This window comes from Comamonas halotolerans (assembly GCF_030162935.1).
Lineage (GTDB): Bacteria > Pseudomonadota > Gammaproteobacteria > Burkholderiales > Burkholderiaceae_C > Comamonas > Comamonas halotolerans.
This window is the reverse complement of sequence record NZ_JASAUZ010000073.1, coordinates 1-113,508: the sequence shown is the minus strand read 5'-3', so window position 1 is coordinate 113,508 and position 113,508 is coordinate 1. Positions and strand designations below refer to the sequence as shown.

Genomic DNA, 113,508 nt, shown 5'->3' with positions numbered 1-113,508 from the left:
TAGGTCTTGCTGGCCTTTTCTGGTGGCTGAATATGCACCACGCCATCAATCTCTGGCGCATCAGCATAGGTCCGGCCAACACCGCCCTTTTTGCCCAATCCGACAGACTTGTCGACCAGCACTTTCATGACCTGGCCCACGCGACGCTGCAAGCGCTTGGTGGAGACTTCTTCAGCCACTTCCATAAAGCGCGCACGGCGTGCCTCACGCACGTCTTCGGGCAGCATGCCCGGCAGCTCATTCGCCGTTGCACCTTCCACAGGGCTATAGGCAAAGCAGCCTGCACGGTCGATTTCGGCTTCGCGGATGAAGTCCAGCAGGTGCTCAAACTCTTCTTCGGTTTCGCCAGGGAAGCCTGCGATGAATGTGGAGCGGATCACCAGCTCAGGGCAGATCTTGCGCCATTCGCGGATGCGGTCCAGATTCTTCTCTCCAGATGCGGGGCGCTTCATGCGCTTGAGTACTTCGGGATGGCTATGCTGCAGCGGCACATCCAGATACGGCAATATCTTGCCTTCTGCCATCAATGGCAACACATTGTCCACCGTGGGATAGGGATAGACGTAGTGCAAACGCACCCAGGCACCGTGTTGCTGAGCCAGCTTGCCCAGCTCATCAGCCAACTCCAGCATGCGCGTCTTGACGGGCTTTCCATCCCAGAAACCTGTGCGGTATTTGACGTCTACTCCGTAGGCAGAGGTGTCCTGGCTAATCACCAGCAACTCTTTCACACCACCTTCAAACAGCGCCTTGGCTTCCTTGAGCACATCACCAATCGGGCGCGAAACCAGGTCGCCACGCATGGAGGGGATGATGCAGAACGTGCAACGGTGGTTGCAGCCTTCAGAAATTTTCAGGTACGCATAGTGCTTGGGCGTCAGCTTGATACCTGCATCGCCAAAACTGCCTGGCACTAAATCCAAGAAAGGATCATGTGGCTTGGGCAAGTGAGTGTGCACTGCATCCATTACTTCTTGCGTGGCATGCGGACCAGTGACTGCCAACACACTGGGATGTACTTCCGCCACCATGGAGGCCCCGCCCTCTTTGCCAGCCTTGGCACCCAGGCAACCCGTCACAATCACCTTGCCGTTGGTGGCCAGTGCCTCACCAATGGTGTCCAGGCTTTCCTTGACTGCATCGTCAATAAATCCGCAGGTGTTGACGATCACCAGATCTGCACCTTCGAAGGTCTTGGAAGTCTGGTAACCCTCGGCACTCAGCTGCGTGAGGATCAGTTCAGAGTCAGTCAGTGCCTTGGGGCAGCCCAGAGACACAAAGCCCACCTTGGGGGCGCTGTTTTCGGTTGTCATTGTGTGAATACGTGTGGGGATTGCGCCAGCTGCGCATGACCGCGCGCAGAGGTGAAGCACTCTGGTCGGCGAAATCAATCAGCGATTTTAGCGAGTCGCCTTTTTTCATGCCCAATGCACGCTGCAAAACCAAGCTTAAGCCATTTGCAAACGTAAAAACGGGCGCTAAGGCCCGTCATTTTTCGGAATTGCCAAGTTCAGCGTTTGATACCGAACATACCCATCATCTGCTCGGTTTGCTTTTGCATCTGCTCCTGCATCTTTTGCAATTGTTCGGTATAGCCCGCAGGCATCAGTGGGTTGGGCATCTGCATCATCTTGGCCCAGGCATCCACACCGCCCTGCTCCGCCATTTTGGATTGAAAGTCGGTGAACATCTGCACATTCTTTTCAATGAAGCTGCCCATATGTCCTTGCATGGTGTGACCGTAAAAGCGAATGATGTTGGCCAGCATGGCCTCTGTAAACATAGGGGCACCACCAGCTTCTTCTTCCAGAATGATCTGCAGGAAGATAGAACGAGTGAGGTCATCGCCAGTCTTGGCATCCTTGACCACAATGTTCTCGCGATCCATAACCAGCTGCTTCACCTCTGACAATGTGATGTAGGTGGAGGTGGCCGTGTCATACAAGCGGCGGTTGGGGTATTTTTTGATGACACGCTGGTTGCTGGTCGTAGCGGACGATGTGTTTTCTTGTGCGCTCATCGGCAAATTCTCGTGGCAGAGCCTGAAAGGGATGTGATCAGTATAGAGACCATTGTAGAAAAGTGTTTTCTTGCCGCAGCGCAGCATTAACCCTAGCCGGCGGCATCCTCGGCCCCTATAAAAAATAAGCGCTTACTCAGGCCTCATGACAAGCAGCTTTGAGCTATTAGTTCTTTCCTTTTCTGTTGGATTACAAGGAAGGGACAAGGTCGCCAGATAGCTGACAGCCAAGCGAGACCTCTTCACACAGACCTAGGTTCAACATTAGCTCACTGTTGAGTCACTAATTTTGCTCAAACGCACAAATGCATACGCTCACTGGACTTTCACAATGGCATTGTTCGACAAGAACACTTGGTACATTCTCAAACACCTGCACCACAATATTGCAGCACAAGCTGCTGTGCGCATTGAAAATGGAGAGCGCCTGCTGCCGATGGCGTACTTGGTCAGTCCATCACCCAGCGAGGATGCTCAGGCACGCATGCATGTAGCCGAAGTGGCCGCAGACTTCATTTCAGAATTGATGCACCAAGCAGCAGGCAACAAACTGCTGCTCAAGTACCTGACTGATGCTTTGCATGAAGGCTCTGCAATTCAACGCCAAATTGACCGAGAGCACCGTATCCAGCCCCGCTACACCATCTGTGTGCAGGAGGCATTGCTACCCAATGCTGACAGCCAGGCTGCGCCGCGCTCAGCATTGATGGTGTTGCTCAATGGAAAGAATTTCACGCTGCCCATCTTTCATCTCATCGGCGTGCGCCTGGGCGGTCAGCGTATCTGCCAGTTACGCAGCTTTCCAGAAATGGAAGAAATTGAAGCCGCGCAACATATCCTGCAAACACGCATGCCCCACGACAGCACGCTCCACTAAGGCTGCGCACAAGCACGCACCAAGGTGTCACCAACTGCTTCTGACAAAAATCAAACGACGCAGCAAGAAAACATATCGCACGTCTGTGACAGCCCAGCGCTTACAGACGATTCCACGAAGTGGATGCACACTAGCTACTCACACGCTCATCGACTTGATCTTTCACTTGAAAAACTAGGCGCCCCTCATTTTTACAAATACCAGTGGTATCAACGTATCACGCACTAGATGGAAAGGTGATGTTCCAAAGGAGGCTTGAATGGCATCGTTTATCCCCCCAAAGAAGACGCCACAGGTTCCGCAGCAGAACTGGCCGCTTCAACTCGGCCAGCCACTGACGGAACCCAAGTACAGCCAACAGCAAAGCAAATGCAACAAGCGGCAAATTGGCTCCGAGCCCAAGCCATCACCCAATGAGCAAATGCATTAGTGCGCTGCAGATGTGTAACGTGGCTATCGGTGCTTGGGGCGCAACACATTGTGCTTGCGCCAGCTAAACCTCCCGTAACTCATCACCGTCGTTGGCTGCATCTTGAAAGCGCAGGCCCGCTTCCAAGCCAGTAGGCATTCCTGGGGGCGGTGAGGTGAACACCAATTGAGCGCCATGCTTGTCAGCAATGGTTTTCACAATCGACATCCCCAAACCGTAGCCAATGTGCTGAGTGTCCAAGCGTGCATGTCTTTGCTGAATCAGCTGAATTTGCTTGGCACTCAACCCAGCACCACTGTCTCTCACCACCAAGGCGGCCTGGGGTGCTGCAAGCACTTCCAGCGTCACCCACCCATCGCTGTGGCGCAATGCGTTGTCAATCAGGTTGCGCAGCACGATGGCAAGGCTGTCGATATCCCCCCACACCCAGACGGCATCATGTGCATCGGGCGTAATGAGATCCAGGCGTTTTTGTGCTTGGTTTTGCTGCCAAAAAGTCTGTGCTACTTGCGCTGCCAGCTCTACCAGATTCACACGCGCAAAGTGTGCGCGGTCACCGCCTTCTGCGCGCGATAGCTGCAGCAAACGCTCGGTGCGGTGGCTCAAAATTTCCAGTGACTGCAAAGCCGCTTTTACTTCTGCCAAAGGGACTGCAGCTTCCTGAGTCTGCGTGGTACTGCCGTCATGCTGCTGTGCTTGCTCCACTGCGGTATGCAGGCGCAAGCGTACCTCGGCCAGCGGGGTGCGCAGCTCGTGGGCCGCATTGGATGCCAGCGAACGCTCGACGTTGAGCGCTTCGCTTAGACGTTCCAGCAGTTGGTTGACGCCCTCGCCTACAGTACGCAACTCCTGCGGCATGGCATGCACCTCCAAAGCTTGCAAGTTACGCCCATTGCGCGCACTGATCTGTTTTTGCAGATCTCCCACAAAGCGCAATTCACGACGCGCAACGGCCGTAATCAGCCAGGCCATCACAGGCAGCATGACAAGCAGCACTATCACCAGCCCCGTGACCGTACGCTGGCTGGTTTCGCTACGCTCCTCCAGTGGATCTGCCAGCTGCAGCCACACCTGATACTGCTCGTCATACAGGCTGAACACCCTGAAGTCCGGGGTGTCATAAAAACCAGCTTTCAGTGGCACAGCAAAGGGCGAAGCTGGCGTAGCTTGCGTTCTGAGCAACACCTGCCCATCACGATGACGCAGCTGCAAAAGCAGAGGTTCGGAATGATTAGACCCGGGCAGCTCACCCATGACTTGCGGATCACCACCTGTCAGTGGCTGCAGCGCAGCCGCTGCGCTGTGCGGAGGCTGAATGATCTGCAGCTCCAGCAAGGCTGGATAAAGCTGGCGGTGCGCACTTTCAATCAACTCCACATCAAAGTTGTCCTGAATTTGCCGGTCCACATACCAGGCCACAAGCGCTGTGCTCAACAACCAGACAGCCAGGACTGCCGTGATCAGGGAGCGCGCCAGGCGCTGCACAAGGCTTTGGGAAGCTTTATTCACTCGTGTCATTGCGCCACCAGGCGATAGCCTGTTCCACGTACTGTCTCAATCAATGCACTGCCCAGCTTGCGACGCAAGCGACTGATAAAGACCTCCAGCGTGTTGCTGTCACTGCTTTCATCCCATTGGTACAGGGCTTCCTGCAATCTTTCACGCGTAAATATTTGCCCCGGTCGGCTGGCCAGCACCCGCAGCAAGGCCCACTCCTTGGGTGTCAGCACCACAGGCAGCATCCCTTTGCGCACCGACTCCCGAGCCAGATCAATGGCGATGTCTGCACTGTGCAGCACCGAAGAGCGCTGCGCGCCCTTTCGACGTTCCACCGCACGTAAACGTGCCAGCAACTCTTCCGGGTCATAGGGCTTGACCAGATAGTCGTCAGCTCCAGCATCCAGCCCGCGTATGCGATCGCTGACCTGATCGCGCGCAGTCACCACAATCACCGTCGGGCGATCCTCGGCACTACGGGAGCTTGCGCTGAGCGCAGGCAGCAAATTCAATCCTTCACCATCAGGCAGGTTCAAATCCAAAAGCACCGCTGCGTAATGCATGGTGGATACAAAAGCGCGAGCTTGCTCCAGGCTCTGCGCCCAATCCACACTGAACTGCTTGCTCTTGAGATAGCCCAAAACGGCTTGCCCCAAAGGCAGATCATCTTCCACCAACAAAATGCGCACTTTCAGCCTCCACACCTGTGAAGATTGCAGTGTAGAGGTGACCGACTTTTCGCTCCAAGCTGAACAGTAGCTGAACCGATGCTTCAGGGGATATTCAGACCCGATTTCTACAGTGCGGCCATGTCTGAATTGTCTTCTTCCCAAGCGCTGCGCAATGCACCAGCTTCAGCTGCTGAACGTGCACCATTACTACCCTTTGCCCAACGCCCCATGGCTGCCCGCTGGGTGGCACTGCTTTTGGCGCTGTGGTGTACCTTGGGCCTGAACCAGGCCTGGTGGCACAAGTTGTCAACGCTGGCCAACGAACAGGCACTCACGCCTTTTCAAACGTTGCTGACTGCGCTGGCGCTTACGTCTGCCAGCTACCTGTGGTTCATGCTGCTATCGTGGCCCAGGCTGCGTCGCCCGGGTTGGAGCTTGACGCTGGTGACAGCTGCCGCCGTGCAATATTTCATGCTGCACTACGGCATCGTCATGGACAGCAGCATGGTGCGCAACACATTGCAAACCAATACCAGCGAGGGTTTGGCATTGATCAGCGGCGGCTTGCTACTGCACATCGCTCTATATGCCGGGCTTCCGATTGCTGCGCTCTACGCTGGCCTGCGCATTGCACCGACTGTTTGGAAACGTGATCTATGGCGTTCTGGATGCATGGTGCTGTCCAGCATTGGCGTGCTGGTGGGCGCAGGCCTGCTGCTGTACAAACCAATGGCTCCCCTGATTCGCAACCACACCGAGATTCGCTACCTCATCAACCCGCTGGCCACCATCGTGTCGTTCAGCGATGTCACACTCAAGCCATTGTTCAAGCACAAGCGGCCCTTCCAGCGCATCAGTGATGACGCCACTCTGGGCAGCAGCTACCGCGCAGCCAGCATCCTGCACGCATCCACGGCAGCAAGCGGGCACAAACCGCCGCTGCTGGTACTGATTGTGGGCGAAACCACCCGCGCCGACCACTTCGGTCTGAATGGCTACCCCCGCAACACCACGCCTGAGCTGGAAGCACGCCACGTCATCAACTGGCGCAATGTGCACTCCTGCGGCACCAATACGCTGGCATCTGTGCCTTGCATGTTTTCACACCTTGGAAAAAAAGGTTTCGAATCGCGCAAATTTGAATACGAAAATTTGCTGGATGTGCTGCACAAGGCAGGTCTGAGCGTGGACTGGCTGGACAACCAGGCTGGCTGTAAAGAGGTGTGCAACCGCATCTCTCATGCGCAAGCCGACAAAGTGGCCAGCCAGACTGCCTTGCAGCGCTGGTGCAAAGACGGAGAATGCCTGGATCAACTCATGGTCGAGTTGCTTGGTGACCGATTGAAAACAGCCAACATCAATGGCAAGCAACAAGGCACTGTGCTGGTGCTCCACCAGATGGGTAGCCACGGCCCGGCCTATTACCGCCGCTCTTCGCCACAAAGCAAGCACTTCCAGCCCGAATGCACTACCCACGTCACCTCAGACTGCAGCCGCAGTCAGCTGGTGAATGTGTATGACAACAGCATGGTGGAAACAGACCTGTTCGTGGCACGCACCATTGACTGGCTGAAGGCCCGGCAGGATCAGTATGATGTGGGGCTGATTTACCTGGCGGACCACGGAGAATCATTGGGTGAAAACGGACTGTATCTGCACGGTCTGCCCTATGTGATTGCCCCTGAGGCGCAAAAGCATGTGCCCTGGCTCATGTGGCCCGGATCCTTGCTGGCACGCACAGCGGTTCAGGAAGCGTGTGTGCGCAATCACCTTGATCAGGCGCTAAGCCACGACAATTTCTATCACACCGTGTTGGGTTTGCTGGATGTGCGCAGCAGCAGCTACAACGCAGCACTGGACGTATTGCAAGGCTGCAGAATAGCCACAATGGCCCAAGCCAGTTAAGACCTCCGATTCCATGAGTTCCACCGATCCCCGCACACCTTCGAACACGTCCCCGACGCAGCAAGCTGCAGACAGGGACGTCAATCCGCAAAAGCATCGCACCGGTCTTTCCCGCCTGTGGCACGCCACCACCTATTCGCTGCAAGGCCTGCAAGCAGCCTGGTACGAGAAAGCCTTCCGACAAGAGGTTTGCCTGGCCGCAGTCTTGCTACCTACAGCCTACTGGCTCGGAAACACATGGCTTGAAGTATTTGCACTCATGGCCACCGTGGTGCTGATCTTGATTGTGGAGTTGCTCAACTCGGGCATAGAAGCGGCCATTGATCGCGTAGGCCTGGAGCGCCACCCCTTATCCAAAAAGGCCAAGGATTTCGGCAGCGCGGCGGTCTTTCTGGCATTGCTGCTGTGCGCCGGGACCTGGAGTGCAGCCTTGTTGGCTCGCTGGAACTAAGCCCCGTTGCCGCTCCTTGCCGATTCAAGTCTGATCGTGAAAGGCAAGGCGTAGCAAGAGCGTACCCAGAATGCGTGATGGCAAGTCTTGAGAGCCGCTAAACAATGCGGCCAATCACCTGACCGGCTTGCAGCATGGCCCCTGTTTCAAGCACACACTCCATGCGCCCGCCATGCTGCGCCGTAATGGGCATTTCCATCTTCATGGATTCCATCACTGCCACCACATCGCCTTCATGCACAGTGTCTCCCGTGGCAACTTTCCATGCAATCAGGCTGCCTGCCATGGGGGCCAGTACATCACCGCTTTGTGCTGCTTCTCGAACCTCTGACGCTGGAGAAGCATTCATTGCAGACATGCCTTGCCACAAGGCAGTGGGTAACCCCAGACGCACGCGCTTGCCATCAATTTCAATGTAGCTGCGCTGCAGCTGCACTGCGGCTGGCTCATCAGGCCGCTGTGTGGGCAACCAGCTTTGCTGCATTTCTGTTTCGATCCAGCGGGTGTGCACTTGAAAGCCCTGCTCGGCTGTGAACGCTGCATCACGCACCACCGCACGATGGAAGGGCAGAACAGAGGCCACACCTTCAACCTCAAACTCTGCCAAGGCACGCTGAGCACGCGCCAGCGCCTGCTCACGGCTGGCACCAGTGACGATAAGCTTGGCCATCATGGAGTCATAGCTGCCTGGGATGGTGCTACCTGCCACGACGCCGGTATCTACACGTACACCAGGACCGCTGGGCATATCAAAGCGCTGGATGTGGCCTGGCGTCGGCAAATAGCCGCGTCCCGGGTCCTCTGCATTGATGCGAAACTCAATGCTGTGACCACGGGGGACAGGCGTTTCAGTGAAAGACAGCGGCAAACCGTCTGCAATGCGCAATTGCTCCAGCACCAGATCCACGCCTGCGGTCTCTTCGGTCACCGGGTGCTCCACCTGCAGCCGCGTATTGACCTCCAGGAAAGAAATCTGACCACTGCGGCTGAGCAGAAATTCCACCGTCCCCGCACTCACATAACCCGCGGCGGCACAGATGGCATGCGCAGCATCATGAATGCTCTGGCGCTGTGCATCACTCAAAAACGGGGCTGGCGCCTCTTCCACCAGCTTCTGGTTGCGCCGCTGCAAGGAGCAGTCACGGGTTCCCACAACGACAACTTGGCCGTGCTGGTCTGCCAGCACCTGTGCCTCGATATGCCGCGGACGATCCAGGAACTGCTCCAGAAAACACTCACCACGGCCAAATGCTGCCGTGGCTTCGCGCACCGCCGAGTCATACAGCTCGGCCACCTCTTCCATTTTCCAGGCCACCTTCAGGCCTCGCCCACCACCGCCAAACGCAGCCTTGATCGCTACTGGCAAGCCATGCTGTTTGGCAAATGCAACGACCTCATCTGCGCTTTGCACGGGCTCTGCTGTGCCAGCCACCAAAGGCGCTCCTGCTTGCAGCGCAATCTTGCGCGCTGCCACCTTGTCACCCAGGGCCTGGATGGTTTCTGGACGGGGGCCAACCCAAACCAGCCCAGCATCGATCACTGCCTGCGCAAATTCGGCACGCTCAGACAAAAAACCATACCCCGGATGCACGGCATCAGCCCCTGCCTTGCGTGCAATGTCCAGCAGTTTGTCCATATCCAGATAGGTCTCGGCCGGGCGCACACCGTGCAAGGCCCAGGCCTCGTCGGCCACGCGTACATGCAAGGCATCGGCATCAGGGTCGGCATACACGGCGACGGAGGCCACGCCATAGTCCTTACAGGCACGCGCAATGCGTACAGCAATTTCTCCCCGGTTGGCAATCAGTACCTTGCGAATCATCTTTCTTCCTTCTTTTTGGCTCTCAGCATTGAGGGCCTTGCACGGTGTTGAGCTTGTGACTCAACGCTGCTCAACAAACGGTGCCATCACGTTAAAGCGAATGCGGCAACCCACCGGTATCTGTGCCGCCAGCCCCAAGTGGTAGCCAGCTACGGCAGCCACCACGGGGTAGCCTCCAGTCAAAGGGTGGTCTGCCAAAAACAGAACGGGTTGGCCATTGATAGGCACTTGAATGGCCCCGGCCACGGTCCCTTCACTGGGCAGCTCATCGCGACGCGCACGCTCTAAAGGCTTGGTGCCTTCCAGTCGCACTCCCACGCGATTGCTTTGCGGCGTTACCAGCCATTCCTGCGTGACAAAGCTCTCCAGCGCTGCCGGCGTAAACCAATCTGTGCGCGGCCCCAGAACCACATCCAGCTCCACCAACTCACCGGCACGCGGTAAATTGGCACGGGGCTGACTGTCCAGCACCACTGCCCCTAACTGTGTGGCTGCCACCGCTGCACCCACCGCAATCCGCTGACCAGATTGCAGCGGCTGCGGACCCACCTGCGCCAGCGTGTCGGTGGACGTGCTGCCCAGTACGGGCTGTACTTCCCAGCCACCTCGCACGGCGATGTAGCTGCGCGCACCTGCAGTGGGTGCATGCAGTTGCAACACATCGCCATCATTCAATGCAATGGGCACATGCGTCGCCACATCCCACACGGCACCGTTTGCACTGTGGAGCGATAGCGTGGCTTGAGCACCTGTCACCGCAACCGTGGTAGCGCCATGGCTGCGCATACGTAGCAGACCAAGCACGTTCTCCAGCACGGATGTGTCTGGCGGATTACCCACCACCCGATTGGCCTCATGCATGGCCGCCACATCGAGCGCGCCCGACGATGAAATGCCCAGCCCTGCCATACCCTTGCGGCCTTCGTCTTGCACCAGCGTCTGCAGGCCTACCGACAAAAAAGAGATGCTGGTGGATGCAGGTGACTGCGACGCTGCTGTTGTTGTTTGCGATTGTTCTTGGGTTGAAGCTTTCGCTGGCAAAAGCACCTGCACGGCATGGCGCGCAGCGTCCACAAACTGCACCCTAAAGCCTGGCTGCACCAAGGCGGGCTCCGCACGCTGCAAATCCCACATGGGCACTTCAGTCGTTCCCAGCAACTGCCACCCACCCGGGCTGGCACTGGGGTATACGGCACTGAAATTGCCGCCCAGAGCCACGGAACCAGCAGGCACTTTGGTGCGCGGTGACTGGCGGCGCGGCACGTGAAAATTGGCCCCACCTGACAGGTACACAAAGCCCGGAGCAAATCCTGCAAACGCCGCATCGTAAGGCTGCGCGGTATGCCGTTCAATCACTTGTGCAACCGTGATGCCGAGCAGTTCGGCCACATCAGGCAAGTCCTCGCCGTTGTAGTGCACCGGGATTTCCACCAAGCGCCCCAGGGACTGCTGCGCACCTTGCTGCAGCTCAGACTCTGCAGCCTGCGTTCGCAGCAGCGCCACCAGACTGGCTGTGCTGATCACATGGGGCTCGTAGTGCACGAGCAGGGTTCGCGCTGCGGGCACCAGCTCGCTCACACCCGGTAACTGCTGTGCAGACATGTGGCGGTACAAGGCCATGGTCTGCGCCAAATCATCCAGCTCCAGCAGCAATGCCTTGTCGCTTGCGGGCAAAAAACGCATGCCTAGCCCTTCAATTCATTGCCACAAAGGGCTGCAAACTCACGCCCGCTTGTTCCAGGCGTGCACGAATACAACGTGCCATCTCCACCGCGCCGGGGCTGTCGCCATGCACGCAGATCGAGTCAGCCTGCAAGGCGATACGTTTACCCGTGATGGTTTCGATTTCACCCGTTTCCACCAGTCGCAACATGCGCTCGGCAATGACATCCGCATCGTGCAATACCGAGCCCGGTAAGCGGCGGGACACCAAAGAGCCATCATCGTTATATGCACGGTCTGCAAATGCCTCTGCCACTACGCGCAAGCCACGCTCGCGTGCCCATGCGATCAAAGGCGCTCCCGCCAAGGCCATCAAGGTCAGTTCTGGATCAATCGCCTGCATGGCGGTGATCACATCTGCAGCCTGCCGCGCATCGTGCGCAATCGTGTTGTACAGCGCGCCATGCGGTTTCACATAACGCACTTGTGTGCCTGCGGCTTTGGCCAAGCCCTGTAATGCACCGATCTGGTAGATCACATCACCAACCAGCTCTGCGCTGCTGGGGTCCATATTGCGACGGCCAAACCCGACCAGGTCTGGATATGCCACATGGGCACCGACCACCACATTGCGCGCCTTGGCAGCTTTGAGCGTGGCCAGAATGCCGGCAGCATCGCCCGCGTGATAACCACAGGCCACATTGGCGCTGCTGACGATATCGAGCATGGCTGCATCGTCACCCATGCTCCATGCGCCAAAGCTCTCGCCCAGATCGCTGTTCAAATCCATCTTCATCGTGTCTCTCCTTGCACAGGGTGCCAATCAGTGGTCTATTTTTGGGCCTTGGTGCTCTTGCATACACCTGGAAAATTCCAGGCCACGGGTGCCGCATACCGGGTCAGGAAGTACACCTTTCAGTGCAACTGACTCAATGCAGCTGGCCTGCGTTTTCTTGCAAGTCTTGCTGAACTGTCATGGCCGTGTAAATGGCCTCACGAATACCGTCGATCTGAGTCTTCAGCGCCATGCTGGCCATGCCTGGGTTCTGCGCAGCCTGCTCGGGCAATGCGGGAACATGGATAAATCCCCCACGCACGCCGGGCGCTGCGCGCCGAGCCAGCCGGTGCATCAATGCATAAAAGACATGGTTGCAGACAAAAGTGCCAGCGGTGTTGGACACCGCAGCAGGAAAACCTGCGTTACGCAAATTGCGCACCATGGCCTTGATTGGCAAGGTAGAAAAATAAGCAGCAGGAGCCTTGTCCACCACGGGCGTATCCACGGGTTGCCGGCCTGCGTTATCCGGGATACGAGCATCATCCATATTGATAGCCACGCGCTCTGGAGTTATCTCGCTGCGACCTCCCGCCAGACCCAGGCTGATGACCAGACAGGGCTGCTGACTGGCCAGAGCCTCATTCAATACCCGCATCGCCTCGCCAAACACACAAGGTAACTGAACAGCATGAACGCGGGCACCGGCGATCTCCCCTCCATGCAGGGAACGGGCAATCTCCCAGGAAGGGTTCACCGTGTCCTTGTCAAAAGGCTCAAAACCGGTCAACAGAATGCAAGGGATATCAGCAGTCTTCATAACTAAGGCTCAACGGAACATCAGGAAATTGAGCAGGAACACATTCGCAATCAGCAGTGCGATCGCTGTGGGAACCTGTGCACGTATCACGGCATTTTTGTCAATTTCCAGCAGTGCTGCTGGTACCAGGTTGAAGTTGGCCGCCATGGGCGTGAGCAGCGTTCCACAATAACCCGACAGCATGCCTACTGCAGCCATCACTGCAGGATCTCCGTGATAGACACCAATCAGCACTGGCACACCAACACCGCCGGTCATCACTGGAAAGGCTGCAAAGCCATTACCCATGATGATGGTGAACAATGCCATGCCAATCACATACACAGCGACGGCAACAAAGCGCACATCCATGTTGATATAGGTGGTGCTGATATAGGCCACGGCCTTACCCACACCGGCATCGGAGAACACCAGGCCCAGCATGCCGAGCATCTGCGGTAACACCAGCGCCCATCCCAAGGCATCGATAAGACGGTGTGACTCTCGCAGTCCCTGCATGGGTGTTTCACGCGTGAGCGTGCAAGCAAGACCCAGTGCAATCACGCAGCCAATGCCCAGGCTGACCAGGGTGGAGTTTTTAGGGTCGATGAGCGCCACATCACCCACCACCAGATACTTCGCAGACAGCGTGCCCACCATGGTAATCAGAGGAATCGCCAACGCGGGAATGAAAAGCTTGTTGCCCAGGCGCTTTGCGCTATCCATGTACTGCGCATCGGTGCGAGGCGCATGCTTGCCGCCCAACACACCTCCAAAGCCGGCAATCAGCGCCATCAGCACAGCAATCACGCCCATCCACACAGGCGGCAGCATATCGCCGATCAGAAACACCACGGCGTACAGTGCCCAGAAGATACCGGCAGAGTAGCGGCGAGGATTGCTGGCATCACGCAGCGTCATGACGGCTGTGATCGCAAGGATGATGCCAACGAGGTAGTACAGATACTGGATGGAGATGATCATGCCTGCTCTCCCTTGTTATTGTTGTTTTCTTCAGCAATCTCACGTGCCAGCGTCTTGTCCAGACGATGCAAGCGCAAAGCATGGATCACAAAGGCACAGATAGCTGTTGGAATGCCCCACAACGCCACATGAATAGGCTCAACATCAATGCCTGCCTCCCTGAGGAAGGTGGTCATCAGCACGATGGCACCAAAGGCCACAAAGATGTCTTCACCAAAGAACAGCCCCACGTTATCGGTGGCGGCAGAAAAGGCGCGCAGCTTGTCTCGGACCTTCGCTGGCAATTTGCCGTAACGCGATTCTGTGGCGCCCTCGGCCATGGGGGCCAGCAGCGGGCGAACCATTTGCGGGTGACCGCCCAGACTCGTCAGGCCAATGGCTGCTGTCAGTTGACGCGCTGCCAGATAGACGATGAGCAGGCGGCCTGCAGTAGCCGATTTGATGGAGCTGATCCAGTTCTGCGCATGCTGACGCAGCCCATGGCGCTCAAGCAGACCGATCACTGCCAGCGGCAGCAGAATGATCAGCGGCAGATTGCGCGTCTTGACAAAACCTGCACCAATCGTGGCCAGCACCTTATCCAGGGGAAAGCCTGCGGCCAGTGCCGTACCTATGGCCGTGACGATCACGACCAGCATGGGGTTAAAGCGCAGCGCAAAGCCGGCAATGATGATGAGCACGCCAATCAGCGGCCACAGATTGATATCGACAGGCATTTTTCCCTCCGGAAACAGACTCCACACTTTCAGCAGGAACGAAGCTGACAGAGGCCACCGACAGGCAGCACTCTGTCTGCTCTTTTGACTGGAAGCGCACTTATCGAGCTTTTGGCAGCGCTTTCGTCTTTTATTGTTGAACAATCAATGTTTAATGACTGCACGATTTGCATTTTCAGAAGATCAATCCATACAGTTACATAGAACAAACCCTAGGTTTTGAATATTTCTTCAGGGAATCAGACTCAACAGTGCAATCGCTACACTGGAAGGCAATAACTGATGGAGGCTTATGAAAACCGCGACAGACAACCAGAACCTGACCGAGCGGATTGCTGACGTGATGCGCAACAAGCTGGTTAACGGTGAATTTGCGCCCGGCCAGCGTCTGTCCGAAGCAGCGCTCAGCGAAACATTGGATATCTCACGTAACACCTTGCGCGAGGTGTTCCGTGTTCTGACCAAAGAAGGGCTGCTGGTGCACGAGCCTAACAAGGGCGTGTCTGTGGCCGTGCCCAGCATGGCATCCATCATCGACATCTATCGCGTGCGCCGCATGATCGAGTGTCAGGCGCTGGCCCAGGCCTACCCCATGCACCCGGCCCGTGCTCTCATGCACGACGCAGTGGCCGACGCCCAGCGTCATAGCGCCACGGAAAACTGGCCTGAGGTTGGAACGGCCAACATGGCATTTCACAAGGCCATCGTGGCCCTGGCCGACAGCGAGCGTCTCAATGAAATGTTTTCGCATCTGCTGGCCGAACTGCGTCTGGCCTTTGGCCTGCTGCGCGACCCGCATTTTCTGCATGCTCCCTATGTGGAGATGAACCAGCACATCCTGCAAAGCTTTGAGAGCGGCAAACCAGCCGATGCTGCCAGGGAACTGCACGATTATCTGGTGCACTCCGAACGCATCATCCTGGCTGCTTACGCGCGCAAGCTGGCCGAAACAGGCAACAAAAGCATCTAGCGGGAATTGTGGAGAAACTTTAAGCCCCACAATTGGCAATCAAACGTTGAACGATTAACCCCCAACAACTCACACCAACAAGCTTTAAGAGCCTACAAAAAAGACCTATTGTTGAAATCCCTAGTTACGAGTCCGAGACTCGGGTGGTAGTTTTGACCTCCTTAGCCATCACACGCTAGGGCTTGCCCTGCAAGTTGCTTGCCTCTCTCACTCAGGAGTCAACATGAAACGTCGAATCTTTTGCGCCACTGCCACTCTTGTGGCCTGTATCGGCTTTGCGGGCACTGCTGCCGCCCAAACAAAATGGGACTTTGCGACCGCCTATGGTGCGCACAATTTTCACTCCAAAAACAACGAACAATTCGTTAAGGACGTGGATGCAGCCACGCAGGGCAAACTCAAGATCACGCCACACTTTGGCGCGTCCCTGTTCAAAATGCCCGAGATCAAGCGTGCGGTGCAAACTGGCAATGCGCAGATGGGGGAGTTCTTTTTGGTGAGCTTCCAGAATGAGTCGCAGCTCTTTGGCGTGGATGGTCTCCCTTTCCTGGCCAGCAACTACGACGAAGCCTACAAGCTCTACCAAGCCCAAAAACCGGAGCTGCAAAAGCTGCTGGACAAGCAAGGCCAGGTGCTCCTGTATTCGGTGGCATGGCCACCACAGGGTATCTACACCAAAAAACCGGTGAATTCGTCAGCTGACCTCAAGGGCATGAAGTGGCGCGTGTACTCGCCCACCACTGCGCGCATTGGTGAGCTGATTGGCGCCCAACCTGCCACTATTCAGGAGGCAGAATTGTCCCAGGCCCTGGCCACAGGTGTCATTGAAGGCCTGATTACCTCCAGCGCGACAGGTGCAGACAACAAGCTGTTTGAGAACCTGAAGTACTACTACAACGTGCAGGCCTGGATTCCCAAGAACGCCGTGACCGTGAACAAGAAAGCCTTCAATGCGCTGAGCGCAGCTGAACAGGAGGCTGTGCTCAAGGCCGCGACGGCTGCCGAGGAACGAGGCTGGAAAGAGTCGCGCGAAGTGGATGCCCGCTCCATCGCAGCTCTCAAGGCTGGCGGCATGAGCGTGGAAGAACCATCCCCGCAACTGAAGGCCGACCTAGCCAAAGTGGGAGAAACCGTCATCAAGGAATGGCTGGACAAGGCTGGTGCCGATGGCAAGAAGGTGCTGGAAACATTCAAGGCTTCCAAGTAATCACAACGCCGCCTTGATATGCCCTTGGGAGCTGCACACCGCAAAACCCAGGGGCATTTTGTTTTCTTGGCATCAGCATGCCCCCCCTAGACAGCGCATGAAGGACGATAGCGATGCGTAAATTACTCAATGGTCTGTATGGGGCCAGCGCCTGGCTGGCCGGTCTGTCCATGATTGGTGTGTTGCTCATGGTGCTGCTCACCATTTTCAGCCGCTTGCTTGGTTTTTCTGCACCTGGCACCGATGCATATGCTGGCTATGCCATGGCAGGTGCAGGCTTCATGGCTCTGGCCACCACGCTGAAACACGGCGAGCACATCCGCGTCACCCTATTGCTGGGAGCGCTCAAAGGAAAAGCGCAGAAAACCCTGGAGCTCGCTGCACTCAGCATTGCAACGGTACTGGCTGGATTTTTGGCGTTCTATTCCTGTCGCCTGGTCTGGCAATCCTGGGAGATTGAAGACATATCCATGGGCATGGATGCAACACCGCTATGGATTCCACAGCTACTGATGGCCACAGGCACCGTGATTTTCCTCATCGCATTCGTTGATGAACTGGTTTTGGAAATGCTTGGCCAGCGCAAACCTCGCATTCAGGAGGATGCCCACCATGAATGAGATTCTTGCCAGCGTTGCACTGATTGTGGTGCTCTTGCTGCTGCTGGGTGGCAGCGTGTGGGTAGGCCTGACACTGGCGGGCGTTGCCTGGTTTGGCATGGAGTTCCTGACGCCACGCGCTGCCGGTGACGCCATGGCAATGACCATCTGGGGTTCGGCCAGCAGCTGGACACTGACAGCCCTGCCCCTGTTCGTGTGGATGGGTGAAATTCTCTACCGCACCAACCTCTCGGAGAGCATGTTCCGGGGCCTTGCACCCTGGGTGAACGCCCTGCCCGGACGCCTGCTGCACACCAACGTGATTGGCTGCACCATCTTTGCCTCTGTATCAGGCTCCTCAGCTGCCACCTGCGCCACCGTCGGCAAGATCAATATTCCCGAGCTGAAAAAGCGCGGCTATACCGAGGCACAGATCATCGGCTCTCTCGGTGGCCCCGCCACACTTGGCCTGCTGATTCCACCTTCCATCATCTTGATTGTGTACGGCGTCTCGGCTGAGCTTTCCATCTCCAAGCTCTTTATGGCGGGAGTGCTCCCGGGATTGCTGCTGGCGACCCTGTTCAGCGGCTGGATCATGGTGTGGGCATTGCTCAATCCAGAAAAAGTCCCCAAAGCCGACAACAACCTGACGTTCATGCAGAAGCTGCGCGAGGCTCGCCACCTGATTCCTGTGGTCATACTCATTGCCAGCGTGGTAGCCAGCATCTACAGCGGTATTGCCACGGCAACAGAAGCTGCCGCTATCGGGGTTGTCGGGGCCCTGGTACTTTCAGCCAGCCAGAAAGCACTGACTTGGGACAGTTTCAAAGCTTCGCTGTTTGGCGCCACACGCCTGTACTGCATGATTGCACTGATCCTGGCTGGCGCGGCATTCATGACACTGTCGATGGGCTACATCGGACTGCCGCGTCAATTGGCCGAGTATGTAGGCAGCCTCAGCCTCTCGCCTGCGATGCTGATCGTGGTACTGGGAATCTTCTACGTTCTGATTGGTTGCTTCCTGGATGGCATCTCCACCATTGTGCTGACCATGAGTGTGGTGCTGCCCATCATTCAGGCGGCAGGCATCGATCCCCTATGGTTTGGCATCTTTCTGGTGATCACCGTGGAAACGGCGCAAATCACTCCACCCGTAGGCTTCAACCTGTTTGTGCTGCAAAGCATGACGGGCAAGCAGATCACCTATATCGCCAAGGTCTGCGCCCCATACTTTTTACTCATGGTGCTGGCACTGGTCATTCTGTGGTTCTTTCCAGAAATAGTGACTGCGCTACCTGCCAATATGTAAAAGCGTAAAAGCAGCGCCAAAACAAAAAAGCCCAGTTCTATGAACTGGGCTTTTGTTATTTGGTAGGCGCGATTGGATTCGAACCAACGACCCCCACCATGTCAAGGTGGTGCTCTAACCAACTGAGCTACGCGCCTGAATTTATCAGAAGCATCGATTGTAGCATCAATTTTCAGGCAGATTTCAATCTGCCAAAAAATCAGCGTCGGCGTGCAGAGCGTACCCCCGCGATGCCAGCCACAATGCCCAGCACCTTGTTCAAACGCCCTGAGTCAGAGACTTCCACAGTAAATGTCATCCAGGCCGTACCTTTCACCGATTGAGTTTGCACACCAATCACATTGGTCTTCTCTTTGGCAAAAACGTCTGAAATGTCGCGCAGCAAGCCTTGGCGGTCGGTCGCTTCCACCGAAACATCCACCGGATATACCGCTGTATGCTTGGCCGCCTTGGGAAGGCCCCAGGTCACATCGATCACACGCTCTTCATTGCGTGCAGCCATTTCCCGGAAATTGCTGCAGTCCGTACGGTGTACGCTCACACCTTTGCCACGGGTCACAAAGCCACCGATGTCATCGGGTGGTGCAGGCTTGCAGCACTTGGCCAACTGGGTCATGAGCGAATCAACCCCAACAACCAGCACCCCGCCTTTCTGGGCTGCGTTGTTGGCGCGCGGCTTGCGCACCATGGACTGAATGTCCTCTTCGGGCTCCGCTGGTTCTGCAGGACGCAGCACCACTTCAATGTTGCGCAAGGAATACTCGTCCTTGCCCACCACTTCAAACAGTGCGTCCGCTGACTTGAAACCCAGTTGAACCGCCAGATCATCAAGCTTGATGGCCGTCTTGCCCTCGCGCTGGAGCAACTTTTCCACCGCTTCACGCCCACGCGTGACAGTTTCGTTCATGGCCTGCGCATTGAACCATGCGCGAACCTTGGCCTTGGCGCGGTTGCTAACCAGATAGCCCAGCTCCGGGTTCAGCCAGTCGCGCGATGGACGGCCTTCTTTGACTGTGGTGATCTCTACCGTCTGCCCGCTTTGCAGCGGCGTGTTCAGGGGCACCATATTCCCATCCACGCGCGCGCCACGGCAGCGGTGCCCCAGATTGGTATGCACCGAATAAGCAAAATCCACTGGCGTGGCCCCCTGCGGCAGCTCAATCACTGCAGCGTCGGGCGTCAGCACATAAATACGGTCGTCAAACAAGCCTCGGTGGTTGGGGTTCTCCGACAAGTCCTGGCCCCAGGCCAGCAGTTGCCGCAGCACCGCGATCTTGGCGTCGTATTCACCAGTGGCACTGACTCCGGCATAGCCCTTGGTGCCTGCCTCCTTGTATGCCCAGTGCGCCGCCACACCATTTTCAGCATGGTCATGCATGGCCTGGGTCCGGATCTGGATTTCAATCGCCTTACCCTGCTCGTCCCGCACGACTGTGTGCAACGACTGATAGCCATTGGGCTTGGGCTTGGCGATGTAGTCATCAAACTCGGACTCAATGGCCGTGAAGTTCTCATGCACCCATGACAGTGCGGTATAGCAATCCTTGACATTGGGTACCACCACGCGCAGCGCACGGATGTCGAACAACTGGTCAAAGTTCAGCGACTTGCCACGCATCTTCTTGACGATGCTGTAGATATGCTTGGGGCGGCCAGAAACCGTCGCACTGATGCTGTAAGCACGCAGCCCGGACTCCAGCCGTGAGCGCAGCTGCTCCATGTAGACTTCGCGCTCGGCGCGTTTTTCATCCAGCAGCTTGGCAATGGTGCGATAGGTATCGGGCTCCAGAAAGCGGAAAGACAGGTCTTCCAGCTCCCACTTGATTTGCCAGATACCCAGCCGATTCGCCAAAGGGGCAAACACATGCAAAGCTTCGTAAGCCATGCTGGGAGAAACAGGCCGCTTGCTGGCGGCATACCAGCGCAGCGTTTGCAAACGCGAAGCCAGACGCAGCAGCACCACGCGCACATCGCGCGAGAAGCCCAGCAACATCTTGCGCACAGTCTCAGTTTGGGTGGCAGGATCATCCACCCGCACACTGGCATCACCTCCACGTGCCTGCTGCTGGAAATGCATGAGCTTGGTCGTTTCCACGGCCAATTCTGCGAAATTGGGACCAAACGCCTTGGTAAGCACTTCAAGTGGCTTGTTCAGGTGCATGCTGGCATACACCAGATAGCAAGCGGCCTGCATGGCTTCGGAGCCGCCGATACCTTGCAAGATGGCTGCTGTCGCATCCGCGTGGGCCAAGGTGTTCTCGCCAGATGACAGCTCTTCGCCAACGAGCAAAGGCTCGGCAAAAGCCCGTGCCCTGCGCAGGGCATCCAGCTGGTCTGGAATGTTTCCAGCAGTGGCAGCCAATAGATGCGGTACTTCGACGTTTGCTCCCGAGGGCTTCAATCCCGTAGGCAATGCTCCGTCTTCACCGGTTGTTGGAGGCAGAGATGTCACGCTGCGCATATGAATTCCCCGTAAAGATGCCAGCCAAGCACTTGCTGCTCATGCGACGGGGTATTGCGTTCTTTTTTCATTCTTCACCCAACAAAAAATTCCGTGCGATGGCCACCTGGTCATGCGCTACAAAGGTGGGGGCATGTCCGACACCTTCAAGGTCTATCCATTGTGCAAGAGGTCCACGCGTTTGCATGAGCCGCGCTGTGTTCTCTGTAATCAAATCTGATTGCGCCCCACGAACAAGCAAGGTTTGCGCCCGAATTGCGTCATACAACTGCCACAGTAGCTCTGCACTGCGTTCAGACTGTTCCCGCGTCATGTTGCGCATGGGCTGCGCGATGGCCGGGTCATAGTGCAACTTAAACCCACCTCCTTCAACCGAGCGCAGCATGGGGCGGCTCAACTCCAGCCATGCTTGCGCGCTGTGCGGACCAAAGCCAGCAGATAGCGCACGCAGCGCGTCAGCCGCCTCCTGCTGCGTCTCAAAGTGCGCAGGCTGCCCCACATAAGCCGCAATACGCTGCAAAGCAGACCACTCCAGCTGCGGCCCCACATCGTTGAGCAGCAGTTTTCGCACAGGAACAGGCAGCGGCAATGCAGGGTTGCCAGCCACAGCCATACCGATCAAACCACCCATGCTGGTTCCCAACCAGTCCAGCACCTGCAAAGGTGCTGCAGCATGGAGCTGCTGCAGCAATGCCAGCATATCCATGGTGTATTGCAGTACCGCGTAATGTCCAGGGTTGCTCAACCAGTCACTATGACCACGCCCAACCACATCTGGACAAATCACGCGTGCGTGCTCGCTCAGCGAACGTGCAAGGACATCAAAATCCCGCCCCTGCCGGGTAAGACCATGCACGCAAACGATGACATGTGGATGCCAAGGGTTGCCTGTCTGGTTCCATTCCCAATAGGCCATGCGGTGTTCCGCCTCATCTTGTGCAGCAATGCCCGGGCAGCTTACGTAGTTCAGCGTAGGTTCAATCATGGTTGTGCCGCCTCATCTTCCCGTTTGATAATGGGTTTCATCCCATCGTAATTCATTATTCGGAGGCTTCCAGATGCTCAAGGGCAAAACAGCGCTCGTCACAGGTTCCACCAGCGGAATTGGCCTGGGAATTGCCCAGGCATTGGCCGCTCAAGGCGCCAACGTATTGCTCAACGGCTTCGGAGATGCAGAAGCCGCCAAAGCGCAGGTGGCGCAATCCGGCCAATCCCAAGGCATCGTGGTGGACTACCACGGCGCCGATATGAGCAACCCCTCCGAAATTGAAGCCATGATGGCCTTCGGCACCGAAAGATTCGGTCGCCTGGATATCGTAGTGAACAATGCTGGTATTCAGCACGTCGCAGCCATTGAAAGCTTTCCCACAGAGAAATGGGATGCCATTCTTGCCATCAACCTCTCCAGCGCTTTTCATACGACACGGCTTGCACTGCCAGCCATGCAAAAAGCCAACTGGGGGCGCATCATCAATGTGGCTTCCGTACACGGCTTGGTAGGCTCTGCGCAAAAGTCCGCTTATGTTGCCGCCAAGCACGGCATTGTGGGCTTGACCAAGGTCACAGCACTTGAAAATGCCACCAGTGGCGTGACCTGCAATGCCATCTGTCCTGGCTGGGTACTCACCCCTTTGGTGCAAAAGCAGGTGGATGCCAAAGCAGCCGAGCAGAACCTCACCATCGAGGCTGCCACCCAGCAACTGCTGGGGGAAAAAGAGCCCTCCATGCAGTTCACCACCCCTGAAGAACTGGGTGCGCTGGCTGTATTCTTCTGCTCGCCTGCGGCCAACAATGTGCGAGGCGTGGCCTGGAATATGGACGGCGGTTGGGCAGCCCAATAATCAGTATATGCATCCCGCATTAAAAATGCCTCCGAGTATTTCAGAGGCATTTAACTTGCGTTTCCCACGCGCACCTGCACATATCCTGGTGCGTGCGAATGCAGTGACGGCTATTGCATTTGCACCGAACCAGAAACGTTGACTGTGACGTTCTCTTTGCCTGCCTCAACGGGCACAGGATCGGACATCTGCATCTTGGATGACATCGCCGCAACACCCATATTGGCCCGCTGCATACGTGGCTCATATGCACCATCCTGACTGCTGACACTCACTTCACGCAAGGTGTAATTGCTGAAACCAAACTGTTTGACCAAGGAAGCGGCACGCTGCTTAAAGTTATCTATTGCCTGGTTTTGCGCTTGTGCATGTACTTTTTCACGCCCCTCCTTGGACAAGCCAAAGCCCACGCTCGAGACAGTCATATCGTTGACCTGCGACGCCGCCTGACTGATGCGCGTAAAGTCTTTTCCTTCAAGCACGATCTCCGCCCGGCCTTGCCAGCCTTTGATCTTGCCGTCGTTGCCATGGCGCGGATACACACCAAAGCTGCCGCTGCGAACCTGCAACTCATTGCCGTGGGCTTGTGGTTTCAAGCTGCGCATGGCGGCATCCACCACCTGCTGCAATTGCTTTTGCACGGCAGTTGCATCATTGCCGTCACGCGACGTGGACAAATTCATTTGCAGCCAGTCCTGATTGACTTGCACATTTCCGCTCGCTGAAAGCTGGACCACATTGCGCAAAATCTCGGAGCTTTGCGCATGGGCTGCCCCGATACCAGCAGTTAGAAGCAATACACCCAGGGCATGGCGCAAAAAGACTGCTTCCTTTTTATGAAACTGCATACAGGGATTCCTTTCTGGGGTGAAAATGCATAAGAGATAAGTGCGCGCAAACACTGGCGCTGCAACGTCAGATAAGACCGCCTAGAAACGACAGGTGTTCCCCTCTTTTTGGAAAGACATGTAACACTGTGTCAAACCTGAGCTAAAACGGGAATTTTTTGCGCCAAGCTGGTCAGAATTAGCTCTGTTACATATTGGACAAGGGGTGAATCCATGGTCACAACCAACAACAATCGCACTGACAAGATCCTTGTGGTGGACGACGACGCACGTATCCGTGATTTGCTGCGCCGCTATCTGACACAAGAAGGTTTTGAGGTGATGATTGCCGAAGACGGCAAAGCACTCAACCGCATTTTGCTGCGTGAGACCGTCGACTTGATCGTGCTGGACTTGATGATGCCCGGTGAAGACGGTCTGTCTATCTGCCGTCGTCTGCGCTCGGCCAATGACCGTACCCCCATCATCATGCTCACCGCCAAGGGAGAAGATGTGGATCGCATCGTGGGCCTGGAAGTTGGCGCCGATGACTACCTGGGCAAGCCCTTTAATCCGCGCGAATTGCTGGCACGCATCCACGCTGTATTGCGCCGCCGCCCTCCCGCAGAAGCGCCTGGCGCACCATCTGGCGACAATGAAGTTGTAAGCTTTGGGCCCTTCACGTTTGACCTGGGCACCCGTGTGCTGCAAAAGAGTGGTGAAGAGCTACCGCTGACCACTGGCGAGTTCGCCATGCTCAAGGCTTTGGTTCGTCACCCGCGCCAGCCACTTTCGCGTGAAAAGCTGGCTTTGTTGGCCCGTGGTCGTGAATTTGAGCCTTTCGACCGCAGTTTAGACGTGCAGGTTTCTCGCCTGCGCAAACTGATTGAGGAGGATGCTGCGGCCCCACGATACATTCAAACGGTGTGGGGTGTCGGCTATGTATTCGTGCCCGATGGCAACAGCTAAATCCGGACAACACATTCAACTCGCCTAAGACAAAGGCGCCTTGCGCGCCCTTTTCCATGTTCCGCCCTTCCATGTTTGCAAGGGGCTCAAAAGCCCCCGGCGTTTCTGACGATTCAGGCGCACGCTCAGGCGTGAGCCTGAATCTTTTTTGGCGCACCTTTTTCTTGCTTGCCTTGTTACTGCTGGGCAGCATCCTGGCATGGCTGCAGACATTACGTGCGCTGGAGTTTGAGCCACGCACACTTCAAACTGCCCAGCAAATTGCCTCTCTGGTGAATTTGAGCCGCGCTGCGCTGCAGCACTCCGATTCCATCGCCCGTGTTTCGCTGATTAAAACCATGGCCGACCAAGAGGGCGTGCGTATTCAGCCTCGCGAACCTAGCGACACTTTCGAAGTACTACCTCCTACCCAGCTCAATCAGCGATTGGAGGAGTTGCTGACCTCTCGCCTGGGTGAAGACACTATCCTGGCAAGCAGCGTCAACGATGAAGAAGGTTTGTGGGTGAGCTTTACCATCGATGAGGATCCCAACTGGATATTGCTGGACAAATCCCGCTATGTGACTGCCAGCAGCCAGACTTGGATCATTTGGCTGTGCACCGCAGGCCTGCTGTCCCTGGCCGGCGCGGCGGTTATTGCACGCCTCATCAATCGCCCTCTCAAACAGTTGAGCTATGCGGCCAACCGCGTGCGTGATGGCGACTTCGCTGCCAGCCATCTCGACGAGGAAGCGGTCACCAGTGAAATTCGTGAAGTGAATATCGGTTTTAACCGCATGGCTCAGAAACTCGGCAAGCTGGAGCAAGAGCGCGCTGTGATGCTGGCGGGCATCTCGCACGACCTGCGCACGCCGTTGGCACGCTTGCGGCTGGAAACTGAAATGAGTGTGAACGATGACATTGCACGTGAACACATGGTTGCGGACATCGTTCAACTCGACGCCACGATTGACAAATTCCTGGACTACGCACGCCCGGACCATGTTTCACTCACTGTGGTGAACCTACAAGCTGTGGTGGCATCTTGCGTCTATGCCGTGCAAAATCACCGTGAGCTGCAAATCACGATGTCCATTCCTGATGACATCTACGTAATGGCCGATGAGGTGGAGTTAGCGCGCGTCATTTCCAATCTGCTGGAGAACGCCCGTCGCTACGGAAAAACCGTGGACACAGACACCGCCCACGTCGACATCAATATCAAAACTCGTGAGAACTCGGTCTTGATGCGCATCCGCGATCACGGCACTGGCGTGCCTGCCGAGCAATTGGCCAACCTCACTCAACCCTTCTTCCGAGGCGACTCTGCCCGTACAGCAGCAGCAGGCGCGGGATTGGGACTGTCTATCGTGGACAAAACCGTTCAGCGCATGGGCGGCATTTTCTCCATCACCAACGCCAGCGGTGGTGGTCTGGCCTCCAACATCCAGCTGCAGCGCGTCACCAATGTGCCGGATGGACAGGATCCACAGCACCGCTTGCAACGCCCTCAAGTCAAAAGGCAACAGCCCCCAAGTACAGCTTAAGTCCACAGATAAGCCTTGCATGCATCCGCTGCAAGGCTTTTTTATGGGCTTGATGAGTCACACTGCCTGCCTTGCCCGTTATGCTTAACCGCTGACTGCAGGATTGATTAATCCGCTTTCTTGTAGATCAGGGCTGCAGCATTGGCCTCCATGGCCAGCAACTCTCCCACAGGGCCCATTTTCTCGGCCGTCTTGGCTTTCACATTGACTTGGTCTTCAGCAATTGCCAAAGCCTCGGCAATGCGCTTTTGCATGGCCGGAATGTACGGTGCCAGCTTGGGCTTTTGTGCAATCACAGTGCTGTCGATATTGCCAAACTCCCAGCCCTTTTCCCGTACTCGCCGTGCAGCCTCCTGCAGCAGCACAAAAGAATCAGCGCCTTTAAACTCCACCGCCGTATCCGGAAAGTGACGTCCAATGTCGCCCAGACCCGCTGCACCCAAAATGGCATCGGTGATGGCGTGCAGCAGCACATCGGCATCCGAATGCCCCAACAAGCCTTTGTCATGCGGGATCTCAACGCCACCGATGATGAGCTTGCGCCCTTCTACCAATGCATGGGTATCCCAGCCTTCACCAATACGAAAATTCATGGTTCTTCCCGCTCGGCCCTTTCAGGCACGCAGTCACAAGTGATTCATTAAAAAAAGGGATTGCCTGTGGGTTGCGCGTTATCGCGCTTACCCTGAAAACGTGCCAAGGTGCCATTTGCTGCGCGCTGCGTCAGCACCGCCTCTGCCAAGGCGAAGTCATCTGGATAGGTCACCTTGAAATTTTGTGCCCCACCAGGCACCAGCTTTGGTCGGTGCCCCATGGCCTCCATGGCACTGGCTTCGTCGGTCGCCGCTGCGCCCATCCGAGACAAAGCATCCAACAACACTCCGAGACGAAACATCTGCGGCGTTTGCGCCAGCCATTTGTCGCTGCGATCCACCGTGGCTGCCACACGCACTCCAGAAGAGCCTGTCACCGCAGTTTTCAATGTGTCTGGCAATTTGTGCGCCAGCAGGCCACCCACACTGTCGTTTTCGCATTCAGCCAGCAGCAGCTCGATTTGCTCGCTGGTGACCAGACACCGGGCTGCATCGTGCACCAGCACCCAATCGTGCTGCGAAGCGCCACGCGCCAACAAGACTTTGAGCCCGCCCATCACGGTATCAGCCCGGGTAGCGCCACCGCACGGCACATGCCACCACATGGGGCTGCTGTATCCATCAAGAAAGCGATCATTGGGTGCCACTGCCACCAATGTCCCGGCCAGACGTTGCACCCCGGCAAAGGCTGCCAGCGTATGCAACACCAATGGCTGGCCCGCTACGGGGTGATACTGTTTGGGTAAATCCGGTGTGAGTGCCCCGGGTGGAATGGCTCGCGTGCCGACACCGGCGCACGGAATCAATCCCCAGAAACGACCCTGCGGTAAACCAGGCGCTTTTGCAGCAGCAAGCAAGTCTGTCATGTGCGGCATTCTAAAATCCCCTGCTTGGCGCCCGCCACATCGGTGCACATTTCCGCGTTCTTTTGCGGGCTGCACATTGCATTCCGACACCCTGGTGCGGCATCGCTGCCCACCCTATCAGGATTTTCTGGTTCCATGGATCTGCCCAAACTCACGCCCGGTAAACGTTTTTCCTTGCCTACGCCCGTTGGCAGCGCTGATGCGCTGCTGCTAGCACGTCTGGCTGCGCGTGAGAAAGCGGCAGGTCGCATCACTGCCATCGTTACCGCTGACGCCAGCGATGCCCAGCGCCTGATTGATGAAATGGCGTTCTTTGCACCGCAACTTCGCTGCGCCCTCTTCCCGGATTGGGAAACTCTGCCTTACGACACGTTCTCCCCGCACCAGGATCTGATCAGCGAACGGTTGGCCACCTTGTGGCGCATCCGCGAGCGCGACCGCGCGCAAGGCGCAGATGTGGTGCTCGTGCCTGCCAGCACCGCACTCTACCGCCTGGCCCCCCCAGCTTTTTTGGCGGGTTATACCTTTGGGTTCAAACAGGGACAGAAGCTCGACGAAGCCAAGCTCAAAGCCCAGCTCACGCTGGCGGGCTACCAGCATGTATCGCAAGTGGTCAGCCACGGTGAATATGCCGTGCGCGGCGGCTTGATCGATTTGTTCCCCATGGGCTCGGATGTGCCTTTCCGGGTGGACCTGTTTGACGACGAGATTGACTCCATCCGCATCTTCGACCCAGACAACCAGCGCAGCCTGGACACAGTGCAGGAAGTGCGCCTGTTGCCGGGGCGAGAGTTCCCCATGGACGAAGCCGCGCGCACCAAGTTCCGTCACCGCTGGCGCGAGTTGCTGGAGGGAGATCCCACACGCAGCCGCATCTACAAAGACATGGGTGCGGGTGTGGCCACCGCTGGTATCGAGTACTACCTGCCACTGTTCTTTGATGAAACCGCAACGGTGTTCGACTATCTGGGCGATGCAGCCACTCTGGTTTTGCATGGAGACCTGGAAGCGGCCTTCCTACGATTTTGGCAAGACACCAAAGAACGCTACCGGCTGGTGCAAGGCGACCCAGAGCGACCCGCACTGCCCCCAGAAACCCTATTCCTGAGTGCCGAGCAGTTCTACGGCATTGCCAAGCCGCATCCCCAGCTGGCGCTACGTCCCGGCGTGGACGATGTGCAAGACAGCGCCATCTTCCAGAAACTGCCTGACTTGTCTGTGATGCGCGGCGCCGAAGAACCCCTGCAGCGCCTGCAGCAGCATGTACACAACGCCAAGCGGCGCGTGCTGGTGCTGGCCGAAAGTGATGGCCGCCGTGAAAGCCTTCTGGACTTTTTGCGCTCTTCGCAGCTGAATCCGCCTGCATTTGACTCGCTGTTCGAGTTTCAAAGCACCGCACACGAGCCCATAGGCATTGCCACTTCGAGTCTGATGCGCGGCTTTGCGTGGATCGAAGCCGGCATCGACTTTGTCACCGAAACCGAACTGTTCTCCAGTTCAGGCACCACCCGCCGCCGTAAAAAGCAGGAGCAGGTCAGCGATGTCGATGCGCTAATCAAAGACCTGTCGGAACTGAAGGTGGGCGACCCGGTGGTGCACAGCCAGCACGGCATTGGGCGCTACCACGGCCTTATCAACATGGACGTTGGCCAGAAAAACGAAGATGGCACGCCCGCGCTGCAAGAGTTCCTGCATCTGGAATACGCCAAGGATGCGGTGCTGTATGTGCCCGTCAGCCAGTTGCACCATATCAGCCGGTACACCGGTGTGACTCCAGAATCTGCCCCGCTGCACAACCTGGGCGGCAGCCAGTGGGAAAAGGCCAAACGCAAGGCCGCCGAGCAGGTGCGCGATGCGGCTGCCGAGCTGCTCAACATTTATGCACGCCGTGCCGCACGCCAGGGCCATGCCTTCCGATTAAGCCCCCAGGACTACGAGCAGTTCGCGCAGGACTTCGGCTTTGAGGAAACAGCCGACCAGAAGGCTGCCATCCACGCAGTCATCCATGACATGGTCAGCCCCCAACCCATGGACCGACTGGTCTGCGGTGATGTGGGTTTTGGCAAGACTGAAGTTGCCCTGCGCGCCGCTTTTGTGGCTGCCATGGGTGGCAAGCAAGTGGCTTTTCTGGCCCCCACCACACTGCTGGCCGAGCAGCACTATCAAACACTGATTGACCGTTTTTCCAAGTGGCCGGTGCGCGTGGCCGAGGTTTCACGCTTTCGCACCACCAAAGAAGTCAATGCGGCCCTGCAAGGCTTGGGTGAAGGATCGGTCGATATCGTGGTCGGCACCCACAAACTGCTGTCCAGTTCGGTCAAGTTCAAAGACCTGGGGCTGCTCATCATTGACGAAGAGCACCGCTTTGGCGTGCGCCACAAAGAGGCTATGAAGGCCATGCGCGCGGAGGTGGATGTGCTGACGCTCACGGCCACCCCCATTCCGCGCACCATGGGCATGGCACTGGAGGGTCTGCGTGACCTGTCCGTGATTGCCACAGCACCACAGCGACGACTGGCCATCAAAACCTTTGTGCGCTCGGAAAGCCAGGGCGTGATCCGTGAAGCCGTGCTGCGCGAACTCAAACGCGGCGGTCAGGTTTACTTCCTCCACAACGAGGTGGAGACAATTGAAAACCGCCGCCAGGCTTTGGAGGAAATCCTGCCTGAAGCCCGAATCGCCGTCGCCCACGGACAGATGCCTGAGCGCGAGCTGGAACGTGTGATGCGTGACTTTGTGGCCCAGCGCTTCAATATCTTGCTGTGCTCCACCATCATTGAAACCGGCATTGACGTGCCATCCGCCAACACCATCGTCATCAGCCGCGCGGACAAGTTCGGGCTGGCACAACTGCACCAGCTGCGTGGTCGTGTGGGCCGCAGCCATCACCAAGCGTATGCCTACCTGATGGTGCCGGATGTGGAAAGTCTGACCAAGCAAGCCCAACAACGCCTGGAGGCCATCCAGCAAATGGAAGAGCTGGGCAGCGGTTTTTATCTGGCCATGCACGATCTGGAAATTCGCGGAGCTGGCGAGGTGCTGGGTGAAAACCAGAGCGGCAATATGATGGAAATCGGCTTCCAACTCTACAACGAGATGCTGGCAGAAGCCGTGCGCAGTTTGAAGAATGGCAAAGAGCCCGACCTGCTCTCGCCCATGTCGGCCACCACTGAAATCAATCTGCACGCTCCCGCTCTGCTGCCTAATGACTACTGCGGTGATGTGCATCTGCGCCTTTCGTTCTACAAAAAGCTGGCTACTGCCAAAACCTCGGACCAGATCGACAACCTGCTGGAAGAAATTGTTGATCGCTTTGGCAAGCTGCCTGCACAGGCGCAGACACTGATCGACACGCACCGCCTGCGCGTGCTGTCCGAGCCCTATGGCGTAATCAAGGTGGATGCAGCGCCAGGTGTCATCAACATCACCTTCAAGCCCAATCCACCGATTGAGCCGATGCAGATCATCAGTCTGATACAGAAGAACAAGCACATCAAGCTGGCAGGCAATGACAAGCTGCGCATCGAACGCGAGCTTCCAGATCCCAAGGCGCGAGCACAGTTGGTGCGTGATGTGCTGCGCAGTCTGGGCCAGCCCAATAAGGCTTGAGGTAAATCAGTCGCCGTCTGCACAAGCAGGTAGCCAAGATCAGGGAGCGCACGCACAATCTCTGCATGCTGGAATTCACCCTGCTCCTGCTTGCTCTTGCAACAGCATTGCTGATGCGGCCATGGCGCCTGCTCGGCAACCGCAAAGCTCTTGTCACCCCAAACCATGGTGATAGTTCTCCACTGTGGACGCCACTGCTCGCCACCCTGGTGGTACTTCCCTGGCTGTGGGCCCTGCCCACACTGCATCAGATGCCACTGCAACTGCAATGGTCCGGTGCATGCCTGATCATGCTTTGCTTAGGCTGGCCTCTGGCTGTGCCAGCTTTGTGTGCGGTGGGTGCCATAGCCTGGGCACTCTCGCCTAACTTGTCAGCTACAGAAGCCATGCGCATGGTGGTGTGGCACGGCCTGGTACCTGCAAGCCTGGCGATGCTGTGGGGAGCGCTGCTGCGCCGCTGGTTGGGCACCCGTGTGTTTGTCTACATCTTTGGACGCGGCTTTGTCGGAACCGTAGTCAGTTTGTTTGCTGCAGGCCTGATGTCTGCGTCTTTGGGCCACACTTTGCCGGGCGTGAATGAGGACCTTTCCACTATTGCCCACTGGCTGATGGCCTGGGGAGATGCCGTCGTCACCGGCATGATGTGTGCTGTGTTTGTCGCTTACAAACCGCAATGGCTGGCAACCTGGTCGGACGATCTGTATCTCTACGGAAAAAAATGAGCGCAGCTTGCTCCCGCACATGCAGTCCGGTTCACCGCCTTGGGCACAGCCTTAGAATAAGCACTCTTTAGAAAGAACCGTCATGGCCATGGCCGTGGCCATGAAAGGCTTTCATTCTTGCAACCAACGGTGGTGAAGATGAGCAAGCCTTTCATTTCTCTATGCCCGGAGATCACGCGGGCCAATGCGCTGGATTTGATGGACTGGATGGAAGACGAAAATGTCACCCGCCATCTGAGTGATTCACGCCACGTTTCCCGTTTCATTGAACAAGCTGTGGGTCGGGTGCAATTGCCGGTCCTGACTCATCTCTTCAATCAGGGTGGCCGCTTTTTCATGGCCTACGACCGCCACGACAAGCCTGTGGGATTCGTTCGCCTCATCAAAACAGGGACAGACTGTGAAATCGTCCTCGTCGTTGGTGACCGTGAAAAATGGGGGCGCAAGCTTGGCAGCAGTGCCTTGCATGAAGGCATGAAGCTCGCCTTCTTTGACATGCGTGCCGAAAAGCTCATTGCCAAAATCCACCCAGACAACACACGATCGCTGAAAGCTTTTCTGCGCTGTGGCTTCCAGCTTGAAGGGGAAACGGCCACGATCAAGTCCTATGCGATGACCTCAGACCGCTATCTCCAGCGATTGCGCGAAGGTATTGCCGGAGACAGCTATGAAAAAATCCACATTACCGAAATCGATCAGGCACGGCTCAGAAATCTGATCATGCACGAGCAAGGCCCGGACGTTGTCGAGCTGGAGCACGAGATTGAGCGGGCCGTCATCGTTGACGCACAACAGGTGGCAAGCGATGTAGTCACAATGAACACAAGAGCCTTGCTGCGCCTTGACGACGAGAAAGTGGAAGTGAATCTGGTCTACCCCCAAGATGCCGATGGCAGCCCTGGAAAGCTGTCGATTTGCTCCGACATTGGCACCGCCATTCTGGGCTACAAGGAAGGCGACGCCATCGACTGGCGCGTGCCAGATCGCACCTGCCACATTCGGATTGAGAAAGTGCTTTATCAGCCAGAGGCGGCGGGTGACTTTCATTTATAAGTGTGCTGCACCAATCGCCACTCGTTGAAACGGGACACTACACGCGCAAAGCTGAGCGTACGATGAAACAGCAAGCGTGTAGTTTGTGTAGTTTGTTCTCTCAATGGCTGAACCTCTCGCAAAGCTTGGGCTGCATTGGCTCATGTTGGCCTGCACAGCCGCGCTACATGCGGATGTCCGCCTACTCCAGCGGGAATCATTCGTTGCCAGGCTTTTCAAGCACAAGCTCCCAGAGTGCTTTGGCCTGCACATACTTGTTGGTAATGATGTGTTCCCGCGACAGCACGCGCCAATCCTTTGCAAACAGACGCTCTAGCGCGTCCTCATCAAAAAAGCGCTTCATCTGTTTTTGTGCTGCGTAAAAGTTTGCTTCGACTTGCAATCCCGTGCCAGCACCGAAATTGTGATCATCTGTGGCATTCACTCTGCAAAGCAAGAGTCCTCCCGGCAAAAGACTGAACCTGATTTTTTGAATGATGGCTTGGGTTTGTTCCCAGCTGAAGTAATGCAGCGAAAGACTTGCCACAATCACGGCAAACTTCGGCAAGTTCTGGGGAAATGCGGTGCGAATATCTCTGCATTCAACATCTGCCTTGGGTGCACGCATTTTGGTCATGGCTACACACGTCGGTTGCATATCGAAAGCCAATACATTCAAGCCTGCATTCACCAAGGTGACTGTGTCGTCACCATAGCCACACCCCATCTCAAGGACTGGGGCATGTTGGCTGCGCTCTACAACCAGCGGCAGCCAACGCTCAAGCCAGGGGTCTGCAAACATAAGGTGTGAAGAGTTGCAAGACAAGGTGGCAGGAGTCATCCACCATGAGGGGGAATGCGATAACTGGTGGTGATTTTCTGCTCTGCACTTTGCAACCTCTTCTTGAGCCATTGCCACCAGCACACAACGCCATGTTCTGCCCTGGCAGTGTGGTGAGCCTTTTGGCCGTCAACTGACTGTGGCGTGTGCGTGTGCACGCATTCAGACTTTTTGCTTCTTTCTTTTTTAAACATGCAAGCATGCTCGCATCTGCCATAACATCCGTAAAGTTGAATTCAATGAATATTTAATTCAGAAAATCTGATGCGAAATCTCAATCTTGATCAGCTGCAAACGCTGGTTGCCATTGCCGATTTAGGCACCTTGGCCGCCGCCGCACAAGCACTGCACCTCGCACCACCCACTATCAGCCTGCACCTCAAAGAGCTGGAATCTCGCTTCGAGACACAGCTACTTGTTCGAAGCAGAAAGAAAGTGGAACTGACCGCCACTGGTGCCATGCTCGTTCAGGAAGGACGCAAACTCCTGTCAGCAAGTGATGCACTCGCTGATCAGGTTCGACGCTACAGTCTCGGCCTGACAGGCCTTGTCAGCATCGGCCTTTCTGCTGGTGTTGACACACAGTTGTTGCCGCGCGTACTTGACCGTCTCGCGTCACAGTGCCCAGAAATTGAAATTCGGCTGGAAGTCCTGAGCTCTGCAACTGCCCTGCAACGGATCAGCGCTGGCACTCTGGAACTCGGCATCATCGCCCTTGAACGCTATGGTGCAGACACTGACGTGCGTATTGATGTGTGGCGAGAAGACACTGTGGTGGCGGTGCTCCCTGGTGATTGGGAGATTCCCGATGTAATCACACCTCAGTGGCTTTCTCAACAACGATGGGCCAGTTTTGCACCAGAAAGCCAGCTGCACCGATTGATTTCCAAATGGTTTGGACTTGCTGGATATCATTCCCGGCCATATCTGAGCATCAGTTATCCAGGCGCATTGAAGAGTTTGGCCCTGGCAAAACAAAGCGCTGTACTTCTGCCTAGCCAGGAAGTGGAAGATCTTCGAGCTTCCACGGAAGTCACTATTCGTCAGCTCGCTCCATTACTCATGCGTCCGATGGCTCTTGCTTACAGACACACGGCAGCCCCGCAGTCACCGGTAGCCTCCGTCTTAAAGGTTTTGAAACAGTTTTCGCAACACTGACACTACCCTGCCGATTGATGCCAGCCAGCGGTGGAACCCCACAGAACTTGCTCTTTTGAGGTGAATGCCGCGACTACGCAGTGAGCGCCACCGAACTCTTCAGCCATTCTTCCTAAACCGCCGATAATTAGCCCCCAGCCGATGCCACCAATGTGTGGCACGAACTGATCGCCCTCTCAACGTTTGCACCGTCCATGCCTGCTTCTACCGAATTTGCCCCTGGCCTAACCATTCAGAACATCCCAGCGCCTCAAAAGCTCAGAGATTACAAACTGATTGCTTTTGATATGGACTCCACGCTGATCACCATTGAGTGCATTGATGAAATTGCCGATGCCACAGGCAAGAAGGCCGAAGTGGCAGCTATCACGGAAGCCACGATGCGCGGTGAAATCACCGACTTCAAAGACAGCCTGCGCCAACGCGTGGGCAAGCTGGTGGGTGTGACTGAAACCGACATGCAGCGCGTGCTGGCTGAGCGCCTGCAACTGTCTCCAGGCGCAGAAACATTGGTGCAAACAGCCAAGGCTGCTGGCTTGAAAGTGCTGCTGGTTTCTGGTGGATTCACCTTCTTCGCCGAACATGTGCGCGAACTGCTGGGTATCGACTATGTACGAGCCAACGTGCTTGAGATGGACGGTGGAGTGCTGACCGGAGGGTTGGTCGAACAAGCCTGGGGAGACATCTGCGATGGTGCAGAAAAGCGACGCACCTTGTTGGAAGTCGCTAGCCTGTTGGGTATTTCCGCTGAGCAATGCATTGCCGTCGGCGATGGCAGCAACGATATTCCCATGATGCAGGCTGCCGGCCTGTCGGTAGCCTACCATGCCAAGCCTCGCGTCCGTGCGGAAGCCAAGGTTTGCATCAATGAAGGCGGCTTGGACCGATTGCTGGAAATCCTGAAATAAGTACCTCCGCAGCTTCAGCCCAAGGCGGCAGACGCAAGAAATATAAGGACTTTCCATGAATTCACACGGAAGTCCTTTGTTTTCAAGCGTTTGCCGCTCTTTTTTTGATTGAGCGGCTCCATCAATCCTTAAAATGTCTGCCTCACACCTATAAAGCCAACATATCAACGTGTGCGCCCTGCGCGGCAAGCTTTACCCGTGCTTTACGGGAACCCAGGCTTGCAAAGCGCACTCCTATCCCCCATGTAATCTTCAACAGCACGCATTTGTGCGTTCTGCGGTCATTACATGACTTCTGTTGATTGATCTCCTTTTTTCAGGAACCTCAGTGAAAACATCTTTTCGCACCACCGCTTCTGTGATCGCCGTAACTATTGCCGCCATGGCTGCGCCTTCGTTGGCCCACGCCAAGCGCATGGGTGGTGGCAAGTCGGTGCGCCCCGCTGCCATCAACAAGGCACCGGCCAAGCCCGCGACTCCCGCAGCACCAACTGCTGTTGCCAAGCCCGCCACGCCTGCTACTCCAGCCACCCCTGCAGCTACGCCTGCTGCTGCAGCTCCCGCGGCTGCACCCGCTGCCGTTGCAGCACGTCCTGCAGGCTCCGGCCTGATGGGCACCATGGCCGCCACTGCAGCTGGTGCCGTAGTTGGTACTGTGGCAGGCAACGCCATCGCTGGCGCGTTCAGTGGTGACGATAAGGCCGCTGCTGAAGCGGAAGCCAAAGCCAAGGCTGAAGCCGAAGCCAAGGCTGCCGAAGCAGAAGCGGCCGAACTGCAAAAGAAGCTGGATGAAGCCAAGGCGAAGGCCGAAGCTGCACGCGCTGCTGCACTGTAATTCAGCCTAAAATCGATAAGACAACGCCCCGCTGGCATGCCAGCGGGGCGTTGTTGTTTTTAGCGCTGTTGTTTGAGTGGCTCCAGCAAGCTGCGCAGGCCATTGTGATCCAGCTCATGCATCAGCAGCAGCAAATCTCCAATCTGCCCTTTGGGAAAGCCCTCCCGTCCGAACCAGGCCAGATAGTTGCCCGGCAAATCACAAATAAGTTGGTCTTTGTGCTTCCCAAAAGGCATACGGATGGTGACCAATTTCTCCAGATCTTCAGCTTGCATGGCACACCTGAGCATCAGTATCTTGCATAAAAACCACTTTCTTTATAACCAAATTACCATTCTGTTGATACAAGTCGGTGCCACACCGCTAAACTTGCGCCAATCCCTGCTGCAGCCAATCAGGCTGACAGGGTTGGATGCAAAAACGCATTTTCTCTGTCACAGGAACTGAATCCATCATGTTGAAGAAGACTCTGACTGCCGTAGCCATCGCCACTTTGGCGCTTTCTGCCCACGCCGCCGACGTACTCAAGGTAGCTGCCACCGCTGTGCCTCATGCCGAAATCTTGAACTTCATCAAGCCCCAGTTGAAGGCCGAAGGCTTGGAGCTGCAAGTGCGGGAGTTCAGCGACTACGTGCAACCCAACGCTGCTGTGGAAGACAAACAGCTGGATGCCAACTTCTTCCAGCACCAGCCTTATCTGGACAGCTACAACAAGGACCGCAAGACCAGCTTGGTGCAAGTGCCCAATGGCAAAGTGCACGTTGAGCCTTTTGGAGCCTACTCCAACAAGATCAAGAACGTGGCGGATCTGAAGAACGGTGCTACCGTGGCCATTCCCAACGATCCATCCAATGGCGGCCGTGCATTGCTGCTGCTGGCCAAGCAAGGCCTGATCGAGTTGAAAGACCCCAACAACCTGAGCGCTACCGCGTTGGATGTGGTGAAAAACCCCAAGAAGCTGAAGTTCAAGGAGCTGGAAGCGCCTTTGCTGCCACGCGCCTTGGCTGACGTGGACCTGGCTCTGATCAACACCAACTACGCCATCGAAGCCAAGCTCAACCCCACCAAGGATGCGCTGTTCATTGAAAATGCAGACTCGCCTTACACCAACATCGTGGCTGCACGTAAAGATCGCGCTGATGGTGCAGACATTGCCAAGCTGATGAAGGCTCTGCACTCGGCTGAGACCAAAAAATTCATCGAAGAAAAATACAAGGGAGCAGTAGTCCCTGCGTTCTAAGCTTTGTACCCAATGTTGGCAAACTGCCAGCCACTCCTCAAGAGCGCTACTTCGGTAGCGCTTTTTTTATTGTTTCGCTTGATTTCGACATCTGTGTCTGCAAGCACCGAGACAGTCGCCAATACCTAGCAAACTGAATCAGAATCGGGTACAGAAAAACAGCCATGCACTCTATCTCCGATCACTTCCGCTTTTGCCGCTATCCCCGTCTCCACACAAAAACTGGCAATGCAAGACTGCACTGCAGGCAGGCCTACTCTCAAAGAAAAAAGAAAAGCCCGAGGCACTGACTGCGGGCTTTTTTAGGGTCACTTTACGCGGCTATGCACGCTGAGGCAAGCCTTGCCACACCCAATAAGCCAACACCAGCATCATGATGCCCGTGACACCATCCAGCACCCGCCACGCTATTGGTTTGGCAAACAGGCTACGCATGCGCTGGGCTGCAAAACTGAGCAATGCAAACCAGATCAAGCTGGCACAAGCTGCGCCAAAGACAAACATCCACTTCAGATGCCCTTCCTGGCGTGCACCGATAGAGCCCACCAGCACCACAGTATCCAGATAGACATGGGGATTGAGCAGTGTGATCACAGCCAAAGCACTGATGACGCCCAGCAAACCTCGAGGCGCCACCTGCGAGCGATCCACCACGATGGACGCATCGGGGGCTGCCCACATGCGCCATAACGCAAAACTACCGTAACCCAGTAAAAACAATACTCCCCCCCAACCTAGCCACAACGCCACATCCGGCTGACTGCTCAACAGTTGCGCCATGCCAGCCACGCCCAAGGCAATCAAAATGGCATCAGAGACCACGCACCACGCTATACAGGCACGCACGTGCTGACCTTGTACGGCCTGACGCAGCACATACAGGTTCTGTGCGCCGATAGAGATGATGAGCGACAGGCACACGGTAAAACCGGCCAGCCATGAAGTAGTAATGTTTGCAGTCCACATTCCCCCAATTTTCAAAGACAGAACAACATAAGTAAAATTAAACAATCTCAATTGAATTAAGTTTTACTACATGCTCGATTACGCCGGACTGGAAGCATTAGCCGCTGTGCTGCGCGAGGGCAGCTTTGATCGTGCAGCCCGCAAGCTGCACGTCACACCATCAGCAATCTCGCAGCGCATCAAGCTGCTGGAAGAGCGTGTGGGACAGGTACTGGTCATGCGTGGCACTCCAAGTACAGGCACCGAAGCCGGCCGTCGCCTGTGTTTGCATGTGGAGCAGGTGGCCTTGCTGGAAAATGAGCTGCGCCGCAACAATCCCGAACTCGTACCTGAAGGCCAGGTGGCCCGTCCCACCCTCAAGCTGGCAGTGAATGCCGATTCACTCAACAGCTGGTTTGTGGATGCCATGGCTGCGTTTACCCAGGGAGGCAATGAACTGCTGGACATCAGCATTGACGACCAGGACCACACGGCAAAGCGCATCAAAGAAGGTGATGTGATGGCCGCAGTGACAGCTTCGTCCAGCCACATCACAGGCTGCAACATCTGGCCATTGGCCAATATGCACTACGTGGCAGCGGCCAGCCCCTTATTCATCGAACGTCACTTTGGCGAAGCTGGAGTTAACGCCCAGACTTTGTCGCTTGCACCCATGCTGACTTATGACCGCAAAGATGCCATGCAGGACAAGTGGCTACACCAGCAAGGCGTAACCGCTCGACATTCACCACCGCGTCACTGGGTCCCGTCTGCTCACGCATTTGTGCGTGCCAGCCTGGAGGGAATGGCCTGGGGCATGCATCCCACCGTACTTATCAAGGAACATTTGGATGATGGGCGGCTGGTTGAACTGGTGCCTGACAGCGGCATTTCCGTTCCCCTTTACTGGGCCCATGCGCGCAATGCCCAAGCTGGTCTTGAGCGTTTGACCCAATGTGTGATCAATGCCGCTCAAGCATGGCTGGACCCCATTGATCCCAAAGATTGAGCAGCATTCACACCAAATAAAAAAGGGGCCTGAAGCCCCCTTTTTTATTTGCGTCGGCATTACTTTTTTTTAAGCAGGCCATTCGCTCAATGCCGCATCTTGCGCCCGGTCTCCAACACATTGAAATTTAGCAAATCTGTGGCCAGTACGGTCTCCCACATAAAGCAGCCCAAGGCCGCAATGAACGAGACGACGCCCGCCAGGAAGGAGAACACTGCCACCTGGTGCCCCTGCTCGGCCACCCAGGCCTGGCCTACAAACAAAAAGACGATCGTCAAACCGATCAAGAATCCGCACAACGTCAGCAAGCCAATCGACCAGTTGGCAATCCGGCCACGAGTACGCAGGTAATTGAGTTCACGCAAGCCTCGATCAATGAACTCTTCGTCCGTGCTGGATCGCACCCGTTCCTCCATGACCCGTGCGCGATCAATGATGCGTGCAAGCCGTCCGGCCACGGCGCTGATCATGCCAGCAACCGCCGTCAAAAAGAAAACAGGTGCTACCGCTAATTGCACACTGTGTGTGACGCTGGAAGGGTCAATCATCTGTCGTTGTCCAATGAAAACAAAAGTTTGATACCGCCTATCGGTAATGTGGTGATGGTATGCAAAAAAGTGGCCGGACCAGGCATCCAGACACTTGCTCTAGCGCAAAGTCGCTAGTTTGCATCTTTGATGTGTCGCAAACGGCCCTCCCAGTCCGCACGCGATAGTGGTACCAAATTTTTATCAACTCACGACTGATTGCGGAGGATGCTGGCTATGAAGATGCTCATCGATTTGATCTCTACCGATTACGGCCTGATGAGCCTGATCGTTATCGTGATCCTGATTGCCATGTGGATTTACTTCACCGTACTCTTCATGGGCAAGATCAACAAGAGCGGCACTGACGCCAGCAAGAAACCTCAAGCACCTGTCACAAAAAATTAGTCAGCATGCGCGTTGCTGCGCGAAATGTACAGGCGGCCTGCGAATTAGCAGGCCTTTTTTGTTTCCCGATGACTCCCGTGCTGCATTTCGCAGAACTGAGCTTCACGACATCGTTGACGTTGCCTGATGTGCCCATAATCGTATGCACCAGACCCGCGCGAAAGGCTGAAGCTTTGAAGCCATCCGCCATGTTTGCACGTCAAGTCTCCAGATGCGCTTCTACCAGCTCCTGGAACCAGTCCAAAAACACCGCCAATCTCCGTGAGCGCTGACGCCGGTGCGGATAGAGCAGCGACACTGCCATGGCGGCTGGTCGATAAGTGGGCATGACCTCTACCAGCTCTCCTGCGTCGAGCAGGTACTGGACGTCGAAACGAGGAATTTGAATCAGCCCCAAGCCCGCGCGGCAGCAGGCAATGTAACTCTCGGCGTTGTTCGTCACCACCTGACTGGGAACGGCCACGGCATGTTCGACGCCATCTCCGGACAGATACGCCCAGAGCGACCGGCGTCCGGTCGTGGAAGAAGCATAGCCCACCATCCGATGACCGGTGCCCAGATCATCGGGATGCTTTGGAATGCCCTGATCCTGCAAGTAGGCAGGACTGGCACAGTTGATCAGTCCAAGCTTGCCCAGGGGCCGAACGACAAGACTTGTGTTCTGCAAGGTGCCGACGCGCACCGCGCAATCGATACCTTCCTGCACGAGATCGACAGCGCGATCACTCGAACCGAGGATGAGCCGCAATCGCGGATGCCGTTGCAACAATGTCGGCAATGCCGGCGCAATCAGCCTGCGCGCGATGCGGCTGGGCACGTCGATCCGTAGTTGCCCCGACACCTGGCGCTGGCTGGTAGAGAACATCTGCTCGATGTTTTCCACATCGACCAACAGTTCGCGCACGCGTTCAAGCAACTGCACTCCGTCGGCACTCAGGCTAACCTGACGCGTGGTTCGATGCAGCAAGCGAGTCCCCACCTGTACCTCCAGCTGCTGGATGGCTGCTGAGACGGACGCGCGCGGCATTTCCAGCGCATGCGCCGCCTTGATGAAGCTGCCCATCTCAGCAACCTGAACGAAAATACGGTATTGATCAAATCTGTCCATCATCTTCCCTCAGGCACCACTCACTGCCCTGACTGGCTGAATTCGCTTCTCTGCGGTTCAACCGGCAAAGCCACCCTGTCGAGAAAGGGCTATTCTTCCGTCGAGGTCGAGCGTCAGCAAATTGTTGCGCAGGGAAGCCGGCCAAACAGCTAGACGATCACTTGGTGTCTCAGGCGTGATCGATTCAATGCTACCCGAGCCTCCAGTTCAGCAAAGTTGACCACCCACCACCGGGCCGCAGACGTCGCGACGGCAGCGGTCGTCCCATACGGTGCCATAGTCATCCACCCGCACCACATTGATGGGCTACGTTGGCTTCTGCATCGGACCGGACCTGATTCAGCCAATGCCTTGCCTACATTGGCAGAGGCTTCTGCAATGATCGCCGTTGAGCCAACGAATCGACGCACGCCGGTGTTTGTCGCCGAAGGGAATGTTTTCCGAACTTCTTGATGGGTGATAGCTACCATTTTCGGCAAATTCCTAGCCAATTAATTTTGGCTTGGTCTGCTGTACGCCTGTGGATGGCGCCGAAAGTTCGGCTCGCAGTTTGAAGCGAAAGGAGCACCCATCCGCAGGCAGTACACGTGACCATGGCCACGCCTGCCAACAAGTGCCTACTTTGTGGTGTAGCCGCCATTGATGAGGATGGTCTGTCCTGTGATCCACCATCCATCACTGACCAAATGGCGAATGAAGGGCACTACGTCCCCAATGTCGGTCAGGCCGGTCCTGCTGAACGGAGAGAGGGCTGCGGCCGTCTTGTGATAGGCCACCGCGTCGGGCCCTTCGGCCGGATAGAAGAACGGCGTATCCATCGGACCGGGGCCGACCGCCGTCACCGAGATACCGCGTGCACCGAATTCCTTGGCTGCCGCACGAGTAAAGTGCTCCACTGGCGCTTTGGTTCCAGCATAGGAAGAATAGAACGGCGTAAACGCCCCCAGCAGCGATGTGACCAGTGTCAGCACCTTGCCGTTCTCGTTAACGTGCTTGCCGGCTTCCTTGAGGAAGAAAAAGGCTGTTTTGCTATTGACTGCGGCCATCTCGTCATACTCGACTTCGCTAACCTCAATGATCGACTTCTTGAGCACCTTGCCGACGGTGTTGATCGCGATGTCCGGCTTGCCCACGACCGCAATAGCATCGGCAAACAGCTTCTCGACAGCGCCTGCGGTAGTTAGGTCACCCTGCAATGCCACGGCCTGCGCGCCGCAGTCCTGAATAGCGGCAACGGTCGCATCGGCCTCAGCTTTTGAGGAAGCGCTGTTGTAGTGGATGGCAACGGCCTTGGCGCCTTGCTCAGCCAGGTCACGCGCGATCAGGCCTCCGAGGTTCTTGGCACCTCCAGCAATGAGAACGACCTTGCCTTTGATGGAATGGTCTGCCATGGATATCTCCTTCATGGGTTGATGAATTCCCAGCATAGGAAGACAGAGGCAGCGGATAAAGTGCCCGTTTTTGGATGGATCATCCAGAAAATCAATCCAATCGATTTTCATTGGGCAGCATGGCCATACGCATCCAGCCCATCTCTGGCATCGTTTAAATCTCCAATCCACCACCCAACGGCAAATCCGCACGCCGGAGCATGGATACGCCAGGGCGATGCCGATGCGCTGGAAATGCGCCTGGAAAATACATCTCCGCTGCCTTCGCAACGTGCGCCACGCCTAGAGCCGGATGGGTGCGTACGCTGCCGAAACACATATTGCCCCATCAGGCCACCCTGCAAAAGCGCTGGTTTTGAAGGCACATCCGTATTGCAAGTCCCAAGCCTGTGGCCTGCGCAGGCACAATCACAGCATGTCCTTGCCTGCCAAGCCTGATACACAAAGTTCGCATGCTGAGCCGCCAGCCCCTCAGGTTGCGCGCCGCTGGTATATGCGTTGCTTGCTGCGAATTCTGGCCACGCTTTTTTTGGCCCTAGGCATTGCCGGCGTATTTATTCCTGGTTTACCCACCACAGTGTTTGTCTTGCTGGCAGGCTGGGCAGCCATGCGCAGCTCACCACGCTTGCACGCCTGGTTATGGAACCACACGCTGTTTGGCCCCATGTTGCAAAACTGGGCTGCTGGTGGCATCGTCAGCCGCCGGGCCAAGCGCAGTGCAGCTGCCATGATGGCTGTCTGCGCCGCCATTTTGTGGCTCACCCCCACTCCCATGTGGGTGCGCCTTCTGGCCTGCTCTTGTATGGCCGTGGTTTTGCTCTGGCTTTGGCATCGGCCCGAACCGGCATAAGCTTCGATTGCTCCACATTTTTGAGGCAACTTTCGAAAGCACCAAAAATCCATGTATATAATCTAGGTCTTGTTCCCTGATAGCTCAGTCGGTAGAGCGACGGACTGTTAATCCGCAGGTCCCTGGTTCGAGCCCAGGTCGGGGAGCCAACAAGATTTCTAGTTTTGCAACTGCAAAACTTACCGGTTATTCCCTGATAGCTCAGTCGGTAGAGCGACGGACTGTTAATCCGCAGGTCCCTGGTTCGAGCCCAGGTCGGGGAGCCAAAATTGTCGCCTTGCAATCAAAGATCAAGGCAATACCGAAATATTCCCTGATAGCTCAGTCGGTAGAGCGACGGACTGTTAATCCGCAGGTCCCTGGTTCGAGCCCAGGTCGGGGAGCCACATAAAAGCCAAGCATTCACATGCTTGGCTTTTCTATTTTCTGACTCATCTTTGGCTGACAGCTGACATTCGCTACTTACTGAAACATGGATCATCACAGGTGCAAGTTATGCTCACAGCAAAAACGGGACCTGCCATGGATAACCCCCCTTTCAGTCAGACCACACGCGATATCGCACGCCCCAAACACACTGCGTTGCCTCAACCTACACAATCGCACTCACCCGATTTGCTGGTGAAAAAAACGCTGGATGCCATGCCACACATGATTTGGTGGCAGCAAGGCGAACACACGTACTGCAATCATGCCTGGCAAGAGTGCATAGGCAACACATTGGTCAGTAACTGGCTACAACTGGTACATCCCGACGAAAGAGAAGCAACCCAGCATCGCTGGTTGCACAGCCATCAATCAGGCCTCGCTTTCAAAGCCGAAATACGCATGCAGCACAACACAGGCGAGTACCGCTGGGTTCTCGCTTTGAGCCATAGCCGCACAGGCTGCAATGCTCCCGTTGTGCTTTCATGCACCGATATTCACGATCAGGTGCTTGCCCAGGCCGCTCAGGCGGCAAATGCCAAATTGCAAAACAGCATGCTCGACGTCAGCGTGGATTGCATCAAGCTGATGCGCACCGATGGCACATTGAGCCATATGAACCGCTCAGGCTGCGCTGCGCTTGGCATTCCTGAAGGGGAGACGGGGTTTGGCATGAAGTGGCTGGACCTGCTTCCGGCCGATGTACGCCAGCGCGGGTTACGCGCTCTGCAAGCAGCACGCTCGGGAAAAAATGCGCGCTTTGCTGGCTACAGTGTGGCTGGGTCCTCCCACCAGCATTGGGACAACATTCTCACTCCCATGAAAGACGAGAATGGCAGCACGATCGGAATTTTGTGCGTCTCACGCGATGTGACATTGCAGCGCGAAGCAGAACGGCGCCTGCGCATCACTAGCGAGCGAGATGAGCTCACCGGGCTACCCAATCGCCGCGCATTCAATCGCCAGCTGCTCCAAAAGCTTCAAAAGGCACGCGACGAAAATCACAGCGTGGGCTTGATGCTGATCGACCTTGATCACTTCAAACACATCAACGACACGCTTGGCCACCCTGCCGGAGATCATTTGCTGCGCGTTTTGGCCAAGCGACTAGAAAATAGCATTGACCAAGAAGGACTTGTCGCTCGCCTGGGGGGGGATGAGTTCGCCGTTCTGATTCACGACACAGTCAACGAAAGCTCTTTGACTGCTGTTGCCCAGCGAGCACTCATACAAATCAATGCCCCGATTCATTACAACGGGAAAGTGATCAATGGGGGCATGAGCATCGGTTGCGCCATGTTTCCGCGCGATGCAGGAGATGCATCCAACCTCATGAAAAAGGCCGACACCGCACTCAATGACCTCAAGGCCGGAGGGCGTGGAGGCGTCCGCATCTTCCATGCAGACATGATGGCTGCTGCAGAGCGCACCGCAACCCAACTCAATTTGGCTCGGCAAATTGTCCGCGAAAACAATGTCCACGCATACTACCAACCCAAAGTACGCTTGGACAATGGCACGATTACGGGCTTTGAAGCCCTGCTGCGATGGCACAGCCCAACAGATGGACCACAGTCTCCTTGCACAGTGGAAGAAGCTTTTAGTGATTACGAGCTGGCCACCAAGCTTGCCGAACAGATACACGCACAGGTATTCAAGAACATCGCTGACTGGTTAGCTGCCGGCCTGCGCGTGGTTCCCGTATCCATCAATGCTTCACCTGTAGAGTTCCTGCGCGATGACTATGCCGAACGCTTGCTGCGACGTATGCAGCAACATGGAATTCCTGCACATTTGCTGGAAGTGGAAGTTACCGAGCACATGCTCGCCGACCGAGGCTCCGCCTTTGTATTGCGAGCATTGAATGTTCTCAAGCGGGCTGGGGTTCGCGTGGCACTGGATGATTTCGGAACAGGTCACTCCTCACTATCTCATCTGCGCGACTACCAGGTGAATGCTTTGAAAATCGATGGCGATTTCGTAAGCCGCATGGTGGATGAACATACCATCTGCGCCATCGTGCAGACGATTGCAGCACTAGGCCCCAAGCTGGGCCTTGAGGTGATTGCAGAAGGAGTGGAAACCGAGCAACAGCGTCAAATGCTGATGCATGCGGGCTGCGAAATTGCGCAAGGTTTTTTGTACAGCCCCGCCGTCAATGCCGAACAAGCCATACAACTCTTGAACCCGGTCATGCAAAGCATAGTCCTGCAGGACTGAGCGCATGAACGCCACAATGCAACGTTGACACAAAAAAGGGCTTCCTGCAAAGCCCCTGGAAACGTTTTATGCGTGTGCAGTGTTATGCAGCTCGCACAATACCCACGGCAGACTTGCCCTTGGGCAATACATGCTTGCTGCTTGATTCCAAACGCCCATGTTCTGCTGATGTGGGAGCGCCTTCGTACACAGGCTCCATCACATCAGCATCTTTCTGCCCTGCCTCCCAAAGCGCAATTTCCCCTTCCAGGCGTCGTGCACGCTCAGCGTACATCGCTGCAGAAGCTTGGTAGTTCTCTGCCGCAATCGTGTGTTCAAGCATGGCCATGCGCGCCTCTTCCAAGTAAGCGCGTGCACGACGGATGTAGCGGGGTTCTACGCCAAAAAGGCTCAAGGAAAACATGATTGGACCTCCTTCATCCGTATCTGTTAGGAGTTGCATCACATAATGCTCTCCAAAGACACTGACGTAACCATAGCGACTCAAGCGCCATGCTCTTGTCCCTCAAGGACAGTGATGACTGTAGGAGCGTTACGGCGCTTGAGGCAATTCAGTCATTACTTCGCACAAGCGCACAAAATATATTTTCTATAGCAAGAATGCAAGAGCCACCTTTGATTTGGCTAGAAGCTGAAGACGATTTCCCTCCTGTCTCCATGGCCTGGAATGACAGCACCCCCATGCCCGGCCTATTGGCGGCTGGAGGCACATTGGATGCTGCGCATTTACTAGCAGCTTACAAAAAAGGGATTTTTCCATGGTTCAGCCCAGGGCAGCCCAACCTGTGGTGGTCACCAGACCCTCGGATGGTGCTCAAGACTGCGGACTTTCGCTTGCATCCGTCCTTGCGCAAAACTCTGCGCAAGTTCGCGCACATGCCTGGTTATGAGGTGCGCATTGACACCAGTTTTCGCCAAGTGATGGAGCACTGCGCCAACACACCACGCGCAGGCCAGAATGGCACCTGGATTGTGCCCAGCATCATCGACGCCTACTGTGAGCTGCATAAGCAAGGTTGGGCACATTCTGTGGAAACATGGATCAACAACCAACTGGTGGGCGGTTTGTATTGCGTAGCGTTGGGGCAGGCTGTGTATGGTGAATCCATGTTTGCCCATGCGAGCGATGCTTCCAAAGTCGCCCTGGCTGCCTTGGTAAGCCTGTGCCGCCACCATGGTGCAACCCAAATTGACTGCCAGCAAGCGACCGCTCACTTGGCATCACTGGGGGCACGAGAGCTGCCTCGCGCTGCATTCCTGAACGAAGCCACCATCCAGCAGCAGTGCCCAAACATGGACTGGAATTTCAAGCCCGTATACTGGGATTCCGTTTTGCTGAAGACTTCCAACGCATGACACAGCTCAACGATCTGCCGCACTACAGCTTGCAGTTCTATGCCACTGCCCCTTATCCCTGCAGTTATCTGCCGCAGCAGGAGGCTCGTTCACAGGTCGCGGCGCCCAGTCACTTGATTCAAGCAGAGGTGTACTCAGCCCTGGTCAGACAAGGCTTTCGCCGCAGCGGTTTGTTCACCTATCGACCTTATTGCAGCCAATGCAAGGCGTGTCAGCCCTTGCGTGTGCTGGTCGACGAATACGTCCCCACCCGCAGCCAACGTCGCGCCACCAAACAACACGCAGCTCTGGAGGTCAGCGTACAGCGGCTGCACTATTCACAAGAACACTACGACCTGTACCAACGCTATCAGCGTGCGCGCCACAGCGGCGGCGGCATGGACCATGACAACGTCGAGCAATACACCCAGTTCCTGCTGCAAAGTCGTGTGGAATCTCGGTTGGTGGAATTCCGCGATCCGCATGCAGACAATGCTTTGCGGATGGTTTCCATCATTGATTTTCTGGAAGATGGGCTATCAGCGGTTTACACCTTCTACGAACCTGACCCGAGCGCCAGCTACGGCACATTCAATGTGCTGTGGCAAATTGCTTTTGCGCGCAGCATGGGACTGCCCTATGTGTACCTGGGCTACTGGATTGAGCAATCGGCCAAAATGCGCTACAAGGCTCTGTTTCGCCCCCATGAAGTTTTACGCGACAACCTGTGGCATCGTGTCGACAAAATTTGAGTCGACCTACCGAAGACAACCCTCAACGCCAATGATGTGCGTTGCACTGACCTGCGGCGGCTTAGAATCCGTCCATCTAAGGCACTGGACTCCCCATGAAGAAGAACGATCAAGACGTACCCGCTAAACCCAGCGTGCAAGTGCTGGAGCGCATGTTTGTCCTGATCGACGTGCTGGCCTCACGCGAAGAAGCCGTTTCCCTCAAGGAAATCAGCGAAAAAACCGGACTCCACCCATCTACAGCACACCGCATCCTGAATGACCTGGCCGCAGGCCGTTTTGTAGACCGCCCCGAATCAGGCAGCTACCGACTTGGAATGCGTTTGCTGGAGTTGGGCAACCTCGTCAAGGCACGTTTGAGCGTGCGTGAAACCGCCCTACCCGCCATGCGTCTGCTGCACAAGCAAATTCAGCAGCCCGTGAACCTGAGCGTGCGCCAAGGTGATGAGATCGTGTATGTCGAGCGCGCATACAGTGAGCGCTCCGGCATGCAGGTAGTTCGCGCCATTGGAGGACACGCCCCTTTGCACCTGACCTCCAACGGCAAGCTCTTCCTGGCAGCCGATGAACCTCAACGCGTGCGCGCCTATGCCATGCGCACCGGTTTGGCCGGTAATACGCACAACAGCCTGACCCAGCTACCCATGCTGGAGCGCGAGCTGAACAAGGCACGTGAAACCGGCGTCGCTTATGACAACGAAGAGCTTGAAATGGGTGTCCGCTGCATGGCTGCAGGCATTTATGACGATCAGGCCAAGCTGATTGCAGCACTGTCCATCTCCGCACCCGCCGATCGCCTCGATGAAGGCTGGCTGCCCAAACTGCAAAGCACCGCCTACGAAATATCACAAGCCCTGGGCTTCCGCGGACCTCCGCCGCAGCTGCGCTAAGGATCTGGTCTCTCTTTGACTCCACAGAGCCCCCTCTTCCGCCCCCAGGCGAGACCACCTTAATGTCATGTAAAGACTGTACGGAGAAGTTTGCGCTTAATGATGGATCGTGCAGCTAAGGCTCCAGTTCAGCATAGGCCGCAAACTCCAGCGCACGCGGATATTGCTTGACGGCAGCAGTTCCAAAGCCCGAAGTAAACCATGCAAAGCGCACACCTGCAGCATGCGCGCAAGCGGCATCTGCGTGCGTGTCACCAAAGAAGACGGCGTCTGCTGCGCTGGCCTGCATATGTGACAAGGTTGCAAACAATGGCTGCGGCGCAGGCTTCGCCACACCACAGCTATCGCGTCCTGTCACCGCACTAAAAAACTTCAAAATTCCGGCGGCCTCCAAGCCTTTCAGAGCCAACGCATATTGCTTGTTGGTGCAAACACCCAGCGCAACACCGCGCGAGTGTGCGGCCTTCAGCCAATTGAGCACCCCGTCATACAGCGGTGCTTGGCTAGCAGGTTGCTGTGCATAAAAACGCTCAAACAGCATCCCCATATGTGCACGGCCTTCTGGCTGCACTGGAACTTGGCGTTCACACAAGACATCAACCATCAAATCTGCTGCCGTGCCAAACATATTGGGCATGCGATAGCCCTCAGGCAGAGGCGCATGCCCCAGGTACTCCAGCGTGTCACTGGCCGCTTGAATGATCACCTTTTCGGTATTGAGCAAGGTGCCATCCATATCAAAGACCATGGCACGTACACCCTCCCAATCCAATGTCTGCATTGTTTCTTTCATCAAGACCATGGCGTCAATTGTCGCGGCAAGGCAGGTCCCACGTCTTATCGCATGAGCAAATCAAGCAAAACAGTCTTTTTCATACGCTGCAACTCCCATGCTGGCCTTCAAACATGGCGCTTCACATGTGTGCCCGGTTCAGGGGGCAAACTGGCATCGGCCTGGGCATGCAAGGCTGCGATCAGATTGCACGGTGCCTGGGGACCATCGCACAGCGACCTGAGAGCTAGCAGTTCACGCTCCAGCAAGCGCAGCTCTTTGAGACGCTGGCGCACATGCTGCAAATGCGCATTGATGGTCGCCGTGGCTGCAAGGCAATCTTCAGAGTTTTGCCAATCCAGCGCCAACAGCGTACGGACTTCATCCAGCGACATATCCATCGCACGGCACATGCGAATAAAGCGCAGCCGATGCAAATCTGCATCACTGTAAAGGCGGTAATCGTTCTCTTGCCGCAGGGCCGGCTCCAGCAGCCCTTCCTTTTCGTAATACCGAATATTTGCAGCAGAAACACCAGAGCGATTGGCTGCTTCACCTATACGCAGTGCAGTCATGGACTTGACCTTCAAGTAACTTTCAGCTTTCCAATCATGGCATGAACACCCAACGTACGCACAACCATTGCTGTTGCTCACCTTCCAGCCCCCATGTTCATGACATTGACCAGCACACCCATCACCCTGATGATGGACATGATCACAGTCATGATCATGGTGTGCTCCCCAGCTGGTCTCGCATCAGTGCCGCACTGGTGCTGGCCTTGTTGGCAGAGGCTGCGCACTGGCTCACTTCGCAATATCCTGCACTGCAATATGCCGGAATGGCTTTGGCGGTTGCTGCCATCGGCTTAGCAGGCCTGGGCGTTTACAAGGCGGGGATCAAAAACCTGATGCAGATGCAACTGGGCATTCATGCGCTGATGGCTGTTGCGGTAACAGGCGCCTTCCTGATTGGCCAGTGGCCAGAAGCGGCCATGGTCATGGCTCTGTATGCTGCGGCTGAGCGCATTGAAGACCAGGCCATGGATCGCGCACGCCTGGCGATCCGCAATTTGCTGAGTCTGGCACCCGACACTGCCGAAGTGCTTCAGCCCGATGGGCGAACCATCACCACCCCCACCAGCAATGTCGCCGCCGGTGCTACGGTTCGCATTGCCCCTGGTGCGCGTATTCCACTGGATGGCCAAATCAGCGCCGGACACAGCAGCGTGAACCAAGCCCCCATTACCGGAGAGAGCGTACCCGTTGACAAATCTCCCGGCGATATCGTATGGGCAGGCAGCATCAATGAGCAAGCAGAACTACATATTCAGGTCTCAGCAGCCACCAGCGACTCTTTGCTCGCGCGCATTGTCAAAGCGGTGGAGCAAGCCCAGGCCAACAAAGCCCCCACCCAGCGCTTTGTTGACCGTTTTGCTGCCATCTACACCCCTATCGTCATGTTGCTGGCTATTGCGCTGGCGCTGCTCATGCCTCTGCTATTTGGCTGGCCTTGGCTGCATGCGCTCTATCAGGCACTGGCTTTACTGGTGATTGCCTGTCCCTGTGCGCTGGTACTGTCCACCCCGGTCACCGTAGTCAGCGCGTTGGCTGCTGCAGCGCGCCAAGGTGTGCTGCTCAAAGGCGGTAGCGCGCTGGAAGCCGCACGCGGCTTGCGAACCATTGCGCTGGACAAAACTGGCACCCTCACCACAGGAAAACCTATCCTCGTGGAGTGGCAAACCGTGGATCCAAGCATCTCGCAAGCACAAGCAGCATCACTGGCGTGGCAAATTGCTGCACGCTCCGACCACCCTGTCTCCAACGCCATTGCGCAAGGCCTGCAAACTACAGCACTTGCAACTTCTAGCGCCCAAAACCTGCAAGCCCTGCCTGGCCGCGGTGTGCAGGCCAACATCAATGCGCAGCGCTATTTTTTGGTCAATCTGCGTTGGGCGCAAGAACATCAACTGGACACCGTGGCTGTGCAAGCTGTTGTTGACGCACACAGTCGTCAGGGGCGTAGCGTAAGTTTGCTGGCTTCCGAACAGCAGGTACTGGCTATCTTTGCCGTAGCCGATTCGTTGCGCAGCGAAGCACAGCAAGCCGTCCAGCAGCTGCAGGACCTGGGTGTCACTCCCATCATGCTCAGTGGAGACAACTCTGACGCCGCACGCGCCATGGCTGAGCAGGCAGGCATCACCCACGCCGAAGGAGGCTTGCTGCCACAAGACAAGCTTGATCGCCTACGTGTATTGCAGCACAGGGGGCCCGTTGGCATGGTGGGTGATGGCATCAACGACGCGCCTGCACTGGCACAAGCCGACATGGGCTTTGCCATGGGTGGCGCGCACAGCACCGGAATGGCTATGGAGACTGCCGATGTGGTGTTGATGCATGACGATCTGCGTCGCATTCCTGACACCATCAAATTGTCTCAACGGGCTCACACCGTGCTGTGGCAGAACATTGCACTGGCTCTGGGCATCAAAGCGGGTTTCTTCATTCTGGCCATCACAGGCACAGCCAGCATGTGGCTGGCCGTGCTGGCAGATATGGGAGTGAGCTTGCTGGTGGTGGCCAACAGTTTGCGCTTACGCCGAGATGTAAACAAAAAATCAGCTTTGTGAGGTCGGGCACTGCATAATCTGTGCGCCTCGCACGCCCTGTGCGCCCAGATTTCAGCCCATGAGTTCTCACAAGCCTACCGCACCACCACCTCCGCATACCACTGCAGAAGACATTGCCGCCATCATTACCGGTGTGCTTCTGGTGTCGGTAGGTGTGGCCTTTTTCAAGCAGGCAGGCTTGGTGACAGGCGGAATGGCTGGGCTGGGTTTTGCACTGCACTACGCTACGGACATTGGTTTTGGCATCTGGTTCTTTTTGCTCAATCTGCCGTTTTACTGGCTGGCCATTCGCAAAATGGGCTGGGCGTTCACCATCAAAACATTTTGTTCTGTTGGCCTGCTGTCGCTGGTCACAGAGTTGCAGCCGCTCTTTTTCAAGCTGGCGAGTATTCAAGCGCCCTATGCTGCGGTGATAGGCGGCATGCTCATGGGTATTGGCATGCTGGTGCTGTTCCGTCATCGCTGCTCCCTAGGAGGCCTGGGCATTGCCGCGCTTTACCTGCAACAACGTTTTGGCTGGCGCGCAGGCTATGTGCAAATGGTTTTTGACTGCCTGATCCTGCTGAGTGCTTTTTTTATCGTTGATACGGAACGGGCGCTCTGGTCCATCCTCGCCGCTTTAACGCTCAATCAGGTACTGTCCATGAATCACCGTCCTGGCCGCTATGGCAGCTGAGACAGGGTAAAAAATTGCATCAAAGTTGATCTGCATGCATGGCGTTATGCCATGTAGGCGGAACTTTCATGCTGCAACAGGCATCATTGCATCATGCGTCGCTGCTTGTCTTTCTTCATGGTGGTATTGCTGGTCCTGCGTGGTCTGGTGGGTGATGCCATGTCCATGGAGCTGATGCTGCCGATTACTCCTGCAATCAGCCTCAATGCTCAAGCTACCGCCGAAGCAACAACGCATGAGCACCATGTTGATTCAGCCTTTCAGCCTGCCGACGCGCATTGCATGCCCAGCTTCAGTGCGGAGCATTGCCAGCATGACACTGACGGCGATACATGCAGCAGTTGTGTGCTGTGCCACAGCGCATGGAGCGTGCAGTCCACTCACATATCTCTGGCTGGATTGGAACATCGTGAACTGCCTGCGCACTTTGCAGCAACTCCAATCAGCGCCCCAATCAGCAACCTGATCAAGCCACCCATTGTTGGAGCGTGACGCCCTTATTGCGTCCAGAAAGCACAGCCTCAGGCTTCTGAAAGCAAAGGCTGCCCTGTTTTTCCGCTCACAACAAATCCATGAACAAACTCTCTCATTGCATGGCTGCTTTGGCCGCCTTCATCGCTGTGCGCCCTGCCTTTTCACACAGCATCGACCACCACGCGCAGCACATGCCTGCATCTCAGCATGTGATCCCCGAACAGCAGCCCTGGGGCATCGCTGGTACGCCTGATACGGCCACCCGCACCATTGAGCTAAGCATGAGTGACGATATGCGCTTTACCCCATCTCACTTCAACGTCAAGCTGGGCGAGACAGTGCAGCTGCGTGTGAAGAATGCAGGACAAATCCAGCATGAAATTGTTCTGGGCACCCAAGACACGCTCGATGCCCATGCCCAAGACATGTTGCAGCATCCAGGGAGGGCACATGCGCAAGCCTTCATGGCCCATGTATCTCCGCAAGATACCGGCACGCTGACCTGGACATTCAACCGACCAGGCACCGTTGACTTCGCCTGCCTGATTGCCGGTCATTATCAAAACGGCATGCGTGGCAGCATTACTGTCTCGCCCTAACATTTCCCCCAAGGAGCGCACCATGTCTCACAACCGATCATCCCGCATGACTCGTCGCACGGCCATGCTGAATCTGATGGCTACAGCCGCTGCGGTAAGCCTGCCTGCAGTCTGGGCCGCCTCTCCCACAGCATCAAACGGCATCCCTGTGGAAGTCTGGAAAGATCCCAGTTGCGGTTGCTGTCAGGATTGGATCGATCATATGCAAGCCCATGGATTCAGCGTCAAGGTACACGAGTCTGGCAACAGCGCCGTACGGGCTAGATTGGGCCTGCCTGTGGAGCTAGGCTCCTGCCATACTGCCTTGGTGGGCGGCTATGTAGTGGAAGGCCACGTGCCCGCAGCCGATGTCCACAAGCTGCTCAAAGCCAAGCCCAAAGCACTGGGCATCACCGTGCCCGGCATGCCGATTGGCAGCCCCGGCATGGATGGCGAGGTTTACGGCGGACGCAAAGACCCGTATGACGTGCTTCTTGTCACCAAAAACATGATCCGCACCGGTGTATCCACGTCAGTCTTCACCAGTTACCGCTAACTCCTCCGTAGATGCATGCAGACACTAAACTCTGCGCCTGCATGCATACTCTTGAAGACATAGAAAGCGGCGCGCTCACGGGGGCACGCCACGTACGGCTATGCCAGCAGGGATTGACTGAATTTCCACGGCAACTTTTTTCCCTGGCCGATACCCTGGAAATTCTGGATCTCTCGGGCAATCAACTGCATAGCCTGCCTGATGACTTGCCACGCCTGACAAGGCTGCGCATCCTGTTCGCCTCGAACAACCCGTTCTCAGAACTACCGCGCGTGCTCGGCCATTGCCCACAGCTGGAAATGGTGGGCTTTAAAAGCTGCCAAATTTCCCACGTACCGCACGACAGTCTGCCTGCCCGCTTGCGCTGGCTGATTCTGACCGACAACCGCATTACTGAAATACCAGCCAGCCTGGGCCACTGTCAACGCCTGCAAAAGCTCATGCTCTCCTGCAACCTGCTGCGTGATCTGCCAGACCTGAGCACCTGTCAGCAACTGGAACTGGTGCGCATTGCCTGCAACCAGCTCAGTACCGTTCCAGCGACGCTGCTGCGCATCCCCACGCTGGCCTGGATTGCTTTGGCTGGCAACCTCCTGACACTGAGCAGCGAACGTTTGACGCTTGATGCAAGAACACACCCAGCCATACCCTTCTCAACCTTGGTTATCGACGAGTTACTGGGAGAAGGAGCCAGCGGCCATATTCACCACGCCACGCACAAAGAAACTGGTCAGGCTCTTGCATTGAAAATTTTCAAAGCTGCGCGCACCAGTGACGGCAGCCCTCTGTCGGAGCTGGCCGCAGGCTTGGCAGCAGGACAGCACCCTTTTCTGCTCACGCCTTTGGCGCATGTGTCTGGTCATCCTGAAAACAAGCTAGCCATGGCACTGCCTCTGCTGCCACCAGGCTATGTCAATCTGGCAGGCCCCCCGAGTTTTGAAAGCTGCACGCGCGATGTGTATGCCTCTGATACACGCTTCACGCCCCATACTGCTCGGCGATTGCTGGATTGCATTCGTGGAGCCGTGGACCACTTGCACGCTCACGGTGTGTTACATGGTGACCTCTATGCCCACAACATCCTGTGGAACCCTCAAACTGGTGATGCCATATTGAGCGACCTGGGTGCAGCGGTTTGCGCCCATGATCTGCCATTGCAGCTGGTCACGTCTTTGCAAGCCATGGAGTGGCGTGCCTTTGCGCATTTGCAAGCAGAGGTGCTGATGCGCTGCAAGCCTTGAATATCGATCTGTCTGCTGTAGCAAACAAAAAAAGGGCTGCCCATAGGCAGCCCAAGTACTCTCACTCTCCACGCTCTGACCAAAACCATCACTGCAGGAATGCAGGTTTGGCATAACCAGCAAATTGCGTATCCACCACTTTTTTGAAATCCTGTGACCGGAAGGCTGCCTCCAAATCTTTGACCCACTGCGCGCTCTGGTCCTTGGTTTTGACGGCCACGATGTTCAGATAATGATCTGGCGTTTTCTCCAACAAGACTGCCTCGCTGAGCTTCAAACCCGAAGAGATTGCAAAGTTGCCATTGATGATGGCGAACTGGGCATCATCCAATGAACGTGGCAGGTGCGCAGCATCCAGCGGCACCAGCTTGATCTTCTTGGGATTTTCAGCCAAGTCCAGTTCCGACACCCGCAACGGATTCACACCTTCCTTCAGCTTCACCAGACCAGCCTGCTGCAACAACAGCAAGCCACGCGCCAGATTGCTGGCATCGTTGGGCAAGGCTACTCGATCGCCCTCTTTCAAATCGGCCAGGCTTTTGCGCTGCTTGGAGTACACCCCCATTGGTGCGATAGGCCCTTGCACCAAAGCCTTCAAGTCCAGCTTGCGGTCACCCTTGAAGTGGTTGAAATACACCTCATGCTGGAAAAAATTGGCGTCGAGCGATCCGTCTGCCAAGGCCAGATTGGGCTGAACATAGTCGTTGAACTCCACCAGCTTGACCTTGTAACCCTTGGCCTTGAGCAAAGGAACAATGCCCGCTTGCAACTGGTCAATGTTGGAGCCTGCCGTGCCGCCAATGATGAGCTGGGGTTTGCTGGCATCTTGCGCGTTTGCAGGTGCAAAAGCAAAGCCACTCACTGACAAAGCCACGGCAGCCAGCACGCTGCGGCGATGAAGTTGGGGGAACATAAAAATTGTCTCCGGTTGGTTATGAGTCACGCAGCTTGTTGACGCCACGTTGATGCAAGCCAGTATCCGAATATTTTTAAAAAAACCGAACCAATAAAAAATACATTGCTTATGCAAATTAGAGCTAATCGAATTTTCAGAGCTCGCCAGTCCTGCTGACCTTGGCAACTCTTTCAGTTCACTCCCGACTCTCCTCAAAGACGTTCTTTGAAAGCCAGGTTGCTTGCTCCACACAACTGTATCCGCCGTTCTAAGAATGCTGCACACATTCGACTATCCACACATTCCCTCCTTTACCAATCCAAGCCCTGAAATCCTTCTCTGGCCTTTCTGGCAGCACTGCTGCTAGAGCTTTCTCCAGGACCTGACATGATGCTGGTTACCGCTCTCGGCATTGGCCAGGGCAAACATACAGCCCTGTTCACCATGGTCAGCATGATGTTTGTGGCGGGTGCCGTGCAGATTGGTTTGATCAAGCAAGGCACGATCAATAGCCTCGCCAATCCCTAGTCTCTGCTGTTTCTATTTGCCTTTTTGCCCCAGTTTGTAGACTCAGCCCAAGGGCCTGTGTGGCTGCACCTACTGATCCTGGGCAACCGCCAAAACTGACAGGCATTGTTTCTCTGGGCAGCATTGCGCTGGCAAACAGTTGTTTAAGAAGCGGCTCCTGCGGCTTCCTCCGGCTCACCACATGGCCTGAAAAGTTCATGGGCATGGTGATGATTGGTCTGGGCATCCGTTTTTTACCAATGCTGTCGCATTAGCACTGACACGCCACGTGCTGACCCTTTTTGCAGTACTTTCTCGGCGCTTGGGCAGCTTATTGCAAGAAGGCGGGCTTCATATAGCCCACAAACTTGGTGTCCACGACCTGCTTGAAAGCTGGTGAGCGATAAGCTTGCGCCAAGTCCTTGGCCCACTGCGTGGCTTCATTACCAGTCTTCACGGCCACCACGTTCAGATACAGGTCTGGGGTTTTCTCCAACACCACGGCCTCGGTCAGCTTCAGCCCTGAAGACATGGCGAAATTGCCATTGACCACCACGAAGTCCGCATCCTCCATCGCACGAGGAAGGTGAGCTGCATCCAGTGGCAAGAATTTCAGCTTGTGCTTGTTTTCTGCCAAGTCCAGTTCAGACACACGTGCAGGGTTCACCCCATCCTTGATCTTGATGAGGCCAGCGTTTTGCAACACCAGCAAGGCACGCGCCAGATTGCTGGGGTCGTTGGGCAATGCCACGCTTGCACCGCTTTTCAACGCATCCATGCTTTTGAACTTCTTGGAGTACACGCCCATGGGTGCCACTGGGCCTTGCACAATCGCGGTCAATGCCAGTTTGCGATCTTTGGTGAACTGGTCAAAATAAGCGCGGTGCTGGAAGAAATTGGCATCCAGAGAACCATCATCGAGCGCTAGGTTAGGCTGCACGTAGTCATTGAATTCAATGAGTTTGACGGTATAGCCTTTGGCTTGGAGTTGAGGCACGATGCCCTCTTTCAGCAAGTCATAGTTGGAGCCCGCCGTAGCGCCAATCAGCAGGTTTTTCTTGGCCGCATCTTGCGCCATGGCTGGTGCAGCCAAAGCACCTGCCAGTGCCAGGACGGCAGCAGTCAATACAGTGCGGCGGCCAGCGCCAGCCTTCGAGGAAAAGCGTTCAGACATGGTGACTTCCAGTAAAAACAGGCACTGCGCAGAAAAAGTGTGAAATCACAGCACAGTGCACAAGACCTTCAATTGCCCGCCAGTATCCGGCTTTATGGGGCAAACCCTAAAGATTTAATCTCTATCTGTTTATTCCTTCGCCACATATAACAACCAGCTACCCCAACTACGAGACAGGCATGCACTCCGCTTTACTCAACCACACCGGACACATCGCACAGGTACAAGGCATACGCGTGGGTCATTACACTGATACACGCCGCCCCACAGGCTGCAGCGTGGTGCTCTGTCCCGAGGGCGCTGTCGCCGGCGTGGATGTGCGCGGCGCAGCCCCTGGCACACGTGAGACCGATTTGCTACATCCCAGCAATCTGGTTCAGGCTGTCCACGCCATCGTGCTTTCCGGTGGCAGCGCATGGGGCTTGGACAGCGCCACGGGCGCCGTACGCTGGCTGGAAGAACAAGGCACAGGGCTGCACATCGGCATTGGACGCATCCCACTCGTGCCTGCTGCCGTCCTCTTTGATGTGATGCTCGGCGACATGAAGATTCGCCCCGATGCGGCAGCCGGCTATGCGGCCTGCAAGGCCGCATCATCCGAGCGACCGGAAGAAGGCAGCGTCGGTGCGGGTGCGGGCGCAGTGATCGGCAAAATATTTGGCTGGCAACGCGCCATGAAAGGCGGCATAGGTACAGCCAGCATCACGGTCGATGGAATCACGGTGGGCGCACTGGTAGCTTGCAACGCATTGGGCGATGTCTTCAACCCGCACAATGGTGCCCTGATCGCCGGAGCCAGAACCCCAGATGGCAAACAACTGCTCAATGCCCGAGACGCACTCCTGCGAGGCGAAGAAGCGCAAGCCATTTTGGCTGGCAGCAACACCACCATTGGTGTAGTGGCCACCGATGCACAAATCACCAAACCCCAGGCGCACCGCCTTGCTGTCACCGCGCACGATGGGCTGGCCCGCAGTATCAACCCCGTACACACCATGAGCGATGGCGATACATTGTTTGCGTTAGGCACCGGAGAGTCTGGAAAAACGCTGGGCATGATGACCCTGAGCACCATGGCCGCAGAGGCCGTTGCCATTGCCACCGCGCGTGCGGTGCTGCTGGCTCACTCTGTGAGCGTCCCCGATCAAGACCGGCTGCCCAGCTGGAAAAATCTGTGCGCAGGCCCTCAACACCTCAATGGGATGTAAGGCCCGAGGCGGTACTCTCTTCTTGCGCAGGCACAGCGTTATCAGCATCCATGATTTTTTGTGCCATGCCTGCCAGTTGCTCAACAGTACGCCGCTGCTGTACCACGCGTAGAAGATTGAAGAACACCAGCACCGCAATCAAGGCCAACAAAATGACGCTGCGCTCCGTCCAGGCCCACAGTCCCACAAAGATCAGCGGAGGCAGCAACTCCACCACCCAGCGGTGCAGCCAGTGCGTGCGCGAGGCAGACAAACGCTGGTATTGCTGCAAAGCCTTAATTTCTGAGGGCGTTAAAGCGGGTCTGTGCATGAGAGCTTCTTGATGTACAAGCCAAAGTGACCAAGCACCATATTGTGCCTTCCACTTTTCACCAACTGTTGCCATCAGTGGCGACAGCCCACACTCGCAACCGCACTCCCAGCCCCCAGGAAAAACAAAGGCTCCCGAAGGAGCCTTTGTTTCGCACGCAAGAATCGTGAAGATTACTTGAGAGCCTTGTAGCGGAAGCGCTTGGGAGCAGCACCTTCTTCGCCCAGGCGCTTCTTCTTGTCGGCTTCGTACTCTTGGTAGTTACCGTCAAAGAACACCCACTGCGAATCGCCTTCTGCAGCCAGAATGTGCGTCGCGATACGATCCAGGAACCAGCGATCGTGCGAGATCACCAGCACAGTACCCGCGTATTCCAGCAACGCGTCTTCCAGCGCACGCAGTGTTTCCACGTCCAAGTCGTTCGATGGCTCGTCCAGCAACAACACGTTGCCACCCTGAATCAAGGTCTTGGCCAGGTGCAGGCGACCACGCTCACCGCCGGAGAGCATGCCCACCTTCTTTTGCTGATCCTGGCCGTTGAAGTTGAAGCGACCAGCATAGGCACGCGAGGCCATGGTGAACTTGCCCACATTGATCATGTCCAGACCACCGGAGATGTCTTCCCACACGGTCTTTTCGTCGGACAATGCATCGCGGTGCTGGTCCACAAAGGCCATCTTCACAGTCTGGCCGATTTCCACGGTACCTGAATCGGGCTGTTCCTTGCCGGCAATCAGCTTGAACAGCGTCGACTTGCCGGCCCCGTTAGGGCCGATGATGCCGACGATGGCACCCGCGGGAATGTTCATCGACAGGTTGTCGATCAGCAAACGATCGCCAAAGGCCTTGGAGACATTCTTGAACTCAATGACCTTGGAGCCAAGGCGCTCGGCCACAGGAATGAAGATTTCCTGTGTTTCGTTGCGGCGCTGGTATTCGTAATCGCTCAGTTCCTCAAAACGCGCAATACGTGCCTTGGACTTGGCTTGACGCCCCTTGGCGTTTTGCCGCACCCACTCCAACTCCTTCTTCAAGGCCTTGGCGCGTGCTTCCTCACCCTTTTGTTCAGCTTCCAGGCGGTTGCCCTTCTGGATCAGCCATTCGGAGTAGTTGCCCTTGTAGGGAATGCCGTGCCCGCGGTCCAGCTCCAAGATCCACTCGGCCGCGTTGTCCAGAAAATAGCGGTCGTGGGTAATGGCCACCACAGTGCCGGAGAAGCGGTGCAGGAATTGCTCCAGCCAGTCCACAGACTCCGCGTCCAGGTGGTTGGTGGGTTCGTCCAGCAACAGCATATCGGGTTTGGACAGCAGCAGCTTGCACAAAGCCACACGGCGTTTTTCACCACCGGAGAGCTTGCCGATCACCGCATCCCATGCAGGAAGGCGCAACGCATCGGCTGCAATTTCCAGCTGGTGCTCGGAATCAGTGCCCGCTGCGGCAATGATGGCTTCCAGCTCCCCTTGCTCGGCCGCCAGGGCATCAAAGTCTGCATCCTCTTCGGCATAGGCTGCGTACACCTCTTCCAGACGCGCCTTCGCCTTGTTCACTTCAGCCATGGCCTCTTCCACGGCCTGACGCACTGTGTGCTCTGGGTTGAGCTGAGGCTCCTGGGGCAGGTAGCCAATGGACAAGCCCTGCATGGGGATGGCTTCGCCTTCGAACTCCTTGTCCACGCCCGCCATGATCTTCAGCAGCGAAGACTTGCCCGAGCCGTTCAGGCCAAGCACACCAATCTTGGCACCGGGGAAGAAACTCAGTGAAATGTCCTTCAAGATCTGGCGCTTTGGAGGCACCGTCTTGGTCAGGTGGTTCATCGAAAAGACGTATTGAGCCATGTGTTTGTCAGCAAATTCTTGTCAAAAAAATAAAAATTTAGCGCACAGTTTCCAAGCGCCCCAACCGTTGATTATCTCCTCATGCGACAATATGTTCCGCTAGGGGCTCCAGTTTCCCCTTGGCATCAGCATTCAGCTGGGGAAAAAGGCTCGCCAACCCAAGCGATTCCTACTCCCGAATCCTGTGAATCTAATCTGCCTACGACTGGCTTGGCGACCATGTATGTTGCTGCGACAGGCTGATACCCCGCGCCCGGATGGGCGTATCGACAACAATGACATTTGAAGAATTGAACTTGGCACCTGCCATCGTGAAGGCCGTGCTGGAACAGGGCTACGAAAACCCGACTCCGATTCAGGCACAGGCTATTCCTGCCGTACTGACAGGCAAAGACTTGCTGGCTGGAGCACAGACCGGAACCGGTAAGACAGCCGCTTTCTCGCTGCCTATGCTGCACCGCCTGACGCAGGGCGGCACAGCACGTCCTGCTGGCGGCATTCGCGCCCTGATCCTCACGCCTACACGCGAGCTGGCTGCGCAGATTGAGGAGAACATTCGCTCCTATGCCAAATACCTGGATGTCACCACCGCCGTGATCTTTGGTGGCGTAGGCATGAAGCCGCAGATCGACCGTATCAACAAGGGTGTGGACGTTTTGGTGGCCACCCCCGGCCGCTTGCTCGATCTGGAGCAACAAGGCTTCATGGATCTGTCCAATGTGGAAATGCTGGTGCTGGACGAAGCCGACCGCATGCTGGATATGGGCTTCATCCATGACGTGAAAAAGGTCCTGGCCTTGGTGCCTGCAGACAAGCAGAGCCTGTTGTTCTCTGCCACCTTCAGCGACGACATCCGTGCTTTGGCCAACAGCTTGCTCAAGAATCCTGAAAGCATTCAGGTCACCCCTCGCAACACCACGGTGCAGCGCATCAAGCAGGTCATCCATCCGGTGGGCCGTGCCAAGAAAAAGCAGGTCTTGCTGCACATCATCAATGAAAACCAGTGGAACCAGGTGTTAGTGTTCACGCGCACCAAGTTCGGTGCCAACAACGTGGCCGAGTTTCTGACCAAGAACGGCGTCACGGCCATGGCATTGCACGGCAACAAGAGCCAAAGCGCACGCACACAGGCTCTGGCTGGTTTCAAGACCGGTGAGTTGCGCGCACTGGTTGCTACCGACATTGCAGCACGCGGCATTGACATTGATGAATTGCCACACGTGGTCAACTACGAAATCCCCAATGTGCCGGAAGACTACGTGCACCGTATTGGTCGCACCGGCCGCGCTGGCCGAGAAGGACATGCCGTGAGCCTGGTCTGCATGGACGAAGAAGGCTTCATGATGGAGATTGAGCGCTTTACCAAACAGGAAATCCCTGTCGTGCCAATGGCAGAGTTCGGCCCCGATGAAGGCGAAAAGGCAGAACCGATTGCCATGGGCCGCCAAACCATCTGGGGTGGCGCTGGCAAGCCGCCAAGCCGTGAAGTGATGCAAGCAGCCGCACGCGCTGCGCGCCAAGAGATGATGGAGCGCATCCGCACGACCAAGGCTGCGCAAACAGAACGTAGCGGCGGCCGCTCACAACGAGCTCCCCGTGGTGAAGGCACCAGCCCCCCGGAAGGTGAAAGTCAAGGCCCACGCCGCAGCGGCTCGCGCCGCCCCGCACGCGTAGGTGGCGCTCCACGCAACACCCCACAAATGGCATCGTTCGAAGCCCGCGATGATGGCCTGGATGCACCTCGCATGGAACGTGGTGAGCGTGAACGCCCTGAGCAAAACGGACAAAATCGCCGTAGTGGTCAAGGCTACAACCGATCTCGCCAGCGCCCCTCACGTGAAACTTCGCGTGGCGCACAAGGAGGCAATGAATTCCAGGCACCACGTCCTCCACGTGAGCCCCGCGAACCTCGCCAACCTCGCGAGCCCCGCCATTCTTATGGCGATGAAGGCTACAGCCGCTTCGACGAGCAGCAGCCCCGTGCCAACGCTCACCTTGGCACCCAATTGGGCAACCCTGTCTCGCGCACCCCACGAGGCACCAGCGGCGGACAACCCGACCCTACCCGTACCAGCATTGACCTGATGATGGAACGTCCACGCCGCAGCGGCGGCGGCGGTTTCCGAGGTGGTAACAGCGGAGGCAACAGTGGTGGTGGTTTCCGCGGTGGCAATCGTCGTGGCGGCGGCAACTTCAACCGCTAAGCCTCACCTCTTCAGCACTTGTGCGCAAGCTTTGACTTTTGACAAGGCTCGCGCCTTGTGCTGACAGCATTGAACCGTGCAGTGTCTTAACATGCCTTCACTGCGCTCAATGCCTCCACGCGATATGTCCGTGCACACGGGCATATCACCACTTGGTTTTCTGCGGTTTACAGCACTATGACAAAGCCCTACGCCCCTGTCTTCGCGCCGTATCTGGAACGCCCAGGTCACGCTATCCCCTCTCGTGTCACTCGCTGGCTTCTGATGGGCTCCGCTCTGGCACTGGCAGCCTGCTCCAGCACGCCTCTTCCAGAATGGCCCTCGTCGACAGCGCCGCGCGCTCAGACACCATCTGCGACGACCCAAGCTCCTGTGCGCGGAACACCGAGCACATCACCTGCCAGCGTCACACCTGTTGCACCTAACACTTACCTGGAAGCGCTCCCCTACAGTGCCGCTATCGCCGCACTGTTTCCTGAGCCTAGCGACCGCTACAGCACGCCCGGCCTTTCCGATGGGCGCAGCAGTTTCACCACCAACACCGAGTTAGCAGAGCTGCTGGGCGAACTCAGTCAGCAAAGCCCCAACAGCTCCCCCCAATTGGGCCTGCTCAACAATGGCAATGCCCAAAGCGGTACACCCATTTATGCACTGGTGGCGACCAAGGCGAAAGCTATCACTCCCATGGCACTGGATGAGAGTGGTCGCCCTACCGTCATGATTGTTGCCGGACAACAGGGCACAGCCCCAGCGCCCACTGAAGCCGTGCTGGTGCTGGCCAAAGAGTTAAGTACGGGTGGTTTGCTTGAACCATTGCTCGATAAGATCAACATCGTCTTTGTCCCACGAACCAACCCAGATGGTTTTGCCAATCGCACAGCCTCCACAGCCGACGGTACCGATTTGCGTTTTGACCATCTATCTCTCAAAACACCAGAAGCGCGCTTTTTGGCCAAGCTGACGCGCGACTACCGCCCCAGCGTTTTGCTAGACGCCGGGGAGTTTGACGCGCTTGAGCCCACGCTGCAGCGGTTTAATGCCGTGCGCGCTAATGACATGGGTTTGCAATATGCAGTCACGCCGAATGGTCATGAGTTTGTGACCAAAGCTGCACGTGAATGGTTGCAGCAGCCCGTTAGCCGCCAGCTGACACAAGCTGGTATGCGTGTGGACTGGAACTTTGAAGCTCAGGGTGAAAATGCAGAAGGTGGTTTTGCCATGGGCACCATCGAGCCCACCACGTTGCGGAATGTCTCCAGCTTGAAGAATATTGCCAGCCTGGAAGCAAACAGCCGCGGCAGTGACCTGGGCCGCACCCACTTGCAACGCCGTGTACACAGCCATGTCAAAGCCATGACCACGGTCTTGGAAGCTGCTGCCCAACGGGCGACCGACCTGCGCCAAGTGAACACTTTTGTGACCCGCGATGTGGCATCTCACGCCTGCCGCAGCACAATGACTGTCCAAGCCCAGCCTCGTAGCGAGCATCGTGAAGTCACTTTAATTGATGCAAGCAGCGCTCAAATTGTTCAGAAAACTGCCCCATGGAGCAGTACCCTGGACTTCACTGCTCCACGCACTCGCAGCAATCCATGCGGCTATTGGCTCTCAGCGAACGCTGTTCAAGCCACTGAGCGCCTGGGCATGATGGGTGTGTATGTACAGCAGGTGGCCGAGCTTTCGTCGCTGCAAGTTGAGACCTACCAATCCAGCGCAGTTGACAATACCAAGCCCTCCAGCGTCAACCTCGTGCGCAACAGCTTTGAAGCCCCCCCTGGCAGCTACTACGTCAGCATGAACCAGCCTCTGGCATTTTTGGCTGCTGCAGCGCTGGAGCCTGACACTCCCTTCAGCTTCTACAGCCAGGGCATCTTGAATGATTTGAGCGAAACCTCTCGCGTGATCGCCCTGCCTCAAATCGTTTTCGAAGAAGACTAAACAGCAGCAAGCCCGAAACCATACCTAATGCACGGTATGATTGAGGTGTTGCTAGACACCGCCCAACCAAGGTAGGGAGTTCATGCAAAAGTAAAGTGGTGGCGTTAGCTCAGTTGGATAGAGCAACAGCCTTCTAAGCTGTGGGTCACTGGTTCGATTCCAGTACGCCGCGCCACAAATTCAAAAAGCCGCTCAATTCAATTGAGCGGCTTTTTTCTTGACTATTAATTACGGTGCTACAGGCCTTCCTTCCGTCTTCCCCAGCGCAGCCCCACACAAATAGCTAAAGCGCCGCAAAACTCTTATTTGCTGGCAGACATGATGCGCTGATCACCCAGCGTTTCCACCCAATGGCGCACACGCTCTGCATCGCCTTGGCGACTGTATCTTCCCATGGAGTCAAGAAACACCATGATCAACTTACGGCCAGCCACTTCAGCTTGCATAACCAAGCAACGACCAGCCTCTGAGATATAGCCAGTCTTTTGCAGACCGATATCCCAACGATCGCTCTTGACCAGACTGTTGGTATTGTTGAATTGCAGCACACGGTTGCCAACCGCAACTTCATGGCTCGGCGAAGTTGACAGCTGACGCAGCAAAGTATTGCCGTGCGCCACATTCACCAACGTTGCCAAATCATGTGCACTGGACTGGTTGCGACTGGAAAGACCTGTGGGCTCGACATACTGGGTCTCGCTCATCCCCAGCAACTTTGCCTTGTTGTTCATCAGTTGAACAAAGTGCTGCAGACCACCAGGATAGGTACGGCCTAGTGCGTGCGCTGCGCGATTTTCACTGGACATAAGCGCCAGATGCAGCATTTCGCCACGCGTCAGCTGCGTACCCACCCGCAAACGCGAGCTGCTGTGCTTTTCGGTATCCACATCGTCTTGCGTGATGGTGATGATTTCATCCATCGGCAGTTGTGCTTCAGCAATCAGCAAGCCCGTCATCAACTTGGTGATGGAGGCAATCGGCAACACTGCATGGTCGTTTTTGCTCAACAGCACTTCTTTGGTGTCTTGATCAAGCACCAGCGCCACACTGGACTTCAAGTCCAGCGGATCAGAAACCTGGTGCAGGCCAGCCATTTGGCCAAAGGAAGGCCGGGCCACAGCAACAGCTGTAGCACCTGCCGCTGCAGCTGCCACAGCACGTGCAGCAGTTGATTTACGAGCAACTTTGGCACTGGCCTTGGTGCTACGCGACGCCACAGCCTTGCGAGTTGAGGCAGCAGGTTTTCTTGCCTTTTGTGCCACAACCTTCTTGGTAGAAGTTGCTTTGGCCTTGGTGCTAACTTTTTTACCCTTGGAGGCTGCTGCTGTTGCAGCAGGTTTTTTTGTTGGAGCCTTCTTCGCTGCATAAGCGGCAGGAGAAGCCAGAGCACAACTTAGAGTCAGAAAAGCCAGAGCATGGGCAATTCGACGGTAAGCAAAAGGGGATCGGTGGTGCATGCAAGTGCTCCGAGCAACAAACAACAAGGGAGTGCCGTCATCCACTAAAAAGTCGCACAATTAGCCAAATTGCGCGACTTTTAAGTCGGGTATTCATAAATTATAGGCCTGCCTCTACCGTTAGTAGCATGCAGAAAGCACTCATTTGCATTTATTTGAGAGCAAACAATACATAAGGCATCTGAGTTTGCCCTCCCCCCCGTCTTTTGGATCCAAGCTGGATTTCATAATCCGGCAGGTTAGTAGCTGAGCGGTACTTGCTTTTATTATTCAAATGACCGCTCAAATACTCGTCACGCAGCAGCTACTTGGGCAACTGGCGCGCGTCGCAAACCCGACAAAATGGCACGAATAGAGGCAGACACTATGTTGGCATCCATACCCACGCCAAACACAGAGTGGCTGTCATCCACACGCACCTCTACGTATGCAACAGCTTGGGCATTCGCCCCCTCGCCCACTGCATGCTCGGAATAGTTCATCACGCGCACGCTGCGACCCGTGGCTTGTGATAAAGCCTGCACAAACGCATCGATAGGCCCTGTACCCTTGCCTTGCAAAATACGCTCTTGACCATCCCAATTTAACTTGGCGTCCATGGTGACTACGCCATCTTCCTCAGCCAGGCGGTACTGAGGTGCTTGCGAGACATCCATGCCGAATTCCTTGCGGAAAATCTTCCACAAGTCAGCTGCTGCGAACTCCGTTCCCAGAGTGTCCATCTCATGCTGAACCACTTGCGAAAATTCGATTTGCAGGCGGCGAGGCAATTGCAAACCATACTCTGCTTCAAGCAGGTAAGAAATGCCCCCCTTACCCGACTGACTGTTCACACGAATGACTGCTTCGTAGCTGCGGCCCAAATCTTTAGGATCAATAGGCAGGTATGGCATATCCCAAACATCCCCATCCTTGCGCGCGCTGAACGCCTTCTTGATGGCGTCTTGGTGCGAGCCCGAGAAAGAGGTGTAGACCAATTCGCCCACATAGGGATGGCGTGGATGAACTGGCAACTGGTTGCAATACTCAACTGTGGCGCGAATACCGTCAATGTCCGAGAAATCCAGACCGGGGTTGATACCTTGGATGTACATATTCAAGGCCACGTTCACGATATCGAGGTTGCCGGTACGCTCACCGTTACCGAACAAGCACCCCTCCAGCCGATCCGCACCTGCCAACAGCGCCATCTCTGCAGTCGCCGTACCTGTGCCTCGGTCATTGTGTGGATGCACCGACAAAACGATGGAATCGCGGCGTTTGAGGTTGCGGTGAGTCCACTCAACCATGTCCGCAAAAATATTGGGGCTGGAGTGCTCCACCGTAGTGGGCAAGTTGATGATGCACTTCTTCTCAGGCGTAGGCTGCCACACGTCAGTGACAGCATCAACAACGCGCTTGGAGAACTCGACTTCAGTGTCCGAATACATCTCGGGCGAATATTCAAATGTCCAGTCGGTGCCGGGATGCTCTGCCGCAATGTCTTTGAACAGTTGCGCGTTGCTGCGCGCCAATTCCACGATTTCGTCTTCACTCATGTTCAGCACCACACGACGCATCACAGGAGCTGTGGCGTTATACAAGTGAACGATGGCACGGGGCACGCCTTCCAAAGCCTCAAAAGTACGGCGAATCAAGTGCTCACGCGCCTGGGTCAGCACTTGCACGGTCACATCATCTGGAATGCGCTTTTCCTCGATGAGCTTGCGCATGAAGTCAAACTCAATCTGGGACGCAGAGGGAAAACCAACTTCGATTTCCTTGAAGCCAATCTTCACAAGCTGCTCGAACATGCGAATCTTGCGTTCGATATCCATGGGTTCGATCAAAGCCTGGTTGCCATCACGCAAGTCCACGCTGCACCAGACAGGTGGCTTGGAAACTGTGGCATCAGGCCAAGTGCGATCGGTCAGACGTACAGGTACAAAGGGTTGGTACTTGCTTGCGGGGTTCTGCAACATCGACATAGGAGCTCTCTTTCGTGGATTCAAGAAAATTTGGCCTGATTCCCAGCAACCCTTAAAAGCAAAAAGGCCCGTCGCTGGAAGCTACGGGCCTGGGAAGTAGGGTGTTGTACGCGCGCGCTACTAGTTCTGCCCGTTGGACATGAAAGTTAGTAGTAGGGCTAGCGACAGGTTTTGCATGCAGGCGACTCTAGCACAGTTTTTCAAAAAACATTTCCGCGTTTTTACTTAGTGGTGCAAACCACGTTCCTCGGGCTCATCTTTGGATGTGCTGATCACGCTGGTTTGCTGACCTTTGGCCTTGCGCACCACATAAACCGCATAGCCGCTAAAGCCATAAATAGCGAAAACAGCAAACAGCACCGTGGGAGTGTGGATATTGATGACGGCAATGCCCAGCATGATCAAGATGATCACGGCAAAGGGCACGCTGCGCTTCATGTTGACATCTTTGAAGCTGTAGAAAGGCACGTTGGTGACCATCGTCAAGCCTGAATACAGCGTCAGGAAGAACATGACCCACATCATCTGCACCCAAGTCAGCAGGCCGTCCTCGCCACGCACTACGCCGTAGTCATTGAGCACCCACATAAAGCCGACCACCAAAGCTGCCGCCGCAGGCGAAGGCAGTCCTTGGAACCAGCGTTTATCCACCACACCGGTGTTGACATTGAAACGCGCCAAGCGCAGGGCCGCGCATGAGCAATACACAAATGCGGCAATCCAGCCCCAGCGCCCCAAACCTTTGAGCGCCCATTCATAGGCCACCAATGCGGGCGCCACTCCGAATGACACCATGTCGCACAACGAGTCCATTTGCTCACCAAACGCACTTTGCGTGTTGGTCATCCGCGCTACGCGGCCATCCAGGCTATCGAGCACCATCGCACAGAACACGCCAATGGCGGCCAGATCAAAGCGACCGTTCATCGCCATCACAATGGCATAAAAGCCACCAAACAACGCTGCCAACGTAAACAGATTGGGCAGGATGTAAATGCCTTTGCGGCGCTTACGAATCACCACGCCGTTGTCGCCCGTTTTGGCGTCATTGCTGTCATGCATGAAATGCACCTCCAGTACGCTGCCTCATCCAACATGGCGAGCAGCTATTAAAACCATAGTATTTTACGCAAGCCACATTCGTGGCTGTATGAATACCAGTGTATCGCTGTCGCTGATCAACACCACAAATAAAAAGGCCACTGCTTGCACAGTGGCCTTCAGCTTTCAGCCCCTGATTCGGGACTTAGGACGACACACGCATTAGTTGCGGGTCTGATCCACCAGCTTGTTCTTGGAGATCCAAGGCATCATGGCGCGCAGCTGACCACCAACTTGTTCGATTGCATGTTCGGCATTTTGACGACGGCGAGCAGTCATTGAAGGATAGTTAAGACGACCTTCGCTGATGAACATCTTGGCGTACTCACCGCTTTGGATGCGCTTCAATGCATTGCGCATGGCCTTGCGCGACTCTTCGTTGATCACTTCAGGACCTGTCACGTACTCACCATACTCCGCGTTGTTGGAGATGGAGTAATTCATGTTGGCGATACCGCCTTCATACATCAGGTCAACGATCAGCTTCAGCTCGTGCAAGCACTCGAAGTAAGCCATCTCGGGAGCGTAGCCGGCTTCGGTCAAGGTCTCAAAACCCATCTTCACCAGTTCCACCGCACCACCGCACAGCACGGCTTGTTCGCCGAACAGGTCAGTTTCGGTTTCTTCCTTGAAATTGGTCTCGATGATGCCACCCTTACCACCACCGTTGGCCATGGCGTAAGACAGAGCCACGTCACGCGCCTTACCAGACTTGTCCTGATAGATAGCGATCAGGGAAGGAACGCCACCGCCCTTCAGGTATTCGGAGCGCACTGTGTGACCAGGGCCCTTGGGAGCCACCATGATCACATCCAGATCGGCGCGAGGCACAACTTGGTTGTAGTGCACGTTAAAGCCGTGCGCAAACGCCAGGGTAGCACCTTGCTTGATGTTGGGCTCGATGTTGTTCTTGTAGACCTCTGGAATGTTCTCGTCAGGCAACAAGATCATGACCACGTCAGCAGCCTTCACCGCCTCATCCACTTCCATCACGGTCAGGCCAGCCTTGCCAACCTTGTCCCACGATGCACCGCCCTTGCGCAAACCCACCACAACCTTTACGCCACTGTCGTTCAGGTTTTGTGCGTGTGCATGGCCCTGGCTGCCGTAACCGATGATGGCGACGGTCTTACCCTTGATCAGGTTCAGATCACAATCTTTGTCGTAGAAAACTTTCATGCTTGGCTCCAGTTATTTCCCGTTTGGTATATGGGGTATGTAAAACGTTCTTAAAAATCAGTGTAAGCGGCAAATAGCCCTCAGACACGCAAAATGCGCTCGCCACGTCCGATGCCCGAAGCACCAGTGCGGACGGTTTCCAGAATCGCCGAGCGATCAATGCCCTGCAGGAACGCATCGTTCTTGGACTGATCACCGGTGAGTTCAATCGTGTAGCTTTTCTCAGTGACGTCGATGATGCGACCGCGGAAAATATCCGCCATGCGTTTCATCTCTTCGCGCTCCTTGCCTACGGCGCGCACCTTCACCATCATGAGCTCTCGCTCGGTGTAAGCACCTTCAGTCAGATCCACCACTTTCACGACTTCGATCAGGCGGTTCAGGTGCTTGGTGATCTGCTCAATGATGTCATCCGACCCTGTGGTCTGGATAGTCATGCGAGACAGCGAGGCATCTTCTGTCGGTGCAACCGTGAGTGATTCAATGTTGTAGCCGCGGGCCGAAAACAGGCCAACCACACGGGACAAGGCTCCGGGCTCGTTTTCGAGCAGCACGGCAATAATGTGTTTCATAACCAGATTCCTCTTTTCGCTGCCCTCCCCTGACACCGGTAAGCGTCAGGCTTGGCAAACAATAGATTCGTCAAAATGAGCGCGCTTTGTGCAGGTCGAAATTGCACGCGCGTATGGAAAGACTTTCCGTCTGCTGTCAGCTTGCACTCGCAGACTATCTAGTCTGTGTTTACAAGTCGTCAGGCCCCAGCAACATTTCGGTGATGCCCTTGCCCGCTTGCACCATGGGGAACACGTTCTCCGAGGGGTCTGTGCGGAAGTCGATGAACACGCACTTGTTTTCCTCACGCGCAATGCGACGCGCCTCTTTCAAAGCTGCTTCCACTTGCGAAGGGTCTTCCACCAAAATACCGGCATGTCCAAAAGCCTCGGCAAGCTTGACAAAGTCTGGCAGCGAATCCATGTAGCTGCTGGAGTAACGACCCGAGTATTCAATCTGCTGCCACTGGCGCACCATGCCCAGGAAGCGGTTGTTCAACGCACAGATGATGACCGGCGTGTTGTACTGGCGGCATGTGGCCAGCTCCTGGATGTTCATCTGGATCGAGCCTTCGCCCGTGATGCAGAACACCTCAGCCTGTGGCTTGGCCAGCTTGATACCCATGGCATATGGCAGGCCAACACCCATGGTGCCCAAACCGCCTGAGTTGATCCAGCGGCGGGGCTCGTCGAAGCGGTAGTACTGTGCGGCCCACATCTGGTGCTGCCCCACATCGGAGGTGATGTACACATCCTCGCCCTTGGTCATATTGAACAAGGTATCCACCACTGCCTGGGGCTTGATCACTTCTTTGTTGTCGCGATCAAACTGCAGACAATCGCGGCTGCGCCAAGCTTCAATCTGCTTCCACCACTGCGCCAGCGCACCTTCGTCAGGCTTGGTTGCAGCTTCACGAATCATGGCGATCAGCTCGCTCAGCACGTCTTTGACGTCGCCCACAATAGGCACATCCACCTTCACGCGCTTGGAGATCGAGGAAGGGTCAATATCGATGTGAATGATCTTGCGCTCTGCAGACATGAAGTGCTTGGGGTTACCAATCACACGGTCGTCAAAACGGGCACCCACCGCCAACAGTACATCGCAGTTTTGCATGGTGTTGTTGGCCTCGATCGTGCCGTGCATACCCAGCATGCCCAAGTACTTCGGATCGCTGGCCGGATACGCCCCCAGACCCATCAAAGTATGAGTGACCGGGTAACCCAGCATATCCACCAAGGTGCGCAATTCCTGGCTGGCGTTGCCCAGCAGCACGCCACCACCGGTGTAGATGTAGGGACGCTTGGCTGTCAGCAGCAGCTGCAACGCCTTGCGAATTTGACCGGAGTGGCCTTTTTTGACCGGGTTGTACGAGCGCATCTCCACAGTCTGTGGATAGCCGCTGAAAGCCGCTTTTTTGAAGGACACGTCCTTCGGGATATCCACCACAACTGGGCCAGGACGGCCTGTACGTGCGACATGAAAAGCTTTTTTCATGGTCACAGCCAGATCACGCACATCTTTGACCAAGAAGTTGTGCTTCACGATGGGGCGGGTAATGCCCACAGTGTCACACTCCTGGAAAGCATCACTGCCAATGGAAGTTGTGGCTGTTTGACCGCTGATCACGACCAGCGGAATGGAATCTGTATAGGCAGTGGCAATACCTGTCACTGCATTGGTCAAGCCTGGGCCGGATGTAACCAGCGCCACCCCTACCTCGCCGGTTGCGCGCGCAAAACCGTCCGCAGCGTGCACTGCCGCTTGCTCATGGCGCACGAGCACGTGTTCAATCGTGTCCTGTTTGTACAGTGCATCGTAGATATAGAGCACTGCGCCACCAGGATAGCCCCAGAGGTGTTTCACACCTTCGGCTTGAAGTGACTTGACGAGGATTTCTGCACCCATCAAATCCTGAGGTGCAGCTTGCGAAGAAGCAGCCGCTGCGCTGGCCTGCTCTGCTTTGGAGATTTCCATGATCAACCTTTGCGAATTTCTCTAACGAAAAACCTTGGGTGCCCCTTGTCCGAGCCCTTGTGAGACTGTCTTGGGACTTAAGGCCAGAGGACATGGGCGAGATGGTGAACGCCGGACCTTGACCCGTTTGCCTTTATTAATTGCAAGAAATGATTATGGCACTGCAACATACAGTTTGGCTAACGCTTTTTAGGCAGTTTGCCAACGCAATGCGATAATGACAATCTTTGCTGCGTGCTGCCAGGATCCAGTCCTGTGAGCAGATTCGTTAGATCCCGACTTACCGAGCACCCCTGTCTTGGCCACTGAACAAGAGCTATCCGACTTCCTGAAAGGCGTTGAAAAACGTGCGTTCAAACGCTCGGTTTACCACGTCCGTGACGAGGAAGCAGCTTTGGACATCGTCCAAGACAGCATGCTCAAGCTCGCGCAGCACTACGGCGACAAGCCTGTTGCAGAACTCCCAATGTTGTTTCACCGCATCTTGTCCAACTGCACGCTGGACTGGTTCAGGCGACAAAAGACGCGGAATGCAGTCTTTACCAATATGGCAGACATCTCACATGGAGATGACTCTGAGGATGCCGATTTCGATTGGATGCAGACTTATGCAGCCGACGAAGACCGTGAAACAGCACAAAGCGCCGAAACGCACACGCAACGCATGCAATTGTTACAAAGCATTGAAAATGAAATTCAATCTTTGCCTGCGCGTCAACGGGAAGCCTTTTTGCTGCGTTATTGGGAAGACATGGATGTTGCAGAGACCGCTGCAGCCATGGGTTGCTCTGAGGGCAGCGTAAAGACACACTGTTTTAGAGCTATCCAGTCGCTGAGCAAAGCGCTCAAAGCCAAAGGAATTGAGTTATGACCACACCTTCGCACCACGATGAACTTGCGGCCGAGCAATTTGCCCGAAAGCTGACTGCGCGCCTGTCCATGACAAGTGCAGATCTGCCCTATGTGGTCACAGAGCGTCTGCGTGCCGCACGTGTGCAGGCTGTTTCAGCGCGCAAGCGCACGAGTACGCCACTCCGTGCTTTGCAAGCAGAAACTGCTGCATCACTGCTTGGCAGCAATGCCGATGGGACGCTTTCTTTGGGCGCTCCCAGTCATGACAACACCCCAATCTGGGTTCGCCGCTTGTTAACAGCTTTGCCTTTGGTTGCCTTAGCAGGTGCATTGGCTTTTATTGGCGCAGACCTGGACAACCGGGCCACCGTGGATGTAGCCGAGGTAGATGCAGCCCTGCTGACCAGCGAGTTACCTCCCGCCGCGTATACAGACCCTGGCTTTCAGCAATACTTGCAAGCTACAGTTTCTGACACACCTTAAACTCTCTCTAGCCTCATACGCCTGACTTGGTCAAAGGCGTAAAGATTTACACTTGGCAATACATGCCCCTGATAGCTGACACCCCAAAAACCTCTCGCGCTACCATCTTCGCCACAGCTGTGGCGGGCGTGCTGTTGTTGGGCTTGGCCTTTGGAGGTCTCTGGAGCATGAACCAAGTGGCCATGGTTCCCAGTGCCGTACCGGCTTATATGGCCGTGGAAGGTGATAGCGAACGCAGCTCGCTGAGCAGCAACACACATGCCCCCCAGCTTAGGTTGAGCTCTTCCGGCCCGATCTGGCGTGAAATTACAGAAGCACAACGCCAGGTTCTGATGCCTCTACGTGATCGCTGGGACAGTATGGGAGCCTTGGCTAAACGCCGTTGGCTGGTACTGGCCGACCGCTACCCTCAAATGGATACCACTGAGCGTAACAAGCTTCTCAGCCGAATGAATACATGGGCCAGCCTGAGCGCCCAGCAGCGAAACCAGGCACGCCTGAACTTTGAGAGCAGTCGTCGACTGTCCGCGCAAGAACTTCAAACCAAGTGGGATGAATACCAGGCTTTGAGCGAAGCCGAGAAAAAGCGCCTGGCAGAACAGGCTCGCAAAGCCAAAACCGCGAAAAAGGCAAAACGTAGACTTGCTGTTGTACCGCCTCCCAAGCCCCCCAAACCTAAAGTGGAGCAGCTTGAGCCAACAGCACCCGCGGTCATGGTGAAGCCCCCCGTGGAGGCAATCCCAGTAGAAACCCCACAGGCAATGCCTTCGGTGCATTTGCCACCACTACCGCATCCGCCTGCTGTCTCTAGCCAGCCCATTGCTGTGCCGCAATCCATGCCTCGCGTGGATCTACCCCCACTACCTGCGGACGAGCCTTGAGCGCTTCAAACGCTGAGAAGCTTGCTCAGATGTGCAAGACAGCTGTCACATGAGTAAAGGCACAATAGAGGGGTTTTCCTGCACCAAGTGCCAGCTCCTCAAACCCTGCCTGCATGTCCGCCTCCACATCCCCCTCACTTCCTCCTGCCGCACTCACCGCCCCCAGTCTGCGTCGCCGCATGGCTTGCTGGCTGTATGAAAGCCTGCTGTTGTTTGGTGTCGTTTTTGTGGGAGGCCTGGTCTTGGGGGCTGCTGGCGCGCTTTTTGGCACCCCGCTTTCACCCAGCACCCTGCAAGCACTTTTGTTTTTGGTTCTTGGTGCCTACTTTGCCTGGTTCTGGAGCAAAGGCCAGACCTTGGCCATGAAGACCTGGCACATCCAGGTTGTTGACAAGCATGGGCGCCCCTTGACCCGTATTCGCGCCTTGGCACGCTATGCGTTGTCCTGGATGTGGCTGCTGCCACCTTTGGCTATCCTTCAACCATTTCATCTACCCATGGCTGAAGTCGCCGTGCTGACTCTCGGCTGGATCCTGGTGTGGGCATTGCTAAGCCGCTTTCACCCGCAACGCCAGTTCCTGCACGATGTGCTCGCTGGCACACGCCTGGTCCAAGCAGCGCCACCACAAAAGGTGGCTTGATTGCTCTGTCACCAACCTTTTTTATCTTTCACAGTCTCCCGATGTCCTTGAATCCCAACTTCTCAATTTGCGTTTACTGCGGTTCCCGCCCTGGTGAACTTCCTGCCTACGCTGAAGCAGCACGTGCCGTGGGCACCTGGATTGGTCAACACAATGGGCAACTGGTCTACGGTGGCGGCCGAACAGGCTTGATGGGTATTGTTGCAGAGTCCACCAAAGCTGCTGGCGGACGTGTTGTGGGCGTCATCCCACAAGCTCTGGTTGATAAAGAAGTGGCCAACCAGGCCTGTGACGAATTGCATATCGTTGCCAACATGCACCAGCGCAAAGCAATGATGGCTGAGCGCAGTGATGCTTTTCTGGCCTTGCCTGGCGGCATTGGTACATTTGAGGAACTGTTTGAGGTATGGACCTGGCGCCAGCTTGGCTACCACGACAAACCGATTGGATTGCTCAATGTAGAAGACTACTACGCCAGCATGTTGAGCTTCTTGAAATCCACCGTTAACAACGGCTTCATGGGCGAGTGGCAAATGGATTTGATTCATGCCTGCAACAACACATCGGAGTTGATGGAGTTTCTGGTTGAATCAGCAGGCACAACCCCAGAAAGCCAGGATTTGCGCGAAGTACTGTGAACAGGCGCATTCCATTCTTTAGCGCACATAAAAAAGCGATCTCCAAGATCGCTTTTTTTCAACCCTTTGCTAACTCAAATTGCGGCGTTATCCAGATCGCCAGTGCGAATTCTGATTACTTTCTCAACGGGAGTCACAAAAATTTTGCCATCTCCAATCTTGCCTGTACGCGCGGCAGTCACGATGGCATCCACACAGCGATCCGTATCTTCCGTAGTCACCACCACTTCAATCTTCACTTTCGGCAAAAAGTCAACCACGTACTCTGCCCCACGGTACAGCTCCGTATGGCCCTTCTGACGACCAAAGCCCTTTACTTCCGTCACGGTCAAACCTGTTACGCCACATTCCGCCAAAGCTTCACGCACCTCCTCGAGTTTGAAAGGCTTGATGATGGCAGTAATCATTTTCATGGTCGGAGCTCCAGTGGAATTTAAAATTTGTAAGGTTGCACGATGGCTTGAATTTAACGCCTAAACCCATTGGTAATCGGGCTACGCCAATCTTTGCCAAAGCTGCGATGTGACAGACGTGGACCTACAGGCGCTTGTCTGCGCTTGTATTCATTGATGCGGATAAGGCGCACAACGCGCTCCACATTGTCACGGGCATGACCAGCATCCACAATCCATTCGATCGACTCGTCATTCTCCACATATCGGCGAATGATGTCGTCCAGCACAGGATAAGGCGGCAGACTGTCCTCGTCTTTTTGGTCTGGCCGCAGTTCGGCACTTGGTGGACGCGTGATGATTCGCTCAGGGATCGGCTGAGCCCCCGTCCCGAACGGATCATTGGCATTGCGCCAACGTGCCAAATCAAAAACACGCGTCTTTAGCACGTCCTTGATCACAGCAAAACCACCGGCCATATCCCCATACAAAGTGCAGTAGCCCGTAGCCATTTCACTCTTGTTGCCGGTCGTCAGCACAATCGAGCCAAACTTGTTGGACAGGGCCATCAACAAGGTTCCCCGAATACGGGCCTGCAGATTTTCTTCGGTTGTATCTTCTGCCAGTCCGTGGAACTGCTCGGCCAAAGCCGCCTTGAAGGCTTCGAATTGCGGCGCAATATCAATCACGTCATGGCGCACGCCCACGCGATCAGCCATCTCCTGCGCATCTTTCCAGCTAATGTCTGCCGTGTAAGGCGAGGGCATCATCACTGTGCGCACCTTGTCTTTGCCCAGTGCGTCCACGGCGATGGCCAGCACCAGCGCCGAATCAATCCCCCCAGACAAACCCAGCAACGCGCCAGGAAAGCCGTTTTTCCCAATGTAGTCGCGCACCGCCAAAACCAATGCTTGCCAGAGATAAGCATCTTCTTCCTGCTCGGCAGCAATGGCACCTGACAATTGCACCTGCTGACCTTCCAGGTACACACTCACGGTTGGCAGAGCTTCCTTGAAAGACTCCGCGCGCATAGCAACCTGCCCTTGGGCGCTCAATGCGAAGCTGCTGCCATCAAACACCAGTTCATCCTGGCCACCTACCATATGGGCGTAAATGATCGGCAAACCTGTCTCCTGTGCTCGCTGCGCCAAAACAGCCTCGCGCTCGGCTTGCTTGCCCAGGTGATACGGTGATGCATTCAGGACAATCAACATCTGCGCCCCGGCATTTTTTGCGGCCTGGGCCGGCTCTTTGAGCCATGCGTCTTCACAAATCAAAATGCCTGCCTGTATGCCGCTGAGCTCCACCAGGCAAGGTTCGTGCTGAGGCGTGAAGTAACGCAACTCGTCAAATACACCATAGTTAGGCAGGGCTTGTTTGACATAGGTTGCCAGCACACGGCCTTCCGTAATCCAGCTCGCCGCATTGTGGCGGTGTGTCGTCCCTTGCAGCGCTCGGGTATGCCCCAGCAACAACTTCAGCCCTGGTAATTGCACTGTAGCTGCAACCACTTGCTGCAACGCCTCATCACTGGCTTGCTGAAACGAAGGACGCAAAAGCAAATCCTCTGCGGCATATCCGCACAGTGCCAACTCGGGAGTCACCAACAGCGAAGCGCCTTGCGCATGCGCCTGTTTGGCAGCTTCAATGATCTTTTTTGCGTTGCCGCTCAAGTCACCCACTACGTAGTTGAGTTGAGCAATGCAGATAGAAGTGGTCATGGAAAGTGAGGCGATGAGGCCTAAGCGCTAACAGCTATTGCTGTGCTGAATCGATATTCAACCAACAAGCCCAAAGAGAGCGATTATCACTCCCTCACGCTCGCTCCACCTGTATGGGCTTTGACAGATTGTGGCTTCGTATTAAAAACCGGATTACGCCCCCAATCTGCTTGCAACTTCATACACGCAAGGAATTTGCCATTTAATGCTCGCTGAGTTGCCCGGGTTCATGGAGCCATGAAGTGGGTGCTGCGCACGCGATTGGAAAAATGGGAGGCGCTGTATGCACCATAAAAAAGCAGGCACTCCATGAGCGCCTGCTTTTTTATTGAAAGAAGAAGCGAACAGCGAAGCCATGGCTTCACTGCCTGTTTCACGGTATTACCTTAGGCCTTGTTGTAGCTGGCGATGCCGTCTGTGATTTCCTTCTTGGCTTCATCAATACCCTTCCAGCCCAGAACCTTCACCCACTTACCTTTTTCCAGATCCTTGTAGTGCTCGAAGAAGTGAGCGATCTGGTTCAGTGTCAGTTCATGCACATCTTCCAGGCTTTCAATCTTGTCGTACGCAGGCAGGATCTTCTTGGTAGGCACGGCCAGAACCTTGCCATCCACACCGCCTTCGTCTTCCATGTGAAGAATGCCGATGGCACGGCAAGGAACCACCACGCCTGTAGGCAATGGGAAAGGAGTCATGACCAGCACGTCCACGGGGTCGCCATCGCCAGCCAAAGTCTGGGGTACATAACCATAGTTCACTGGGTAGTGCATGGCGGTGCCCATGAAGCGATCCACAAACACGCAACCTGTTTCCTTATCCACTTCATACTTCACAGGATCGGAATTGGCAGCGATTTCGATCACAACGTTGAAGGTTTCAGGGGCGTTTTTGCCGGGAGTCAGTTTTTCGAAGGACATGATGGGTTGGTCAGGTTATGAAATAAACAATCCCCCAACAGGGGGAGACCTGACGATTTTAGAGGCATGCCCTTGCTCACTTCTTGCAAACCCCTTGAATATCCGCGCAACAATCAATTACAAGGCAGCACGCTCAGGGTGTCTTACCGGACCAGAGCGCGCTTCAATAGCCTTCTGAACCTCATGTCGCAGGCCCAGCACAAAGCCCATTTCGGCCAATACAAACAAGGGACCGATCAGCAAACCCACGATATCGTCCAAGAACGCTGGTTTGCGCCCTTCCCAGTAATGCCCCACAAACTGGATGATCCAGCCGACAACAAACAAACCAAGCCCCCAGCTCAACCAGAGCACCACCGAATGCTGCGCCAGCCAAGCACCCACGGCCAGCATCACACCTAAAACCAATGCCAGAGCCAGACCATAACGCATATCCAACAGCATGTAATAAATCGCAGCGGCCAATGCAGCCATAACCGCAGGGCTCAAGCCAAACCCACTGCCGCTCAACACCCATGCAGGCCGTGACAGCAGGATCACTACCGCCAGCAAAATCATGGGAACGCCAAAGAAATGCGTGAGAATGTTGCGCCCATCCCGGTGATATTCCGCATATTGAGCCAGTTGCTCAACCAAGTTACTCATTGCGACCTCCACATCATCATCTTGGTTCATGCATGCTCTGTCGCACTGTGCAGTGTGTCCATAGGGCAAGCACCTATAAAAATAGATAGCAAAAAGCTCTTTCCACATCTGCAAATAAGGGCAGTTTCATTGGAAATTCAGGTTGCTTGAGTGACTGACAATCCACTTGACCACAGTCAGAATACAAAGCCTGCGGCTTGCCGCATGAATGACGAACCAGATGACACTTGTGCATTGTTGCCAGGTGTTCACCGCTCAATAAGTACAAACACATGCCTCTTAGCAATCCCACGGTGGCACGTAGCCCGCAACATATTCGCCAAGTGAACTACCGCAGCTTCGAGCGTGACGATGGTCTCTGGGACATTGAAGGCGAGTTGCTGGACACCAAAGCCATTGACACGCCCCGCCCAAGTGGCAAAGGCATGCGCAAAGCAGGTGAGCCTATTCACCATATGTGGATCCGCGTAACGGTTACACCCGAATTGGTGGTGCAAAGCATCGAAGCTTGCATGGATGCGCACCCTATCGACGGATGCCCCGGCGCTTTGGCGGCCATGCAACGGATGGTCGGCTGCAGCATGGCCAAGGGTTGGCGCAAATCCATCGAAGCCAACCTGGCTGGCATCGTCGGTTGCACACATATGCGAGAGTTGCTGCAGAACATGGCCACTGCTGCATTTCAAAGCGTTGTCGCGGCCTTCAGCGCCTCAGCCGATCAGCCTCCTGCATATCTTGGGCGCTGCACCGGCTGGGACTTCAATGGCCCCGCCGTCTTGCAGTACTACCCACAGTTTGTAGGCTGGAAATCAGCAGCAGCCAAAGAGCCTGTCGTCCCAGGCACCCAGGCATCTTCAAAGCAAGGCTGACCCAGCACTCGCAACAAACCCCGAAGCCGGCACGGCTGACTACCTTGCGGCACAATCATGCCCCTATGGTCGATCGCGTAATCCCGTTGGTGGAACAAAGGTATGGTGTGCTGCACGCCCCTTTACAGGCACAGCATGTTGCTCCGCGCGGGCAATTGCTGGATCAGCATGCTCGCCCCTTGCGCGATCTGCGCATCAGCGTGACAGACCGCTGCAACTTTCGATGCGCTTACTGCATGCCCAAGGATGTCTTCGACAAGGACTACCCTTACCTGCCGCACAAAGCACTGCTAAGCTTTGAAGAAATTACGCGCTTGGCCCGCATTTTCGCCGCTCACGGCGTGCGCAAGCTTCGCCTCACAGGCGGCGAGCCTTTGCTGCGCAAAGATCTGGACCAACTGATTGCCCAATTGGCAACCCTGCGTACACCTGGCGGCGATGCTCTGGACATCACTCTCACGACCAATGGTTCCTTGCTGCGCCGTAAAGCGCGATTACTCAAGGATGCCGGACTCCATCGGGTGACTGTGAGCCTTGATGGGCTTGATGACGCCATCTTCCGCAGCATGAATGATGTGGACTTTCCCGTCGCCGACGTGCTCGATGGCATTGAAGCCGCGCGAGAGGCTGGGCTTTCTGACATCAAGGTCAACATGGTGGTCAAACGCAGCGCCAACATTGATCAGATTCTGCCCATGGCTCGCCATTTCCGTGGCACAGGTGTGACGCTTCGTTTTATCGAATACATGGATGTAGGCGCTACCAACGGCTGGTGCATGGATGAGGTCCTGCCGTCTGCGGAAGTGGTGCAGCGGATCAGCGCTGAAATGCCCTTGGTTCAACTCGAACCCAGCGCCCCCGGCGAAACAGCCAAACGCTGGGGCTATGTCGGTGCCGATGGTTTGCATGACCCTGCCCTGGGTGAAATTGGCGTCATCAGCAGCGTTACCCAAGCTTTCTGCGGTGATTGCAACCGCGCTCGCCTCTCCACCGAGGGACGCTTGTATTTGTGCCTGTTCGCCGACAAAGGCTGGGATTTACGCGAATTGCTGCGTGGCGATGCAGACGATGCCACCATCAGCGACGCCATTGGTCATATCTGGGGACAACGCAGCGACCGCTATTCCGAACTGCGCGCCAGCATGCCCGCTGAGCCGGCTCAAGGTCGCAAACGTGTGGAAATGAGCTACATCGGCGGCTAAGCCTTTGAACTCGCGCCATACTTGGCTTTTCCTCCAAGCTAGTTGAGCGCACAACACCATGATTTCTTCGCAAGACATCACCGGCCTGGTTCTGGCAGGTGGCAGAGGTACCCGCATGGGCGGTGTCGACAAAGGCTTGCAAATCTATAAAGGCCGGCCCCTGGCCATGCATGCGCTGCAACGACTGCAAAGTCAGGTGGGCCAATGCATGCTCAACGCCAACCGCAGTCTGGACACATACCAAAGTTTTGGCGTCCCGGTTCATACCGATGTGCTGCCCGACTACGCTGGACCGCTTGCCGGCTTTTTGACCGGCTTGAGCCATTGTGAGACCGAGTGGCTGCTCACCGTCCCTTGTGACAGCCCTTGCTTTCCAGAAGATCTGGCGCAACGTATGGCGGCAGTGGCAACACACATGCAGGCCGACATCGTTATTGCAGCGGGCCCCGAAGTGGGTCGCGATGGAACGTTACAAGTTCGCTCTCAGCCCGTGTTTGCACTCTTGCACCGCAGCCTGTTGCCGAGCCTGCAAACATTTGTCGCCAAAGGCGGACGCAAGATTGATACCTGGACGCAGCGACATTCCCAGGCTCTATGCCGCTTTGATCTATGCAGCGACAACCCGCAAGCCTTTGCCAACGCCAACACACTGGAAGAATTGCAAGCGCTACAAAATGCATAACATCCAGGGTTGACGACAAGCGCCAATTGCCAGCACCATGAAGGCTAGACAAGCAGCAACCTATCAAGGAGACAGCATGGCCTTTGCCACCGCATTCACAGCCCCCCCCCCAAGCCCGGAAGACTTGGCCACACTTCCCGGCACTGTAGCCATTGAATTTGGTGTGGACTGGTGCCCACACTGCCAAGGTGCACAGCCTTTTCTGCGTGAAGCACTGCAAGAAAGGCGCGACATCACACACATCAAGATTGAAGACGGCCCAGGCCGCAAGCTTGGTCGCCACTTCAAGGTCAAACTATGGCCAACCTTGGTGATACTGCGCAATGGTGAAGAAATCAGCCGCAGCATACGCCCCCAGTCTGTTCTGGATATTGAAGAACAACTGCCTGTGGCCATCTGAGCACAAGCTTGTGCCTTGCCTTGGAGATACAAAAGGCTTCAGATAGACAAGCTCTGAAGCCTTTTTCTTTATCGACACGCGCCGCGTCTTCTACAAACGCCCCAAAGCTTTCTCCACGCCTTTATTAGCCAGTTCATCGGCTTTTTCATTGCCAGGATCTCCGGCGTGGCCCTTTACCCAGCGCCATTCAATGCGGTGGCCGGCGGTAGCAACCAAGGCATCAAGCTCCTGCCATAACTCGACATTCTTCACCGGCTGCTTGGAAGCAGTTTTCCAGCCTTTGGCCTTCCAGCCCTGTACCCACTCGGTAATACCTTTGCGCACATATTCGCTGTCCAGAAACAGCGTGACATCACAAGGTCGCTTGAGCGCACGCAAAGCCTCTATCACTGCGGTCAGTTCCATTCGGTTATTGGTGGTTTCACGCTCACCGCCATACATTTCCTTGACATGCGGGCCTGCTTGCAGCAACACGCCCCAACCACCTGGACCGGGATTGCCCTTGCAGGCACCGTCCGTATAAATCACAACCTGGTTCAAATTTCTTTCCTTTGCGGTGCTTGTTGGCACGCCGCCGCAGGCGCAGCTTGCGCGGGCGCTTTGTTTTTGCGCCATGCAGGCTCCATCAGCCGCATGCCATGCACCTTCTTCACAGCCAGCATGCAGTATGCACCGCCCAGCACCGGCCAAGCCTTATTGCCCAGCTTATCCATCCAGCGCCAGCGCTCCAACCATGCACGGCTGTCCACTGCCGGCGCATGACAGCCAAAATCGGCGGCCACTACATCCATGGCCAGCACATGCAGCCAATCACGCACACGCCAATGTGGCAGGCCTTTCCAGGCATTCATACCGGGGCTTTGCACACGTTCAAGGCCATGTTGCAGTCCCCATAAGCTGAAAGGGTTGAGTCCGAACAACAAAAGCCGCCCTTCTGGCACCAGCACTCGCACCGCTTCACGCAAAGCCGCATGAGGGTCTTGGCAGCATTCCAGGGTATGTGGCATGACCAGCAAGTCCAGGCTAGATTCGGAAAATGGCAGCGCTTCTGGGGCACAGCACAATTGAACCTGATGAACCCCTTGGCAAGTTGTGCGTTCAGGGGTTAAATCAGCAGTTGTTGCTGCCATCCACTGGTGCGGCATGCGATTGTGGCGCAATGCGTGCAACATAGGCTGCCCCAATTGCAAACTGTGGTAGCCGAAAATATCCGCCACAGCTTCATCGCTCCGCTGCTGCTCCCACTCGAGCAGATAGCGGCCAAATGCCTTTGCCATCCACGGATGGCCTGATTGACTAACCACGTTCATGAACCTGTTGCCGTTGCCTGCGTTTTCTGACAATTACATTTGGCTGCTGCACAACGGCAAGCAAGCCCTGGTGGTCGATCCTGGTGATGCTGCCCCTGTTGAAGCTGCCCTACAAGCCCTAGATCTGCAGCTTCTAGCCATTTTAGTGACCCACCACCATGCTGACCACGTAGGAGGTGTTGCCACGCTGCGCGAAGCAACAGGCGCCTTGGTATATGGACCTGCATTTGAAGTACTGCCGGAGCCAGTCATTCGCGTGGATGCTGCGACCCGCCTACAGCTTCTGGGTCTGGATTGGCGCGTGCTGGAAGTGCCAGGCCACACTGCGGGTCATATTGCTTGGTATTGTGAACCGCCGGATCAGGATCCGATTGTGTTTTGCGGTGACACCTTATTTTCCGGTGGTTGTGGACGTTTATTTGAAGGAACGCCAGAGCAGATGTACACCTCCTTGCAACGGCTGGCACAGTTGCCGCAGAACACCCGTGTGGCATGTGCCCATGAGTACACTTTAAGTAACCTGAAATTTGCTTGTGCTGTGGAACCTAACAACACAGCATTGCTCCAATACCGGTCGCATTGCGAAGACCTGCGCCAGCAGCAGCTACCCACGCTGCCCTCCACGCTGGCGCTAGAGCTTGCAATCAACCCTTTTTTGCGTTGTGACGTTAAGCAGGTTGTGCAAAGTGCACAACGCTTCCATCCCAACATTCATCCCCAACAACCCGCAAGCGTGCTGGCCGCGCTGCGTGCATGGAAAAACGCATTCTGATGAACTTGCGCCATCTTCTTGTTGCTTTCAGTGTCGTATGGCTCGCCGGCTGCGCGACATCGCCCTCCTCGAAGTACGACGGTCCTCTCAAACCCATTACACAAGCTCGCACAGGCACCTCCAAAGTAGCATCGCTGGAGTCCAATGGCGATCTATGGGAACGCATTCGCAGTGGCTTTGCCATCCCCGATCTTGAGCACGAACTGGTGAACACCCAAGAGCAGTGGTATGGCAGCCGGCCTGACTACATTGAGCGCATGACTACGCGTTCTAGCAAATACCTGTTCCACATCGTTGAAGAACTAGAGCAGCGCAACATGCCTACAGAGCTGGCACTGCTGCCCTATATTGAAAGTGCCTTCAACCCGCAAGCCGTTTCCAGCGCCAAGGCAGCGGGTATGTGGCAGTTCATGCCCGCCACAGGCTCTTACTTTGACCTGACCCAGAATGCTTTCCGCGATGACCGCCGCGATGTCTTGGCCTCGACCAAAGCTGCGCTGGATTACCTGGAAAAACTCCACCGCATGTTTGGTGACTGGCACTTGGCCCTGGCCGCCTACAACTGGGGCGAAGGCAGCGTTGGGCGCGCCATCAAACGCAACGAGCGCCAGGGGCTGGGCACCAGCTATGTTGAGCTGAACATGCCCAACGAAACCCGCAATTACGTCCCCAAATTGCAGGCCGTCAAGAACATCATTGCCAATCCCGAGAAGTTCAACATTGAACTGCCTCACATACAGAATCACCCCTACTTCCAAGCCGTTGAAATCAAGCGCGACATGGATGTGGAACTGGTCGCACGACTGGCTGACGTTCGCCTGGAAGACTTCAAGGCGCTGAATCCATCTTTTCACCGGCCGACCATTTTTGCAGCAGGAACCACCCATATCCTGCTGCCCTGGGACAACGCCAAAGTCTTTCAGCGCAATCTGGCTGCGCACAATGATGGTCAGTACGCCAGCTGGACAGTATGGGTGGCGCCCAGCACCATGACAGTTGCCAATGCTGCCCAACGGGTCGGCATGAGCGAAGCCGACCTGCGCAGTGTCAATCGCATTCCCCCTCGCATGATGATCAAGGCGGGCTCTGCATTGATGGTGCCGCGCACTTCACAACACCTCAGCGATGTGTCCACGCACATTGCAGACAACGGCACCATCTCCTTTGCACCGGAGATCACGGAAGTCACCCGCCGTACTGCGGTCAAGGTGCGCAAGGGTGACACCATGGCCAAGGTGGCCAGACGCAATGGTGTCACCGTGGCCAACCTGGCACGCTGGAACGACATCAAGACCAACGCCCGCCTCACTGCCGGGCAATCACTGGATGTCTACAAGAGTGTGAAGATTGTGGCTTCAGGTGCTAACACAAAGAAAAGCACGCGCATCAAAAAATCCAGTAGCACCAAGGTCACCAAATCTGCCCGCAAAGCTCCAGCGACCAAGGTTGCACAAAAAAGCAAAGGTGGAACCACCACCAAGAAAAAGCGCTGATTCAACGCCCCCCTCTAAAAAAGCCCTGCAATGCAGGGCTTTTTTATCGACGCTCTACCAGCGCATGCGCAATTGTTCCGAGGTCCACATACTCCAGCTCACTGCCAACCGGCACCCCTCGTGCTAGACGCGTGACCTGAATATTGCGCCCCTGCATCAGCTCGGTCACCGCATGCGCTGTCGCTTCGCCTTCCGTTGTGAAGCTGGTGGCAAGAATGACTTCCTGCACCACACCATCCAATGCACGCTGCAGCAAGGCCGGCAAGCCAATATCTTTGGCGCCCACCCCATCCATGGGGGAGATACGCCCCATCAATACAAAATAGTAACCAGTGTAGGCACCCGTGCGCTCCATGGCCGCCAAATCGGCCGGCGTCTCCACGACGCACAGACGCGCAGCATCGCGCCCTGTATCCTGACAGATAGGACATACCGCATCGTGCGTGAATGTGTTGCATCGTGTGCAATGCTGCACGGAGTCAACGGCTTCCATCAAAGCACGAGAGAGCACGCGGGCGCCATCTTGATCGCGCTGCATCAGATGAAAAGCCATGCGCTGCGCGGATTTCACACCAACTCCCGGCAAGCGACGCAGAGCCTGAATCAGCGGTTCCAGCGGTTGAAGATCTGACATCGTTTAAACCCCATGAAAAAAGGGAAAGCGCAACCGCTTTCCCTCGCACAACGTTGTGCCCTAAAAATCAGAAGGGGAACTTCATGCCGCCTGGCAAACCTGGCATACCAGCAGTCAGCTTGGACATTTTTTCGTTGGAAGTTTCTTCTGCCTTGCGCACTGCCGCGTTGAATGCAGCAGCCACCAAGTCTTCCAGCATGTCTTTGTCTTCACTCAGCAAGCTGGGGTCGATGGTAATGCGCTTGACATCGTGTTTGCAGGTCATCACCACTTTGACCAAACCAGCGCCGGATTCGCCTTCAACCTCGACGTTGCCCAGTTCTTCCTGCGCCTTCTTCAGGTTGTCCTGCATGGCTTGGGCTTGCTTCATCAGGCCAGCGAGTTGTCCTTTGTTGAACATGTTGGGTTTCCTTTGTTTGTCACTTAAAAATCAATTGGGGCCAATAGTGCCACGACTTGGCATGCCCCGGCCTTTGTTCAAGCTATACCGGGCGAATACTACCGGGCACGATGGTAGCGCCTAAGGTTTGCTGTAGATGCTGCACGTGAGGATCGTTCATAACAATTGCTTCTGCCTGCTTTTGTCGTGCTTCGGCATGAGCTTTGTTGCGCAGCGCTGGAGTGTCCGACACTGAACCATTTTCCACATGCAGGCTGGTGCATGCAGCGATGCCCGTCAGAGCCTTTAGCAATCGCTCGCGCGGCATGGTTTGATTGAGAGAGGTGCGTTGCACCCGCAGCGACCACACACCACCGTCTTGCGCTACCAGCTGGGACTGCATGGCCAGCTCGCGCACCAGCGCGGAGATGGCCTGTGCTTCGTCCAGTTGCGTGACGATGGCATGCCAGATATCGCCCAACGGGGTGGTCACCAGCTCTGCACTTGCTTCTTGCACCACCGGTTTGCGCTGCACAACCGGAGCAGAAGCGACGACGCTCGGCTCCTCATCTACAGGTGCATCATTCCACACCGGAGGCTCACTGCTGTCGTAAGTAGGCTCTGACTCCAACGCCTCGGGCGGCAAGTCCTCCCATGGTGGAGGCATGTCTTGCTCAGCAGGTGCCGGCTCTTTGGATTTCGCAATGGCGTCCTTCTCTGGCGCAGGAGCGACAGTCACCGCAGCAATCTGTGGCTGTGGCTGTGGCTGTGGCTGTGGCTGTGGCTGTGGCTGTGGCTGTGGCTGTGGCTGTGGCTGTGGCTGTGGCTGTGGCTGTGGCTCAGCTTGCTCCGTGGCCGCAGGTAAATCAGGAAGCTTCAGTGTTTTTTTTTCAGCCGCTGGTGCCACTGCCCCAGTCTGTAATGAGGCTTGCGGCTTGAAAGCCAGCAAGCGTAGCAGCGCCATCGTCAGCGCTGCATATTCATCCGGAGCCAAACCCAGTTCTTGACGGCCATGCAAACTAATGCTGTAGAGCAGCTGCGTTTCATCCGCAGCCATGGTCTGCGCCAGATCAGCCATGACCATCGCATCTGGATCCGCTGCATCCAATGCGGCAGCCATATCTGGCACTGCTTGCAGCACAGCCATTCGCTGCAGCACAGAAGCGATTTCTTCCAAGGTCGATGCCGCTGACACACCGTTGTGGCGCAGTGCATCCACAGTCTCCACCACCGCACGACCATCGCCCTGAGCCAGGGCTGCAATCAGCCGGAAAACATAGCTGCGATCCACACTGCCCAGCATCTGGCGCACCGAAGTCTCTTTCAGCTCACCACAACCGAAGGCAATCGCCTGATCGGTCAGCGACAAAGCATCGCGCATGGAGCCACGTGCACCACGTGCCAGCAGTTTCAGCGCCTGTGGCTCTGCAGGAATGTTTTCTTTGGCCAACACCTGAGTCAGGTGCTCAAATACCGTCTCTGGCGCCATAGGACGCAAATTGAATTGCAGGCAACGCGAAAGCACTGTCACAGGTACCTTCTGCGGATCGGTTGTGGCCAGCACAAACTTCAAATACTCCGGTGGCTCCTCCAGCGTTTTCAACATGGCGTTGAACGCGGTATTGGTGAGCATGTGCACCTCGTCGATCATGAAGACCTTGAAGCGCCCCTGCACCGGTTTGTACACCGCCTGCTCCAGCAAGCTTTGCACCTCATCCACACCACGGTTGGATGCCGCATCCAGCTCAATATAGTCGGGGAAGCGACCACTATCAATTTCAGTACAAGCTGGACAAACACCACAAGGCTCGGCAGTGATTCCACCTTGTCCATCAACACCCGTACAGTTGACCGACTTGGCAAAAATGCGCGACACCGTGGTCTTACCAACACCGCGCGTACCGGTAAACAGATATGCATGATGCAGGCGCTGCTGTGTGAGCGCATTGCCCAGAGCCTGCACGACGTGCTCCTGCCCCACCATTTCGGCAAAGTTGCGGGGACGGTATTTACGGGCGAGCACGAGATAAGACATAAGGGCGAATTCTACGGGTTGTGGGCAAGGCGACCTCAGCGTAGGCGTGTTTATCTGTGCACGTCACTCACGCGCACCATAAACACACCTATAATCGCTGCTGACAGCCCCCCTCGCATGGGGAAGCAGCCAACCGGGTCAGGTGGGGAACCAAGCAGCCCTAACTGTGAAACCAGTGCCGAGGTAAGGGTTGTCAACTTCTCTTCAGGGATTTCTTTGGCCCACAAAGATGCATACATCCCACCGCTCCTTGCGTAGCATCAACTTCTTTTGGGCATTTCTGCCTTTTTGCGGTAGCCAAGGTTTCAGCGCAGCTTGGGAATAAGCTTGATATAGATAAGCTCGCTCACCAGCTCCACCAATGTTTGCGCCACAATCACGGCGGGCAGCACTGGGATCGCGCCTGGTACTGCCAGCGCCAAAGGCAAAACCACCAATGAATTGCGCGTGCTTGCGCTGAACGTCACTGCACGCACGGCACCGACCTGGAGCTTGAAGGCCTTGGCCACAGCCCAAGCCAGCGCAGGAGCCAGCACCGCAAAAGCCACATATACCGGCAGCACATGCCATGCAACCCCACTGGCAGCTTCAAGTTGGGGCACCACCGAAGCCACCACAACAAACAACACCAAAGCCGTGGCAGGCACGGGCAAAAAACCCAGATACACACTGACACGCACACCCACCGGGGATCGTGCAGCCCATTTCTGTGTGACCAACGCAAGCAGCAATGGCAGGGCAACAAGCCAAAGCAGGGCATCCATAAAAGGCCTCACTTGCACCAAGGCTGCTGCCTCCGCACCCAACATATATCCCAAATAAATCGGCAACAACGCAATCTGCGTGAGCAACAAAACCGGGGTGGATGCCAGCAGCAAACTTGCATCGGCCTTACCCATGTGGGCAAAGGTCACCACATAGTCAATGCACGGTGCCAATAAGACCAGCAGAACGCCAAAGCGCAGCATGCCTTCCTGCGGCAGAAACTGACTCAGCCCCCAGACCAGCAGCGGGATAGCGACAAAATTGGTGAGCAGCAGTGCCAGCAAAAAACGCCGCTGCAAGAATGCAGCTCGCAAAGTGGACAGCGGCACTTGCAAAAAAGTGACGTACAGCATAAACGCCAACGACGGATTAATCAGCGGCTCCAACGCTTGCGTGCCCTGCACATAGACGGCCAACCCTGCCCCCAAAGCAACGGCGGCAAAGTAAATGAGCGCTTGGTAGCGCTCTAGAGCATCACGTGGCAACAACATGTGCACATTGTCCGTGGATCAAAGCAATCATTTGCCCGCAATCGCGAAAATCCACTGCACTGATCCGCTGCACAAATACCGCACAAGCCTTGCACGGTCCGCAATCATGGCAGGCGCTTATTGCTGCTGAATGAAAGCCTGAATGCCTCGCGCGGCACGCACACCAGTGGCAAAACATGCGGTAAGCAAATATCCGCCTGTGGGGGCTTCCCAATCGATCATCTCGCCTGCACAGAACACACCGGGCAATGCCTTGCACATGAGCTGCGCATCCAGCGCATCCCATGTGACACCGCCAGCAGTGCTGATGGCCTCATCCATAGGTCGTGCAGCCACAACAGTAACAGGCAAGCACTTAATAGCCTGTGCCAGCTTCACAGGGTCTTGCATGGTTTCCTTGCTCAGCACTTCGTAGAGCAGACCAGTCTTCACGCCATCCAGTCCCAAACGCCCCTTCATGTGGCTGGACAGACTGCGAGAGCCACGTGGATGGCGCACCTCTTGCAGCACCTTCTCAGCCGAGAAGGCTGGTAGCAAATCCAGCTCAAACGTTGCGCTGCCATTGCGTGTGATTTCATCGCGCAGCAAATTGGACACGGCATACACCAGACTGCCTTCTACACCTGTATCTGTTACCACGAACTCTCCGCGGCGCTCAAAGCTTCGTCCCAGGCTATCGACAAAACGGATGACCACCGACTTCAACGGAGCACCTGCAAAGCGTTGCGCAAAAAACGGACTCCAGCCCTTATCAAGTTGTGGTTTGATGCCCACCAACTCTTTGAAGAAGGCACGACGCGATTCCGTCTCTGGGGTAGCGGCAGCAGGCTGGCCCACATCAAATCCACAGTTCGCTGACTGCAAGGCTGCCACACGCACGCCTTGAGCTTGCAGCAGCGGCACCCAAGCGCCGTCTGACCCCAAACGTGCCCAACTGCCACCACCCAGCGCCAGCAAGCTTGCTTTTGCTTGAACGGCAAACACGCCACCAGGCGTTTCCATGATCAAGGCGCGCTCAGCATTCCACCCCTTCCACTGGTGACGCATATGGAAAACCACGCCTTGCGCACGCAAACGCGACAACCAAGCGCGCAGCAAGGGCGCAGCTTTCATTTCAGTAGGGAAAACACGGCCAGACGTTCCCACAAAAGTACCGATGCCCAGGCCCTCGGCCCATGCTCGCATCTGGTCCGCCCCGAAGTCTTGCAGCAAGGGCTGCAACATGGGCTGCGTTTCCCCATAACGCTGCGCAAAACGCTCAAAGGCTTCTGAGTGTGTCAAGTTCAATCCGCCCTTGCCCGCCAGCAAAAACTTGCGGCCAACGGATGCCTTGCCATCAAACACATGCACCTGGACCCCTTGAGCCGACAGAATTTCTGCCGCCATCAAGCCGGCAGGCCCAGCCCCGACAATGGCAACATCACACTTCAAAGCTGGCAGCAGTGCGGCAGCAGACATAAATAACCCGATCTTTCAGAAATACACGGCGCCAAACGCCAAAGGGCTGGCAGCATAACGCTAGAACGAAGACCCACGCCCACCCACAAGCATGCTCTCCATTGCTCACTTATATAAGCCCCATAGCCGTTTTTGACCAGCCATGATGCATGTCCGGACATTGGTTTCTGTCACAATTATTGAAACGTTATCTGTGCGCTATTGAGCGCACCCGCCCCAACATACACAACAAGGAACAATTCCATGGCAAGCGAACTCATCAAGCATGTCACAGACGCCAGTTTTGAAGCCGATGTACTGCAACCCGGCAGCACCGTGCTGGTGGATTACTGGGCTGAATGGTGCGGCCCTTGCAAGATGATTGCCCCCATTTTGGACGACGTGGCAAAAACTTACGAAGGCAAGATCACCATCGCCAAAATGAATGTGGATGAAAACCGCCTGATCCCCGCCAAGTTCGGCATTCGCGGTATCCCCACACTGATGGTTTTCAAGAATGGTGAACTGGTTGCAACCAAGGTAGGCGCCATGGCCAAACCTCAGCTGACTGCCTTCATCGACCAGCAAATCGCTTAAATATGCGACGCCAGAGCATGCCTACAGTACGCTCTGGCCTGCTCTTTCAGGCCTGCTTTCTGCCCAGCAGCACATCTTTGCAAGTTTTCTGACAAAAACTAGTGTGCACCTTGCGCACTTTTCCTGTCATAATCGATTCCTGATCACGACCCAAAGCATTGGCGGTCGTTTCCGATCATCCTGGCAAGCCATCGAAGTACTGCGCTCCTCGCCGATTACTCTGGCATTCGCCACATCCCCAGATTTCTATGAACTCCTTGCAAGGAGTAACTCCAGATGCACCTTAACGAACTCAAGGCACTGCACGTGTCTGAAGTGTTGAAGCAGGCCGAAGCGCTTGAGATTGAAAACACCGGCCGCATGCGCAAGCAAGAGCTGATGTTCGCCATCATTAAAAAGCGCGCCAAAGCAGGCGAACAAGTATTTGCCGACGGCGTGCTGGAAATTTTGCCCGACGGTTTTGGCTTTCTGCGCAGCCCAGACACCAGCTTCACGGCCAGCACTGACGATATCTATATCTCGCCCAGCCAAGTGCGCCGCTTCAATTTGCACACCGGCGACATGATCGAAGGTGAAGTGCGCACGCCCAAGGATGGCGAGCGCTATTTTGCTTTGACCAAGCTGGACAAGGTCAACGGCAATTCGCCCGAGTCCAACAAGCACAAGGTGATGTTCGAAAACTTGACGCCTCTGTTCCCCAAGGAACAGATGAAGCTCGAGCGCGACATCAAGGCCGAGGAAAACATCACTGGCCGCATCATTGACATCATTGCTCCCATTGGCCGCGGCCAACGTGCACTGATTGTTGCCCCGCCCAAGAGCGGCAAGACCATGATGATGCAGCACATTGCGCACGCCATCACGGCCAACAACCCAGACGTGCACCTGATGGTGTTGTTGGTGGACGAACGCCCTGAAGAAGTGACGGAAATGCAGCGCTCGGTCAAGGGCGAAATCATTGCTTCCACTTTCGACGAGCCCGCCACCCGCCACGTTCACGTGGCCGAGATGGTGATCGAGCGTGCCAAGCGACTGGTCGAATTGAAGAAAGACGTGGTCATCCTGCTGGACTCGATCACCCGTCTGGCCCGTGCCTACAACAACGTGGTGCCTTCGTCGGGCAAGGTGCTGTCGGGTGGCGTGGACTCCAACGCCCTGCATCGCCCCAAGCGCTTCTTTGGCGCAGCGCGCAATGTGGAAGAAGGTGGTTCCCTGACCATCATCGCCACTGCCCTGGTCGACACCGGCTCGCGCATGGACGAAGTGATTTTTGAAGAGTTCAAGGGCACCGGTAACAGCGAAATCCATCTGAGCCGTCGCCTCTACGAAAAGCGCGTGTTCCCTGCGATCGAATTGTCCAAGAGCGGCACACGTCGTGAAGAGCTGCTGCTGCCTCCAGAGATTCTGCAAAAGACGCGTATCCTGCGTCAGTTCATGTACAACATGGACGAGATCGAATCCATGGAGCTGATGATCAAGAACATGAAGCAGACCAAAACCAATGTCGAGTTCTTCGACATGATGCGTCGCGGCGGCTGATAACCCATCAGCTTTGCAGAAATTTACCCCCTCACGCTATAATGGGGGGCTTTTATTGCGGTAAGTATGTTGAATGCATTTTCGAAGCAAAGGTTGCTTCGGGTTCGACACGGCTGCCGCACTTGACTAAAGGAAGATCATGAAAGAAGGCATCCACCCCGATTACCGTGAAGTTCTGTTCGTTGACATGTCCAACGACTTCAAGTTTGTGACACGTTCTTGTGTTGCAACAAAGGAAACAGAAACTTTCGAAGGCAAGGAATATCCCCTGTTCAAGCTGGATACTTCTTCTGAATCGCACCCCTTCTACACCGGCACACAGAAGTCGGTGGACAACATGGGCGGCCGCGTGGAAAAGTTCCGCAACCGCTTCGGCAAGAAGTAATCTCTTACTTCTCCGCCAAAAGGCAGCCAGGGCAACCCGGCTGCCTTTTTCTTTTACGGCCTTTGCAACACCACCGAGCGTGGGCCAAACTGCTGCATATTCCATGCAGTCGTGGCATGCTTGGCCCCAGACATCTTGCTTTACTCATGCCTGCTCCCGGCATACTGATTGTGTTCCCATGAATCCGCCATCACCCGCCATCGTTGCCCAAAACGCTGTCCGCCGCCTCCCTAGCTGGATCATGCTGTTGTTGTGTGCCGCCTATATCCTGGCAGGCTTTGTTGGTCGCGAACCCTGGCGCGATGTGGACATTACGGCGTTTGGGTATATGCAAGCCATGGCCGCAGGAGAGACATCCTGGCTGCAGCCCCAGTTGGATGGCATACGACCACAAAGCCCTGGGTTGCTGCAATACTGGCTTGGCGCTTGGGCGCTTCAACTTATGCCTGCAGGCATGCCCGCCGACTTGGTGGTGCGCCTGCCATTCATATTGCTGTTAGGACTGGCTTTTTGGTGTACATGGCGCGCGGTCTTCAGCTTGGCGCGCACGCCAGGCGCACAACCTGTCGCATTTGCTTTTGGTGGCGAAGCCTCACCCACGGATTACGCACGGGCCCTGGCCGATGGCGGTTTGCTTGCCCTGATGGCCTGCCTGGGCCTGGCACAGCTGTCACATGAAACCAGTCACACCTTGGTGCAGCTGAGCGCAGTCTGCGCTGCTTTTTTTGCCGCTGCGTCCATGTGGTGGCAACCCAAACTGGCGGCAGCGACGGCTTTACTGAGCCTGTTGGCACTGTCCATGGCAGGCGCCCCTTCGATGTCCATGCTGCTTGGCCTAGGGGCAATTGCCATTTCGATGTGCACCAAAATTCCCAAACTTTCCCATCGCTATAGCTGGGCCGCATGGTGGATACTGGCCATGGCAGTTGCTGCAGCCGCTGCCTGGCTGCTGGGCATATGGGAATATCGCCTGATCAACCCCTGGGAACAAGGCAAGGAGTGGCAAAGCACGGCACGATTGCTGACGTGGTTCAGTTGGCCGGCGTGGCCACTTGCCTTGTGGGCACTGTGGCGCTGGCGCAAACAGCTGCTGCGTCCTACTCAAAATCCGCACATTGCTTGGCCGCTGTGGCTATGGGCAATTGCTGTGTTCTGCACCATCTTCACACAGGAAGGTGACCGGGCACTCATATTGGCGCTGCCGGGCATTGCCACAGTGGCCGCTTTTGCACTGCCCACCTTCAAGCGCAGCCTCGGCGCACTCATTGACTGGCTTACCCTGTTTTTCTTCACTATCTCAGCCATCACCATTTGGGTGGTCTGGATTTCAGTGCAAACAGGCTTTCCCGCCAAACCTGCAGAAAACGTACAGCGTCTGGCTGTAGGCTTCGAGCCTTCATTTGCGCCATTTCCATTTCTAGTGGCCTTGGCAGCCACCATTGGCTGGTGCCTGCTGGTGGCTTGGCGCACACGTCGCCACCGCGCTGCCATCTGGAAAAGCTTGGCTGTGCCAGCAGGCGGTACCGTATTGGGCTGGGTACTACTTATGACGTTATGGCTGCCCATGCTGGACTACGGTCGCAGCTACGCGCCCCACGTAAACGCTGTGGCACGCATAGTGCCCGAGCAGGCCCAGTGTGTGCACACACTGGGTTTCAATCCCGCGTTGACCACCGCATTCCGTTTTCATACTGCATGGACGTTGCACCGCGGTCTGCCCGCCGGGCCGGCAAGCCAATGTGACTGGCTGATCGCCACACCTGCTGGCTGGTCCGCCATGGATTCCGACACCACTGCGCAGTGGGAACTGGAAGCACAAGTCAATCGCCCCACCGACCGCAGAGACCACCTTCTAGTATTGCGTCGAACCCGCTGAAAGCAGGATTGAGGTATGCGTGAACTTGCCACCATTGCGCGGCATGCCGGCACCGTGCTGGCCGGACAGCTGGCCGTCATGGCCTTTGGTGTGACTGACACCATTGTGGCAGGGCGCTTCTCTTCCGAAGCCCTCGCTGCGTTGTCTGTGGCTTCAGCCGTTTTTGTGAGTGTTTTCATCTCGCTCATGGGCATCTTGCAGGCACTGCTGCCCATCTGGGCCGAGCAGCATGGTCGAGGCGATACCACCGAGATTGGCACCTCATTTCGCCAATCGCTGTACCTGGCTTCAGGACTCACCCTGTTGGGTATGCTGATTTTGCTCTTTCCCGGCCCCATCCTGGCCTGGACAGAAGTACCAGAAGTGATGCAAGCGGATGTCCGTGCCTACCTCATCATCGTTGGCTGGGCATTACCGTCTGCGATGTTCTTCCGCCTCTACACCACGCTCAACCAAGCGTTGGGATACCCGCAACTGGTAACTTGGCTACAGGTGGCGGCCTTGGTCCTCAAAATCCCGCTGTCCATCTGGTTCACCTTTGGTGGATGGGGCGTGCAAGCTCAGGGGGTCGCTGGCTGTGCCTGGGCCACTTTGCTTGTGGATTACGCCATTGCCATCTTGGCAGTGGCGCTGATGCGCCACCAAAAACTGTATGCCCCCTTGAAGCTATGGCAGTCTCTGGAGTCGCCAGATTGGAAGCGCTTGCGCAGTTTTTTACGCTTGGGCATCCCTGCAGGGCTATCCATTCTGGTGGAAGTCACTTCATTCACTTTGGTGGCTTTATTCGTGGCTCGCCAAGGTGCAATGTCCGCAGCCAGCCACCAAATTGCAGCCAACCTGGCCGCCGTATGCTACATGCTGCCCCTGTCACTGGGGATTGCGATCAGTGCAAGGGTGAGCTGGTGGCGTGGTACAGGCAATGAAGCTCAAGCCCAGCAACTGGCATGGCTGGGCATCAAAATTGCCATCATCAGTGGTGTCGTGCTATCCACCAGCTTGCTGCTGCTACGTAGCTACATCCCACATGTGTATACCGCTGATCCGGGCGTGATAGCACTGACTTCCGCCTTGCTGCTGTGGGTTGCGCTCTACCATGCCTTCGACAGCATCCAGTGTGTCTGCATTTTCTTGTTGCGCTGCTGGCGCGTCACCTTGGCTCCACTGGTGGTGTACTGCAGCTTGCTATGGGGTGGTGGCCTTGGCGGTGGATACTGGATGGCGTATCAAAATGCCAGCACCAGCGCCTTGTGGTCTGGCAACCCAACGCCTTTCTGGCTTGGCAGCGGTGTAGCACTGATGTTCGTCGCCAGCGCTTTTGTCTATCTGCTTTACCGGGTCTTGCAACCCCACAAATAAGAAAGCGGCCATATGGCCGCTTTTCTGCGATCACTGAGTCTACTTTTCTTACTTTGGGTCGATATCCAGCACCGATTGCGCATGCTGAGCATGACGCAGACGACTGGCAGGGAATACCGCCTTGAAGGTCGCGCCAGCACCGAGCTGGCTCTGAATTTCCAGCTTCGCTCCATGGCGCTGCAAGCCATGTTTGACAATCGCCAGCCCCAAGCCCGTGCCCCCCGTATCGCGTGAACGACTGCGATCAATGCGGTAAAAGCGTTCTGTCAAACGGCCAATGTGTGCAGCATCAATACCTGGCCCTGAGTCCTTGACCGAAAAGCTCGCTCCACCTCCTGGTTGAATTTCCCAACGGACTTGTACGCTGCCACCTGCCGGGGTATAGCGCAAAGCGTTGCTGATCAGATTGGAAAATGCACTGATCAACTCGGCCTGAACCCCTGCAATTTCCCAGTCCATGCCAGGAGCATCAGCTTGCGGAAAGCTGATGATGTGCCCTGCCCCTGCGCCCTTGGTGAGCAGTTTGGACAATGCTTGCGCTTCAATTTCACACTGACGCAACATGGCTGACACCGACACCCAGTCACTAAATCCAGGCAAAGGACTGCCTTCAAGGCGTGACAGCGTCAACAAATCCTGTACCAAGCTCTGCATACGCCCCGCTTGCTGGGCCATAAGCGCCAGATAATGCTTGCTTTCTGCAGGAGACAGATCCAGTGTCTGCAGTGTTTCCACAAAACCAACCAACACCGTCAGCGGTGTGCGGATTTCGTGCGAAACATTGGCCACAAAGTCTCGGCGCATGGCCTCCGCCTGCTCCAGCGCAGTAATGTCACGCGCCAAGAGCAAATGCCGGCCATCACCATACGGATAGATGTGCACGGACAGCATGACAGGCCGTGAAGGAGAGCTCTCACGCCCCACCATCAGCACGGGGTTTGTAAAGTCCTGGTTTGACCAATAGCGGCTGAATGCAGGATCGCGCACCAGGTTGCCAATCGTCTGCTGAATATCCCTCTCGGCATCAAAACCAAAGTGACGTTCAGCCATGTGGTTGCACCACTCGATGTGCCCTTCTGCATCCATCAAAACCAAACCGTTGGGACTGGCTTGCAGGGCCGCCAAGATATCCTGGACCCGCTGCTCAGCACCCACCACAGCCTGCTCGCGTGAGCGGGCTGCGCGCCGGACATAGGTTGCCACAATGCCCCACATGCCTTTGAACGACGGGGCTACAGCCAAATCGCCCTGCATCAGCCATTGACGCAAGCGACGTACCTTCAAATTGTCCCACGCCACCCACAGCCAACTAGCCAGCACCATTCCCGCCAGAGCAGCCCAGGCACCCCAGAACCAGGCAGCAATGCCACCCAGCACAGCCTGCAAACCCAGCAACTCTATCCAGCGCCATGCGACCATCGCTAATCCTTAAGCAGTAGCAGACAGACGGTAGCCAGCACCACGCACGGTTTCAACCAGCGTCCCCGCTTCGCCCAAAGCTTCCCGCAAGCGCTTGATGTGCACGTCCACCGTCCGCTCTTCAATATAGACGTGGTCACCCCAGACTTTATCAAGCAGTTGAGCACGGCTGTGCACGCGCTCGGGGTTATGCATCAGGTGACTGAGCAGCTTGAATTCAGTCGGCCCCAGCTTGAGCAACTGATCCTGGAAGGTCACGCGATGGGTCTGCCCATCCAGCACCAAGGCACCTACCTGTACGCGCTCACCCGCTTGCTCGGGCGTGCGACGACGCAACACTGCGCGAATGCGTGCCAACAGCTCTTGGGTTGAAAACGGCTTGGTGATGTAGTCATCCGCACCGGCATCCAGACCCGCAATCTTGTCGGGCTCATCGCCACGCGCTGTCAACATCAAAATAGGTACTTGCTTGGTACGGGCATCTGCGCGCCATTTGCGCGCCAGATTCAAGCCACTGGAGCCACCGGGCAGCATCCAGTCCAGCAAGATCACATCAGGCAATGCGGCATCCAGTTCACGCTGCGCGCTCACACCATCTTCTGCCCATAGCGGCGCAAAACCATTGTGGCGCAAATTCACAGCAATCAGCTCTGCAATCGCTGGCTCATCTTCCACGATCAGTACTTGCGGCAATTTCTTCATGCTTACTACCTGAGCTTGTTTAACGCACCGTGGACTCAATCACGTCCATGGACAGATGGCGAATATCTTTGCCTTCCACCAAATAAATAATCAGCTCCGCCACATTCTTGGAATGATCACCGATGCGCTCAATGGCTTTTGCCAGGAACAACAAATCCAAGCTGGCAGAGATGGTGCGGGGGTCTTCCATCATGTAGGTGATGAGCTTGCGTACAAAGCCATCAAACTCATCATCAATCAAATCATCTTCTTTGAGAATATCCAAAGCCGCCTTGGTATCCAAGCGCGCCAGCGCATCCAGTGCTTTACGCAGCAGCGAAGATGCCATTTCGGCAGCAACACGCAGTTCGCTGGAAGGCAAATTGCGCGCTGCGCCACTTTCAATGATGGACTTGACCATGCGGGCCATTTTGTGAGCCTCATCGCCCATGCGCTCAAGGTTGGCGGTCACTTTCGAGAAAGCCATCAACATGCGCAGATCACGCGCTGTCGGCTGGCGGCGGCCGATGATGGAGACCAATTCGTAGTCGATCTCCACCTCCATGGCATTCACGCGCTCCTCCAGCTCGGCCACCTGTTGCACGGCCTCCAGATTGAACTGGGTCAAAGCATAAATGGCTTGGCTGATCTGGCGTTCCACCAAACCACCCAGCTCCATCACACGGGAGGAAATACGATTGAGTTCACTATCAAACTGGGTGGACAAATGCTTAGCGGGCATATCTGTCTCCTTTGGGTTAGCCAAAGCGGCCTGTAATGTAGTCTTCGGTTTCTCGGCGCTGGGGTTTGAAGAACAGCTGTTCGGTTTCTCCAAACTCCACCAGGTCGCCCAAATACATGTATGCGGTGTAATCACTGCAACGCGCAGCTTGCTGCATGTTGTGCGTGACGATGACCACGGTGTAGTCGTTCTTCAGTTCAGCGATCAGCTCTTCCACCTTGGCAGTGGAAATGGGATCAAGTGCCGAGCATGGCTCGTCCAGCAGTAACACTTCAGGCTTGATCGCAATACCTCGCGCAATGCACAGACGTTGCTGCTGGCCACCCGACAAACTGGCGCCGCTTTGGTGCAATTTGTCTTTCACCTCAGTCCACAGCGCGGCTTTGCGTAGCGCCCATTCCACGCGTTCGTCCATATCCGCTGCATCCAGGCTCTCAAAAAGCTTCACGCCAAATGCGATGTTGTCGTAGATGGACATGGGAAATGGGGTCGGTTTTTGAAACACCATGCCGACCTTGGCACGAATCAACGCCACATCCTGCTTGCTGGTGAGCAAATCGTGGCCATCCAGCAAGATCTTCCCTTCCGCGCGTTGCTCGGGGTACAACTCGTACATGCGATTGAAAGTGCGCAGCAGAGTGGATTTGCCACAGCCAGAGGGGCCGATAAAGGCAGTCACCTTTTTCTCTGGAATTTCCAGATTGATGTTTTTCAGTGCATGGAACTTGCCGTAATAGAAGTTCAGGTCACGCACCGAAAGTTTTGAGGGGCCACTAATGGGCGCAATGGCAGGAGCCGTCATTGTTGCAGTAGACATCATCAAATCCTTGCAATTTATTTCTGGCGCGTGAGTACACGGGCCAGGATATTCAGGCCCAGGACGGCCACAGTGATCAGGAACACGCCCGCCCAAGCTAGCTGCTGCCAGTTCTCGTAAGGGCTCATGGCGAACTTAAAGATGGTTACAGGCAAGCTGGCCATCGGTTTGGCCAGGTCACCGTTCCAGAACTGGTTATTCAGCGCGGTGAACAACAGCGGTGCTGTTTCTCCTGCAATACGCGCCACTGCCAGCAACACACCCGTAATAACACCGGCACGCGCGGCACGCAAAGTAATGGACAGAATCACCTTCCACTTGGGCGTGCCCAGAGCATAAGCGGCTTCACGCAACGCCGAAGGCACCAGTGTGAGCATGTTCTCTGTGGTACGAATCACCACCGGGATCACAATCAAAGCCAGCGCCACAATGCCTGCGTACGCCGAAAAGCTTCTGAACTTGGCCACCACCACGGCATAGACAAACAGACCAATCACGATGGAAGGTGCTGACAGCAGGATGTCATTGACAAACCGCGTCGTGCTGGCCAGCCAGCTCTTTTTGTCGTATTCAGCCAGATACACCCCAGCCATCACACCGATGGGAGTGCCCACACAAGTGGCCAGTGCCACCATCACGAACGAACCAAAGATCGCATTGGCCAAACCTCCCACCTCATTGGGAGGTGGCGTCATCTCTGTGAACAGTGCAAAACTCAAACCGCCAATGCCCAAGCGGATGGTTTCCCACAGAATCCAGATCAGCCAGAACACACCAAAGGCCATGGCCATCATGGACAAGGTCAACGCAACTTGATTGAGACGTTTGCGCGATGCGAAGCGCGCCTGACGCTGGGTATTGTGCTTTTGTGCTGCAATCAATTTTTGGCTGGAGGTACTCATGTACGTGCTCCCTCATTCTTTTGCAGACGGTTGAGCAGCAGCTTGGACAGTGCCAGCACCACAAACGTGATGAAGAACAAAGCCAGACCCAAATAGATCAAAGAAGCTTGATGCAGACCTTCTCCGGCCTCTGCAAACTCATTGGCCAGGGCCGACGTGATGCTGTTGGCCGCTTCAAACATCGAGAGCGAGTTGAGCTGATTCATATTGCCAATCACAAAGGTGACGGCCATGGTTTCACCCAGAGCGCGTCCCAGGCCAAGCATGATGCCGCCAAGAACGCCCGCCTTGGTATAGGGCAGCACCACTTTCCAGACCACTTCCCAGGTCGTCGCTCCCAAGCCATAAGCCGACTCTTTGAGCAGTGCGGGAGTCACCTCGAACACATCGCGCATCACAGAGGCAATAAAAGGAATGATCATGATGGCCAAAATAATGCCGGCAGACAAAATGCCAATGCCAACCGGCGGGCCAGACACCAGTGCTCCCAGGTAAGGGACGCCATCAAACAGGTTTTGCAGCGGCTGCTGCACATAGGTAGCCAGAACAGGCCCGAACACCATCAGGCCCCACATGCCATACACAATAGATGGCACGGCGGCCAACAGCTCAATCGCGGTACCCAACGGGCGCCGGAGCCAGCTAGGTGCCAGCTCCGTCAGAAACAGTGCGATGCCAAAACTCACTGGCACTGCAATGACCAGGGCGATCAGCGAGGTCATCAAGGTGCCATAAATCATCACCAAACCACCGTACTGATCCTGCACGGGATCCCATTCGGTACGGGTAAAAAAGCCCAGCCCATATTCATGAATCGCAGGCCAAGCGCCTACCAGCAGCGAGCCCATGATGGCCAGCAGCAAGCCCAAGGTGATCAGTGCTGCACCTTTAGCCAACCATGAAAACAATCGGTCAGCAAAACTAGAGGAAATCCAAGCGTTGCGCCGTGGAGGTTGTGCGCGGCTAGCTACCGGCTTTTGCCGCTGAGCCACCGCATTGGCTGAAGTCATGGATGTGGACACGGGTGTCACCTCTTTACAAATAACGAGACCTGCCAGATGCGCAAGCATCCGGCAGGATGTGACTGTCAGATCAGTCGATTACTTCCAGGACACTGGCTTGCCAGCACTGTCTTTGATCTCCGCCCAAGCCTTGAGCACCTGTGTCTTCACAGAATCAGGCATGGGCACATAATCCAGGCCGCTGGCAGTGGTGTCACCATTTTTATAGGCCCAGTCAAAGAACTTCAGCGTTGTGGCAGCTTGCGCAGGCTTTTCCTGGCTCTTGTGCATCAGAATGAACGTGGCGCTGGTGATAGGCCACGCATCCTTGCCTGGCTGGTTGGTCAGAATCTGGTAGAAACTCTTGCTCCAATCCGCACCTGCAGCCGCAGCCTTGAAGCTCGCTTCATTCGGCGAAACAAATGCACCTTCATTGTTTTGCAACAGTGCAAATGTGAGTTTGTTTTGCTTGACGTAGGCATATTCCACGTAGCCGATGGAGTTGGCCAGGCGACCAACAAATGCAGCTACGCCTTCGTTGCCCTTGCCGCCTGCACCTGTTGGCCAGTTCACAGCCTTGCCTTCACCCACTTTTTCCTTCCACTCCGCATTTACCTTGGACAGGTAATTGGTAAAGCCAAACGTTGTGCCTGAACCATCGGCACGACGTACCGGAGAGATCTTTGCATCAGGCAAATTGACACCTGGATTCAACGCAACGATGGCTGGATCGTTCCATTGTGTAATCTTGCCCAGGTAGATATCGCCCAGTACTTGGCCATTGAGCTTGAGCTGACCAGGCTGGATACCCTGGATATTCACCACAGGCACGATACCGCCGATCACCGTCGGGAATTGCACCAAACCCTTGGCTTTCAGGTCATCGTCTTTCAGTGGTTCATCGGAAGCGCCGAAATCAACTGTCTTGGCCTCAATTTGCTTCAAGCCTGCACTGGAGCCCACGGATTGGTAATTGATCTTTACGCCAGTGGCCTTGTTGTAGTCAGCTGCCCATTTGGAATACAGAGGAGCAGGGAAACTGGCGCCAGCACCTGTTGCTTCTTGTGCGGCTGCCACATTCAAAAAACCGCCGGACACCAAGGCACCGGTCACCAAAACTCGCATCATGGACATCTTCATGGAAGTACCTCTCGGTTAAAAACTTAGTCGAAGAAAGTTCGATGACGTGAATGTAAAAAGCGTATGTGACATGTTTGTGACATACAAAAATTAAGGACTTAATGCTTAAAAACCACAGCTTTTCGTCTTCAAAAAATTGTCATGACACCGTCATGCGGCCCTTCTAGCATCGCACCCCAGCCTTGCGCTGTGCTTGGCAGTTTTTTTCATTTCACGGATACGATGGCTGATAAGCTGCAATCTTTGCGCCGCTAGCTGATTTCTCACAATGAACAATGCGATTGCCCTTGCTGCCGTAGACCTTGGCTCTAACAGTTTCCGTCTTGAAATTGGTAGTTATGAACACAACCAGATTCACCGCGTTGAGTACCTCAAAGAGACCGTTCGTCAAGGTAATGGCTTAGATAGCAGCCGCAATCTCACCCAGGAATCCATGGAACGAGGATGGGCATGTCTGGCCCGTTTTGGCGAACGTCTGCGCGGGTTCAATCCTGCGCACGTGCGCGCTGTAGCCACGCAAACCCTGCGTGAAGCACGCAACCGTGACGAATTTATCGAGCGTGGCAGCGAACTGCTGGGCTTTCCCATTGAAGTCATTGCCGGCGAGGAAGAAGCCGCTTTGATTTACCGAGGCGTGATCAGCCAGCTTCCGGCTTCCGATGAGCACCGCTTGGTAATTGATATTGGGGGCCGTTCCACCGAATTCGTCCTCGGGCAAAACAGCGTGGCACAAGCGGTTGCCTCCTACCGCATCGGAAGTGTGGCCTGGACTTCACGCTACTTCCCACGAGGCGAACTCACCGCCGAAACTTTTAAAACTGCAGAAATTGCTGCACGCGCCGTGCTCGACGAAGCCTTGGACACCTTCAGCCCTGGTAGCTGGGAGGTGACTTATGCCTCCGCAGGAACCGCCAATTCCGTCGGAGATACCTTGGCTGCCAATGGCCAGGGGCAAGGTGTGATCACGCGAGCGGGTCTGGACTGGCTGCACCAGCAACTGCTTCAGGCCAAGCATATTGACAAGGTCAAGCTCGAAGGCCTCAAGGAAGATCGCCGTCCCGTGGTAGCGGGTGGTTTGAGTGTGCTGCGCGCTGTCTTTGACCTTCTGGGACTGGAGCGCATGGAAGTTGCGCAAGGTGCACTACGTATGGGTGTGCTTTATGGATTAGTCGATGATCGAGGCGCGGAGGTTGGCGATATCCACACCGCCAGCGTCTTGGGTCTGATGCAGCGATTTGGCGTACACAGCCTACATGCTCGCCATGTTGCAGACACTGCCCAGCATCTGTGGCTGCAGCTACACCCTCAAGAAACCCAAGCCCCGGCCCCACTGATCTGGGCAGGCTTGCTACATGAAGTAGGCTGTCGTATTTCTCGCAGCAACTACCATCGGCACAGCGCCTACATCCTGGAGCACTGCAATGCACCAGGCTTTAGCCCCAATGAGCTGGCGCACTTGGGCCAGCTGGTTTTGGGGCACCGTGGCAAGATCAAGAAGGTAGAGGCATTCATGCATCTGCCAGCACATGCCGAGCAGCTGCTATGCCTGCGGCTGGCAGCAGTGTTGTGCAACAGTCGTCGCGCGCCCGATTTGGAAGGTCTGCAGCTGCAACGTCGCGATCAGCAACTTCTGCTGCAAACCCCAGAAGGCTGGGCTGAACGCTATCCTCTTAGTGCTCAGCTGCTGCGTGAGGAAGCCGATGCTGTCAACAAGTCCGAATGGCAATTGCAACTCCACTTGCAGTAACAAGACTGGATCCTCTCCGCTCAACAAGTCGGCTTCCAGCTTCTCTCAGAGTGCATATAGGCATATGTAGTGGCGATTTTCGGCCTTATAAGCTGCCCCATAAAAAGGATGCTTATGGCATCCTTTTTATGGGGCAGCTTGGCTCATGCGCCATACAGTTGCATCAATGCATTTTGCACACCGTGCCCATTCTCTGGATTCGGAGCGGGTAGATAACTGCCATCCGCCTGCTGGGTCCACGCATCGCGGTCATCATGCAAATACGCAACCAAGCACTCATCAATCACACGCTGCCGCAACTTGGGCTCTTGAACAGGCCAGGCCAGCTCAACACGGCGCGTCATATTGCGGCGCATCCAGTCTGCACTGGAGAGGTAGACATACTCCTGATCATTCCCCCAGGAGAAATAGAACACACGCGAATGCTCCAGCAAACGACCAATGATGGAACGCACCCGAATATTGTCTGTCACACCTGCTAATTGGGGAGGCAGCATGCAGGCACCACGCACAATCAAATCAATCTTTACACCCGCTTGTGCTGCTTGAACCAAGGCGTGAATCAGCACCTCATCGGTCATCGCATTGGTTTTCACCACCACACGCGCATACTGGCCTTGCTGTGCTGCCTGCGCGCATGTCTGTATGTGCTCCAGCATGGTGGCCTGCAAGGCAAAAGGTGCCATCACAAGCTTTTCCAGTTTGGGTTTCACATTGGGGCTAGCCAGGTGCCGAAAAACTGCATCCATATCCGCTGTGAGCACGGGGTCACAAGTCAGATAACTCAGATCCGTGTACAGACGCGCCGTTTTGGGGTTGTAGTTGCCCGTGGACAAATGACCATAGCGACGCAAACCCCGGCCTTCACGACGCGTCACCAGCAGCATCTTGGCATGGGTTTTCAGCCCGACAACGCCATACACCACCTGTGCACCAACGGCCTCCAGCGCATCTGCCCAGTTGATGTTGGCTTCTTCGTCAAAACGCGCTTTCAACTCAACTACAGCCATCACTTCCTTACCCAGGCGCACCGCCTTGGCCAACAAGTCCATCAACTCGGATTTGGCACCTGTGCGATAGATGGTTTGCTTGATTGCCACTACCGCCGGGTCATGCACAGCTTCACGCAGCAACTCCAGCACTGCATCAAACTGCTCAAACGGCTGATGAATCAACACATCCCGCCTGCGCATTTGCGCCATCACCTTGGCTTGTGGATTGAGCTGCCTTGGCCAACTACCTTGCCACGGCCTGAACAGCATAGAAGGGTCATTGACCAAGTCGATCAACTCCGCCAGACGCACCAAGTTGACAGGCCCATCCACACGAAACATGGCACGGGCGGGCAAGTCAAATTCTTGCAGCAGCGTTGTCGCCAGAAATTCCGAGCAATGACTGGTGACCTCCAGCCGGACCGCTTGACCAAACTGACGATAGGCCAACTCTTCACGCAAAGCTGTGCGCAAATCATCGACTTCGTCTTCCTCCACAAGCAACTCTGTGTTTCGTGTGACGCGGAACTGGGCCGCCTCCACCACTTCACGCCCATCGAACAGCTCCGAGATATGCGCCCGCACCATGCTCGACAAGCTGACAAACAAACGCTTTTTCCCGGAAATACTGGCTGGCAGCTCCATGAGGCGAGGCAGCGCACGCGGCAGCTTCACAATCGCCACCTCGTTGGCCCGCCCAAAGGCATCACCTCCCTTGAGGCGCACCACCATATTCAATGATTTGTTGGCAACCTGCGGAAAAGGATGCGCTGGATCCAGGGCCACAGGCACCAACAAAGGCTTCACCGCCTGCCTGAAGTGCTTGTGTACCCAGCGACGCTGGGCTTCAGTGCGATTCTTATGGTTCACAATGCGTATACCTGCTGCTTCAAACGCAGGCCGCAATGCAGTGTTGTAGAGCGCATATTGACGCGCCACCAACTCTTGCGCCTTGTCCAACAAGGCAAGTCCATCCGCCAGGTTGTACACACCCTGTGCCTGCGTATTCACTGCGGCAATATGCGGCGCCGAGCGCACTTCAAAAAACTCATCCAGATTAGACGAAACGATGCACAAATAACGCAGACGCTCCAAAAGGGGCACATCGTCACGCCGCGCCCAGGCCATCACTCGCTCGTTAAAGGCAAGAATGCAATGATCGCGAGGCAGCAAAACCAGCGGCTCAGTGGAAGGAGCTTGAACAGCCACCGCAGGTAAGTCCCCCCCTTCAGTTGCTGCCCGCGACGTTTCTTGCGGTAGCACCATAAATGCGGAAAGGGGTGCAATAAATGGTTCTGTCTTTGAATACATTGGGGTGCTCTCTGGCGTTGCCACCTCAGTATCCCCAAGCCATATGACGAAACGATGACAGGTCTGTGACTATTTCATGCACACAAGATTGCTAACCGACTCAAGGGGAAACACTCTGGTGGTAATCTGGTGGGCTGCGTATTTCCTTGTGAACCATGAAAGCACCTCCACGGCTTGCCAGCATTGATATCGGATCCAATAGCGTATTACTGCTTGTCGGTCGCATTCTGGATGGCAGATTGCATGTGGATCTACAACGCAAAGAAACTGTGCGCTTAGGCGGTGCACTGGATAGTAGCGGCAACCTGCAAGCAAGTGCTATCGAACGTGGCTTGGAGTGCCTGCGGCGTTATGCAGAGCTGATTGCCGAGGTGGCTCCGCAGCATCGCCGGGTGGTCGCAACGCAAACCTTGCGAGAAGCACACAACCGCGAAATGTTTTTGTCTCAGGCTCGTGCTATCTTGCAATGTCCTGTCGAACTCATTTCTGGCGAGCGTGAGGCCACACTCATCTACCAAGGTGTGAGCAACCTGCTGTCTGACAATCCTGATCGCAGACTCGTTATCGATATCGGTGGGCGCTCCACCGAAGTCTGCATCGGCCAAGGTACGCAACTGCATGTTGCAACATCGTGCCCCATCGGTAGTGTCTCCTGGGCACAGCGTTTTTTTGGAGATGGCTTGCTCAGCCATGAGCGCTTTTCTGCGGCTGATGCTGCTGCCCAAACGCTAATGAATCAGCACTTAACTGCAATAATCCGCTCTCGGTGGGAACATGTTTTAGGCTCTTCCGGAACAGCAGGAGCCATCAGCAAGGCACTCCATCAAGCAGGCTCCCCAGCCGGAGTGATTGAGCGACACGCACTTTTTCAATTGAAGGCACAGCTCATTCAGGCGGGACACATTGATCACCTCCCCCTACAAGGACTGCGCGAAGAACTTCGCCCGGTCATTGGTGGAGGTGTGAGCATCATGTGCGCTGTGTTCGAAATGCTGAAACTTCAACATATGCGTATCGCCCAGGGTGCTTTGCGCCATGGCCTGATATTTGAGATGCATCAAGCACTGTCGGCACATACAAGCATGCAGATCAATCGCTGACATACCTGGACTCGGCAGACATAAAAAAGCCAAGTCTTTTTCGTAAAGAGACTTGGCTTTTTTGTTGCTCACATATGCACGAGCGAAGATGCTTAACGCAGCATTTCAAGATCCTGCGCACTAAGCCAACGCCACTCACCAGGTTTCATATCTTCTGGCAAAGCCAGATTTCCCATCTTCCAGCGATGCAGCCCTTCTACGCGGTTACCTACCGCTGCCAGCATGCGTTTGACCTGGTGATACTTGCCTTCAGTTAATGTCAAATCCAACACATTTTCAGACACCAACTCGCACGCTGCTGCCTTGACAGGCTTGGGATCATCATCAAGCACCACACCAGCCAACAATTTATCCACCATCGTTTGTGTGATTGGATGCTTGGCAGTAACACGGTAAACCTTGGGCACATGCTTCTTGGGAGAGCTCATGCGGTGAATGAACTGACCATCATCACTCAGCAACAAAAAGCCTGTTGTGTCCTGATCCAGCCGCCCCACCGCTTGCAACCCTTGTACCGCGCCTTTGTTGGGACGTTGACGCAACGGCGCCGGCAGCAAGGTATAGATGCTCGGATAGGCTGATGGTTTTTGCGAACACTCCGTCCCTGCAGGCTTGTACAGCAGTGCATATCCCTTCTCGTGATATTCCCAGTCCACGCCCTGCACACGAAAGCGCAAGCCTTCCGGCTCATAGTCTGCTGTCGAATCTGTCACTTGCACAGGTTCAGCAGAATCTTTCTCATAAACCTCGACCCAACCCTGCTGAACCAATCCCGAGCATACCCGGCGGATCCCAAAACCTTGAGAGTAAAGAATGTCTTGTAACTGCATAGCATTACCTCTGCCGCAGACAGCGGCCTCATAAAGCTGAGCATCTAGCACTCAACGCATCAAACCCAGAAAAATAGTCAAACCAGAAATGCCGGGCAATAACTGCACAGCCTTTCCCGATTTAAAGTCAGCGCACCAAAAACAAAACCCCCTGCCTCATTCAAGGTCAGGGGGTGTTGCAGCTGTAAGAGCCTAGCGATGACCTACTTTCACACGGGAAT

General features: G+C 55.7%; 107 protein-coding genes, 5 tRNA genes, 1 other RNA gene and 1 pseudogene (1 of these 114 only partly in view). 58 read left to right on the top strand and 56 right to left on the bottom strand.

What is annotated here, in order from left to right; all coding sequences use genetic code 11:
- Positions 1–1,313: the 5' portion of a 30S ribosomal protein S12 methylthiotransferase RimO gene (gene rimO, locus QEP11_RS18110; protein ID WP_284338041.1), read on the bottom strand. The gene continues 73 nt to the left of window position 1, outside the view; only the first 1,313 of its 1,386 coding nucleotides appear in the window; it begins with the start codon at positions 1,311–1,313; the stop codon falls past the left edge of the window.
- A gap of 197 nt (positions 1,314–1,510) precedes the next feature.
- Complete coding sequence (phaR, locus tag QEP11_RS18105) at positions 1,511–2,020, bottom strand: polyhydroxyalkanoate synthesis repressor PhaR (RefSeq protein WP_284338040.1); 510 nt, start codon at positions 2,018–2,020, stop codon at positions 1,511–1,513.
- A gap of 331 nt (positions 2,021–2,351) precedes the next feature.
- On the opposite strand from phaR, the gene QEP11_RS18100 reads away from it, so the two are divergent.
- Complete coding sequence (locus QEP11_RS18100) at positions 2,352–2,897, top strand: hypothetical protein (RefSeq protein ID WP_284338039.1); 546 nt, start codon at positions 2,352–2,354, stop codon at positions 2,895–2,897.
- A 259-nt stretch (positions 2,898–3,156) separates the two neighbouring features.
- Positions 3,157–3,327 carry a hypothetical protein gene (locus QEP11_RS18095; RefSeq protein ID WP_284338038.1) on the top strand — a complete coding sequence of 57 codons (171 nt, stop codon included), beginning with the start codon at positions 3,157–3,159 and terminating at the stop codon, positions 3,325–3,327.
- A gap of 63 nt (positions 3,328–3,390) precedes the next feature.
- Here QEP11_RS18095 and QEP11_RS18090 read toward each other — a convergent pair whose 3' ends face one another.
- Both QEP11_RS18090 and QEP11_RS18085 read right to left on the bottom strand, forming a co-directional pair.
- Positions 3,391–4,836: a sensor histidine kinase gene (locus tag QEP11_RS18090; protein ID WP_284338037.1), complete on the bottom strand. Its 1,446-nt coding sequence runs from the start codon at positions 4,834–4,836 to the stop codon at positions 3,391–3,393.
- Between the two features lie 5 nt (positions 4,837–4,841).
- Complete coding sequence (locus QEP11_RS18085; protein WP_284338036.1) at positions 4,842–5,513, bottom strand: winged helix-turn-helix domain-containing protein; 672 nt, start codon at positions 5,511–5,513, stop codon at positions 4,842–4,844.
- 120 nt (positions 5,514–5,633) lie between these two features.
- Here QEP11_RS18085 and QEP11_RS18080 point away from each other — a divergent pair, with 120 nt between their 5' ends.
- Positions 5,634–7,400: a phosphoethanolamine transferase gene (locus QEP11_RS18080; RefSeq protein WP_284338035.1), complete on the top strand. Its 1,767-nt coding sequence runs from the start codon at positions 5,634–5,636 to the stop codon at positions 7,398–7,400.
- A 13-nt stretch (positions 7,401–7,413) separates the two neighbouring features.
- Entirely contained in the window at positions 7,414–7,851 is a 438-nt protein-coding gene (locus tag QEP11_RS18075) for a diacylglycerol kinase (protein WP_284338034.1), read from the top strand.
- A 97-nt stretch (positions 7,852–7,948) separates the two neighbouring features.
- On the opposite strand, the gene QEP11_RS18070 is transcribed toward QEP11_RS18075, so the two are convergent.
- From QEP11_RS18070 to QEP11_RS18045, 6 genes are all read right to left on the bottom strand, one after another.
- On the bottom strand, positions 7,949–9,670 hold the full coding sequence (locus QEP11_RS18070; RefSeq protein ID WP_413788754.1) for an acetyl/propionyl/methylcrotonyl-CoA carboxylase subunit alpha: 1,722 nt from the start codon (positions 9,668–9,670) through the stop codon (positions 7,949–7,951).
- A 63-nt stretch (positions 9,671–9,733) separates the two neighbouring features.
- On the bottom strand, positions 9,734–11,356 hold the full coding sequence (locus QEP11_RS18065; protein ID WP_284338032.1) for a 5-oxoprolinase subunit B/C family protein: 1,623 nt from the start codon (positions 11,354–11,356) through the stop codon (positions 9,734–9,736).
- Positions 11,357–11,366: 10 nt separating this feature from the next.
- Positions 11,367–12,131, bottom strand: coding sequence for a LamB/YcsF family protein (locus QEP11_RS18060; RefSeq protein WP_284338031.1), 765 nt, complete (start codon positions 12,129–12,131; stop codon positions 11,367–11,369).
- Between the two features lie 133 nt (positions 12,132–12,264).
- A complete protein-coding gene (pcp, locus tag QEP11_RS18055; RefSeq protein WP_284338030.1) occupies positions 12,265–12,930 on the bottom strand; it encodes a pyroglutamyl-peptidase I in 666 nt (221 codons plus the stop codon).
- Positions 12,931–12,939: 9 nt separating this feature from the next.
- The gene (locus tag QEP11_RS18050) at positions 12,940–13,893 is read right to left on the bottom strand and encodes a DUF979 domain-containing protein (protein WP_284338029.1); all 954 of its coding nucleotides are present in this window, start codon (positions 13,891–13,893) and stop codon (positions 12,940–12,942) included.
- Positions 13,890–14,609, bottom strand: coding sequence for a DUF969 domain-containing protein (locus QEP11_RS18045; RefSeq protein WP_284338028.1), 720 nt, complete (start codon positions 14,607–14,609; stop codon positions 13,890–13,892). Before QEP11_RS18045 ends, QEP11_RS18050 begins: the two co-directional genes overlap by 4 nt.
- Before the next feature lie 292 nt (positions 14,610–14,901).
- Between QEP11_RS18045 and QEP11_RS18040 the strand changes: the two genes are divergently transcribed.
- The 4 genes from QEP11_RS18040 (at position 14,902) to QEP11_RS18025 (ending at position 18,694) form a co-directional block, all read left to right on the top strand.
- Positions 14,902–15,579 (top strand): GntR family transcriptional regulator, encoded by a 678-nt coding sequence (locus tag QEP11_RS18040; RefSeq protein WP_284338027.1) that lies wholly within the window; start codon positions 14,902–14,904, stop codon positions 15,577–15,579.
- Positions 15,580–15,802: 223 nt separating this feature from the next.
- The gene (locus tag QEP11_RS18035) at positions 15,803–16,786 is read left to right on the top strand and encodes a TRAP transporter substrate-binding protein (protein WP_284338026.1); all 984 of its coding nucleotides are present in this window, start codon (positions 15,803–15,805) and stop codon (positions 16,784–16,786) included.
- 113 nt (positions 16,787–16,899) lie between these two features.
- Positions 16,900–17,406 (top strand): TRAP transporter small permease, encoded by a 507-nt coding sequence (locus QEP11_RS18030; RefSeq protein ID WP_284338025.1) that lies wholly within the window; start codon positions 16,900–16,902, stop codon positions 17,404–17,406.
- Entirely contained in the window at positions 17,399–18,694 is a 1,296-nt protein-coding gene (locus QEP11_RS18025) for a TRAP transporter large permease (RefSeq protein WP_284338024.1), read from the top strand. The genes QEP11_RS18030 and QEP11_RS18025 overlap by 8 nt, the downstream gene beginning before the upstream one ends.
- A gap of 60 nt (positions 18,695–18,754) precedes the next feature.
- On the opposite strand, the gene QEP11_RS18020 is transcribed toward QEP11_RS18025, so the two are convergent.
- The 3 genes from QEP11_RS18020 to QEP11_RS18010 all read right to left on the bottom strand — a co-directional run bounded on the left by QEP11_RS18020 (position 18,755) and on the right by QEP11_RS18010 (position 22,140).
- A tRNA-Val gene (locus QEP11_RS18020) sits at positions 18,755–18,831 on the bottom strand.
- A 62-nt stretch (positions 18,832–18,893) separates the two neighbouring features.
- On the bottom strand, positions 18,894–21,155 hold the full coding sequence (locus tag QEP11_RS18015; protein WP_284338023.1) for a RelA/SpoT family protein: 2,262 nt from the start codon (positions 21,153–21,155) through the stop codon (positions 18,894–18,896).
- 67 nt (positions 21,156–21,222) lie between these two features.
- On the bottom strand, positions 21,223–22,140 hold the full coding sequence (locus tag QEP11_RS18010) for an alpha/beta fold hydrolase (RefSeq protein ID WP_284338022.1): 918 nt from the start codon (positions 22,138–22,140) through the stop codon (positions 21,223–21,225).
- Between the two features lie 73 nt (positions 22,141–22,213).
- Here QEP11_RS18010 and QEP11_RS18005 point away from each other — a divergent pair, with 73 nt between their 5' ends.
- Positions 22,214–22,996: a 3-hydroxybutyrate dehydrogenase gene (locus tag QEP11_RS18005; RefSeq protein ID WP_284338021.1), complete on the top strand. Its 783-nt coding sequence runs from the start codon at positions 22,214–22,216 to the stop codon at positions 22,994–22,996.
- Positions 22,997–23,106: 110 nt separating this feature from the next.
- Here the strand turns inward: QEP11_RS18005 and QEP11_RS18000 are convergent, their stop codons facing one another.
- Entirely contained in the window at positions 23,107–23,844 is a 738-nt protein-coding gene (locus QEP11_RS18000) for an SIMPL domain-containing protein (protein ID WP_284338020.1), read from the bottom strand.
- Positions 23,845–24,057: 213 nt separating this feature from the next.
- Here QEP11_RS18000 and ompR point away from each other — a divergent pair, with 213 nt between their 5' ends.
- Both ompR and QEP11_RS17990 read left to right on the top strand, forming a co-directional pair.
- Positions 24,058–24,792 (top strand): osmolarity response regulator transcription factor OmpR, encoded by a 735-nt coding sequence (ompR, locus tag QEP11_RS17995; protein ID WP_284338019.1) that lies wholly within the window; start codon positions 24,058–24,060, stop codon positions 24,790–24,792.
- 71 nt (positions 24,793–24,863) lie between these two features.
- The gene (locus QEP11_RS17990; RefSeq protein ID WP_284338091.1) at positions 24,864–26,318 is read left to right on the top strand and encodes a sensor histidine kinase; all 1,455 of its coding nucleotides are present in this window, start codon (positions 24,864–24,866) and stop codon (positions 26,316–26,318) included.
- Between the two features lie 107 nt (positions 26,319–26,425).
- Here the strand turns inward: QEP11_RS17990 and ispF are convergent, their stop codons facing one another.
- Entirely contained in the window at positions 26,426–26,911 is a 486-nt protein-coding gene (ispF, locus tag QEP11_RS17985) for a 2-C-methyl-D-erythritol 2,4-cyclodiphosphate synthase (protein ID WP_284338018.1), read from the bottom strand.
- A gap of 47 nt (positions 26,912–26,958) precedes the next feature.
- Positions 26,959–27,777: a 2-C-methyl-D-erythritol 4-phosphate cytidylyltransferase gene (gene ispD, locus QEP11_RS17980; protein WP_284338017.1), complete on the bottom strand. Its 819-nt coding sequence runs from the start codon at positions 27,775–27,777 to the stop codon at positions 26,959–26,961.
- A 135-nt stretch (positions 27,778–27,912) separates the two neighbouring features.
- On the opposite strand from ispD, the gene mfd reads away from it, so the two are divergent.
- The 3 genes from mfd to QEP11_RS17965 all read left to right on the top strand — a co-directional run bounded on the left by mfd (position 27,913) and on the right by QEP11_RS17965 (position 33,161).
- Entirely contained in the window at positions 27,913–31,386 is a 3,474-nt protein-coding gene (gene mfd, locus QEP11_RS17975) for a transcription-repair coupling factor (RefSeq protein WP_284338016.1), read from the top strand.
- A gap of 65 nt (positions 31,387–31,451) precedes the next feature.
- The gene (locus QEP11_RS17970) at positions 31,452–32,108 is read left to right on the top strand and encodes a hypothetical protein (protein ID WP_284338015.1); all 657 of its coding nucleotides are present in this window, start codon (positions 31,452–31,454) and stop codon (positions 32,106–32,108) included.
- Positions 32,109–32,246: 138 nt separating this feature from the next.
- Entirely contained in the window at positions 32,247–33,161 is a 915-nt protein-coding gene (locus QEP11_RS17965) for a bifunctional GNAT family N-acetyltransferase/nucleoside diphosphate kinase regulator (RefSeq protein ID WP_284338014.1), read from the top strand.
- 196 nt (positions 33,162–33,357) lie between these two features.
- Here QEP11_RS17965 and QEP11_RS17960 read toward each other — a convergent pair whose 3' ends face one another.
- Positions 33,358–33,942: a class I SAM-dependent methyltransferase gene (locus QEP11_RS17960; protein WP_284338013.1), complete on the bottom strand. Its 585-nt coding sequence runs from the start codon at positions 33,940–33,942 to the stop codon at positions 33,358–33,360.
- Between the two features lie 303 nt (positions 33,943–34,245).
- Between QEP11_RS17960 and QEP11_RS17955 the strand changes: the two genes are divergently transcribed.
- The 3 genes from QEP11_RS17955 (at position 34,246) to QEP11_RS17945 (ending at position 36,882) form a co-directional block, all read left to right on the top strand.
- Entirely contained in the window at positions 34,246–35,139 is an 894-nt protein-coding gene (locus QEP11_RS17955; RefSeq protein WP_413788751.1) for a LysR family transcriptional regulator, read from the top strand.
- A 194-nt stretch (positions 35,140–35,333) separates the two neighbouring features.
- Positions 35,334–36,047, top strand: a complete 714-nt coding sequence (gene serB, locus QEP11_RS17950; protein WP_284338011.1) for a phosphoserine phosphatase SerB — start codon at positions 35,334–35,336, stop codon at positions 36,045–36,047.
- Positions 36,048–36,375: 328 nt separating this feature from the next.
- Positions 36,376–36,882, top strand: coding sequence for an ABC transporter substrate-binding protein (locus tag QEP11_RS17945; protein ID WP_413788750.1), 507 nt, complete (start codon positions 36,376–36,378; stop codon positions 36,880–36,882).
- A gap of 59 nt (positions 36,883–36,941) precedes the next feature.
- Here the strand turns inward: QEP11_RS17945 and QEP11_RS17940 are convergent, their stop codons facing one another.
- Entirely contained in the window at positions 36,942–37,157 is a 216-nt protein-coding gene (locus QEP11_RS17940) for a DUF3820 family protein (RefSeq protein ID WP_284338010.1), read from the bottom strand.
- Between the two features lie 179 nt (positions 37,158–37,336).
- Between QEP11_RS17940 and QEP11_RS17935 the strand changes: the two genes are divergently transcribed.
- A complete protein-coding gene (locus QEP11_RS17935; RefSeq protein ID WP_284338009.1) occupies positions 37,337–38,122 on the top strand; it encodes a MetQ/NlpA family ABC transporter substrate-binding protein in 786 nt (261 codons plus the stop codon).
- A 321-nt stretch (positions 38,123–38,443) separates the two neighbouring features.
- On the opposite strand, the gene QEP11_RS17930 is transcribed toward QEP11_RS17935, so the two are convergent.
- Positions 38,444–39,088 carry a LysE/ArgO family amino acid transporter gene (locus tag QEP11_RS17930; protein ID WP_284338008.1) on the bottom strand — a complete coding sequence of 215 codons (645 nt, stop codon included), beginning with the start codon at positions 39,086–39,088 and terminating at the stop codon, positions 38,444–38,446.
- A 70-nt stretch (positions 39,089–39,158) separates the two neighbouring features.
- On the opposite strand from QEP11_RS17930, the gene QEP11_RS17925 reads away from it, so the two are divergent.
- A complete protein-coding gene (locus QEP11_RS17925; RefSeq protein WP_284338007.1) occupies positions 39,159–40,076 on the top strand; it encodes an HTH-type transcriptional regulator ArgP in 918 nt (305 codons plus the stop codon).
- An 86-nt stretch (positions 40,077–40,162) separates the two neighbouring features.
- On the opposite strand, the gene QEP11_RS17920 is transcribed toward QEP11_RS17925, so the two are convergent.
- Complete coding sequence (locus QEP11_RS17920) at positions 40,163–40,624, bottom strand: DUF2721 domain-containing protein (protein WP_284338006.1); 462 nt, start codon at positions 40,622–40,624, stop codon at positions 40,163–40,165.
- Between the two features lie 216 nt (positions 40,625–40,840).
- Between QEP11_RS17920 and QEP11_RS17915 the strand changes: the two genes are divergently transcribed.
- Complete coding sequence (locus QEP11_RS17915; protein ID WP_284338005.1) at positions 40,841–41,011, top strand: DUF3149 domain-containing protein; 171 nt, start codon at positions 40,841–40,843, stop codon at positions 41,009–41,011.
- 49 nt (positions 41,012–41,060) lie between these two features.
- Here the strand turns inward: QEP11_RS17915 and QEP11_RS19055 are convergent.
- The 3 genes and pseudogenes from QEP11_RS19055 to QEP11_RS17905 all read right to left on the bottom strand — a co-directional run.
- Positions 41,061–41,168: pseudogene (locus tag QEP11_RS19055) on the bottom strand (IS5/IS1182 family transposase); the annotation flags it as partial.
- A 42-nt stretch (positions 41,169–41,210) separates the two neighbouring features.
- Positions 41,211–42,119 (bottom strand): LysR family transcriptional regulator, encoded by a 909-nt coding sequence (locus QEP11_RS17910; protein ID WP_284338089.1) that lies wholly within the window; start codon positions 42,117–42,119, stop codon positions 41,211–41,213.
- Between the two features lie 617 nt (positions 42,120–42,736).
- Positions 42,737–43,510: an SDR family oxidoreductase gene (locus QEP11_RS17905; protein WP_284338088.1), complete on the bottom strand. Its 774-nt coding sequence runs from the start codon at positions 43,508–43,510 to the stop codon at positions 42,737–42,739.
- Positions 43,511–43,925: 415 nt separating this feature from the next.
- On the opposite strand from QEP11_RS17905, the gene QEP11_RS17900 reads away from it, so the two are divergent.
- The 5 genes from QEP11_RS17900 (at position 43,926) to QEP11_RS17880 (ending at position 47,006) form a co-directional block, all read left to right on the top strand.
- Positions 43,926–44,360, top strand: coding sequence for a YbaN family protein (locus tag QEP11_RS17900; protein ID WP_349816788.1), 435 nt, complete (start codon positions 43,926–43,928; stop codon positions 44,358–44,360).
- A gap of 73 nt (positions 44,361–44,433) precedes the next feature.
- Positions 44,434–44,509 (top strand) — tRNA-Asn (locus QEP11_RS17895).
- Between the two features lie 41 nt (positions 44,510–44,550).
- Positions 44,551–44,626: transfer RNA gene (locus tag QEP11_RS17890), tRNA-Asn, on the top strand.
- Between the two features lie 44 nt (positions 44,627–44,670).
- Positions 44,671–44,746: transfer RNA gene (locus QEP11_RS17885), tRNA-Asn, on the top strand.
- 136 nt (positions 44,747–44,882) lie between these two features.
- Positions 44,883–47,006 (top strand): sensor domain-containing protein, encoded by a 2,124-nt coding sequence (locus QEP11_RS17880; RefSeq protein WP_284338004.1) that lies wholly within the window; start codon positions 44,883–44,885, stop codon positions 47,004–47,006.
- A gap of 82 nt (positions 47,007–47,088) precedes the next feature.
- On the opposite strand, the gene QEP11_RS17875 is transcribed toward QEP11_RS17880, so the two are convergent.
- Entirely contained in the window at positions 47,089–47,409 is a 321-nt protein-coding gene (locus QEP11_RS17875; RefSeq protein WP_284338003.1) for a hypothetical protein, read from the bottom strand.
- A 197-nt stretch (positions 47,410–47,606) separates the two neighbouring features.
- Here QEP11_RS17875 and aat point away from each other — a divergent pair, with 197 nt between their 5' ends.
- The 3 genes from aat (at position 47,607) to QEP11_RS17860 (ending at position 49,983) form a co-directional block, all read left to right on the top strand.
- Positions 47,607–48,362: a leucyl/phenylalanyl-tRNA--protein transferase gene (gene aat, locus QEP11_RS17870; protein WP_284338002.1), complete on the top strand. Its 756-nt coding sequence runs from the start codon at positions 47,607–47,609 to the stop codon at positions 48,360–48,362.
- Positions 48,359–49,093: an arginyltransferase gene (locus QEP11_RS17865; RefSeq protein ID WP_284338001.1), complete on the top strand. Its 735-nt coding sequence runs from the start codon at positions 48,359–48,361 to the stop codon at positions 49,091–49,093. The genes aat and QEP11_RS17865 overlap by 4 nt, the downstream gene beginning before the upstream one ends.
- Before the next feature lie 95 nt (positions 49,094–49,188).
- Positions 49,189–49,983, top strand: a complete 795-nt coding sequence (locus tag QEP11_RS17860; RefSeq protein WP_284338000.1) for an IclR family transcriptional regulator — start codon at positions 49,189–49,191, stop codon at positions 49,981–49,983.
- 115 nt (positions 49,984–50,098) lie between these two features.
- Here the strand turns inward: QEP11_RS17860 and QEP11_RS17855 are convergent, their stop codons facing one another.
- Together QEP11_RS17855 and QEP11_RS17850 are read right to left on the bottom strand one after the other, a co-directional pair.
- Positions 50,099–50,785 carry an HAD family hydrolase gene (locus QEP11_RS17855; protein WP_284337999.1) on the bottom strand — a complete coding sequence of 229 codons (687 nt, stop codon included), beginning with the start codon at positions 50,783–50,785 and terminating at the stop codon, positions 50,099–50,101.
- A 98-nt stretch (positions 50,786–50,883) separates the two neighbouring features.
- Positions 50,884–51,330: a MerR family transcriptional regulator gene (locus tag QEP11_RS17850; protein ID WP_284337998.1), complete on the bottom strand. Its 447-nt coding sequence runs from the start codon at positions 51,328–51,330 to the stop codon at positions 50,884–50,886.
- A 41-nt stretch (positions 51,331–51,371) separates the two neighbouring features.
- On the opposite strand from QEP11_RS17850, the gene QEP11_RS17845 reads away from it, so the two are divergent.
- The 6 genes from QEP11_RS17845 to QEP11_RS17820 all read left to right on the top strand — a co-directional run bounded on the left by QEP11_RS17845 (position 51,372) and on the right by QEP11_RS17820 (position 56,909).
- Positions 51,372–53,384, top strand: coding sequence for a heavy metal translocating P-type ATPase (locus tag QEP11_RS17845; RefSeq protein ID WP_284337997.1), 2,013 nt, complete (start codon positions 51,372–51,374; stop codon positions 53,382–53,384).
- Positions 53,385–53,442: 58 nt separating this feature from the next.
- A complete protein-coding gene (locus QEP11_RS17840; RefSeq protein ID WP_284337996.1) occupies positions 53,443–54,060 on the top strand; it encodes a YitT family protein in 618 nt (205 codons plus the stop codon).
- A gap of 93 nt (positions 54,061–54,153) precedes the next feature.
- Positions 54,154–54,552: a hypothetical protein gene (locus QEP11_RS17835; protein ID WP_284337995.1), complete on the top strand. Its 399-nt coding sequence runs from the start codon at positions 54,154–54,156 to the stop codon at positions 54,550–54,552.
- Positions 54,553–54,632: 80 nt separating this feature from the next.
- Complete coding sequence (locus QEP11_RS17830) at positions 54,633–55,133, top strand: cupredoxin domain-containing protein (protein ID WP_284337994.1); 501 nt, start codon at positions 54,633–54,635, stop codon at positions 55,131–55,133.
- Positions 55,134–55,155: 22 nt separating this feature from the next.
- Positions 55,156–55,668 carry a DUF411 domain-containing protein gene (locus QEP11_RS17825; RefSeq protein WP_284337993.1) on the top strand — a complete coding sequence of 171 codons (513 nt, stop codon included), beginning with the start codon at positions 55,156–55,158 and terminating at the stop codon, positions 55,666–55,668.
- A gap of 41 nt (positions 55,669–55,709) precedes the next feature.
- A complete protein-coding gene (locus tag QEP11_RS17820; RefSeq protein ID WP_284337992.1) occupies positions 55,710–56,909 on the top strand; it encodes a leucine-rich repeat-containing protein kinase family protein in 1,200 nt (399 codons plus the stop codon).
- A gap of 88 nt (positions 56,910–56,997) precedes the next feature.
- On the opposite strand, the gene QEP11_RS17815 is transcribed toward QEP11_RS17820, so the two are convergent.
- Positions 56,998–57,822: a MetQ/NlpA family ABC transporter substrate-binding protein gene (locus QEP11_RS17815; RefSeq protein WP_284337991.1), complete on the bottom strand. Its 825-nt coding sequence runs from the start codon at positions 57,820–57,822 to the stop codon at positions 56,998–57,000.
- A 369-nt stretch (positions 57,823–58,191) separates the two neighbouring features.
- On the opposite strand from QEP11_RS17815, the gene QEP11_RS17810 reads away from it, so the two are divergent.
- Complete coding sequence (locus QEP11_RS17810; protein WP_284337990.1) at positions 58,192–58,332, top strand: hypothetical protein; 141 nt, start codon at positions 58,192–58,194, stop codon at positions 58,330–58,332.
- Positions 58,333–58,642: 310 nt separating this feature from the next.
- On the opposite strand, the gene QEP11_RS17805 is transcribed toward QEP11_RS17810, so the two are convergent.
- The gene (locus QEP11_RS17805; RefSeq protein ID WP_284337989.1) at positions 58,643–59,485 is read right to left on the bottom strand and encodes a MetQ/NlpA family ABC transporter substrate-binding protein; all 843 of its coding nucleotides are present in this window, start codon (positions 59,483–59,485) and stop codon (positions 58,643–58,645) included.
- A 179-nt stretch (positions 59,486–59,664) separates the two neighbouring features.
- On the opposite strand from QEP11_RS17805, the gene QEP11_RS17800 reads away from it, so the two are divergent.
- Positions 59,665–60,693 (top strand): P1 family peptidase, encoded by a 1,029-nt coding sequence (locus QEP11_RS17800; protein ID WP_284337988.1) that lies wholly within the window; start codon positions 59,665–59,667, stop codon positions 60,691–60,693.
- On the opposite strand, the gene QEP11_RS17795 is transcribed toward QEP11_RS17800, so the two are convergent.
- Positions 60,680–61,003 carry a hypothetical protein gene (locus tag QEP11_RS17795; protein ID WP_284337987.1) on the bottom strand — a complete coding sequence of 108 codons (324 nt, stop codon included), beginning with the start codon at positions 61,001–61,003 and terminating at the stop codon, positions 60,680–60,682. The two genes, QEP11_RS17800 and QEP11_RS17795, sit on opposite strands and share 14 nt — an antisense overlap.
- Positions 61,004–61,176: 173 nt before the next feature.
- Positions 61,177–62,838 carry an energy-dependent translational throttle protein EttA gene (gene ettA / locus QEP11_RS17790; RefSeq protein ID WP_284337986.1) on the bottom strand — a complete coding sequence of 554 codons (1,662 nt, stop codon included), beginning with the start codon at positions 62,836–62,838 and terminating at the stop codon, positions 61,177–61,179.
- 275 nt (positions 62,839–63,113) lie between these two features.
- Between ettA and QEP11_RS17785 the strand changes: the two genes are divergently transcribed.
- The 3 genes from QEP11_RS17785 (at position 63,114) to QEP11_RS17775 (ending at position 67,155) form a co-directional block, all read left to right on the top strand.
- On the top strand, positions 63,114–65,042 hold the full coding sequence (locus tag QEP11_RS17785; RefSeq protein ID WP_284337985.1) for a DEAD/DEAH box helicase: 1,929 nt from the start codon (positions 63,114–63,116) through the stop codon (positions 65,040–65,042).
- Between the two features lie 177 nt (positions 65,043–65,219).
- Positions 65,220–66,980 carry a M14 family zinc carboxypeptidase gene (locus tag QEP11_RS17780; protein ID WP_284337984.1) on the top strand — a complete coding sequence of 587 codons (1,761 nt, stop codon included), beginning with the start codon at positions 65,220–65,222 and terminating at the stop codon, positions 66,978–66,980.
- A gap of 98 nt (positions 66,981–67,078) precedes the next feature.
- Positions 67,079–67,155, top strand: a tRNA-Arg gene (locus tag QEP11_RS17775).
- 127 nt (positions 67,156–67,282) lie between these two features.
- Here QEP11_RS17775 and QEP11_RS17770 read toward each other — a convergent pair.
- From QEP11_RS17770 to QEP11_RS17745, 6 genes are all read right to left on the bottom strand, one after another.
- Positions 67,283–68,437 carry a serine hydrolase gene (locus QEP11_RS17770; RefSeq protein WP_284337983.1) on the bottom strand — a complete coding sequence of 385 codons (1,155 nt, stop codon included), beginning with the start codon at positions 68,435–68,437 and terminating at the stop codon, positions 67,283–67,285.
- 293 nt (positions 68,438–68,730) lie between these two features.
- Entirely contained in the window at positions 68,731–70,398 is a 1,668-nt protein-coding gene (leuA, locus tag QEP11_RS17765; RefSeq protein ID WP_284338086.1) for a 2-isopropylmalate synthase, read from the bottom strand.
- A gap of 231 nt (positions 70,399–70,629) precedes the next feature.
- Positions 70,630–71,466 (bottom strand): CDP-diacylglycerol--serine O-phosphatidyltransferase, encoded by an 837-nt coding sequence (gene pssA / locus QEP11_RS17760; protein WP_284337982.1) that lies wholly within the window; start codon positions 71,464–71,466, stop codon positions 70,630–70,632.
- A 201-nt stretch (positions 71,467–71,667) separates the two neighbouring features.
- Positions 71,668–72,684, bottom strand: coding sequence for a ketol-acid reductoisomerase (ilvC, locus tag QEP11_RS17755; protein ID WP_284337981.1), 1,017 nt, complete (start codon positions 72,682–72,684; stop codon positions 71,668–71,670).
- An 80-nt stretch (positions 72,685–72,764) separates the two neighbouring features.
- A complete protein-coding gene (gene ilvN, locus QEP11_RS17750) occupies positions 72,765–73,256 on the bottom strand; it encodes an acetolactate synthase small subunit (protein ID WP_284337980.1) in 492 nt (163 codons plus the stop codon).
- Positions 73,257–73,425: 169 nt separating this feature from the next.
- Positions 73,426–75,213, bottom strand: coding sequence for an acetolactate synthase 3 catalytic subunit (locus QEP11_RS17745; protein WP_284337979.1), 1,788 nt, complete (start codon positions 75,211–75,213; stop codon positions 73,426–73,428).
- A 298-nt stretch (positions 75,214–75,511) separates the two neighbouring features.
- Here QEP11_RS17745 and QEP11_RS17740 point away from each other — a divergent pair, with 298 nt between their 5' ends.
- The 5 genes from QEP11_RS17740 (at position 75,512) to QEP11_RS17720 (ending at position 78,708) form a co-directional block, all read left to right on the top strand.
- Positions 75,512–76,084 carry an RNA polymerase sigma factor gene (locus QEP11_RS17740; RefSeq protein ID WP_284337978.1) on the top strand — a complete coding sequence of 191 codons (573 nt, stop codon included), beginning with the start codon at positions 75,512–75,514 and terminating at the stop codon, positions 76,082–76,084.
- The gene (locus QEP11_RS17735; RefSeq protein WP_284337977.1) at positions 76,081–76,548 is read left to right on the top strand and encodes a DUF3619 family protein; all 468 of its coding nucleotides are present in this window, start codon (positions 76,081–76,083) and stop codon (positions 76,546–76,548) included. Before QEP11_RS17740 ends, QEP11_RS17735 begins: the two co-directional genes overlap by 4 nt.
- 62 nt (positions 76,549–76,610) lie before the next feature.
- Entirely contained in the window at positions 76,611–77,429 is an 819-nt protein-coding gene (locus tag QEP11_RS17730) for a DUF3106 domain-containing protein (protein ID WP_284337976.1), read from the top strand.
- Positions 77,430–77,542: 113 nt separating this feature from the next.
- Positions 77,543–78,070 carry an RDD family protein gene (locus QEP11_RS17725; RefSeq protein WP_284337975.1) on the top strand — a complete coding sequence of 176 codons (528 nt, stop codon included), beginning with the start codon at positions 77,543–77,545 and terminating at the stop codon, positions 78,068–78,070.
- Positions 78,071–78,111: 41 nt separating this feature from the next.
- Positions 78,112–78,708: an LOG family protein gene (locus QEP11_RS17720; protein WP_284337974.1), complete on the top strand. Its 597-nt coding sequence runs from the start codon at positions 78,112–78,114 to the stop codon at positions 78,706–78,708.
- Positions 78,709–78,782: 74 nt separating this feature from the next.
- Here QEP11_RS17720 and QEP11_RS17715 read toward each other — a convergent pair whose 3' ends face one another.
- The 4 genes from QEP11_RS17715 to QEP11_RS17700 form a co-directional block, all read right to left on the bottom strand.
- A complete protein-coding gene (locus QEP11_RS17715) occupies positions 78,783–79,121 on the bottom strand; it encodes a P-II family nitrogen regulator (protein WP_284337973.1) in 339 nt (112 codons plus the stop codon).
- A 53-nt stretch (positions 79,122–79,174) separates the two neighbouring features.
- Complete coding sequence (locus QEP11_RS17710; protein ID WP_284337972.1) at positions 79,175–80,821, bottom strand: NAD+ synthase; 1,647 nt, start codon at positions 80,819–80,821, stop codon at positions 79,175–79,177.
- Between the two features lie 386 nt (positions 80,822–81,207).
- On the bottom strand, positions 81,208–81,738 hold the full coding sequence (ppa, locus tag QEP11_RS17705) for an inorganic diphosphatase (RefSeq protein WP_284337971.1): 531 nt from the start codon (positions 81,736–81,738) through the stop codon (positions 81,208–81,210).
- A 117-nt stretch (positions 81,739–81,855) separates the two neighbouring features.
- Entirely contained in the window at positions 81,856–82,383 is a 528-nt protein-coding gene (locus tag QEP11_RS17700; protein WP_284338085.1) for an Mpo1 family 2-hydroxy fatty acid dioxygenase, read from the bottom strand.
- A gap of 272 nt (positions 82,384–82,655) precedes the next feature.
- Between QEP11_RS17700 and QEP11_RS17695 the strand changes: the two genes are divergently transcribed.
- From QEP11_RS17695 to QEP11_RS17680, 4 genes are all read left to right on the top strand, one after another.
- The gene (locus QEP11_RS17695; RefSeq protein ID WP_284337970.1) at positions 82,656–83,252 is read left to right on the top strand and encodes a DUF2889 domain-containing protein; all 597 of its coding nucleotides are present in this window, start codon (positions 82,656–82,658) and stop codon (positions 83,250–83,252) included.
- 65 nt (positions 83,253–83,317) lie between these two features.
- A complete protein-coding gene (gene moaA / locus QEP11_RS17690; RefSeq protein ID WP_284337969.1) occupies positions 83,318–84,454 on the top strand; it encodes a GTP 3',8-cyclase MoaA in 1,137 nt (378 codons plus the stop codon).
- A gap of 58 nt (positions 84,455–84,512) precedes the next feature.
- Complete coding sequence (mobA, locus tag QEP11_RS17685; RefSeq protein ID WP_284337968.1) at positions 84,513–85,136, top strand: molybdenum cofactor guanylyltransferase MobA; 624 nt, start codon at positions 84,513–84,515, stop codon at positions 85,134–85,136.
- A gap of 76 nt (positions 85,137–85,212) precedes the next feature.
- Positions 85,213–85,536, top strand: coding sequence for a thioredoxin family protein (locus tag QEP11_RS17680; RefSeq protein ID WP_284337967.1), 324 nt, complete (start codon positions 85,213–85,215; stop codon positions 85,534–85,536).
- Between the two features lie 90 nt (positions 85,537–85,626).
- On the opposite strand, the gene rnhA is transcribed toward QEP11_RS17680, so the two are convergent.
- Both rnhA and QEP11_RS17670 read right to left on the bottom strand, forming a co-directional pair.
- Complete coding sequence (rnhA, locus tag QEP11_RS17675) at positions 85,627–86,076, bottom strand: ribonuclease HI (RefSeq protein WP_284337966.1); 450 nt, start codon at positions 86,074–86,076, stop codon at positions 85,627–85,629.
- Positions 86,073–86,846 carry a class I SAM-dependent methyltransferase gene (locus QEP11_RS17670; RefSeq protein WP_284337965.1) on the bottom strand — a complete coding sequence of 258 codons (774 nt, stop codon included), beginning with the start codon at positions 86,844–86,846 and terminating at the stop codon, positions 86,073–86,075. Before QEP11_RS17670 ends, rnhA begins: the two co-directional genes overlap by 4 nt.
- On the opposite strand from QEP11_RS17670, the gene gloB reads away from it, so the two are divergent.
- Both gloB and QEP11_RS17660 read left to right on the top strand, forming a co-directional pair.
- Positions 86,845–87,618 carry a hydroxyacylglutathione hydrolase gene (gene gloB / locus QEP11_RS17665; protein WP_284337964.1) on the top strand — a complete coding sequence of 258 codons (774 nt, stop codon included), beginning with the start codon at positions 86,845–86,847 and terminating at the stop codon, positions 87,616–87,618. The two genes, QEP11_RS17670 and gloB, sit on opposite strands and share 2 nt — an antisense overlap.
- Entirely contained in the window at positions 87,618–89,111 is a 1,494-nt protein-coding gene (locus QEP11_RS17660; RefSeq protein WP_284338084.1) for a transglycosylase SLT domain-containing protein, read from the top strand. The genes gloB and QEP11_RS17660 overlap by 1 nt, the downstream gene beginning before the upstream one ends.
- 43 nt (positions 89,112–89,154) lie before the next feature.
- Here the strand turns inward: QEP11_RS17660 and recR are convergent, their stop codons facing one another.
- The 3 genes from recR to dnaX form a co-directional block, all read right to left on the bottom strand.
- The gene (gene recR / locus QEP11_RS17655) at positions 89,155–89,745 is read right to left on the bottom strand and encodes a recombination mediator RecR (protein ID WP_284337963.1); all 591 of its coding nucleotides are present in this window, start codon (positions 89,743–89,745) and stop codon (positions 89,155–89,157) included.
- A 67-nt stretch (positions 89,746–89,812) separates the two neighbouring features.
- Complete coding sequence (locus tag QEP11_RS17650; protein WP_284337962.1) at positions 89,813–90,145, bottom strand: YbaB/EbfC family nucleoid-associated protein; 333 nt, start codon at positions 90,143–90,145, stop codon at positions 89,813–89,815.
- A gap of 82 nt (positions 90,146–90,227) precedes the next feature.
- Positions 90,228–92,159, bottom strand: a complete 1,932-nt coding sequence (gene dnaX / locus QEP11_RS17645) for a DNA polymerase III subunit gamma/tau (RefSeq protein WP_284337961.1) — start codon at positions 92,157–92,159, stop codon at positions 90,228–90,230.
- A gap of 102 nt (positions 92,160–92,261) precedes the next feature.
- Here dnaX and ffs point away from each other — a divergent pair.
- Positions 92,262–92,357, top strand: an RNA gene (gene ffs, locus QEP11_RS17640) — signal recognition particle sRNA small type.
- A gap of 107 nt (positions 92,358–92,464) precedes the next feature.
- Here the strand turns inward: ffs and QEP11_RS17635 are convergent.
- Both QEP11_RS17635 and QEP11_RS17630 read right to left on the bottom strand, forming a co-directional pair.
- Positions 92,465–93,415: an arsenic resistance protein gene (locus QEP11_RS17635; RefSeq protein ID WP_284337960.1), complete on the bottom strand. Its 951-nt coding sequence runs from the start codon at positions 93,413–93,415 to the stop codon at positions 92,465–92,467.
- A 117-nt stretch (positions 93,416–93,532) separates the two neighbouring features.
- A complete protein-coding gene (locus tag QEP11_RS17630) occupies positions 93,533–94,873 on the bottom strand; it encodes a TIGR03862 family flavoprotein (RefSeq protein ID WP_284337959.1) in 1,341 nt (446 codons plus the stop codon).
- A 243-nt stretch (positions 94,874–95,116) separates the two neighbouring features.
- On the opposite strand from QEP11_RS17630, the gene trxA reads away from it, so the two are divergent.
- From trxA to QEP11_RS17605, 5 genes are all read left to right on the top strand, one after another.
- The gene (trxA, locus tag QEP11_RS17625) at positions 95,117–95,449 is read left to right on the top strand and encodes a thioredoxin TrxA (protein ID WP_284337958.1); all 333 of its coding nucleotides are present in this window, start codon (positions 95,117–95,119) and stop codon (positions 95,447–95,449) included.
- Between the two features lie 276 nt (positions 95,450–95,725).
- Positions 95,726–96,988, top strand: coding sequence for a transcription termination factor Rho (gene rho, locus QEP11_RS17620; protein WP_284337957.1), 1,263 nt, complete (start codon positions 95,726–95,728; stop codon positions 96,986–96,988).
- Between the two features lie 139 nt (positions 96,989–97,127).
- Positions 97,128–97,373 (top strand): type B 50S ribosomal protein L31, encoded by a 246-nt coding sequence (locus tag QEP11_RS17615; protein WP_284337956.1) that lies wholly within the window; start codon positions 97,128–97,130, stop codon positions 97,371–97,373.
- 178 nt (positions 97,374–97,551) lie between these two features.
- Positions 97,552–99,249 carry a hypothetical protein gene (locus QEP11_RS17610; protein WP_284337955.1) on the top strand — a complete coding sequence of 566 codons (1,698 nt, stop codon included), beginning with the start codon at positions 97,552–97,554 and terminating at the stop codon, positions 99,247–99,249.
- A 15-nt stretch (positions 99,250–99,264) separates the two neighbouring features.
- On the top strand, positions 99,265–100,605 hold the full coding sequence (locus tag QEP11_RS17605) for an MATE family efflux transporter (RefSeq protein WP_284337954.1): 1,341 nt from the start codon (positions 99,265–99,267) through the stop codon (positions 100,603–100,605).
- A 48-nt stretch (positions 100,606–100,653) separates the two neighbouring features.
- On the opposite strand, the gene phoR is transcribed toward QEP11_RS17605, so the two are convergent.
- From phoR to pstS, 7 genes are all read right to left on the bottom strand, one after another.
- Positions 100,654–102,024: a phosphate regulon sensor histidine kinase PhoR gene (gene phoR / locus QEP11_RS17600; RefSeq protein ID WP_284337953.1), complete on the bottom strand. Its 1,371-nt coding sequence runs from the start codon at positions 102,022–102,024 to the stop codon at positions 100,654–100,656.
- A gap of 9 nt (positions 102,025–102,033) precedes the next feature.
- Positions 102,034–102,726: a phosphate regulon transcriptional regulator PhoB gene (gene phoB / locus QEP11_RS17595; protein ID WP_284337952.1), complete on the bottom strand. Its 693-nt coding sequence runs from the start codon at positions 102,724–102,726 to the stop codon at positions 102,034–102,036.
- A 19-nt stretch (positions 102,727–102,745) separates the two neighbouring features.
- Positions 102,746–103,447, bottom strand: a complete 702-nt coding sequence (gene phoU / locus QEP11_RS17590; RefSeq protein WP_284337951.1) for a phosphate signaling complex protein PhoU — start codon at positions 103,445–103,447, stop codon at positions 102,746–102,748.
- Between the two features lie 16 nt (positions 103,448–103,463).
- On the bottom strand, positions 103,464–104,267 hold the full coding sequence (gene pstB / locus QEP11_RS17585; protein WP_413788749.1) for a phosphate ABC transporter ATP-binding protein PstB: 804 nt from the start codon (positions 104,265–104,267) through the stop codon (positions 103,464–103,466).
- A 14-nt stretch (positions 104,268–104,281) separates the two neighbouring features.
- Positions 104,282–105,166 (bottom strand): phosphate ABC transporter permease PstA, encoded by an 885-nt coding sequence (pstA, locus tag QEP11_RS17580; RefSeq protein WP_284337950.1) that lies wholly within the window; start codon positions 105,164–105,166, stop codon positions 104,282–104,284.
- The gene (gene pstC, locus QEP11_RS17575) at positions 105,163–106,176 is read right to left on the bottom strand and encodes a phosphate ABC transporter permease PstC (protein ID WP_284338082.1); all 1,014 of its coding nucleotides are present in this window, start codon (positions 106,174–106,176) and stop codon (positions 105,163–105,165) included. The genes pstA and pstC overlap by 4 nt, the downstream gene beginning before the upstream one ends.
- Before the next feature lie 90 nt (positions 106,177–106,266).
- The gene (pstS, locus tag QEP11_RS17570) at positions 106,267–107,307 is read right to left on the bottom strand and encodes a phosphate ABC transporter substrate-binding protein PstS (RefSeq protein ID WP_284337949.1); all 1,041 of its coding nucleotides are present in this window, start codon (positions 107,305–107,307) and stop codon (positions 106,267–106,269) included.
- Between the two features lie 268 nt (positions 107,308–107,575).
- Between pstS and QEP11_RS17565 the strand changes: the two genes are divergently transcribed.
- Positions 107,576–109,054 (top strand): Ppx/GppA phosphatase family protein, encoded by a 1,479-nt coding sequence (locus QEP11_RS17565; RefSeq protein WP_284337948.1) that lies wholly within the window; start codon positions 107,576–107,578, stop codon positions 109,052–109,054.
- A 143-nt stretch (positions 109,055–109,197) separates the two neighbouring features.
- Here QEP11_RS17565 and ppk1 read toward each other — a convergent pair whose 3' ends face one another.
- A complete protein-coding gene (gene ppk1, locus QEP11_RS17560) occupies positions 109,198–111,357 on the bottom strand; it encodes a polyphosphate kinase 1 (protein ID WP_284337947.1) in 2,160 nt (719 codons plus the stop codon).
- 155 nt (positions 111,358–111,512) lie between these two features.
- Between ppk1 and QEP11_RS17555 the strand changes: the two genes are divergently transcribed.
- Positions 111,513–112,457, top strand: coding sequence for a Ppx/GppA family phosphatase (locus tag QEP11_RS17555; protein WP_284337946.1), 945 nt, complete (start codon positions 111,513–111,515; stop codon positions 112,455–112,457).
- A gap of 92 nt (positions 112,458–112,549) precedes the next feature.
- On the opposite strand, the gene QEP11_RS17550 is transcribed toward QEP11_RS17555, so the two are convergent.
- Positions 112,550–113,287, bottom strand: coding sequence for a 16S rRNA pseudouridine(516) synthase (locus tag QEP11_RS17550; RefSeq protein WP_284337945.1), 738 nt, complete (start codon positions 113,285–113,287; stop codon positions 112,550–112,552).
- Between the last annotated feature and the right edge of the window lie 221 nt (positions 113,288–113,508).

Excerpts from the sequence above, each read along its gene's own strand:
- phaR (WP_284338040.1), bottom strand. The coding sequence starts at position 2,020 with ATGAGCGCACAAGAAAACACATCGTCCGCTACGACCAGCAACCAGCGT.
- QEP11_RS18100 (WP_284338039.1), top strand. The coding sequence starts at position 2,352 with ATGGCATTGTTCGACAAGAACACTTGGTACATTCTCAAACACCTGCAC.
- QEP11_RS18095 (WP_284338038.1), top strand. The coding sequence starts at position 3,157 with ATGGCATCGTTTATCCCCCCAAAGAAGACGCCACAGGTTCCGCAGCAG.
- QEP11_RS18080 (WP_284338035.1), top strand. The coding sequence starts at position 5,634 with ATGTCTGAATTGTCTTCTTCCCAAGCGCTGCGCAATGCACCAGCTTCA.
- QEP11_RS18075 (WP_284338034.1), top strand. The coding sequence starts at position 7,414 with ATGAGTTCCACCGATCCCCGCACACCTTCGAACACGTCCCCGACGCAG.
- QEP11_RS18065 (WP_284338032.1), bottom strand. The coding sequence starts at position 11,356 with ATGCGTTTTTTGCCCGCAAGCGACAAGGCATTGCTGCTGGAGCTGGAT.
- QEP11_RS18060 (WP_284338031.1), bottom strand. The coding sequence starts at position 12,131 with ATGAAGATGGATTTGAACAGCGATCTGGGCGAGAGCTTTGGCGCATGG.
- pcp (WP_284338030.1), bottom strand. The coding sequence starts at position 12,930 with ATGAAGACTGCTGATATCCCTTGCATTCTGTTGACCGGTTTTGAGCCT.
- QEP11_RS18050 (WP_284338029.1), bottom strand. The coding sequence starts at position 13,893 with ATGATCATCTCCATCCAGTATCTGTACTACCTCGTTGGCATCATCCTT.
- QEP11_RS18045 (WP_284338028.1), bottom strand. The coding sequence starts at position 14,609 with ATGCCTGTCGATATCAATCTGTGGCCGCTGATTGGCGTGCTCATCATC.
- QEP11_RS18040 (WP_284338027.1), top strand. The coding sequence starts at position 14,902 with ATGAAAACCGCGACAGACAACCAGAACCTGACCGAGCGGATTGCTGAC.
- QEP11_RS18035 (WP_284338026.1), top strand. The coding sequence starts at position 15,803 with ATGAAACGTCGAATCTTTTGCGCCACTGCCACTCTTGTGGCCTGTATC.
- QEP11_RS18030 (WP_284338025.1), top strand. The coding sequence starts at position 16,900 with ATGCGTAAATTACTCAATGGTCTGTATGGGGCCAGCGCCTGGCTGGCC.
- QEP11_RS18025 (WP_284338024.1), top strand. The coding sequence starts at position 17,399 with ATGAATGAGATTCTTGCCAGCGTTGCACTGATTGTGGTGCTCTTGCTG.
- QEP11_RS18015 (WP_284338023.1), bottom strand. The coding sequence starts at position 21,155 with ATGCGCAGCGTGACATCTCTGCCTCCAACAACCGGTGAAGACGGAGCA.
- QEP11_RS18010 (WP_284338022.1), bottom strand. The coding sequence starts at position 22,140 with ATGATTGAACCTACGCTGAACTACGTAAGCTGCCCGGGCATTGCTGCA.
- QEP11_RS18005 (WP_284338021.1), top strand. The coding sequence starts at position 22,214 with ATGCTCAAGGGCAAAACAGCGCTCGTCACAGGTTCCACCAGCGGAATT.
- QEP11_RS18000 (WP_284338020.1), bottom strand. The coding sequence starts at position 23,844 with ATGCAGTTTCATAAAAAGGAAGCAGTCTTTTTGCGCCATGCCCTGGGT.
- ompR (WP_284338019.1), top strand. The coding sequence starts at position 24,058 with ATGGTCACAACCAACAACAATCGCACTGACAAGATCCTTGTGGTGGAC.
- QEP11_RS17990 (WP_284338091.1), top strand. The coding sequence starts at position 24,864 with ATGTTTGCAAGGGGCTCAAAAGCCCCCGGCGTTTCTGACGATTCAGGC.
- ispF (WP_284338018.1), bottom strand. The coding sequence starts at position 26,911 with ATGAATTTTCGTATTGGTGAAGGCTGGGATACCCATGCATTGGTAGAA.
- ispD (WP_284338017.1), bottom strand. The coding sequence starts at position 27,777 with ATGACAGACTTGCTTGCTGCTGCAAAAGCGCCTGGTTTACCGCAGGGT.
- mfd (WP_284338016.1), top strand. The coding sequence starts at position 27,913 with ATGGATCTGCCCAAACTCACGCCCGGTAAACGTTTTTCCTTGCCTACG.
- QEP11_RS17970 (WP_284338015.1), top strand. The coding sequence starts at position 31,452 with ATGCTGGAATTCACCCTGCTCCTGCTTGCTCTTGCAACAGCATTGCTG.
- QEP11_RS17965 (WP_284338014.1), top strand. The coding sequence starts at position 32,247 with ATGAGCAAGCCTTTCATTTCTCTATGCCCGGAGATCACGCGGGCCAAT.
- QEP11_RS17960 (WP_284338013.1), bottom strand. The coding sequence starts at position 33,942 with ATGTTTGCAGACCCCTGGCTTGAGCGTTGGCTGCCGCTGGTTGTAGAG.
- QEP11_RS17955 (WP_413788751.1), top strand. The coding sequence starts at position 34,246 with ATGCGAAATCTCAATCTTGATCAGCTGCAAACGCTGGTTGCCATTGCC.
- serB (WP_284338011.1), top strand. The coding sequence starts at position 35,334 with ATGCCTGCTTCTACCGAATTTGCCCCTGGCCTAACCATTCAGAACATC.
- QEP11_RS17940 (WP_284338010.1), bottom strand. The coding sequence starts at position 37,157 with ATGCAAGCTGAAGATCTGGAGAAATTGGTCACCATCCGTATGCCTTTT.
- QEP11_RS17935 (WP_284338009.1), top strand. The coding sequence starts at position 37,337 with ATGTTGAAGAAGACTCTGACTGCCGTAGCCATCGCCACTTTGGCGCTT.
- QEP11_RS17930 (WP_284338008.1), bottom strand. The coding sequence starts at position 39,088 with ATGTGGACTGCAAACATTACTACTTCATGGCTGGCCGGTTTTACCGTG.
- QEP11_RS17925 (WP_284338007.1), top strand. The coding sequence starts at position 39,159 with ATGCTCGATTACGCCGGACTGGAAGCATTAGCCGCTGTGCTGCGCGAG.
- QEP11_RS17920 (WP_284338006.1), bottom strand. The coding sequence starts at position 40,624 with ATGATTGACCCTTCCAGCGTCACACACAGTGTGCAATTAGCGGTAGCA.
- QEP11_RS17915 (WP_284338005.1), top strand. The coding sequence starts at position 40,841 with ATGAAGATGCTCATCGATTTGATCTCTACCGATTACGGCCTGATGAGC.
- QEP11_RS17910 (WP_284338089.1), bottom strand. The coding sequence starts at position 42,119 with ATGGACAGATTTGATCAATACCGTATTTTCGTTCAGGTTGCTGAGATG.
- QEP11_RS17905 (WP_284338088.1), bottom strand. The coding sequence starts at position 43,510 with ATGGCAGACCATTCCATCAAAGGCAAGGTCGTTCTCATTGCTGGAGGT.
- QEP11_RS17900 (WP_349816788.1), top strand. The coding sequence starts at position 43,926 with ATGTCCTTGCCTGCCAAGCCTGATACACAAAGTTCGCATGCTGAGCCG.
- QEP11_RS17880 (WP_284338004.1), top strand. The coding sequence starts at position 44,883 with ATGGATAACCCCCCTTTCAGTCAGACCACACGCGATATCGCACGCCCC.
- QEP11_RS17875 (WP_284338003.1), bottom strand. The coding sequence starts at position 47,409 with ATGTTTTCCTTGAGCCTTTTTGGCGTAGAACCCCGCTACATCCGTCGT.
- aat (WP_284338002.1), top strand. The coding sequence starts at position 47,607 with ATGCAAGAGCCACCTTTGATTTGGCTAGAAGCTGAAGACGATTTCCCT.
- QEP11_RS17865 (WP_284338001.1), top strand. The coding sequence starts at position 48,359 with ATGACACAGCTCAACGATCTGCCGCACTACAGCTTGCAGTTCTATGCC.
- QEP11_RS17860 (WP_284338000.1), top strand. The coding sequence starts at position 49,189 with ATGAAGAAGAACGATCAAGACGTACCCGCTAAACCCAGCGTGCAAGTG.
- QEP11_RS17855 (WP_284337999.1), bottom strand. The coding sequence starts at position 50,785 with ATGGTCTTGATGAAAGAAACAATGCAGACATTGGATTGGGAGGGTGTA.
- QEP11_RS17850 (WP_284337998.1), bottom strand. The coding sequence starts at position 51,330 with ATGACTGCACTGCGTATAGGTGAAGCAGCCAATCGCTCTGGTGTTTCT.
- QEP11_RS17845 (WP_284337997.1), top strand. The coding sequence starts at position 51,372 with ATGAACACCCAACGTACGCACAACCATTGCTGTTGCTCACCTTCCAGC.
- QEP11_RS17840 (WP_284337996.1), top strand. The coding sequence starts at position 53,443 with ATGAGTTCTCACAAGCCTACCGCACCACCACCTCCGCATACCACTGCA.
- QEP11_RS17835 (WP_284337995.1), top strand. The coding sequence starts at position 54,154 with ATGCGTCGCTGCTTGTCTTTCTTCATGGTGGTATTGCTGGTCCTGCGT.
- QEP11_RS17830 (WP_284337994.1), top strand. The coding sequence starts at position 54,633 with ATGAACAAACTCTCTCATTGCATGGCTGCTTTGGCCGCCTTCATCGCT.
- QEP11_RS17825 (WP_284337993.1), top strand. The coding sequence starts at position 55,156 with ATGTCTCACAACCGATCATCCCGCATGACTCGTCGCACGGCCATGCTG.
- QEP11_RS17820 (WP_284337992.1), top strand. The coding sequence starts at position 55,710 with ATGCATACTCTTGAAGACATAGAAAGCGGCGCGCTCACGGGGGCACGC.
- QEP11_RS17815 (WP_284337991.1), bottom strand. The coding sequence starts at position 57,822 with ATGTTCCCCCAACTTCATCGCCGCAGCGTGCTGGCTGCCGTGGCTTTG.
- QEP11_RS17810 (WP_284337990.1), top strand. The coding sequence starts at position 58,192 with ATGATGCTGGTTACCGCTCTCGGCATTGGCCAGGGCAAACATACAGCC.
- QEP11_RS17805 (WP_284337989.1), bottom strand. The coding sequence starts at position 59,485 with ATGTCTGAACGCTTTTCCTCGAAGGCTGGCGCTGGCCGCCGCACTGTA.
- QEP11_RS17800 (WP_284337988.1), top strand. The coding sequence starts at position 59,665 with ATGCACTCCGCTTTACTCAACCACACCGGACACATCGCACAGGTACAA.
- QEP11_RS17795 (WP_284337987.1), bottom strand. The coding sequence starts at position 61,003 with ATGCACAGACCCGCTTTAACGCCCTCAGAAATTAAGGCTTTGCAGCAA.
- ettA (WP_284337986.1), bottom strand. The coding sequence starts at position 62,838 with ATGGCTCAATACGTCTTTTCGATGAACCACCTGACCAAGACGGTGCCT.
- QEP11_RS17785 (WP_284337985.1), top strand. The coding sequence starts at position 63,114 with ATGACATTTGAAGAATTGAACTTGGCACCTGCCATCGTGAAGGCCGTG.
- QEP11_RS17780 (WP_284337984.1), top strand. The coding sequence starts at position 65,220 with ATGACAAAGCCCTACGCCCCTGTCTTCGCGCCGTATCTGGAACGCCCA.
- QEP11_RS17770 (WP_284337983.1), bottom strand. The coding sequence starts at position 68,437 with ATGCACCACCGATCCCCTTTTGCTTACCGTCGAATTGCCCATGCTCTG.
- leuA (WP_284338086.1), bottom strand. The coding sequence starts at position 70,398 with ATGTTGCAGAACCCCGCAAGCAAGTACCAACCCTTTGTACCTGTACGT.
- pssA (WP_284337982.1), bottom strand. The coding sequence starts at position 71,466 with ATGCATGACAGCAATGACGCCAAAACGGGCGACAACGGCGTGGTGATT.
- ilvC (WP_284337981.1), bottom strand. The coding sequence starts at position 72,684 with ATGAAAGTTTTCTACGACAAAGATTGTGATCTGAACCTGATCAAGGGT.
- ilvN (WP_284337980.1), bottom strand. The coding sequence starts at position 73,256 with ATGAAACACATTATTGCCGTGCTGCTCGAAAACGAGCCCGGAGCCTTG.
- QEP11_RS17745 (WP_284337979.1), bottom strand. The coding sequence starts at position 75,213 with ATGGAAATCTCCAAAGCAGAGCAGGCCAGCGCAGCGGCTGCTTCTTCG.
- QEP11_RS17735 (WP_284337977.1), top strand. The coding sequence starts at position 76,081 with ATGACCACACCTTCGCACCACGATGAACTTGCGGCCGAGCAATTTGCC.
- QEP11_RS17730 (WP_284337976.1), top strand. The coding sequence starts at position 76,611 with ATGCCCCTGATAGCTGACACCCCAAAAACCTCTCGCGCTACCATCTTC.
- QEP11_RS17725 (WP_284337975.1), top strand. The coding sequence starts at position 77,543 with ATGTCCGCCTCCACATCCCCCTCACTTCCTCCTGCCGCACTCACCGCC.
- QEP11_RS17720 (WP_284337974.1), top strand. The coding sequence starts at position 78,112 with ATGTCCTTGAATCCCAACTTCTCAATTTGCGTTTACTGCGGTTCCCGC.
- QEP11_RS17715 (WP_284337973.1), bottom strand. The coding sequence starts at position 79,121 with ATGAAAATGATTACTGCCATCATCAAGCCTTTCAAACTCGAGGAGGTG.
- QEP11_RS17710 (WP_284337972.1), bottom strand. The coding sequence starts at position 80,821 with ATGACCACTTCTATCTGCATTGCTCAACTCAACTACGTAGTGGGTGAC.
- ppa (WP_284337971.1), bottom strand. The coding sequence starts at position 81,738 with ATGTCCTTCGAAAAACTGACTCCCGGCAAAAACGCCCCTGAAACCTTC.
- QEP11_RS17700 (WP_284338085.1), bottom strand. The coding sequence starts at position 82,383 with ATGAGTAACTTGGTTGAGCAACTGGCTCAATATGCGGAATATCACCGG.
- QEP11_RS17695 (WP_284337970.1), top strand. The coding sequence starts at position 82,656 with ATGCCTCTTAGCAATCCCACGGTGGCACGTAGCCCGCAACATATTCGC.
- moaA (WP_284337969.1), top strand. The coding sequence starts at position 83,318 with ATGGTCGATCGCGTAATCCCGTTGGTGGAACAAAGGTATGGTGTGCTG.
- mobA (WP_284337968.1), top strand. The coding sequence starts at position 84,513 with ATGATTTCTTCGCAAGACATCACCGGCCTGGTTCTGGCAGGTGGCAGA.
- QEP11_RS17680 (WP_284337967.1), top strand. The coding sequence starts at position 85,213 with ATGGCCTTTGCCACCGCATTCACAGCCCCCCCCCCAAGCCCGGAAGAC.
- gloB (WP_284337964.1), top strand. The coding sequence starts at position 86,845 with ATGAACCTGTTGCCGTTGCCTGCGTTTTCTGACAATTACATTTGGCTG.
- QEP11_RS17670 (WP_284337965.1), bottom strand. The coding sequence starts at position 86,846 with ATGAACGTGGTTAGTCAATCAGGCCATCCGTGGATGGCAAAGGCATTT.
- QEP11_RS17660 (WP_284338084.1), top strand. The coding sequence starts at position 87,618 with ATGAACTTGCGCCATCTTCTTGTTGCTTTCAGTGTCGTATGGCTCGCC.
- recR (WP_284337963.1), bottom strand. The coding sequence starts at position 89,745 with ATGTCAGATCTTCAACCGCTGGAACCGCTGATTCAGGCTCTGCGTCGC.
- QEP11_RS17650 (WP_284337962.1), bottom strand. The coding sequence starts at position 90,145 with ATGTTCAACAAAGGACAACTCGCTGGCCTGATGAAGCAAGCCCAAGCC.
- dnaX (WP_284337961.1), bottom strand. The coding sequence starts at position 92,159 with ATGTCTTATCTCGTGCTCGCCCGTAAATACCGTCCCCGCAACTTTGCC.
- QEP11_RS17635 (WP_284337960.1), bottom strand. The coding sequence starts at position 93,415 with ATGTTGTTGCCACGTGATGCTCTAGAGCGCTACCAAGCGCTCATTTAC.
- QEP11_RS17630 (WP_284337959.1), bottom strand. The coding sequence starts at position 94,873 with ATGTCTGCTGCCGCACTGCTGCCAGCTTTGAAGTGTGATGTTGCCATT.
- trxA (WP_284337958.1), top strand. The coding sequence starts at position 95,117 with ATGGCAAGCGAACTCATCAAGCATGTCACAGACGCCAGTTTTGAAGCC.
- rho (WP_284337957.1), top strand. The coding sequence starts at position 95,726 with ATGCACCTTAACGAACTCAAGGCACTGCACGTGTCTGAAGTGTTGAAG.
- QEP11_RS17615 (WP_284337956.1), top strand. The coding sequence starts at position 97,128 with ATGAAAGAAGGCATCCACCCCGATTACCGTGAAGTTCTGTTCGTTGAC.
- QEP11_RS17610 (WP_284337955.1), top strand. The coding sequence starts at position 97,552 with ATGAATCCGCCATCACCCGCCATCGTTGCCCAAAACGCTGTCCGCCGC.
- QEP11_RS17605 (WP_284337954.1), top strand. The coding sequence starts at position 99,265 with ATGCGTGAACTTGCCACCATTGCGCGGCATGCCGGCACCGTGCTGGCC.
- phoR (WP_284337953.1), bottom strand. The coding sequence starts at position 102,024 with ATGGTCGCATGGCGCTGGATAGAGTTGCTGGGTTTGCAGGCTGTGCTG.
- phoB (WP_284337952.1), bottom strand. The coding sequence starts at position 102,726 with ATGAAGAAATTGCCGCAAGTACTGATCGTGGAAGATGAGCCAGCGATT.
- phoU (WP_284337951.1), bottom strand. The coding sequence starts at position 103,447 with ATGCCCGCTAAGCATTTGTCCACCCAGTTTGATAGTGAACTCAATCGT.
- pstB (WP_413788749.1), bottom strand. The coding sequence starts at position 104,267 with ATGATGTCTACTGCAACAATGACGGCTCCTGCCATTGCGCCCATTAGT.
- pstA (WP_284337950.1), bottom strand. The coding sequence starts at position 105,166 with ATGAGTACCTCCAGCCAAAAATTGATTGCAGCACAAAAGCACAATACC.
- pstC (WP_284338082.1), bottom strand. The coding sequence starts at position 106,176 with ATGACTTCAGCCAATGCGGTGGCTCAGCGGCAAAAGCCGGTAGCTAGC.
- pstS (WP_284337949.1), bottom strand. The coding sequence starts at position 107,307 with ATGAAGATGTCCATGATGCGAGTTTTGGTGACCGGTGCCTTGGTGTCC.
- QEP11_RS17565 (WP_284337948.1), top strand. The coding sequence starts at position 107,576 with ATGAACAATGCGATTGCCCTTGCTGCCGTAGACCTTGGCTCTAACAGT.
- ppk1 (WP_284337947.1), bottom strand. The coding sequence starts at position 111,357 with ATGTATTCAAAGACAGAACCATTTATTGCACCCCTTTCCGCATTTATG.
- QEP11_RS17555 (WP_284337946.1), top strand. The coding sequence starts at position 111,513 with ATGAAAGCACCTCCACGGCTTGCCAGCATTGATATCGGATCCAATAGC.
- QEP11_RS17550 (WP_284337945.1), bottom strand. The coding sequence starts at position 113,287 with ATGCAGTTACAAGACATTCTTTACTCTCAAGGTTTTGGGATCCGCCGG.